General features: G+C 72.9%; 105 protein-coding genes, 5 tRNA genes and 1 riboswitch (2 of these 111 running past the window's edge). Of the genes, 31 read left to right on the top strand and 79 right to left on the bottom strand.

What is annotated here, in order from left to right:
• On the top strand, positions 1-185 hold the 3' portion of the coding sequence (locus ACFY32_RS21420; protein WP_359193374.1) for a glycoside hydrolase family 3 C-terminal domain-containing protein. 2638 nt of this gene lie to the left of the window's left edge; 185 of the gene's 2823 nt are visible here — the last part of the coding sequence; its start codon lies off the left edge, out of view; its stop codon occupies positions 183-185.
• 67 nt (positions 186-252) lie between these two features.
• Here ACFY32_RS21420 and ACFY32_RS21415 read toward each other — a convergent pair whose 3' ends face one another.
• The 3 genes from ACFY32_RS21415 to ACFY32_RS21405 form a co-directional block, all read right to left on the bottom strand.
• Positions 253-1698, bottom strand: a complete 1446-nt coding sequence (locus ACFY32_RS21415; RefSeq protein WP_390674965.1) for an aldehyde dehydrogenase family protein — start codon at positions 1696-1698, stop codon at positions 253-255.
• A 123-nt stretch (positions 1699-1821) separates the two neighbouring features.
• Entirely contained in the window at positions 1822-3399 is a 1578-nt protein-coding gene (locus ACFY32_RS21410) for a PucR family transcriptional regulator (RefSeq protein WP_390674964.1), read from the bottom strand.
• A 282-nt stretch (positions 3400-3681) separates the two neighbouring features.
• Positions 3682-5931: an ATP-binding protein gene (locus tag ACFY32_RS21405; RefSeq protein WP_390674963.1), complete on the bottom strand. Its 2250-nt coding sequence runs from the start codon at positions 5929-5931 to the stop codon at positions 3682-3684.
• Between the two features lie 250 nt (positions 5932-6181).
• Here ACFY32_RS21405 and gabT point away from each other — a divergent pair, with 250 nt between their 5' ends.
• Positions 6182-7516 (top strand): 4-aminobutyrate--2-oxoglutarate transaminase, encoded by a 1335-nt coding sequence (gene gabT / locus ACFY32_RS21400; RefSeq protein WP_359193385.1) that lies wholly within the window; start codon positions 6182-6184, stop codon positions 7514-7516.
• A gap of 423 nt (positions 7517-7939) precedes the next feature.
• Positions 7940-8455, top strand: a complete 516-nt coding sequence (locus tag ACFY32_RS21395; protein ID WP_359193388.1) for a phosphatase PAP2 family protein — start codon at positions 7940-7942, stop codon at positions 8453-8455.
• Positions 8456-8509: 54 nt separating this feature from the next.
• Here the strand turns inward: ACFY32_RS21395 and ACFY32_RS21390 are convergent, their stop codons facing one another.
• The 7 genes from ACFY32_RS21390 to ACFY32_RS21360 form a co-directional block, all read right to left on the bottom strand.
• A complete protein-coding gene (locus ACFY32_RS21390; RefSeq protein ID WP_390674962.1) occupies positions 8510-8974 on the bottom strand; it encodes a hypothetical protein in 465 nt (154 codons plus the stop codon).
• A gap of 157 nt (positions 8975-9131) precedes the next feature.
• The gene (locus tag ACFY32_RS21385) at positions 9132-10544 is read right to left on the bottom strand and encodes an NAD(P)/FAD-dependent oxidoreductase (protein WP_390674961.1); all 1413 of its coding nucleotides are present in this window, start codon (positions 10542-10544) and stop codon (positions 9132-9134) included.
• Positions 10545-10547: 3 nt separating this feature from the next.
• Complete coding sequence (locus ACFY32_RS21380; protein WP_359193397.1) at positions 10548-11348, bottom strand: ABC transporter permease; 801 nt, start codon at positions 11346-11348, stop codon at positions 10548-10550.
• Positions 11349-12278: an ABC transporter permease gene (locus ACFY32_RS21375; protein WP_359193399.1), complete on the bottom strand. Its 930-nt coding sequence runs from the start codon at positions 12276-12278 to the stop codon at positions 11349-11351.
• Positions 12278-13417 (bottom strand): ABC transporter ATP-binding protein, encoded by a 1140-nt coding sequence (locus tag ACFY32_RS21370; RefSeq protein WP_390674971.1) that lies wholly within the window; start codon positions 13415-13417, stop codon positions 12278-12280. Before ACFY32_RS21370 ends, ACFY32_RS21375 begins: the two co-directional genes overlap by 1 nt.
• Before the next feature lie 5 nt (positions 13418-13422).
• Positions 13423-14670 carry a spermidine/putrescine ABC transporter substrate-binding protein gene (locus tag ACFY32_RS21365; RefSeq protein ID WP_390674960.1) on the bottom strand — a complete coding sequence of 416 codons (1248 nt, stop codon included), beginning with the start codon at positions 14668-14670 and terminating at the stop codon, positions 13423-13425.
• Between the two features lie 54 nt (positions 14671-14724).
• Complete coding sequence (locus ACFY32_RS21360; RefSeq protein ID WP_390674959.1) at positions 14725-16242, bottom strand: gamma-aminobutyraldehyde dehydrogenase; 1518 nt, start codon at positions 16240-16242, stop codon at positions 14725-14727.
• 204 nt (positions 16243-16446) lie between these two features.
• Here ACFY32_RS21360 and ACFY32_RS21355 point away from each other — a divergent pair, with 204 nt between their 5' ends.
• Entirely contained in the window at positions 16447-17058 is a 612-nt protein-coding gene (locus ACFY32_RS21355) for an NADAR family protein (RefSeq protein ID WP_359193410.1), read from the top strand.
• A 24-nt stretch (positions 17059-17082) separates the two neighbouring features.
• Here the strand turns inward: ACFY32_RS21355 and ACFY32_RS21350 are convergent, their stop codons facing one another.
• Positions 17083-17748 (bottom strand): hypothetical protein, encoded by a 666-nt coding sequence (locus ACFY32_RS21350; RefSeq protein ID WP_390674958.1) that lies wholly within the window; start codon positions 17746-17748, stop codon positions 17083-17085.
• 155 nt (positions 17749-17903) lie between these two features.
• On the opposite strand from ACFY32_RS21350, the gene ACFY32_RS21345 reads away from it, so the two are divergent.
• Positions 17904-18965: an adenosine deaminase gene (locus tag ACFY32_RS21345; protein WP_390674957.1), complete on the top strand. Its 1062-nt coding sequence runs from the start codon at positions 17904-17906 to the stop codon at positions 18963-18965.
• A gap of 25 nt (positions 18966-18990) precedes the next feature.
• A complete protein-coding gene (locus ACFY32_RS21340) occupies positions 18991-19731 on the top strand; it encodes a glycerophosphodiester phosphodiesterase (protein ID WP_390674956.1) in 741 nt (246 codons plus the stop codon).
• Positions 19732-19771: 40 nt separating this feature from the next.
• On the opposite strand, the gene ACFY32_RS21335 is transcribed toward ACFY32_RS21340, so the two are convergent.
• Entirely contained in the window at positions 19772-20311 is a 540-nt protein-coding gene (locus tag ACFY32_RS21335; RefSeq protein WP_390674955.1) for a hypothetical protein, read from the bottom strand.
• An 89-nt stretch (positions 20312-20400) separates the two neighbouring features.
• On the bottom strand, positions 20401-21840 hold the full coding sequence (locus ACFY32_RS21330; protein WP_359193425.1) for a gamma-aminobutyraldehyde dehydrogenase: 1440 nt from the start codon (positions 21838-21840) through the stop codon (positions 20401-20403).
• A 165-nt stretch (positions 21841-22005) separates the two neighbouring features.
• Between ACFY32_RS21330 and ACFY32_RS21325 the strand changes: the two genes are divergently transcribed.
• The 7 genes from ACFY32_RS21325 to ACFY32_RS21295 all read left to right on the top strand — a co-directional run bounded on the left by ACFY32_RS21325 (position 22006) and on the right by ACFY32_RS21295 (position 29105).
• Positions 22006-22521: an Lrp/AsnC family transcriptional regulator gene (locus tag ACFY32_RS21325; RefSeq protein ID WP_359193427.1), complete on the top strand. Its 516-nt coding sequence runs from the start codon at positions 22006-22008 to the stop codon at positions 22519-22521.
• Complete coding sequence (locus ACFY32_RS21320; protein ID WP_359193430.1) at positions 22506-23897, top strand: aspartate aminotransferase family protein; 1392 nt, start codon at positions 22506-22508, stop codon at positions 23895-23897. The genes ACFY32_RS21325 and ACFY32_RS21320 overlap by 16 nt, the downstream gene beginning before the upstream one ends.
• 240 nt (positions 23898-24137) lie before the next feature.
• Complete coding sequence (locus tag ACFY32_RS21315) at positions 24138-25040, top strand: ABC transporter ATP-binding protein (protein WP_390674954.1); 903 nt, start codon at positions 24138-24140, stop codon at positions 25038-25040.
• A complete protein-coding gene (locus tag ACFY32_RS21310; RefSeq protein WP_390674953.1) occupies positions 25022-26545 on the top strand; it encodes a hypothetical protein in 1524 nt (507 codons plus the stop codon). Before ACFY32_RS21315 ends, ACFY32_RS21310 begins: the two co-directional genes overlap by 19 nt.
• A gap of 109 nt (positions 26546-26654) precedes the next feature.
• Complete coding sequence (locus ACFY32_RS21305) at positions 26655-27062, top strand: VOC family protein (RefSeq protein ID WP_359193439.1); 408 nt, start codon at positions 26655-26657, stop codon at positions 27060-27062.
• A gap of 34 nt (positions 27063-27096) precedes the next feature.
• A complete protein-coding gene (locus tag ACFY32_RS21300) occupies positions 27097-28227 on the top strand; it encodes an LOG family protein (protein ID WP_390674952.1) in 1131 nt (376 codons plus the stop codon).
• A gap of 164 nt (positions 28228-28391) precedes the next feature.
• A complete protein-coding gene (locus ACFY32_RS21295) occupies positions 28392-29105 on the top strand; it encodes an LAETG motif-containing sortase-dependent surface protein (protein WP_359193888.1) in 714 nt (237 codons plus the stop codon).
• 89 nt (positions 29106-29194) lie between these two features.
• Here the strand turns inward: ACFY32_RS21295 and ACFY32_RS21290 are convergent, their stop codons facing one another.
• From ACFY32_RS21290 to rpsB, 10 genes are all read right to left on the bottom strand, one after another.
• Positions 29195-29995 carry a maleylpyruvate isomerase N-terminal domain-containing protein gene (locus ACFY32_RS21290; RefSeq protein ID WP_359193442.1) on the bottom strand — a complete coding sequence of 267 codons (801 nt, stop codon included), beginning with the start codon at positions 29993-29995 and terminating at the stop codon, positions 29195-29197.
• Positions 29996-30019: 24 nt separating this feature from the next.
• Positions 30020-31039 carry an ABC transporter ATP-binding protein gene (locus ACFY32_RS21285; RefSeq protein WP_390674951.1) on the bottom strand — a complete coding sequence of 340 codons (1020 nt, stop codon included), beginning with the start codon at positions 31037-31039 and terminating at the stop codon, positions 30020-30022.
• A 2-nt stretch (positions 31040-31041) separates the two neighbouring features.
• Positions 31042-32640 carry an ABC transporter permease gene (locus ACFY32_RS21280; protein WP_390674970.1) on the bottom strand — a complete coding sequence of 533 codons (1599 nt, stop codon included), beginning with the start codon at positions 32638-32640 and terminating at the stop codon, positions 31042-31044.
• Between the two features lie 47 nt (positions 32641-32687).
• The gene (locus ACFY32_RS21275) at positions 32688-33806 is read right to left on the bottom strand and encodes a thiamine ABC transporter substrate-binding protein (protein ID WP_359193448.1); all 1119 of its coding nucleotides are present in this window, start codon (positions 33804-33806) and stop codon (positions 32688-32690) included.
• 80 nt (positions 33807-33886) lie between these two features.
• A riboswitch (TPP riboswitch) is annotated at positions 33887-33992 on the bottom strand.
• Positions 33993-34052: 60 nt separating this feature from the next.
• Positions 34053-35165, bottom strand: a complete 1113-nt coding sequence (rlmN, locus tag ACFY32_RS21270; protein ID WP_359193451.1) for a 23S rRNA (adenine(2503)-C(2))-methyltransferase RlmN — start codon at positions 35163-35165, stop codon at positions 34053-34055.
• Positions 35166-35335: 170 nt separating this feature from the next.
• Positions 35336-36460 carry a phosphatidate cytidylyltransferase gene (locus ACFY32_RS21265; protein WP_390674950.1) on the bottom strand — a complete coding sequence of 375 codons (1125 nt, stop codon included), beginning with the start codon at positions 36458-36460 and terminating at the stop codon, positions 35336-35338.
• Positions 36460-37017 carry a ribosome recycling factor gene (gene frr, locus ACFY32_RS21260; protein WP_359193457.1) on the bottom strand — a complete coding sequence of 186 codons (558 nt, stop codon included), beginning with the start codon at positions 37015-37017 and terminating at the stop codon, positions 36460-36462. Before frr ends, ACFY32_RS21265 begins: the two co-directional genes overlap by 1 nt.
• A 141-nt stretch (positions 37018-37158) precedes the next feature.
• Positions 37159-37917, bottom strand: a complete 759-nt coding sequence (pyrH, locus tag ACFY32_RS21255) for a UMP kinase (RefSeq protein ID WP_359193460.1) — start codon at positions 37915-37917, stop codon at positions 37159-37161.
• A 170-nt stretch (positions 37918-38087) separates the two neighbouring features.
• A complete protein-coding gene (tsf, locus tag ACFY32_RS21250; protein ID WP_190206900.1) occupies positions 38088-38924 on the bottom strand; it encodes a translation elongation factor Ts in 837 nt (278 codons plus the stop codon).
• Positions 38925-39018: 94 nt separating this feature from the next.
• Positions 39019-39963, bottom strand: a complete 945-nt coding sequence (gene rpsB, locus ACFY32_RS21245; RefSeq protein ID WP_390674949.1) for a 30S ribosomal protein S2 — start codon at positions 39961-39963, stop codon at positions 39019-39021.
• Between the two features lie 333 nt (positions 39964-40296).
• On the opposite strand from rpsB, the gene ACFY32_RS21240 reads away from it, so the two are divergent.
• Complete coding sequence (locus tag ACFY32_RS21240) at positions 40297-40839, top strand: murein hydrolase activator EnvC family protein (protein WP_390674948.1); 543 nt, start codon at positions 40297-40299, stop codon at positions 40837-40839.
• Between the two features lie 29 nt (positions 40840-40868).
• Here ACFY32_RS21240 and ACFY32_RS21235 read toward each other — a convergent pair whose 3' ends face one another.
• The 17 genes from ACFY32_RS21235 to ACFY32_RS21155 all read right to left on the bottom strand — a co-directional run bounded on the left by ACFY32_RS21235 (position 40869) and on the right by ACFY32_RS21155 (position 54132).
• Positions 40869-41429 carry a helix-turn-helix domain-containing protein gene (locus ACFY32_RS21235; protein WP_359193895.1) on the bottom strand — a complete coding sequence of 187 codons (561 nt, stop codon included), beginning with the start codon at positions 41427-41429 and terminating at the stop codon, positions 40869-40871.
• A 95-nt stretch (positions 41430-41524) separates the two neighbouring features.
• Positions 41525-42367, bottom strand: coding sequence for an RNA polymerase sigma factor WhiG (gene whiG, locus ACFY32_RS21230; protein ID WP_359193468.1), 843 nt, complete (start codon positions 42365-42367; stop codon positions 41525-41527).
• A gap of 271 nt (positions 42368-42638) precedes the next feature.
• Complete coding sequence (dprA, locus tag ACFY32_RS21225) at positions 42639-43799, bottom strand: DNA-processing protein DprA (protein WP_390674947.1); 1161 nt, start codon at positions 43797-43799, stop codon at positions 42639-42641.
• Positions 43796-45421 carry a YifB family Mg chelatase-like AAA ATPase gene (locus ACFY32_RS21220; protein ID WP_390674946.1) on the bottom strand — a complete coding sequence of 542 codons (1626 nt, stop codon included), beginning with the start codon at positions 45419-45421 and terminating at the stop codon, positions 43796-43798. Before ACFY32_RS21220 ends, dprA begins: the two co-directional genes overlap by 4 nt.
• Positions 45421-45783 carry a YraN family protein gene (locus ACFY32_RS21215; protein WP_359193476.1) on the bottom strand — a complete coding sequence of 121 codons (363 nt, stop codon included), beginning with the start codon at positions 45781-45783 and terminating at the stop codon, positions 45421-45423. Before ACFY32_RS21215 ends, ACFY32_RS21220 begins: the two co-directional genes overlap by 1 nt.
• Positions 45784-45904: 121 nt before the next feature.
• On the bottom strand, positions 45905-46213 hold the full coding sequence (locus ACFY32_RS21210) for a DUF2469 domain-containing protein (protein WP_014675276.1): 309 nt from the start codon (positions 46211-46213) through the stop codon (positions 45905-45907).
• Positions 46214-46269: 56 nt separating this feature from the next.
• Entirely contained in the window at positions 46270-46794 is a 525-nt protein-coding gene (locus ACFY32_RS21205) for an NUDIX hydrolase (protein WP_359193478.1), read from the bottom strand.
• Positions 46784-47551 carry a signal peptidase I gene (lepB, locus tag ACFY32_RS21200; protein WP_359193481.1) on the bottom strand — a complete coding sequence of 256 codons (768 nt, stop codon included), beginning with the start codon at positions 47549-47551 and terminating at the stop codon, positions 46784-46786. The genes ACFY32_RS21205 and lepB (ACFY32_RS21200) overlap by 11 nt, the downstream gene beginning before the upstream one ends.
• 341 nt (positions 47552-47892) lie before the next feature.
• Positions 47893-48993: a signal peptidase I gene (lepB, locus tag ACFY32_RS21195; protein ID WP_390674945.1), complete on the bottom strand. Its 1101-nt coding sequence runs from the start codon at positions 48991-48993 to the stop codon at positions 47893-47895.
• Entirely contained in the window at positions 48881-49966 is a 1086-nt protein-coding gene (gene lepB / locus ACFY32_RS21190; protein ID WP_390674944.1) for a signal peptidase I, read from the bottom strand. The genes lepB (ACFY32_RS21195) and lepB (ACFY32_RS21190) overlap by 113 nt, the downstream gene beginning before the upstream one ends.
• Complete coding sequence (lepB, locus tag ACFY32_RS21185; protein ID WP_359193489.1) at positions 49959-50708, bottom strand: signal peptidase I; 750 nt, start codon at positions 50706-50708, stop codon at positions 49959-49961. The genes lepB (ACFY32_RS21190) and lepB (ACFY32_RS21185) overlap by 8 nt, the downstream gene beginning before the upstream one ends.
• A gap of 46 nt (positions 50709-50754) precedes the next feature.
• Positions 50755-51105 carry a 50S ribosomal protein L19 gene (gene rplS, locus ACFY32_RS21180; RefSeq protein ID WP_359193492.1) on the bottom strand — a complete coding sequence of 117 codons (351 nt, stop codon included), beginning with the start codon at positions 51103-51105 and terminating at the stop codon, positions 50755-50757.
• A gap of 133 nt (positions 51106-51238) precedes the next feature.
• Positions 51239-52072: a tRNA (guanosine(37)-N1)-methyltransferase TrmD gene (gene trmD / locus ACFY32_RS21175; protein ID WP_359193495.1), complete on the bottom strand. Its 834-nt coding sequence runs from the start codon at positions 52070-52072 to the stop codon at positions 51239-51241.
• On the bottom strand, positions 52072-52617 hold the full coding sequence (gene rimM, locus ACFY32_RS21170) for a ribosome maturation factor RimM (RefSeq protein ID WP_359193497.1): 546 nt from the start codon (positions 52615-52617) through the stop codon (positions 52072-52074). Before rimM ends, trmD begins: the two co-directional genes overlap by 1 nt.
• 84 nt (positions 52618-52701) lie before the next feature.
• Complete coding sequence (locus tag ACFY32_RS21165) at positions 52702-52941, bottom strand: RNA-binding protein (protein ID WP_030612780.1); 240 nt, start codon at positions 52939-52941, stop codon at positions 52702-52704.
• Between the two features lie 2 nt (positions 52942-52943).
• Positions 52944-53363: a 30S ribosomal protein S16 gene (rpsP, locus tag ACFY32_RS21160; RefSeq protein ID WP_359193500.1), complete on the bottom strand. Its 420-nt coding sequence runs from the start codon at positions 53361-53363 to the stop codon at positions 52944-52946.
• Between the two features lie 172 nt (positions 53364-53535).
• Entirely contained in the window at positions 53536-54132 is a 597-nt protein-coding gene (locus ACFY32_RS21155; protein ID WP_359193503.1) for a hypothetical protein, read from the bottom strand.
• Between the two features lie 867 nt (positions 54133-54999).
• Here ACFY32_RS21155 and ACFY32_RS21150 point away from each other — a divergent pair.
• Positions 55000-55860, top strand: coding sequence for an SAM-dependent methyltransferase (locus tag ACFY32_RS21150; RefSeq protein ID WP_359193505.1), 861 nt, complete (start codon positions 55000-55002; stop codon positions 55858-55860).
• A 34-nt stretch (positions 55861-55894) separates the two neighbouring features.
• On the opposite strand, the gene ftsH is transcribed toward ACFY32_RS21150, so the two are convergent.
• From ftsH to ACFY32_RS21120, 6 genes are all read right to left on the bottom strand, one after another.
• Positions 55895-57841 (bottom strand): ATP-dependent zinc metalloprotease FtsH, encoded by a 1947-nt coding sequence (gene ftsH / locus ACFY32_RS21145; RefSeq protein WP_390674943.1) that lies wholly within the window; start codon positions 57839-57841, stop codon positions 55895-55897.
• A gap of 146 nt (positions 57842-57987) precedes the next feature.
• Positions 57988-59538: a signal recognition particle protein gene (ffh, locus tag ACFY32_RS21140; RefSeq protein ID WP_359193510.1), complete on the bottom strand. Its 1551-nt coding sequence runs from the start codon at positions 59536-59538 to the stop codon at positions 57988-57990.
• 112 nt (positions 59539-59650) lie between these two features.
• On the bottom strand, positions 59651-62104 hold the full coding sequence (locus ACFY32_RS21135; protein ID WP_359193513.1) for a [protein-PII] uridylyltransferase: 2454 nt from the start codon (positions 62102-62104) through the stop codon (positions 59651-59653).
• Between the two features lie 25 nt (positions 62105-62129).
• Positions 62130-62468 carry a P-II family nitrogen regulator gene (locus ACFY32_RS21130; protein WP_359193516.1) on the bottom strand — a complete coding sequence of 113 codons (339 nt, stop codon included), beginning with the start codon at positions 62466-62468 and terminating at the stop codon, positions 62130-62132.
• On the bottom strand, positions 62465-63805 hold the full coding sequence (locus tag ACFY32_RS21125; RefSeq protein WP_359193519.1) for an ammonium transporter: 1341 nt from the start codon (positions 63803-63805) through the stop codon (positions 62465-62467). The genes ACFY32_RS21130 and ACFY32_RS21125 overlap by 4 nt, the downstream gene beginning before the upstream one ends.
• A gap of 312 nt (positions 63806-64117) precedes the next feature.
• Positions 64118-65602: a hypothetical protein gene (locus ACFY32_RS21120; protein ID WP_359193521.1), complete on the bottom strand. Its 1485-nt coding sequence runs from the start codon at positions 65600-65602 to the stop codon at positions 64118-64120.
• Between the two features lie 454 nt (positions 65603-66056).
• Here ACFY32_RS21120 and ACFY32_RS21115 point away from each other — a divergent pair, with 454 nt between their 5' ends.
• Positions 66057-66722 (top strand): bifunctional DNA primase/polymerase, encoded by a 666-nt coding sequence (locus ACFY32_RS21115; protein ID WP_359193524.1) that lies wholly within the window; start codon positions 66057-66059, stop codon positions 66720-66722.
• A gap of 155 nt (positions 66723-66877) precedes the next feature.
• Here the strand turns inward: ACFY32_RS21115 and ftsY are convergent, their stop codons facing one another.
• From ftsY to ACFY32_RS21090, 5 genes are all read right to left on the bottom strand, one after another.
• Positions 66878-68086 (bottom strand): signal recognition particle-docking protein FtsY, encoded by a 1209-nt coding sequence (gene ftsY, locus ACFY32_RS21110; RefSeq protein ID WP_359193527.1) that lies wholly within the window; start codon positions 68084-68086, stop codon positions 66878-66880.
• A 310-nt stretch (positions 68087-68396) separates the two neighbouring features.
• Positions 68397-69815 (bottom strand): sugar porter family MFS transporter, encoded by a 1419-nt coding sequence (locus tag ACFY32_RS21105; RefSeq protein ID WP_359193530.1) that lies wholly within the window; start codon positions 69813-69815, stop codon positions 68397-68399.
• Positions 69816-70014: 199 nt separating this feature from the next.
• The gene (gene smc / locus ACFY32_RS21100) at positions 70015-73569 is read right to left on the bottom strand and encodes a chromosome segregation protein SMC (protein ID WP_359193533.1); all 3555 of its coding nucleotides are present in this window, start codon (positions 73567-73569) and stop codon (positions 70015-70017) included.
• 257 nt (positions 73570-73826) lie between these two features.
• Positions 73827-74030, bottom strand: coding sequence for a hypothetical protein (locus ACFY32_RS21095; protein WP_004924871.1), 204 nt, complete (start codon positions 74028-74030; stop codon positions 73827-73829).
• A gap of 378 nt (positions 74031-74408) precedes the next feature.
• A complete protein-coding gene (locus ACFY32_RS21090) occupies positions 74409-74690 on the bottom strand; it encodes an acylphosphatase (protein WP_359193537.1) in 282 nt (93 codons plus the stop codon).
• A gap of 163 nt (positions 74691-74853) precedes the next feature.
• Here ACFY32_RS21090 and ACFY32_RS21085 point away from each other — a divergent pair, with 163 nt between their 5' ends.
• A complete protein-coding gene (locus tag ACFY32_RS21085; protein ID WP_390674942.1) occupies positions 74854-76074 on the top strand; it encodes a CAP domain-containing protein in 1221 nt (406 codons plus the stop codon).
• A gap of 62 nt (positions 76075-76136) precedes the next feature.
• A complete protein-coding gene (locus tag ACFY32_RS21080; RefSeq protein ID WP_359193543.1) occupies positions 76137-76562 on the top strand; it encodes a helix-turn-helix domain-containing protein in 426 nt (141 codons plus the stop codon).
• Here the strand turns inward: ACFY32_RS21080 and mutM are convergent.
• The 8 genes from mutM to recG all read right to left on the bottom strand — a co-directional run bounded on the left by mutM (position 76502) and on the right by recG (position 83963).
• Complete coding sequence (gene mutM, locus ACFY32_RS21075; RefSeq protein ID WP_359193546.1) at positions 76502-77380, bottom strand: bifunctional DNA-formamidopyrimidine glycosylase/DNA-(apurinic or apyrimidinic site) lyase; 879 nt, start codon at positions 77378-77380, stop codon at positions 76502-76504. The genes ACFY32_RS21080 and mutM overlap by 61 nt on opposite strands.
• Before the next feature lie 103 nt (positions 77381-77483).
• Positions 77484-78341, bottom strand: coding sequence for a ribonuclease III (rnc, locus tag ACFY32_RS21070; RefSeq protein ID WP_390674941.1), 858 nt, complete (start codon positions 78339-78341; stop codon positions 77484-77486).
• 7 nt (positions 78342-78348) lie between these two features.
• Positions 78349-78522 carry a 50S ribosomal protein L32 gene (rpmF, locus tag ACFY32_RS21065; protein WP_003951102.1) on the bottom strand — a complete coding sequence of 58 codons (174 nt, stop codon included), beginning with the start codon at positions 78520-78522 and terminating at the stop codon, positions 78349-78351.
• Between the two features lie 2 nt (positions 78523-78524).
• Complete coding sequence (locus ACFY32_RS21060; RefSeq protein WP_359193549.1) at positions 78525-79172, bottom strand: YceD family protein; 648 nt, start codon at positions 79170-79172, stop codon at positions 78525-78527.
• Between the two features lie 128 nt (positions 79173-79300).
• Entirely contained in the window at positions 79301-80431 is a 1131-nt protein-coding gene (locus tag ACFY32_RS21055) for a cell division initiation protein (protein ID WP_359193552.1), read from the bottom strand.
• Positions 80432-80551: 120 nt separating this feature from the next.
• Complete coding sequence (gene coaD, locus ACFY32_RS21050; protein WP_359193901.1) at positions 80552-81031, bottom strand: pantetheine-phosphate adenylyltransferase; 480 nt, start codon at positions 81029-81031, stop codon at positions 80552-80554.
• A 26-nt stretch (positions 81032-81057) separates the two neighbouring features.
• Positions 81058-81642: a 16S rRNA (guanine(966)-N(2))-methyltransferase RsmD gene (rsmD, locus tag ACFY32_RS21045; RefSeq protein ID WP_359193554.1), complete on the bottom strand. Its 585-nt coding sequence runs from the start codon at positions 81640-81642 to the stop codon at positions 81058-81060.
• Between the two features lie 107 nt (positions 81643-81749).
• Positions 81750-83963, bottom strand: coding sequence for an ATP-dependent DNA helicase RecG (gene recG, locus ACFY32_RS21040; RefSeq protein WP_359193557.1), 2214 nt, complete (start codon positions 83961-83963; stop codon positions 81750-81752).
• 174 nt (positions 83964-84137) lie between these two features.
• On the opposite strand from recG, the gene ACFY32_RS21035 reads away from it, so the two are divergent.
• A complete protein-coding gene (locus ACFY32_RS21035) occupies positions 84138-85973 on the top strand; it encodes an HSP90 family protein (RefSeq protein WP_359193560.1) in 1836 nt (611 codons plus the stop codon).
• Positions 85973-89134, top strand: coding sequence for a tetratricopeptide repeat protein (locus tag ACFY32_RS21030; protein ID WP_390674940.1), 3162 nt, complete (start codon positions 85973-85975; stop codon positions 89132-89134). The genes ACFY32_RS21035 and ACFY32_RS21030 overlap by 1 nt, the downstream gene beginning before the upstream one ends.
• Before the next feature lie 11 nt (positions 89135-89145).
• On the opposite strand, the gene ACFY32_RS21025 is transcribed toward ACFY32_RS21030, so the two are convergent.
• On the bottom strand, positions 89146-90828 hold the full coding sequence (locus ACFY32_RS21025; protein WP_359193565.1) for a DAK2 domain-containing protein: 1683 nt from the start codon (positions 90826-90828) through the stop codon (positions 89146-89148).
• Between the two features lie 271 nt (positions 90829-91099).
• Between ACFY32_RS21025 and rpmB the strand changes: the two genes are divergently transcribed.
• The gene (gene rpmB / locus ACFY32_RS21020; RefSeq protein ID WP_003993230.1) at positions 91100-91285 is read left to right on the top strand and encodes a 50S ribosomal protein L28; all 186 of its coding nucleotides are present in this window, start codon (positions 91100-91102) and stop codon (positions 91283-91285) included.
• A gap of 88 nt (positions 91286-91373) precedes the next feature.
• Here rpmB and thiD read toward each other — a convergent pair whose 3' ends face one another.
• Together thiD and ACFY32_RS21010 are read right to left on the bottom strand one after the other, a co-directional pair.
• Positions 91374-92165, bottom strand: a complete 792-nt coding sequence (gene thiD / locus ACFY32_RS21015; protein WP_359193567.1) for a bifunctional hydroxymethylpyrimidine kinase/phosphomethylpyrimidine kinase — start codon at positions 92163-92165, stop codon at positions 91374-91376.
• Entirely contained in the window at positions 92162-93130 is a 969-nt protein-coding gene (locus tag ACFY32_RS21010; RefSeq protein ID WP_359193569.1) for a thiamine-phosphate kinase, read from the bottom strand. Before ACFY32_RS21010 ends, thiD begins: the two co-directional genes overlap by 4 nt.
• Positions 93131-93335: 205 nt before the next feature.
• On the opposite strand from ACFY32_RS21010, the gene ACFY32_RS21005 reads away from it, so the two are divergent.
• Together ACFY32_RS21005 and ACFY32_RS21000 are read left to right on the top strand one after the other, a co-directional pair.
• Positions 93336-93569: an Lrp/AsnC ligand binding domain-containing protein gene (locus tag ACFY32_RS21005; protein WP_359193572.1), complete on the top strand. Its 234-nt coding sequence runs from the start codon at positions 93336-93338 to the stop codon at positions 93567-93569.
• 20 nt (positions 93570-93589) lie between these two features.
• A complete protein-coding gene (locus ACFY32_RS21000; protein WP_359193575.1) occupies positions 93590-94090 on the top strand; it encodes a DUF3515 domain-containing protein in 501 nt (166 codons plus the stop codon).
• A 21-nt stretch (positions 94091-94111) separates the two neighbouring features.
• Here ACFY32_RS21000 and ACFY32_RS20995 read toward each other — a convergent pair whose 3' ends face one another.
• From ACFY32_RS20995 to ACFY32_RS20985, 3 genes are read right to left on the bottom strand one after another with little or no spacing between them, the layout of a single operon-like run.
• Positions 94112-95269 (bottom strand): D-alanine--D-alanine ligase family protein, encoded by a 1158-nt coding sequence (locus ACFY32_RS20995; RefSeq protein WP_359193577.1) that lies wholly within the window; start codon positions 95267-95269, stop codon positions 94112-94114.
• A 59-nt stretch (positions 95270-95328) separates the two neighbouring features.
• Positions 95329-96339 carry an NAD(P)H-dependent glycerol-3-phosphate dehydrogenase gene (locus ACFY32_RS20990; RefSeq protein WP_359193580.1) on the bottom strand — a complete coding sequence of 337 codons (1011 nt, stop codon included), beginning with the start codon at positions 96337-96339 and terminating at the stop codon, positions 95329-95331.
• Positions 96336-97100 carry a lysophospholipid acyltransferase family protein gene (locus ACFY32_RS20985; RefSeq protein ID WP_359193583.1) on the bottom strand — a complete coding sequence of 255 codons (765 nt, stop codon included), beginning with the start codon at positions 97098-97100 and terminating at the stop codon, positions 96336-96338. Before ACFY32_RS20985 ends, ACFY32_RS20990 begins: the two co-directional genes overlap by 4 nt.
• Positions 97101-97255: 155 nt before the next feature.
• On the opposite strand from ACFY32_RS20985, the gene cofC reads away from it, so the two are divergent.
• Together cofC and ACFY32_RS20975 are read left to right on the top strand one after the other, a co-directional pair.
• Complete coding sequence (gene cofC / locus ACFY32_RS20980; protein ID WP_359193585.1) at positions 97256-97894, top strand: 2-phospho-L-lactate guanylyltransferase; 639 nt, start codon at positions 97256-97258, stop codon at positions 97892-97894.
• A 9-nt stretch (positions 97895-97903) separates the two neighbouring features.
• Positions 97904-98107, top strand: coding sequence for a hypothetical protein (locus tag ACFY32_RS20975; RefSeq protein WP_359193588.1), 204 nt, complete (start codon positions 97904-97906; stop codon positions 98105-98107).
• A 96-nt stretch (positions 98108-98203) separates the two neighbouring features.
• Here the strand turns inward: ACFY32_RS20975 and ACFY32_RS20970 are convergent, their stop codons facing one another.
• From ACFY32_RS20970 to leuC, 4 genes are all read right to left on the bottom strand, one after another.
• On the bottom strand, positions 98204-98881 hold the full coding sequence (locus ACFY32_RS20970; protein WP_390674939.1) for an HU family DNA-binding protein: 678 nt from the start codon (positions 98879-98881) through the stop codon (positions 98204-98206).
• A gap of 136 nt (positions 98882-99017) precedes the next feature.
• On the bottom strand, positions 99018-99248 hold the full coding sequence (locus tag ACFY32_RS20965; RefSeq protein ID WP_359193593.1) for a hypothetical protein: 231 nt from the start codon (positions 99246-99248) through the stop codon (positions 99018-99020).
• A 254-nt stretch (positions 99249-99502) separates the two neighbouring features.
• A complete protein-coding gene (gene leuD, locus ACFY32_RS20960; protein WP_359193596.1) occupies positions 99503-100096 on the bottom strand; it encodes a 3-isopropylmalate dehydratase small subunit in 594 nt (197 codons plus the stop codon).
• A gap of 6 nt (positions 100097-100102) precedes the next feature.
• Positions 100103-101530, bottom strand: coding sequence for a 3-isopropylmalate dehydratase large subunit (gene leuC / locus ACFY32_RS20955; RefSeq protein ID WP_359193598.1), 1428 nt, complete (start codon positions 101528-101530; stop codon positions 100103-100105).
• Positions 101531-101723: 193 nt separating this feature from the next.
• On the opposite strand from leuC, the gene ndgR reads away from it, so the two are divergent.
• On the top strand, positions 101724-102440 hold the full coding sequence (gene ndgR, locus ACFY32_RS20950) for an IclR family transcriptional regulator NdgR (RefSeq protein WP_030577649.1): 717 nt from the start codon (positions 101724-101726) through the stop codon (positions 102438-102440).
• Positions 102441-102513: 73 nt separating this feature from the next.
• Here the strand turns inward: ndgR and ACFY32_RS20945 are convergent, their stop codons facing one another.
• Complete coding sequence (locus ACFY32_RS20945; RefSeq protein WP_359193601.1) at positions 102514-102999, bottom strand: DUF4188 domain-containing protein; 486 nt, start codon at positions 102997-102999, stop codon at positions 102514-102516.
• 107 nt (positions 103000-103106) lie between these two features.
• On the opposite strand from ACFY32_RS20945, the gene ACFY32_RS20940 reads away from it, so the two are divergent.
• On the top strand, positions 103107-103754 hold the full coding sequence (locus ACFY32_RS20940) for a MerR family transcriptional regulator (protein ID WP_359193604.1): 648 nt from the start codon (positions 103107-103109) through the stop codon (positions 103752-103754).
• A gap of 50 nt (positions 103755-103804) precedes the next feature.
• On the opposite strand, the gene ACFY32_RS20935 is transcribed toward ACFY32_RS20940, so the two are convergent.
• The 9 genes from ACFY32_RS20935 to ACFY32_RS20895 form a co-directional block, all read right to left on the bottom strand.
• Positions 103805-103877: transfer RNA gene (locus tag ACFY32_RS20935), tRNA-Glu, on the bottom strand.
• A gap of 44 nt (positions 103878-103921) precedes the next feature.
• Positions 103922-103993 (bottom strand) — tRNA-Gln (locus ACFY32_RS20930).
• A 20-nt stretch (positions 103994-104013) separates the two neighbouring features.
• Positions 104014-104086: transfer RNA gene (locus tag ACFY32_RS20925), tRNA-Glu, on the bottom strand.
• 32 nt (positions 104087-104118) lie between these two features.
• A tRNA-Glu gene (locus ACFY32_RS20920) sits at positions 104119-104191 on the bottom strand.
• A 36-nt stretch (positions 104192-104227) separates the two neighbouring features.
• Positions 104228-104299, bottom strand: a tRNA-Gln gene (locus ACFY32_RS20915).
• A 95-nt stretch (positions 104300-104394) separates the two neighbouring features.
• Entirely contained in the window at positions 104395-105129 is a 735-nt protein-coding gene (locus ACFY32_RS20910; protein WP_359193606.1) for an HAD family hydrolase, read from the bottom strand.
• Positions 105130-105231: 102 nt separating this feature from the next.
• On the bottom strand, positions 105232-106722 hold the full coding sequence (gene gltX / locus ACFY32_RS20905) for a glutamate--tRNA ligase (RefSeq protein WP_390674938.1): 1491 nt from the start codon (positions 106720-106722) through the stop codon (positions 105232-105234).
• Positions 106715-107500: a fumarylacetoacetate hydrolase family protein gene (locus ACFY32_RS20900; RefSeq protein ID WP_359193613.1), complete on the bottom strand. Its 786-nt coding sequence runs from the start codon at positions 107498-107500 to the stop codon at positions 106715-106717. The genes gltX and ACFY32_RS20900 overlap by 8 nt, the downstream gene beginning before the upstream one ends.
• Positions 107501-107592: 92 nt before the next feature.
• On the bottom strand, positions 107593-107784 hold the full coding sequence (locus ACFY32_RS20895; protein ID WP_359193616.1) for a hypothetical protein: 192 nt from the start codon (positions 107782-107784) through the stop codon (positions 107593-107595).
• Between the two features lie 604 nt (positions 107785-108388).
• On the opposite strand from ACFY32_RS20895, the gene ACFY32_RS20890 reads away from it, so the two are divergent.
• From ACFY32_RS20890 to ACFY32_RS20875, 4 genes are all read left to right on the top strand, one after another.
• On the top strand, positions 108389-112252 hold the full coding sequence (locus ACFY32_RS20890) for a nitrate- and nitrite sensing domain-containing protein (RefSeq protein WP_390674937.1): 3864 nt from the start codon (positions 108389-108391) through the stop codon (positions 112250-112252).
• Between the two features lie 9 nt (positions 112253-112261).
• The gene (locus ACFY32_RS20885; protein WP_023546525.1) at positions 112262-112675 is read left to right on the top strand and encodes a roadblock/LC7 domain-containing protein; all 414 of its coding nucleotides are present in this window, start codon (positions 112262-112264) and stop codon (positions 112673-112675) included.
• A gap of 111 nt (positions 112676-112786) precedes the next feature.
• On the top strand, positions 112787-113185 hold the full coding sequence (locus ACFY32_RS20880; protein WP_003997626.1) for a DUF742 domain-containing protein: 399 nt from the start codon (positions 112787-112789) through the stop codon (positions 113183-113185).
• Positions 113166-113507 carry the 5' portion of an ATP/GTP-binding protein gene (locus ACFY32_RS20875; RefSeq protein WP_359193621.1) on the top strand. It continues 234 nt past the right edge of the window, so 342 of the gene's 576 nt are visible here — the first part of the coding sequence; it begins with the start codon at positions 113166-113168; its stop codon lies beyond the right edge, outside the window. Before ACFY32_RS20880 ends, ACFY32_RS20875 begins: the two co-directional genes overlap by 20 nt.

Below are 113507 nucleotides of genomic sequence, written 5' to 3'. Positions count from 1 at the left end.
AGGGCGTGGTGGAACTCGCCCTCGACGGCGCCCCGGCCCGCGCGGTCCTGGCGACCGACGCGCCCACCGCGGGCCCGTACGACTACGTCACCCTCACCACCGGCCTGGTCGCGGACGGCGTCCACGACCTGCGGATCGCCCTGCACGGCCCGGTCCGCCTGGCCCGGCTCGGCTTCGCGGGCTGAGCCCCGGACACACCGGCGGCCCGGACCCCCGCACAGCGGGTCCGGGCCGTCGGCCGTACCGGTCGCCTCAGAGCGCGAGGCCCGTGAGGACCAGAACCCGCTCGTAGGTGTAGTCCTCCATCGCGAACCGGACGCCCTCGCGGCCGACACCGGACTGCTTGGCGCCGCCGTACGGCATCTGGTCGGCGCGGTAGGAGGGGACGTCGCCGACGACCACGCCGCCGACCTCCAGGGCGCGGTGGGCGCGGAAGGCGGCCTGCAGGTCGTGGGTGAACACGCCCGCCTGGAGGCCGTACTTGGAGTCGTTGACGGCGGCGAACGCCGCCGCCTCGCCGTCCACCTTCTGCACGCTGAGGACGGGGCCGAAGACCTCCTCGCAGGCCAGGGTGGTGCCGGCCGGCAGGTCGGTCAGGACGGTCGGCGCGTAGGAGGCGCCGTCGCGCTTGCCGCCGGTGGCGAGCGTGGCGCCGGCCGCGACGGCCTCGTCCACCCACGCCTCGACCCGCTTGGCGGCGTCCTCGCTGATCAGCGGGCCGACATCGGTCCTGTCGTCGTTCGGGTCGCCGGTGACCTGGGCCTCGACGGCGGCGACGATCCGCGGCAGCAGCCGGTCGTACACGGCGGCGTCGGCGATCACGCGCTGCACCGAGATGCAGGACTGGCCGCCCTGGTAGTTGGAGAAGGTCGCGATCCGGGCCGCGGCCCGGTCCAGGTCCTCGTCGCCCGCCCAGTCGGCCAGCACGACCGCCGCGCCGTTGCCGCCCAGCTCCAGGGTGCAGTGCTTGCGCGGCACCGAGTCCATGATCGCGTAGCCGACCTTCTCGGAACCGGTGAACGAGATCACCGGCAGCCGCTCGTCCTGGACGAGGGCGGGCATCCGGTCGTTCGGCACCGGCAGGATGCTCCAGGAACCGGCGGGCAGCTCGGTCTCGGCCAGCAGCTCGCCCAGGACCAGGCCGGAGAGCGGGGTGGCGGGGGCCGGCTTGAGGATGATCGGCGCGCCGGCCGCGATCGCGGGGGCGACCTTGTGGGCGCAGAGGTTCAGCGGGAAGTTGAACGGCGCGATGCCGAGCACCACGCCCTTGGGGAAGCGCCGGGTGAGGGCGAGGCGGCCCTGGCCGCCGGCGTCGGTGTCCAGGCGCTGGGCCTCGCCGCCGTTGAAGCGCCGGGCCTCCTCCGCCGCGAACCGGAACACGGACACCGCGCGGCCGACCTCGCCGCGGGCCCACTTCATCGGCTTGCCGTTCTCGGCGGAGATCAGCCGGGCGATCTCCTCGGTCCGCTCGGCGAGCCGCCTGCTGACGTGGTCCAGGGCGGCGGCGCGCACATGGGCCGGGGTGGCGGCGAACTCGTCCCGCACGGCGTACGCGGCGGCCACGGCCTCCTCGACCTGCGCGTCGCTCGGGACGCTCACGGCGGCGACGGTCCGGCCGTCCCACGGGGAGGTGACGTCGAAGCTGTCCGGGCCGGTGGCCTGGCGGCCGGCGAGCCAGAAGGCGTGGGAGGAAGTCATGTCGAGTTCCGGCCCTTCCGCGTTGGGGGTGTACGGGGTTGCTGGCTCCACGGTAGGGGCGGGGTGGCGGGGGGTCGCTTGTCCGGCGTGGCGAAGTACGGCACGCGGGTACGACGGAATGGCCTAGGCGGGGGCGGTCGCCTTCAGGGCCAGCCACAGCTCCATCCGGACGTCCGGGTCGTCCAGCGACCGGCCTAGGATCTCCTCGACGCGGCGCATCCGGTAGCGCAGGGTGTGCCGGTGGACGCCGAGGTCGGCGGCGGCCGCGTCCCACTGGCCGTGCCGGGACAGCCAGGCCCGCAGGGAGGCGACCAGGTCGCCGCGGCCGGTGGCGTCGTGCTCGCGCAGCGCCCGCAGCAGCCCGTCGGCGAAGGCGCGCACCGCGTCGTCCGCGAGCAGCGGCAGCACCGAACCGGCGGCGACCTGCTCGTGCTCCACCCAGACCCGGCCGCGCCGCCGCGCCACCGACAGCGCCTGCCCGGCCTGCTGGTACGCGGCCGACGCGGCGCTCGGCCCGGCGGGCGCCGACAGCCCGACGACCAGGGCGCCGTCCTCGCCGCCGGCCGGCTTGTCGGCGGCGGAGCGGCCGGACTCCAGGGCCGCCGCGTACTCGGCGCAGGCGGTGACCGCGGCGCCGCCGTCCGCGGCCAGCACCATCAGCCGCTCCCCCTGCGGCACCACCAGCACCGCCTCGCCGGCCTGGGCCGCCGCCGACTCCACGACCTCGGCGAGCGCGCCGAGCGGATCGCCGCCGGCCGAGGACGCCTCGGCGACCAGCATCCGGAACGGCGCGTCGAGCAGGTCGCCGTAGAGGTCCCCGGCGACCGCGCGGGCGTGGTCGGGCTCGCCGGCCAGCAGCATCCGCAGGACGGCCGTGCCGATCCGCAGTTCGGCGGCGTGCAGCGACCGGGACCGCTCGGTGGTCAGCGTCAGCAGGGCGACCGCCGAGTGGACGGCGTACCGCTCGGCGGTGCCGAGGGTGGCCGCCGTGCCGACGGCGAGCGCGGCGCGGGGCCGGCGGGAGGTGCCCAGGGAGTGCAGCTCGACCCGGTCGTCGGTCTCCGGTCCGCCCACCACGGCGGAGGCCGGCGTCGGGCGCTCGCGCAGCTTGCGTACGTCCGCGGTGAGCCGGGCGGCACGGCGGCCGGCCCACTCGGGTGCCGCCGCGACCACCGCGCCCGAGGCGTCGTACAGCGCCGCCCAGCCGTCGACCTGCGCGGCGAGCGCGGCCAGCAGCCCCTCGGGGCCGTCGGTCAGCGCCTTCTTGGTCAGCTCCCGCTGGGCGGCGAACCCGGCGGTCACCGCCCGGTACTGTTCGGCGGCGAGCGCCGCGGAGACGGCCTTGCTGATCGCGAGGAACGGGGTGCGGCGCGGCACCTCCAGCAGCGGCAGCCCTTCCTGCTCGGCGGCCTCGACGAGGGCGGCGGGGATGTCCTCGTAGTGGACGCCCACGGCGAAGCCGAGGCCCACCACACCGGCGCCGGCCAGCCGCCGCACATAGCGGCGCATCGCCTGCGGGTCCTCGGCGTCCAGCTTCAGCGCGGTGATCAGGAGGAGTTCCCCGCCCTCCATGTACGGCACGGGGTCGGCCAGCTCGCTGGCGTGCACCCAGCGGACGGGCGCGTCGAGGCGGTCGCCGCCCGCCCGCACGGCCAGCTTCAGCGCGGAGTGGTGGACGAGCGAGGCGAGGGTCGGCGGCATGGGGCCTTCAGGTCGGCGTCAGGGGTGCGATGACCCGGTGATCTTTTGGCCGCCGCGTATGAACGGCCACAGCCGATTCTGCCTCACCGTACGATCCCGACACGCCGGACCGGACGCCCGGCCCGGCATCCCCGGTGCGCTCGGGCCGGACACCCGGCTCGGCGTGCCCTGCGGGATCGGCCGGACGGGTGCCGCGATCCCGCCCCGCCGTGCGGCCCCGGGCGCCGGCCCGGACGCCCGGCGGCGTGCCTTGTCGGGCCGGCCGGACGGGCGCCCGGCGGGTCACCCGCGCAGGTCCACCAGCAGGGGTGGCGCGTGTTCGCCCCTGACGGTGGTCAGGGAGAGGACCGCGTGGCCCGGCGGGACCGCGTGGGCCAGTTCGGACGCCGACCAGCGCTCCCGCTCGACCTGCCGCACGGTGACCGCCCGCGCGGTCGGCGCCTTGCCGGTGATCACCCGGCGGAGCATGTGCGCGGCCTTGCCCGCCGGGGTCTCGGCGATGATCTGCCGGTCGGTGACGTCCCGCGCCTCGGTCCACTCCTTGCCCCACACCTCGGCGAAGTCCTGCCCGTCCCACGGGGTGAGCCCGGACAGCGCCATCCGGCAGCCTGCCGCCCCGAGCAGCGGCCCGCGCAGCGGACGCGGTACGTCGTCCAGGGTGCGCAGCGTCAGGACGACCCCCGCCCCGGCCGACCGCAGCTTCTGGATGCCGCGCACCGCGTCCGGCGTCACCACGCCGGCCGCGTCGTCCAGTACCAGGCAGGCGAACAGCGACCGGTCCTCCCGTACCGACACGCTCGCCGTGAACTGGGCCAGGACCAGCCGGGCCAGCATCCGGGAGGCGTCGGCGTGCCCCCGCTCGGGCAGGTCGATACGGACCCGCACGGGATGGTCCAGGGCCTTGAGGGAGAAGGGCCGGGACTTCCCGGAGGTGTCGAAGAACGGGGCGAAGGCGGGCCGGTCCAGCAGCGCCACCCGGTCGGCGAGGACGCCGCCCACGTCCCCCGGGTGCCCCATCTGCCGCTCCCGGGCGTCCAGTTCCCGCAGCAGCGACTCCTGTCCGCTCTCCGTCAGGCCCTGCCGCAGCGTGGCCAGCGGCCCCGGCGCCCCGTCGAGCAGTTGCCGCAGCTCCGGTACGGAGGGGAAGCGGCCGTGGACCGCCCGGAACGGGCCGAGGAGCTGCGCCAGCACGGTCGTGGACCGGCGGCTGTCGCTGCCCGGATGCGGGTCGGCGAGGTCCCCGGCCAGCGCCTCGGCCAGCACGGCGGCCGCCTCGTCCGGGTCGGTGGTCCCGCCGTACAGGTCCAGGTCGTACACGGAGTCCGGGTTCCCGATCCGTACGACGACGTCGTAGGACTCGGCCGGGCCGAGGCCGGCGCCCGCCGCGCCGACGACGACCACCGCGGCCCGCCCGGCGAGCGCGTGCAGGCACAGCGACTCGGTCAGCGGCCGGACCAGGCTGCCGGTCTTGCCCGACCCGGCCGGTCCGACCGCGAGCAGCGAGGTGCCGAGCAGTTCGGGGCCGAGGGCGAGGCCGGCGCCGCGGTAGGCGTAGGGGTTGCGGGCGTCGTCGGCGGCGGTGCCGATCCGCACCTGTCCGGTGAGCAGGTCGTGCCGGGCCTGCCGGAAGGGCAGGTCACGGGCGCCGGAGGGGTGCGGGCAGGCGGCGGCGCCGTCCTTCAGCACGGCCCCGGCGAAGGTGGCGAGGCTGTGCCGGCCGTTGCTGACGCCCTGCCAGGCGCGGCTGATCCGGGCGTGGTCGACGTCCCGCATCAGCCCGGCCCGCGCGTCGGCGGCGAGCCGCACGGCGACGTCCCCCACCCCGGCGGCCCGCAGCGCGGGCCACTCGGCGGGGTCCTCGGCGGCGACGGGCGGCGGCGCCTGTTGGGGGGTGGCGCGACGCCAGGAGGGGGGGCCGTAGCGGCGCCAGAGTTCCGGCCACCGGCCGATCTTCCCGAACGCGGCGAAGACGGCCGCGAAGACGAGACCCTCGTAGATGTACGAGGCCGTACCCCCCACGGACCCCGCCCTGCCCATCGTCCACGAGTCCGGTGCCAGGACGTACCACGGCCACATCCAGAAACTGCCGAGATAGCCGTTGTAGAGCAGGGAGCAGAACAACCAACCGCACAGAAAAGCGATCAGCGCTCCACCCAGCAGTTGCCCCGCCGGAATCCGCTCCGGTTCCTCCGCCCCCCGCGCCCGATGCCCGAACCGCCACACCCCCGGCGGCGCCTCCGGCCGGGCCGTGCGCAGCCAGGCCAGGAACGCCGAGCCGTCGGGCGGCGGCGGCACCGGCGGAGGCGCCACCGGCCTCGGCGGCACCGCGGGCACACCGGGCACCGCGGGCACACCGGAGACGCCAGGCACCCCAGGCGCCCCAGGCGCCCCAGGCGCCCCAGGCGCCCCAGGCATGCCGCCGGAAGCACCAGGCCCGCCGCCGGGAGCACCCGGCACCCCAGGCGGCCCCGCCGGACGCGGCACAGGATTCGCATGCGTACCCCGCGCGTCCCGGTTCCTGTCGCTGTCCATCGCCCTTGCCCCCTGACCAGCCGTTCCGTCCACCGTCAGCGAGTCAATCTAACGCCCCCGCAAGGGCAGTTCACCGCTTACGCGGCCGGGCATCCGATACCGGCCGTCCACCGGCCGCGCACCCTGCTATGTCCACGGCGGACAACGCGCCCCGCGGAAAACGCCCACATGGAGCATGCCCACCCCCGTCGCCCCGCCCTAGCCTGCGGAAAAAGAACGTAAGCGTCCGTTACACCCCCAGGAGCCCCGCATGACCGCACTTCCGCAGGAGCGCCGCGTCGCCACCGCCATCCCCGGCCCGAAGTCGCAGGAGCTGCAGGCCCGCCGGACCGCCGCGGTCGCGCAGGGCGTGGGCTCCACGCTGCCCGTCTTCGTCACCCGCGCGGGCGGCGGCATCATCGAGGACGTCGACGGCAACCGTCTGATCGACTTCGGTTCCGGCATCGCCGTGACCAGCGTCGGCGCCTCCGCCGAGGCCGTCGTCCGCAGGGCCTCCGCACAGCTCGCCGACTTCACCCACACCTGTTTCATGGTCACGCCGTACGAGGGCTACGTCGCCGTCGCCGAGGCGCTGGCCGAGCTGACCCCGGGCGACCACGCCAAGAAGTCGGCCCTGTTCAACAGCGGTGCCGAGGCCGTCGAGAACGCCGTCAAGATCGCCCGCGCGTACACCAAGCGGCAGGCGGTCGTCGTCTTCGACCACGGCTACCACGGCCGGACCAACCTCACCATGGCGCTGACCGCGAAGAACATGCCGTACAAGCACGGCTTCGGCCCGTTCGCCCCCGAGGTCTACCGGGTCCCGGTCGCCTACGGCTACCGCTGGCCGACCGGCGCCGAGAACGCCGGTCCGGAGGCCGCCGCGCAGGCCGTCGACCAGATCACCAAGCAGGTCGGTGCCGAGAACGTGGCCGCGATCATCATCGAGCCGGTGCTCGGCGAGGGCGGCTTCATCGAGCCGGCCAAGGGCTTCCTGCCGGCCATCCGGAAGTTCGCCGCCGACCACGGCATCGTCTTCGTCGCCGACGAGATCCAGTCCGGCTTCTGCCGCACCGGCCAGTGGTTCGCCTGCGAGGACGAGGGCATCGTCCCCGACCTGATCACCACCGCCAAGGGCATCGCGGGCGGCCTGCCGCTCGCCGCCGTCACCGGCCGCGCCGAGATCATGGACGCCGCGCACGCGGGCGGCCTGGGCGGCACCTACGGCGGCAACCCGGTGGCCTGCGCCGGTGCGCTCGGCGCCATCGAGACGATGAAGGAGCTGGACCTCAACGCGCGGGCGAAGCGCATCGAGGAGGTCATGAAGGCTCGGCTGACCGCCATGGCCGAGAAGTACGAGGTCATCGGCGAGGTGCGCGGCCGCGGCGCCATGATCGCCATCGAGCTGGTCAAGGACCGCGCCACCAAGGAGCCGGACGCGGAGGCGACCGCCGCCCTCGCCCGGTTCTGCCACCAGGCGGGCCTGCTGGTCCTGACCTGCGGCACCTACGGCAACGTGCTGCGTTTCCTGCCGCCGCTGGTCATCGGCGAGGACCTGCTGGACGAGGGCCTGGACATCATCGAGCAGGGCCTCGCGGGGATCTGAGGCCGGCCGTACTCCGGCAGAGCGTGTGAAGAAGGTGTGCGGGGTGCATGGCAGGATGTCGCTGCCCCTGTCCTCGCCCCAGCCCCTGTCGTAGGTTCTAGGCAGATGAGAGATACACCCCGCCCACAGGGGACTGTGGGCGACCCCAGGCCGGGGCCTCCCCAGCTTCGACCTGGTCGTGCCCTCGCGCACACAACCGGAGCCTCTGGCTCCGGATCTCCTCACCGATCGGACGGTCGCTCGCCCCAGACCCCCCGGGGCGCGCGACGTTCCGGTCCGGACGGCCGCCCCGGAACGACCCCCCCTGTTCCCGGGCGGCCGACCTCGTTCACCCTCCTCTTCGTTCTCCTCCCCCTCCTCCTCTTCGCGCTGATCACCTGGCAGGTCCTCGCCGACGGCCCGCTGACCGGCCTGGACGAGCGGGTGAGCGGGGCGCTGGCCCGCCCCGACCGGTTCTCCGAGCTGCTCTCCGACCTCGGCAACACGGGGACCGCCGTGCCCGTCCTCGCCGCCGCGCTGGCGTACGCGGCCTGGCGGTGGCGCCGGGCCGGCGCGGTGCGCTGGTGGCTGCCGCCGCTGGCCGGGGCGGTGCTGATGGCGCTCGTGCCGGCCGTCGTCGTCCCCCTCAAGGAGTGGACCGACCGCCCCGCCACCCCGGTGATGCCGCCGGCCACCGGCTACTACCCCTCCGGCCACACCGCCACCGCCCTGGTCGCCTACGGCACGGCGACGCTGCTGCTCCTGCCCCACCTGCGGGCGCCGGCCGTCCGGAAGCTGCTCGTCGCGGCCGGCGCCGCCCTGGTGCTGGCCACCTCCTGCGGTCTGGTCAGGCGGGGCTACCACTGGCCGCTGGACGTCGTGGCGAGCTGGTGCCTGTTCCTGCCGCCGCTGGCGGGCCTGCGCTCGCTCGTCCGCCGGTACGGCCGCCCGCCGTCGTGAGGCACCCGCCCGGGACAGCCCCCGCAACTGTCCCGGGCGGGCGACCCGCCGTGGTCACCGTCCGCTCTCGTCCGGCCGGACCCGGTCCGCCGCCGCCGCCTCGTGCATGGCCAGTTCCAGCAGGGCCGGGTCGGTGAGGGTGCCGCTGCCGTCCGGCGGCACCAGCCAGCGGACCCCGCCGCGCGTCGGCCGCCCGGGGTACGGCACCACGATCCACGTTCCGGCACCGGCCGTGCGGATGCCGGTGCCCAGCCAGCGGGCCGCGGTGCCCGGCGGCACGAAGAACCCGGTGCGCGCGTCGCCGACGTCGACGAGCACCGGGCCGGGCTGGTCCAGGACCCGGCACAGGACGTCGAGGGTCGGACGGCCGAGCCGGCCGGGCAGGATCAGGACGTCCCAGGCCCGCCCGGCGGGCAGCAGAGCGACCCCCAGGGGGTCGCGCTCCCACTCGCGCCGGCAGGCTTCGGGGTCCGGTGCGACGGATGCGAGCCACTGGACCGCCGTCTTCTCGCCAGGCATGGAAAGACCTCTCTCTCACTCGTGGACGCGGGTCGCGTCACGGGTGAGAGCGGGGCCCGGGGCCCGCATTACGCGCGTTGCGGCAGCCCGTCCAAGTGAGCCGGGTCACAGGCCGGGGGCTTCGGAGCGGGCCGGGGCACCGGCCCGGCGGTGCCGGTCAGCTATCGAAGCCCAGCCCGAGCCGGTCCATCGTCCGCAGCCACAGGTTGCGCCGCCCGTCGTGGGCGTCCGCGCGGGCCAGCGACCACTTGGTGAGCGCGATCCCGGTCCACGCGAACGGCTCGGGCGGGAACGGCAGGGGCTTGCTGCGGACCATCTCCAGCTCGGTGCGCTCGGTCCGCTCCCCCGCCAGCAGGTCCAGCATCACCTCGGCGCCGAAGCGGGTGGCTCCCACGCCGAGGCCGGTGTACCCGGCCGCGTAGGCGACCCGCCCCCGGTGGGCCGTGCCGAAGAACGCCGAGAACCGCGAGCAGGTGTCGATCGCGCCGCCCCAGGCGTGGGTGAAGCGGACGCCCTCCAGTTGCGGGAAGCAGGTGAAGAAGTGCCCGGCGAGTTTGGCGTAGGTCTCGGGCCGGTGGTCGTACTCGGCGCGGACCCGCCCGCCGTACGGGTAGACCGCGTCGTAGCCGCCCCACAGAATCCGGTTGTCGGCGGAGAGCCGGAAGTAGTGGAACTGGTTGGCGCTGTCGCCCAGGCCCTGCCGGCCGCGCCAGCCGACCGAGGCGAGCTGCCCGGCCGTCAGCGGCTCGGTCATCAGGGCGTAGTCGTAGACCGGGACGGTGTACGGGCGGACCCGGCGGACCAGGCTGGGGAAGACGTTGGTGCCGAGCGCGACCGCGCGGGCGCGGACCGAGCCGTAGGGGGTGCGTACGGCCATCCCGGCGCCGTACGGCCGCAGGGTGAGCGCGGGGGTGTGCTCGTACACGCGGACGCCGAGGGCGAGGCAGGCCCGCTTCAGGCCCCAGGCGAGCTTGGCCGGGTCGAGCAGGGCCACGCCCCGGCGGTCGTGCAGGCCGGCCCGGAAGGTGGGTGAGTCGACCCGGGCCCGTACGGCGTCGGCGTCGAGGTACTCGATGCCCTCGGCCAGGCCCGCGCGGCGGAGCTGCTCGTGCCACTCCTTCAGCTCCCGGGCCTGGTAGGGCTCGGTGGCCACGTCGATCTCGCCGGTGCGTTCGAAGTCGCAGTCGATGCGGTGGCGGGCGAGGGCCGCCTCGATGGCGTCGAGGTTGCGGGCGCCGAGCCGCTCCAGCGTGTGGATCTCGCCGGGCCAGCGGGTGAGGCCGTTGGCCAGGCCGTGGGTGAGGGAGGCGGCGCAGAAGCCGCCGTTGCGGCCGGAGGCGGCCCAGCCCGCCTCGCGGCCCTCCACCAGCACCACGTCCCGCCCGGGGTCGCGTTCCTTGGCGATCAGCGCGGTCCACAGCCCGCTGTACCCGCCGCCGACCACCAGCAGGTCGCAGGTCTCGGCGCCGGTGAGGGCGGGCTCGGGGCGGGGGCGGCCGGGGCGGTCCAGCCAGTACGGGACGTGCTGGGCCTCGGCGAGGGAGGTCGTCCACCGACTGCTGCGGTTCATGGATCACGCCCCGGACTTGGTGCGGCGGCTGCCGATGGCCATCGAGAGGAGCACGAACAGCACGGCGACGGCGAACATGGCCGTGCCGATGACATTGATCTGCACGGGTGTTCCACGCTGGGCCGAGCCCCACACGAACATGGGGAAGGTGACCGTGGAGCCCGCGGTGAAATTGGTGATGATGAAGTCGTCGAAGGAGAGCGCGAAGGCGAGCAGCGCCCCCGCCCCGATGCCCGGGGCCGCGATCGGCAGGGTCACCCGCAGGAAGGTCTGCAAGGGCCCGGCGTAGAGGTCCTGGGCCGCCTGCTCCAGCCTGGGGTCCATCGACATCACGCGCGCCTTCACGGCCGTCACGACGAAGCTGAGGCAGAACATGATGTGGGCGATCAGGATCGTCCAGAATCCCAACTGAGCACCCATGTTGAGGAACAGGGTGAGCAGCGAGGCGGCCATGACGACCTCGGGCATCGCCATCGGCAGGAAGATCAGCGAGTTGACGGCGCCGCGTGCGCGGAAGCGGTAGCGGACCAGGGCGAAGGCGATCGCGGTGCCGAGGGCGGTGGCGCCGAGCGTCGCCCAGAAGGCGATCCGCAGGCTCAGCGAGAGCGAGCCGCACAGGTCGGCGACCCCGCACGGGTCCTTCCAGGCGTCGGCCGAGAATTCCTGCCAGGCGTAATTGAAACGACCGACCGGTCTGTTGAAGGAGAACACCGTGACGACGACGTTCGGCAGGAGCAGATAAGCGAGCGTCAGCAGTCCGGCGATGACGACCAGATTGCGCTTGAACCAGGTGACGAAGGCCATTTACACCAGATCCTCCGTGCCGGACTTGCGGATGTAGACCGTGACCATGACGAGGATCGCGGCCATCAGGATGAACGACAGGGCCGCGGCCGTCGGATAGTCCAGGACGCGCAGGAACTGGGTCTGGATCACGTTGCCGACCATGCGGGTGTCGGTGGAGCCGAGCAGGTCGGCGTTGACGTAGTCGCCGGTGGCCGGGATGAAGGTCAGCAGCGTGCCGGAGACGACCCCCGGCATCGACAGCGGGAAGGTGACCCTGCGGAAGGTGGTGAGGGGCCTGGCGTACAGGTCGCCCGCCGCCTCGTGCAGCCGTCCGTCGATGCGCTCCAGGGAGGTGTAGAGCGGCAGGATCATGAACGGCAGGAAGTTGTACGTCAGTCCGCAGACCACCGCCAGCGGGGTGGCCAGCACCCGGTCGCCGGCCGTCCAGCCGAGCCAGCTCGTGACGTCCAGGACGTGCAGGGTGTTCAGCGCGCCGACGACCGGGCCGCCGTCGGCGAGGATCGTCTTCCAGGCGAGGGTGCGGATCAGGAAGCTGGTGAAGAACGGCGCGATCACCAGGATCATGATCAGGTTCCGCCAGCGGCCCGCCCGGAACGCGATCAGGTACGCCAGGGGATAGCCCAGCACCAGGCACAGCACGGTCGCGGCGGCGGCGTAGGCGACCGAGCGCAGGAACTGCGGCCAGTACGCGGTGAGGGCGTCCCAGTAGGTGGCGAAGTGCCAGGTGACCTTGTAGCCCTCCTCCAGGGAGCCGGTCTGCACGGAGGTGGACGCCTGGTAGATCATCGGCAGCGCGAAGAAGACGACCAGCCAGAGCAGGCCGGGCAGCAGCAGCCAGTACGGTGTGAGGCGCCCGCGGCGGCGCGGGGGCCTGCGCTCCGGCGCGGTCGGGGTCAGCGGCGGTGGCGCCTCGGTGAGCGTGGTCATCAGGCGGCCTCCTCCACCCCGGCGCCGGCGTCCTGGGCGGCGTCCAGGCCGAAGGTGTGGGCCGGGCTCCAGTGCAGGACGACCTCGGCACCGGGCACGAGCCGGGGGTCGCGGTCGACGTTCTGGACGTAGACGGCGAACTCCTGGCAGACGGGGCTGTCGACGACGTACTGGGTGGAGACGCCGATGAAGGCGGCGTCGGCGATGGTGCCGGTGATGCGGTTGCGGCCCTCGGGGACGGTGCCGGCGTCGTCGGCGTGGGTGAGGGAGACCTTCTCCGGGCGGACGCCGACCAGCACCCTGCCGCCGGCCGTGACGGGCGCCCCGCACCGCTGTCCGGGCAGGACCAGCTTGCCGCCGCCGGCCCGGAGCACGAGGTCGGTGCCGCCGGTGCTGTCGATCTCCGCCTCGATGAAGTTGGAGGTGCCGAGGAAGTTGGCGACGAAGGTGGTGCGCGGGTTCTCGTACAGGTCGGCGGGGGTGCCGAGCTGCTCGACGCGGCCCGCGTTCATCACCGCGACCTGGTCGGCCATGGTCATGGCCTCCTCCTGGTCGTGGGTGACGTGCACGAAGGTGATGCCGACCTCGGTCTGGATGCGCTTGAGCTCCAACTGCATCTGGCGGCGCAGCTTCAGGTCGAGGGCGCCCAGCGGTTCGTCGAGGAGCAGCACCCTGGGGTGGTTGATCAGCGCGCGGGCGAGGGCGACGCGCTGCTGCTGGCCGCCGGAGAGCTGGTGCGGCCGCTTGCGGGCCTGCTCGCCGAGCTGCACCAGGTCGAGCATCTCCTCGACCTGCTTCTTCACGCTCCTGATGCCGCGGCGGCGCAGGCCGAAGGCGACGTTCTCGAAGATGTCGAGGTGCGGGAAGAGGGCGTAGGACTGGAAGACGGTGTTCACCGGCCGCTTGTAGGGCGGCAGCCGGGTGACGTCCTGGTCGCCGAGGTGGACCGTCCCGGTGGAGGGCTCCTCCAGTCCGGCGATCATGCGCAGGGTGGTCGTCTTGCCGCAGCCGGAGGCGCCGAGCAGGGCGAAGAAGGAGCCCTGCGGCACGGTCAGGTCGAGCGGGTGCACGGCGGTGAAGGAGCCGTAGGTCTTGCCTGTCCCGGTGAGGCGGACGTCGCCGCCGGTGCCGTCGGTCATGGTGGTCACGCCCCTGTGAGCTTGGCGAACTTGCCTTCGCAGGCCGTTTCTTCCTTCGAGCTGAGCGAACGGAAGGCACGGGACCCGGCCTGCATGGCCTTGTCGGGAATGATCAGCGGATTCTCCGCCGCGTCCGGGTCGATCTTCGCGAGTTCGTCCTTCACTCCGTCGACGGGACAGACGTAGTTGATGTAGGCGGCGAGCCGGGCGGCGGCCCCCGGCTCGTAGTAGTAGTCGATGAGCCGTTCTGCGTTGGCCTTGTGCCGGGCCTTGTTGGGGACCAGCAGGTTGTCGCTGGAGGTGATGTAGCCGCTGTCGGGGACGAGGAAGTCGACGTCCGGGCTGTCCGCCTTGAGCTGGACCACGTCACCGGCCCAGGCGAGGCAGGCCGCGAGGTCGCCCTTGCTGAGGTCGGAGGTGTAGTCGTTGCCGGTGAACCGGCGGATCTGGCCCTTGTCGACGGCCCGTTGCACCCGGGCGATCGCCGCGTCGTAGTCGTCGTCGGTGAAGCGGCCCGGGTCCTTGTCCATGTCGAGCAGCGTCATGCCGACGGTGTCGCGCATCTCGGTGAGCAGCCCGACCCGGCCCTTGAGCTTCGGGTTGTCCAGCAGGTCGGAGAGGGAGGTCACCTCCACCCCGTCGAGCGCCTTCTTGTTGTAGGCGATGACGGTGGAGATCCCCTGCCAGGGATACGAGTAGGCGCGGCCGGGGTCCCAGTCGGGGGTGCGGAACTGGGGCGAGAGGTTGGCGTAGGCGTGCGGCAGACGGGCCGGGTCCAGTTTCTGGACCCACCCGAGGCGGATGAGGCGGCCGGCCAGCCAGTCGGTGAGGACGATCAGGTCCCGGCCGGTCTCCTGGCCGGCGGCCAACTGCGGCTTGATCTTGCCGAAGAACTCGTTGTTGTCGTTGATGTCCTCGGTGTACTTGACGCGGATGCCGGTGCGCTCGGTGAAGGCGTCCAGGGTCGGATGCCGTTTGCCGCTCTCGTCGACGTCCATGTACTCGGTCCAGTTGGAGAAGGCGACCTCCTTCTCCTTCGCCGAGTGGTCCTCGGCGGCCGTGCCGCCCCCCGGCCGGCCGGCGGCGGGGATGCCGCAGCCGCTCAGGGTGCCCAGGGCGCCGGCCGCGAGCGCGCCGCCGGCGGACGCGCGCAGCAGCGACCGGCGGGTCAGGGCGGCCCGGCCGCTGCGCAGGCTGCGCCGCATGGCGGCCACTTGGACCGGGGTGAGACGGTCGGGCTCGTACTGCTCCATGCGCGTGATGCCCTTTCGGGTGGGTCGGCCGTGGTCGGCGGCCTGTGGTGATGGCTATCGGTCCCCGAAGACGGTGCGGTGCCAGTCCTTCGCGGCGACCGCGGTGTTGTCGAACATGACGTGTTTGATCTGGGTGTACTCCTCGAAGGAGTACGTTGACATGTCCTTGCCGTAGCCGGACGCCTGGTAGCCGCCGTGCGGCATCTCGCTGATGATCGGGATGTGGTCGTTGACCCAGACACAGCCCGCCTTGATCTCGCGGGTGGCCCGGTTCGCCCGGTACACGTCCCGGGTCCAGGCGGAGGCGGCGAGCCCGTACGGGGTGTCGTCGGCGAGCCGGAGGCCCTCCTCGTCGCTGCCGAAGGGCAGCACGACCAGGACCGGGCCGAAGATCTCCGACTGGACGATCTCGCTGTCCTGGGCGGCGCCGGTGACCAGGGTGGGCCGGTAGTAGGCGCCCGCCGCCAGGTCGCCGCCGGGGGCCTCGCCGCCGGTCACCACGCGTGCGCAGGAGCGCGCCCGGCCGACGAAGGCGGCGACGCGGTCCCGCTGCGCGTGGCTGACCAGCGGCCCGAGGTCGGTGTCCGGCGCGAACGGGTCGCCGACCCGCACGGTCTCCATCAGCGCGGCCGTCCGCTCGACGAACGCCTCGTACAGGGGACGCTGTACGTAGGCGCGCGTGGCGGCCGTGCAGTCCTGGCCGCTGTTGATGAGGGCGCCGGCGACCGCGCCGTGGACGGCTGCCTCCAGGTCGGCGTCGTCGAAGACGACGAAGGGGGCCTTGCCGCCGAGTTCCAGGTGCAGCTTCTTGACCGTGGCGGTGGCGACCTCGGCGACCCGCCTGCCGACGGCGGTGGAGCCGGTGAAGGAGGTCATCGCCACGTCCGGGTGGCCGACGAGGTGCTCGCCGGCCTCCCGCCCGGTGCCGCTGACGATGTTGATCACACCGTCGGGGATACCGGCCTCGGTCGCGGCCTGCGCGAACATCAGCGAGGTCAGCGGGGTGATCTCGGCGGGCTTCAGCACGATGGTGTTGCCCGCGGCGATCGCCGGGAGGATCTTCCAGGCGGCCATCTGGAGCGGATAGTTCCAGGGCGCGATGGAGCCGACCACACCGATGGGTTCGCGGCGCACGTACGAGGTGTGGTCGCCGGAGTACTCGCCGGCCGACTGCCCTTGGAGGTGACGGGCGGCACCGGCGAAGAAGGCCGTGTTGTCGACGGTGCCCGGCACGTCGAACCCGCGGGTGAGCTTGAGCGGTTTGCCGCACTGGAGGGACTCGGCGCGGGCCAGTTCCTCGGCCTGCCCGGCGAGGACGGCGGCGAACCGGTGCAGGGCGTCGGAGCGTTCACCCGGAGTGGCCCCGGCCCACCCGGGGAACGCGGCCCGCGCGGCGGCGACGGCGGCGTCGACGTCCTCGGTGCCGGCCAGTGCGTAGGTGAGGACCTCCGCGCCGGTGGCCGGGTCGACGACGGTGTGCGTACGGCCGGAGGTGCCCCGCGTGAGACGGCCCGCGATGTAGAGGGCCCCGTCCGCGAAGCGGTCCTGGGGGGCGTTGCCGGGATGGTGCATGGCGGCTCTCCTCGGTGTCCCCGTAAATGGGGGTCCGGCGTGGCTCGGGCTCGATGTGAGTGCCGATCCTGACAGAGCACTAGACCCCCAACAAGTGATTCCGTTGTTGCCTTTTGGTTACGCGACGGAATCTGTCGACCAGGTGTCGAGTCGCGCGGGAAAAGGCCGGACGGAGTGTCAGTGGCGCGTGCGAGAGTGGCGTGCATGGGACAGATCACGGGGGCGATCGGCGGCAGGGAAGCGCTGATCGACGCGGTCCGGGCGGGCACACGCGTCAAGTACTTGTACTTCTGGGGCCACCGCCCGCGCCCGGACGGCCGGGTCGGGCCGAGCTGCCTCAGTCAGTGGTGGCCGTCGCCGTTCACGGTGGACGGGGTGGAGTACGCGACGGCCGAGCACTGGATGATGGCGGCCAAGGCCCGGCTGTTCCGGGACGCGGAGGCGGAGCGCCGGGTGCTGGCGGCGGGCCATCCCGCCGAGGCGAAGACGGCGGGCCGGCTGGTCTCCGGCTTCGACGAGGCGATATGGGCGCGGGAGCGCTTCGGGATCGTCGCCGAGGGCAGCGTGCACAAGTTCGTGGTGGACACCGCGCTGCGGGAGTTCCTGCTGGGGACGGGCGACCGGGTCCTGGTGGAGGCCAGTCCCGTGGACCCGGTGTGGGGCATCGGCCTGGCCGCGGACGACGAGGCGGCGGCCGACCCGCGGCGCTGGCGGGGCGCGAACCTGCTCGGGTTCGCCCTGATGGAGGCGCGGGCGCGACTGCGGGCCGGGGCGCTGCGCGGAACGGGCGCCTGGTCCGCCCGGGTCATGCCGTGAGGCGGTGGCCCGCCGGGGCCGGGACTACGTCGCGATGATCAGGACGCCGAGGCCGATGCCCAGGGCCGTGCCCACCGCTCCGCAGATGATGCCGGCCAGGGCCTGGCCCCCGTTGGTGGCCTCGCCCCGGCGGGCCTTGCCGCGGCCGATCACGCTGAGGACGACGCCCAGGACGCCGGCCAGGATGGCCAGCGGCCACAGACAGAAGCCGATGGCCGCGACGATGCCCAGGACCATGCCCGCGGTGCCGATCCCGTTGCTGGGCAGCGGCACCGCACCGGGCCAGCCGTAGGGACCCGGAAGCTGGACGGGACCCGGATGCCCGTAACCGCCCGGGTAGCCGTACGGCACCTGCCCGGGACCACCCGGCGCCATGGGCGGCGGCGGAACGGGGCCGCCGTGCGGGGCGGGGCCGGGGGCGGCGAAGGGGTTCGTGTGGTGGGGAGCGGAGGGGCCGGGGGCGGCGAAGGGGTTGCCGTGACCGGAGACGGAAGGGCCGGGCGGGGCGTACGGGTTGCCGTGCCCGAGCCCGGAGGGACTCGGCGGGGCGTACGGATCGCCGTCACCGTAGGCGGAGGCACCCGGCGGCGCGAAGGGGTTGCCGTCGCCGGACCCGGAGGGCGTCCCGCCCGCGTCTCCCTGTCCCCCGCCGTGCCCAGCGGCCTCCGGCGTCTGCGCGTCGTCGGACATGCGCGGGTTCCCCTCTGTCGAACGTGCCGTCATGCTACGGCGCGTCCCGGCCCCGGCGGCCCCCGGCCTACGATGATCCCGAGTCACCGATCAGCCGATCACCCGCGTCCCGCCGGCACCCGCCGGGCCGGGGACGCCGTTCCGGGGAGGAACCCTTGACCGAGCACCTCGTCGACGCCGACGTACCGCGCGACCTGCACGCTTTCATCGCCGGCCTGCCGAAGGCCGAACTGCACGTCCACCACGTCGGTTCCGCCTCCCCGCGGATCGTGTCCGAGCTGGCCGCCCGCCACCCGGACTCCAAGGTCCCCAGCGACCCCGAGGCGCTGGCCGACTACTTCACGTTCACGGACTTCGCCCACTTCATCCAGGTGTACCTGTCCGTCGTCGACCTGATCCGCACCCCGGACGACGTCCGGCTGCTGACGTACGAGGTGGCGCGGGAACTGGCCCGGCAGCAGGTGCGGTACGCGGAGCTGACCATCACGCCGTACTCCTCGGTGCGGCGCGGTATCGACGCGGGCGCGTTCATGGGCGCGATCGAGGACGCCAGGAAGGCGGCCGAGGCCGAGTTCGGGACCGTGCTGCGCTGGTGCTTCGACATTCCGGGCGAGGCGGGGCTGGAGTCCGCCGAGGAGACGACCCGGCTGGCCACCGACGACCGGCTGCGCCCGGAGGGCCTGGTCTCCTTCGGGCTCGGCGGGCCGGAGATCGGCGTGCCGCGCCCGCAGTTCAAGCCGTACTTCGACCGGGCCGTCGCCGCCGGGCTGCACTCCGTGCCGCACGCCGGTGAGACCACCGGGCCGGAGACGGTGTGGGACGCGCTCACCCACCTGCGGGCCGAGCGCATCGGGCACGGCACCAGTTCCGCGCGGGACCCCGAACTGCTCGCGCACCTCGCCGAGCACCGCATCCCGCTGGAGGTGTGCCCGACCTCCAACATCGCCACCCGCGCGGTCGCCACCCTGGACGAGCACCCGATAAAGGAGTTCACGCGGGCCGGTGTGCTGGTGACGATCAACTCCGACGACCCGCCGATGTTCGGCACCGACCTCAACAACGAGTACGCCGTCGCCGCCCGCCTGCTCGGCCTCGACGAGCGCGGGCTGGCCGACCTGGCGAAGAACGCGGTGGACGCGTCCTTCCTCGACGAGCCGGGCAAGACCCGGATCAGGGACGAGATCGACGCGTACACCACGACCTGGCTCGCCCCCTGACCCGCCCGCCGGAGGCCCGATCCCCATGACCACCGTGCCCGCCGTACCCACCGAGCCCGCCGTGCCCACCGTGCCCGCCGCAACCGCCGTGACCGCCGTGGCCCACCGCGGCGATCCCTACCGGTTCCGTGAGAACACGCTCGACTCGCTGCGCTCCGCGCTCGGCCGCGGCGCGGACGCCGTCGAGACGGACGTACGGCTGACGCGGGACGGCGTGCCCGTGCTGCTGCACGACGCGACACTCAAGCGCCTGTGGGATCGGGACCGTCCGCTGGCCGCCCTGTCGGCGGACGAGGTGCGCGGGCTGACGGACGGCCGGGTGCCGACCCTGGCCGAGGCGCTCGCGGCGACCGAGGGCCACCGGGTGATGCTGGACCTCCCCGGCACCCCCGGCGCCGGGGCGGTGCGGCGGATCGTGGACGTGGTGCGGGAGTGCGGGGCGGCCGGCCGCGTGTACTACTGCGCGGGCGCCGCCGCCATGCTCGCCGTGCGCGCCGCCGACCCGGCGGCCGAGATCGCGCTGACCTGGACGTCCCTGGCGCCGCCCCGGCCCGCGCTGCTCGACGCGATCGGCCCGCGCTGGCTCAACTACCGCTTCTCCCTGGTCGACCGGGCCCTGGTGGACCGCGTCCACCGGGACGGCCGGCTGGTCTCCGTCTGGACCCCCGACACCCGCCGCAGCATGCGCCGCCTCCTCGCGATGGGCGTCGACTCGATCACCACCAACCGGGTCGACGTCCTGCACACCCTGCGCCGCACCGCCTGACCCGCCGGCCGGCCCCGCACCGCCCGGCCGTCGAGGCCGGTCATCCCTGGGCGGGCGCGGCGGCGGCCGGAAGCCGGGCCCCGGGCGCGGTGAGCGCCTCCAGGCGCTTGATCCTGCGCCGGAGGACGAGGAGCGGGATCACCCCGAAGACGCCGAACGACATGTCGATCACCGACCACCAGAAGGGGATGCCGCGGATCGGACCGCAGATCAGGGCGAGCGGAATGATGCCGGCGCAGGCGATCATCCCGAACTCCACGACCCAGATGTTGCGGACCGGATCGCGGTAGGGGCCGTAGAAGGCGACCGCGATCACGAGGTGGGCGAAGGCCAGCCAGTCGGTGCCGTAGAGCAGGAAGGGGTGCTCGGCGTCGGTCTCGTCGAGGCCGAGCCGGACGCGCTCGATCCAGTCCATGAGCGCGGGCAGGTGCTCCGGCCCGGACAGGGACCGCAGCAGGTCCTCGGTCCAGCGCAGTTCGTGCACCAGGGGGAAGGCCGTGGCGCCGCTGAGCACCAGGCAGACGACGAAGAAGACCAGCCAGGCGCGGATGCCCTTGAGCAGGGCGGCTCTGTCGCTCATGGCGACACCCTACGCGCAGTTCTTGAACACGTTCAAAACATTGCGCTCCAGGGCACCATGAGCGGCGGAGCCGCCCCGCTGCCGGGACCTCAGCCGTCCAGCGAGGTCATCACGTGCTTGATCCGCGTGTAGTCGTCGAAGCCGTACGCGGAGAGGTCCTTGCCGTAGCCGGACTTCTTGAAGCCGCCGTGCGGCATCTCCGCGACCAGCGGGATGTGCGTGTTGATCCAGACGCAGCCGAAGTCCAGCTTCTTGGACATCCGCATGGCCCGGCCGTGGTCCTTGGTCCACACCGAGGACGCCAGCGCGTACTCCACGCCGTTGGCCCACTCGACGGCCTGGTCCTCGTCGCGGAAGGACTGGACGGTGATGACCGGGCCGAAGACCTCGTTCTGGATGATCTCGTCGTCCTGCTTCAGACCGGAGACGACGGTCGGCGCGTAGAAGTAGCCGCGCTCGCCGACCTGGTGACCGCCGGCCTCGACCTTGGCGTGGGCGGGCAGCCGCTCGATGAACCCGGCGACCTGCTTGAGCTGGTTGGGGTTGTTCAGCGGCCCGTACGCCACGTCCTCGTCGTCCGGCTGCCCGGTCTTCGTCTCGGCCGCCGCCTTCGCCAGCGCGCTCACGAACTCGTCGTGGACCGACTCGTGGACCAGCACGCGGGTGGCCGCCGTACAGTCCTGGCCCGCGTTGAAGTAGCCCGCCTCGGCGATGCCCGTGACGGCCTTGGCGATGTCGGTGTCCTCGAAGACGACGACCGGGGCCTTGCCGCCCAGCTCCAGGTGGACCCGCTTGAGGTCCTTCGACGCCGACTCGGCGACCGACATGCCGGCCCGCACCGAACCGGTGATGGAGGCCATCGCCGGGGTGGGGTGCTCGACCATCAGCCGGCCGGTGTCGCGGTCGCCGCAGATGACGTTGAAGACGCCCTTGGGCAGGATGGAGCCGATGATCCCGGCGATCAGGACGGTGGAGGCCGGGGTGGTGTCCGAGGGCTTGAGGACGACCGTGTTGCCCGCCGCCAGCGCTGGCGCGAACTTCCACACGGCCATCATCATCGGGTAGTTCCACGGCGCGACCTGCGCGCAGACCCCGATCGGCTCCCGGCGGACCATGGAGGTCAGGCCCTCCATGTACTCACCGGCCGCGCGCCCCTCCAGCATCCGCGCCGCGCCCGCGAAGAAGCGGATCTGGTCCACCATCGGCGGGATCTCCTCGGTGCGGGTCAGCCCGATCGGCTTGCCCGTGTTCTCCACCTCGGCCGCGATCAGCTCCTCGGCGCGCTCCTCGAACGCGTCCGCGATCTTCAGGAGGGCCTTCTGCCGCTCGGCCGGGGTGGTGTCCCGCCATGCCGGGAAGGCCGCGGCGGCCGCCGCCATCGCGGCGTCCACGTCCGCCGGCCCGGACAGCGGGGCGGTCGCGTACGCCTCGCCCGTGGCGGGGTTGACCACCTCGGTGGTCCGTCCGTCGGCGGCGTCCCGGAACTCACCGTCGATGTAGTTGCGCAGACGACGCAGTTCGGTGCTCACTGCCGGCCCTCCAAGTTCGGGTGTCCAATCACTGAGACATCCACCCTAGACGGATACCCGACGTTTTCAACACCCCTGGACACGCCCAGGTTGCGAAATCCGCAGACTTCGGTCTCGTACACAACGGATTTCATCGATCTCGTCTTGCGAAACTGTCGAGACGTCGTGCACAGTGAAGAGGTGGCCAGTCGAAGCGCAGAACCGAGGGACGCCAACCGGTCCAGGCAGCACACGCCCCAGTTGGACGCCGTCTCCCTCGCCATCATCGAACAGCTCCAGGAGGACGGCCGCCGGCCGTACGCCGCCATCGGCAAGGCCGTCGGCCTGTCCGAGGCGGCCGTGCGCCAGCGCGTCCAGAAGCTGCTCGACCAGGGTGTGATGCAGATCGTCGCCGTGACGGACCCGCTCACCGTGGGCTTCCGCCGCCAGGCGATGGTCGGTGTCAACGTGGAGGGCGACGTCGAGTCCGTCGCCGACGCGCTGACCGCCATGTCCGAATGCGAGTACGTCGTGATGACCGCGGGCTCCTTCGACCTGATGGTGGAGATCGTCTGCGAGGACGACGACCACCTGCTGGAGGTCATCAACCGACGCATCCGGGCCGTCCCCGGAGTGCGCTCCACCGAGAGCTTCGTCTACCTCAAGCTCAAGAAGCAGACCTACATGTGGGGAACCCGATAACCGTGAGCACCGACACCCCCAAGGACCTCAGCCGGACCGCGTACGACCACCTGTGGATGCACTTCACCCGCATGTCGTCGTACGAGAACGCCCCCGTCCCGACCATCGTGCGGGGTGAGGGCACCTACATCTACGACGACCAGGGCAAGCGCTACCTCGACGGGCTCGCCGGACTGTTCGTGGTCCAGGCCGGCCACGGGCGCGTCGAGCTGGCCGAGACCGCCTCCAAGCAGGCCCAGGAGCTGGCGTTCTTCCCGGTGTGGTCCTACGCCCACCCGAAGGCCGTCGAGCTGGCCGAGCGCCTCGCCCACCACGCCCCGGGCGACCTGAACAAGGTCTTCTTCACCACCGGCGGCGGCGAGGCGGTGGAGACCGCCTGGAAGCTCGCCAAGCAGTACTTCAAGCTGACCGGCAAGCCCACCAAGCACAAGGTGATCTCCCGCGCGGTCGCCTACCACGGCACTCCGCAGGGCGCCCTGTCGATCACCGGCCTGCCCGCCCTGAAGGCCCCCTTCGAGCCGCTGGTCCCCGGCGCCCACAAGGTCCCGAACACCAACATCTACCGGGCGCCGATCTTCGGCGACGACCCGGAGGCGTTCGGCCGCTGGGCCGCCGACCAGATCGAGCAGCAGATCCTCTTCGAGGGCCCGGAGACGGTCGCGGCCGTCTTCCTGGAGCCGGTGCAGAACGCCGGCGGCTGCTTCCCGCCCCCGCCCGGCTACTTCCAGCGGGTCCGCGAGATCTGCGACCAGTACGACGTGCTGCTCGTCTCCGACGAGGTCATCTGCGCCTTCGGCCGGCTCGGCACGATGTTCGCCTGCGACAAGTTCGGCTACGTCCCGGACATGATCACCTGCGCCAAGGGCATGACCTCGGGCTACTCCCCCATCGGCGCCTGCATCATCTCCGACCGCCTGGCCGAGCCGTTCTACAAGGGCGACAACACCTTCCTGCACGGCTACACCTTCGGCGGCCACCCGGTCTCCGCCGCGGTGGGCCTCGCCAACCTCGACCTGTTCGAGCGCGAGGGCCTCAACCAGCACGTCCTGGACAACGAGGCCAACTTCCGCTCCACCCTGGAGAAGCTCCACGACCTGCCGATCGTCGGCGACGTCCGCGGCAACGGCTTCTTCTACGGCATCGAGCTGGTGAAGGACAAGGACACCAAGGAGACCTTCACCGACGACGAGACCGAGCGCGTCCTGTACGGCTTCCTCTCCAAGAAGCTGTACGACAACGGCCTGTACTGCCGGGCCGACGACCGCGGCGACCCGGTCGTCCAGTTGGCCCCGCCGCTCATCTCCGACCAGGGGACCTTCGACGAGATAGAGCAGATCCTGCGCGCCACGCTGTCGGAGGCGTGGACCAAGCTCTGATCTTCGGCGCGTCTTCCGCGCGTCTTTCGCGCATCCCCTCGTGCCGTCCGCGCGGGAGGACCGTCCGCCGGCCCCGGCGCCGCCCGTTCGAGTGAAGAACGGCGGCCCGGGGCCGCGTGCTGTCCGCTCCGCCCCGCCCGCCCTGCCTAGCGTGCCTCAGTGACCGATGGGCCCGGCCGTCGTTGGCCCGGAAGGGGGACAGCGGCCGGGGAAAACGGATCAGAACCGAGGTGTACGCCCATGGTGGCCCCGCCGGACGACGACGTGCTCCGGGCACGCGCCCTGCACTTCCAGTACCACGACGGCTCCCCCGCGCTCCAAGGCGTCTCGCTCGGCGTCCGCGAGGGCGAGATCCTCGCCGTCGGCGGACCCCGCGGCAGCGGCAAGACCACCCTGCTGCGGTGCCTGGCCGGGCTGGTCCGGCCGCAGCGCGGCGAGGTCTGGTTCACCGGCCTGCCGGTGCACACGATGGGCCCGCTCGCCCGCGAACGGCTGCGCCGCGACCGGTACGGCTGGGTCGACCCGGCGCCGGTGCTGGTCCCCGAGCTGAACGCGTGGGAGAACGCCGCGCTGCCCCTGATGCTGCGCGGCACCGGCCGGCGCCGGGCCAAGAAGGCGGCGCTGGAGTGGCTGGACCGCCTCGACGTCGGGGACGGCGCCCGGCGCCGCCCGCACGAACTGCGCCAGTCCGAACGCCAGCGGGTGTGCATCGCCCGCGCGCTCGCCGTCACCCCGGCGGTCCTCTTCGCCGACGAGCCGACGGCGCCGCTGCACCGCGCCGACCGCGCGCATGTGCTGCGCACGCTCACCACGGCGGCCCGCTCCCACGGCATCACCGTCGTCGTCGCCACCGACGACGAGGAGACGGCCGCCCTCGCGGACCGCGCGATCACCCTGCTCGACGGACGCTGCGTCCAGACGGTCCACCTGCCCGCGGAGGAGGAGTCGGGGAGGTCCGGGGGCCCGGGGGCGCAGGCGCCCCCCGCGGAGGCCGCCGGGGCGGTGGGGGCCGCCGAGGCATCCGGGACCGTCGGCGCCGCCGGAACCGGCGGGGCCGCCGAAGCCGTCGCGTCCGGGCCCGCCGGGCCGGTCGTCCGGGCCGGCGGGACGGAGGGACGCGCCGCGTGCTCGCTCTCCGTCTGAGCCGCCGGCTGCACCTCGCCGTCCAGCTTCGCCGGCTGCTGGTCTCGGCCGCGTCGGCGGGCACCGCGTTCCTGCTGCTGTGCTCCCTCGGCCACGCGCTGAACCACCAGGACGCGCCCGCCGCCTCCGCCCTGCGCCTGGCCTGGTGCGCGGCGCCGCTCGCCGCCACCGTGTACCTCGCCGTCGCCGTCGCCCGCGCCGACCCGGTCACCCGGCCCCGGCCCGGTCTGTCGGCGATCGGCATCGGCCCCGGCCGCCTGATGGCCATGTCGGCGATCACCACGGCCCTGGCCTGCGCGCTCGGCTCCCTGCTGGCCCTCGCCGTCTTCCTGCACCTGCGCGGCGACCTCACGGGCCTGCCTTTCGACGGCGCCGCCGCCGACTCCCTCGCGGCCGGGCTGCCGCTGCCGTACCCGGCGGTGCTGACCCTGCTGGCGCTGGTACCGGCGGTCGCGGCGGCGGCGGTGGCCTTCAGCCGGCGCCCGCGCGAGTCCCGCCCCGCACCGGCGGAGGGCACGGGACGCCGGTACGGGCGCTTCGGGGCGTACGGCCTGGCGAGGCGGGAGACCTTCGGCGCGTACGGCCGGTTCGGCGCCCGCCGCGCGCCGGGACGGGCCGCCGACGGTACGAAGGCGCCCGGGACCCCGGCCCCGGCCCCGGCGCCGGACGACGGTACGCCGGGCGGTCCGGCGACCGGGACCGGCGACGGCGCGGCCGACGTCACGGCCGGCGGTGTCCTGCCGGCCCGGGTCCACCCGGCCGACTCCGCCACCACCGACCCCACCACCACCACCGACCCAGCCGCCACCGCGCCCGCCGCCACCACCGACCCAGCCGCCACCGCGCCCGCCACCACCACCGGCGGCACCCTGACCGCTCCCGCCCGCCCCGCCGACCCCTCGCCCGCCCCCGAGTCCGCGCCCGCTCCCCGGCACGGCACCACCGTCCTGCCCTGGGGTGTCGCCCTGCTGGCCGTCGGGCTCGCCGTCGAGGCCATGGCCGGCGGCACCCGGGGCACCGGCGCCGGTGTGCTCGGCGGGTGGGCGCTGACCGCGCTCGGACTGGCCCTCGCCGGGCCCGGCCTGACCCACCTGTGCGGCCGGCTCCTCCAGGCGGTCCGGCCCGGCGCCCTGCGGCTGCTGGCCGGGCGGGTCCTGATGGAGGAGGCGCACCGCATCGGCCGCCCCCTGGGCGTGGTCTGCGCGGTGGCCTCCGCGGCGTACGCGGCGGCGGTGCTGTACACCCCGGGCGGTTCGTCGTTCGGTCCGCTGCGCGCCCTCGGCGCGCTGGTCGTCGGGGGCTGCTCGGTCGCCACGCTGCTGACCGCCGCCGTCGAGGTCAAGCACGCCCGCGCCGACACCACCGGCGCGCTGCTGCGCCTCGGGGCGCCGGCCGGCCTGCTGCGCGCCGCCGCCGCCCTGCGCGCCGCGGCCCTGCTGGCCCTGTTCGCCCCGCTGACCCTGGCCGTCGCCGAACTGGCCGCGCTGCCGCTGAACCACGCGTGACGGGTCCTCGGAAAAAAGATCGAAGAAAGTCCCGCGATCGGCGATGAGTTCACACGGGACCCCCGGTCTACCCCTGCGAACGGCACGACACCGATGGGAGAGACCCCGCATGTACCAGCAGATGATCTTCGTGAACCTGGCGACCGACGACCTCGACGCCTCGAAGAAGTTCTTCACGGAGCTCGGTTACTCGCTCAACACCCAGTTCAGCGACGACAGCACCGCCTCGTTCCCGATCAGCGACACCATCGTCGCGATGCTGCACACCCCGCAGAAGTACTCCGTGTTCACGAAGAAGGAGATCATCGACTCCCGGACGCACAGCGAGGTGCTGATCGCGCTGAGCGCCGAGAGCCGCGCCAAGGTGGACGAGCTGGTGGAGAAGGCCGTCGCGGCCGGCGGCCGGGTCACCGGCGAGACCCAGGACCACGGTTTCATGTACGGCCGTGCCTTCGAGGACCTCGACGGCCACACCTGGGAGGTCGTCTGGATGGACCCGGCGGCCGTCGAGAGCTGACGGACAGACGTCCTCACGGTCCTAGCATGGGCGGGTGGACGACCATCTGATACCCGCCCAGCCGCATCACGCCTCGCACGACCGGGAGATCGAGTCCCTCGCCGAGTTCGACGAGGTCGTCGCCCGGGACGGCACGCTCGCGCACTACCGCGTGCAGGCCGTCGACCTGACGGACCGTACGGAGGTGCTCACCTCCGTCGGCACCGAGGGCGCCGTCTTCCTCGGCTGCCCGATGGACCCCGCCGCGGCCACCGCCGTACGCGCCGCCGGGGCACTGGTGTTCCCCCCGGTGCCCGGCCTGCCCTTCGACCCGTACCGGGCGTTCGTCTACTCCCCCGGCGAACTGTTCGCGTCCCTGGACGAGGGGTACGAGGCGACACCGGACGCCCTCGCCTACGCCTGGTTCCAGCGGACCAGGTCGGACGGGGACGTCTTCGGCTCCATGCTGCGCGCCGTCCACGACGACTCCGTCTCGGACGCGGTCGACGAACTCCTCGTCGGCGCCCGGGTGGTGGGCGTGATGGGCGGCCACGCCATGGCGCGCGGCACCGAGGAGTACGCCGGAGCCGCCCGGCTCGGGCGCGAACTGGCGCGCGCCGGGCTCACGGTGGCGACCGGCGGCGGACCGGGCGCCATGGAGGCGGCCAACCTCGGCGCCTACGCCGCCCCGTTCGGCGACGCGATGCTGGAGGAGGCGCTGCTGCTGCTCGCCAAGGCGCCCTCCTTCACCCCGTCGGTCACCGAGTGGGCGCGCGCCGCCTTCGAGGTGCGCGGACGCTGGCCGGGCGGGGGCGCCTCGGTCGGCATCCCGACTTGGTTCTACGGCCACGAGCCGCCGAACGCCTTCGCGTCGCACATCGCCAAGTACTTCGCCAACGCCACCCGCGAGGACGGCCTGCTGGCCCGGTCCAACGCGGGGGTGGTGTTCCTGCCGGGCGCCGCCGGGACCGTACAGGAGATCTTCGACAACGCGACGCCGAACTACTACGAGTCGCGCGGCGAGCCCACGCCCATGGTGCTGGTGGACCGGGCGCACTGGACGGAGAAGCTGCCGGCGTGGCCGCTGCTGCGGGCGCTGGCGCGGGGACGGTCGATGGAGTCCCGGATCGTCCTGGTCGACCGGATCGAGGAGGCTCCGGCGGCGCTGAAACGTCATCGAGGTTAATAAGAGGGCAAAGTCAAAGCCCTTACCCGACATGTGCGTTGACACCGGTCGGGCACTGCCAATAGACCTGTGAGTCTCCTGGGGCCACAGTGTTGCGGAAGTGTGAGCAGCGGTCCCGGGCGAACCCCCCGCATCCACGTATCCGGTAAAGGACCACCGTGCCCCTGTCCATACTCAGAAGCGCGGCTTCCCGCCGCAGCGTCCGCGCCCTCGGCGTGGCCACCGCCACGGCCGCCCTCGCCATCGGCGCCGCAGGCAACGCGTTCGCCTGCAACATCGGCGAGTTCTCCGCCGCCGCGACGTGCGAAGGCGACAAGGGCGTCATCACCGTCACCGACGTGGACCCCTCCGGTGTCCCCGCCACGGTGACGGTCTACCGCCAGGACGGCGGCGCCGAGGTCGAGGTCGGTTCGCAGCAGGTGAAGGGCTCCCGCGAGGGCGTCACCATCACCTTCGCCGAGGACTGGAAGCCCAAGACGGAGTACCGCGTACACGTCAAGGCAGCCAGCTACGTCGACGAGGACATCAAGCCGAACCTCGTCACCCCGGACACCGCCTGCGGCGGCGGCGAGGAGGAGGAGTCCCCGACTCCGACGTCCACCCCGTCCGAGTCGTCCTCCACCCCGGCGGAGGAGGAGCCCGGGTCCCCGACTCCGGTCCCGTCCACGCCGGCCGCCTCGCCGAGCGACAGCACCGTCCCGGCCGGCGGCGAGGCCGGCAACGCGCCCTCGCCCGCGGCCGGCCAGGACAACCTCGCCGAGACCGGTGCCAGCTCCAACACCGGCCTGATCGTCGGCATCGCGGCCGTGCTGGTCGTCGTCGGCGGCGGCGCGGTCTTCTTCGGCCTGCGGCGCCGCGGCGCGAACAACAACGGCTGACGTCCCGCCCGTCGTACGGTGGCCCGTCCCCGCCCGGGGGCGGGCCACCGCCGTGTCCGGGTCCGGCCGCCCGGCGCCCGCGCGGGGGTCTATCCGAAGGCCGCCTTCTCCCGCCAGAAGTCCAGCAGTCCGCGGTCGCCCAGCACCTGGAGTTCCGGGGCGTCCAGCGGAAGGCGCCCGTAGAAGGCGAGCAGCACGGAGAGGACCGGGCCGCGCAGCGCGACGGCCGCCTTCTCGTGGCCGCGGCGCCAGACGACGCCGTCCTCGGCCGCCTCGATCAGCCACTCGGCGTTCAGCTCGGCGGGGGTGTCGGTGGCGTGCAGATGGATGGTGCGGCCGGGTGCGCGCAGGTCCTTGCCCGGTCCGTCCGGGATCGCCCGCTGGACGAACCGCACGATCTCCAGCAGTTCGTCGACCGCGTCGGCGGCCACCTCGGCCGGTACGGCGGGCAGCGGCAGGCCGGCCGCGAGGGCGGCGTCGGCGCCGTGCACGACGAGTTCGTGCGTCATCCGGCGGGCCCAGAACCCCGCGGTGGGCTCCCCGGTCCACGCCCACACCCGCGCGTCGGGGCCGGCCTCGCGCAGGGTGCCCTCGATCGCGGCGCCGGTCTGCGCCAGCCACTCCCGGAGCGCGGCGGCGTCACCCGTGCCCGCGGGGCCCTCCCGTCCGGGCACCTGGTCCCACGGGACCTCCTCCTGGGCACGGGTGCGCACCACCGTCTCCGTCCAGCGCAGGCCGCGGACGATGTGCCGGACCAGCTCCTCCAGGGTCCAGTCCGGGCAGGTCGGCACGGTGGCGGACAGGTCGGCGCCCGAGGCGAGCACCGCCTCCAACTGCCGTACCTGGTCGGCGATCTCGGCGCAGTAGCGGTCGTGTGCGAGACGTGTCATACGCCTCACCCTACGAGCGGACGATCAGCCGAGCACCACGATTTCGGCCGCGTCGAACTCCACGCCGACCCGAGCGCCGACCGCGGGCGCGTCCCGCAGCGCGCACTCCGCCTCCAGTCGGGGCGCGCCCCCGGGCTGGACGTGCACGGCGACATGGGTACCGCGGAAGGTGCGGGCGGTGACCGTGCAGGGCAGGCCCGTGCCGGCGGCGGCGAGCCGGACACCGGCGGGGCGCACCAGGACCGTACGGCTGCCCTGCGGGGCGTCCTCGGGGACCGGCAGCTTGCCCCACGGGGTGTCGGCGACCGTCCCGGCGACGGTCGCGGCGGCCACGTTGTCGAAGCCGAGGAACCGGGCGACGAACGCGTCGGCGGGCCGCTGCCAGACCTCCAGCGGGGTGCCCTGCTGGGCGATCCGCCCGTCGCGCATCACCACCACCCGGTCGGCCAGCGCGAACGCCTCGCCCTGGTCGTGGGTGACGGCGAGGACCGTGGTGCCGAGCCGGCCGAACAGCTCCCTCAGCTCCACCACCAGCCGCTCCCGCAGCGAGCGGTCGAGCTGGCCGAGCGGCTCGTCCAGCATCAGCAGTCGGGGCCGGGGCGCGAGCGCGCGGGCGAGCGCCACCCGCTGCTGCTCACCGCCGGACAGCGCCGCCACCGACCGGCGGGCGGCGCCCGGCAGCCCGACCAGCTCCAGCAACTCCCGTACCCGCTCCTGCTGTTCGGCCTTGGCCGCCCCGTGCATCCGGGGGCCGAAGGCGACGTTCCCGGCCACGTCGCGCTGCGGGAACAACTGGTGGTCCTGGAACATCAGCCCGACCTCGCGCCGGTGCGCGGGCACCCCCGCCTGGTCCCGCCCGTCGAGCAGCACCCGTCCGGCGTCCAGTCGCTGGAGCCCGGCGACCGCCCGCAGCAGCGTGGACTTGCCGCTGCCGCTGGGTCCGAGCACGCACACGATCTCGTGCTCGGCGACATCGAGGCCGACACCGTCGAGCACGGCCCGCCCGCCGAAGCGGACGGTGGCGCCTTCGAGGCTGAGCAGCATGGTCAGAACTCCCCGGTACGGTCGGTCCGCAGCTTCTCCAGCACCAGCAGCGCCACCGCGCACACGATCATCAGAATGGTCGACAGGGCCATCGCCTGGCCGTAGTTCATCTCCCCGGGCCGCCCCAGCAGCCTGGCCACGGCCACCGGCAGCGTCGGGTTGTCGGGCCGCGCGATGAACACCGTCGCCCCGAACTCCCCCAGCGACACCGCGAAGGCGAACCCGGCCGCGACCGCCAGCGCCCGCCGCACCAGCGGCAGGTCGACCTCCCGCCAGACCCGCCACGGCGACGCCCCCAGCACCGCCGCCGCCTCCCGCAGCCCGGCGTCCACCGCCCGCAGCACCGGCAGCATGGTCCGTACGACGAAGGGGACGCCCACCAGCGCCTGGGCGAGCGGCACCAGGAACCAGGAGGAGCGCAGGTCCAGCGGCGGTTCGTCGAGCGCGATCAGGAACCCGAAGCCGACGGTCACCGCCGACACCCCGAGCGGCAGCATCAGCAGCGCGTCGAAGCCCCGCACCAGACGGCCCGCGTCCCGGCGGGTCAGCGCGGTGGCGGCGAGGGAGCCGATCAGTACGGCGATGACGGTGGCGGCGAGGGCGTACCGCAGGGAGTTGCCGACGGCGTCGATCGGCGGGACGAGGAAGGCGCCGCCGTCCTCGTGGGTGAGCGCCCGGTAGTAGCCGAGGCCGCCGTCCAGCGACCGCTGGACCAGTACCGCGAGCGGCAGCAGGATCAGTACCGCGACGGTGACCAGCACCCCCGCCAGCAGCGCCCGCTGCCCGGCCCCGCGCGGGCGGCGGGCCGTGACCGAGGCGTCCACCAGTTTCAGGGCCGTCTCCCGCCGCCGTACCGTCCAGGCGTGCACGGCGAGGATCACGGCGACCGCGGCGAACTGGACCAGGGTCAGCACGGCGGCGGTGGCGAGGTCGAAGACCTGCGAGGTCTGCCGGTAGATCTCCACCTCCAGGGTGGAGAAGGTGGGCCCGCCGAGGATCTGCACCACACCGAAGGAGGTGAAGGTGAACAGGAACACCATCAGCGCGGCGGCGGCCACCGCGGGCGCCAGCGCGGGCAGTGTGACCCGGCGCCAGGCCGCCGCCGGGGAGGCCCCGAGCATCCGCGCGGCCTCCTCCTGGCGCGGGTCGAGCTGGGACCACAGGCCGCCGACGGTGCGCACGACGACGGCGTAGTTGAAGAACACGTGCGCGAGCAGGATCGCCCACACCGTGGTGTCCAGTCGCAGCCCCCACAGCTCGTCCAGCAGCCCGCCCCGGCCGACCAGCGCCAGGAACGCCGTGCCGACGACGACCGTGGGCAGCACGAACGGCACGGTGACCACGGCCCGCAGCACCTGCTTGCCGGGGAAGTCCAGCCGGGCGAAGACGTACGCGCCGGGCAGCGCGATCAGCAGGGTGAGCGCGGTGGAGGCCAGTGCCTGCCAGGTGGTGAACCACAGCACGTGCCGGACGTCGGCGGCGGTCACCACCTCCCCGATCCGGCCGAGGTGCCACCCGGCGCCGTCCTTCAGCCCCCGGGCGACGATCGCCGCCACCGGGTAGGCGAAGAAGACGGCGAAGAACGCGACGGGCACCGCCATCAGGGCGAGCCGCGCCGCGCCCGCGCGCCGCCGGACGGCTGCCTCGGTCACTTCAGTACGAGCGAGGTCCACGACTTGACCCAGTCGTCACGGTGCTCGGCGATCTCCGCCGGGGCCATGGTCTCGGGGTGGGTCACGGCCGGCATGTTGTCGGTGTAGACGGCGGGCAGCTTCGTACCGGAGACCACCGGGTTGACGTACATGTTCAGTGGCATGTCCTCCTGGAACCTCTCGCTGATCAGGAAGTCGATGAGCGCCTTGCCGCCCTCGGTGTTCTTCGCGTTGCTCAGCAGGCCCGCGAACTCGGTCTGCCGGAAGCAGGTGCCGGTGGCGACTCCGGTGGGCGCGGTCTTCGGCCGCGGGTCGGCGTAGACCACCTCGACGGGCGGCGAGGAGGCGTACGAGACGACCAGCGGCCGGTCGCCGCCCGCCTTGCGGCCGCCGGCCGAACCGGAGAACTCCTCGTTGTACGCCTGCTCCCAGCCGTCGACGACCTTCACGCCGTTGGCCCTCAGCTTCTTCCAGTACTGCGTCCAGCCTCCCCCGCTTCCGGCTCCGCCCGAGCGGGAGGCGCCCCCGTCGCCGTACTTAGCGGCGGTGCCGAGCAGGAAGCCGAGGCCGGGCGAGGAGGTGCCGGCGTTCTCGGTGACCAGGAGGTCCTTGTACGCGGGCTCGGCCAGGTCGTCGAAGGAGGCGGGCGGCGTCAGCTCGTGCTCGCGGAAGTACGCCTTGTCGTAGTTGACGCAGATGTCGCCGTAGTCGACGGGCGTGACCCGGTGCTTCCCGGCGTCGAGCCGGTACCGCTCGTCGACCCGGTCCAGGCCCTTGGCCTCGTACGGCTGGAACAGGCCGTTGTCCAGGGCGCGGGAGAGCAGGGTGTTGTCGACGCCGAAGAGGACGTCGCCCTGGGGGTTGTCCTTGGTCAGGATCGCCTTGTTGACGGCCTGCCCGGCGTCGCCGTCCTCCAGGACCTTGACCCGGTAGCCGGACTCCTTCTCGAAGGCGGCGATGACGCTCTTGGACGCGGCCCACGAGTCATGGCTGACCAGGGTGACGGTCCGGGAATCGCCGGACCCCTCGTCGCCGCCGGACGACGATCCGCACGCGGACACGGTGACCAGGCCGAGCCCTGCGGCCAGGACGGCGGCCTTCTTGGTGATGCTCACTGGATTCCTCCTGGGACGGTCCAGGAAGAGACGCGGCCCCGCCCGGGGCCCCTCGTCGGGACCCGGGCAGGGCGCAACAGCTCGAGTGGTGACCGATCTCCCTACCCAGAATGACCTGGGCGAGGTTCGGAGGGTCTGCGGCCGGTGCCGCACTCTCAGCGCTGTGGCGCTCCCCTGTCGGAATATGAAGATGTCGGACGCGAAGACGCCCGGTACGGAACCGACCGGACTCTTACGTCGGTCAGGTTACCGCTCGCCGGCGGCGAGCTGCCCACACGCCCCGTCGATCTCCTGACCGCGGGTGTCCCGGACGGTCACCGGCACACCGTGGGCGGCGATCGACTCGACGAACGCCTTCTCGTCCTCGGGCCGCGAGGCGGTCCACTTCGACCCGGGCGTCGGGTTCAGCGGGATCAGGTTGACGTGCACGGGCTTGCCCTTGAGCAGCCTTCCGAGCCGGTCACCGCGCCACGCCTGGTCGTTGATGTCCCGGATCAGCGCGTACTCGATGGACAGCCGGCGCCCGGACTTCGCGGCGTACTCCAGCCCGGCGTCCAGCACCTCGCGGACCTTCCAGCGGGTGTTCACCGGCACGAGGGTGTCGCGCAGCTCGTCGTCGGGGGCGTGCAGCGAGATGGCCAGGCGGCACTTGAAGCCCTCGTCGGCGAAGCGGTGGATCGCGGGGACGAGGCCGACGGTGGAGACGGTGATGCCGCGCTGGGACAGGCCGAGGCCGTCGGGCTCGGGGTCGGTGAGGCGGCGGATGGCGCCGACGACCCGGTTGTAGTTGGCCAGGGGCTCGCCCATGCCCATGAACACGATGTTGCTCAGCCGCGCCGGGCCGCCGGGGACCTCGCCGTCCCTGAGCGCCCGCATCCCGTCGACGATCTGGTGCACGATCTCGGCGGTCGACAGGTTCCGGTCGAGACCGGCCTGTCCGGTGGCGCAGAACGGGCAGTTCATCCCGCAGCCCGCCTGGGAGCTGATGCACATGGTCACCCGGTCCGGGTAGCGCATCAGCACCGACTCCACGAGGGTGCCGTCGAACAGCTTCCACAGCGTCTTGCGGGTGGTCCCCTCGTCGGTCGACAGATGCCGCACGACGCTCATCAGCTCGGGCAGCAGCGCCTCCCGGAGCCGGCCGCGCGAACCGGCGGGGATGTCGGTCCACTGCTCCGGGTCGTGCGCGTAGCGCGCGAAGTAGTGCTGGGAGAGCTGCTTGGCACGGAACGGCTTCTCGCCGGCCGCGGCCACCGCTTCCTTGCGCTCGGCGGGCGAGAGGTCGGCGAGATGCCGCGGCGGCCGCTTCGCTCCGCGGGGCGCGGCGAAGGTCAGCTCACCGGGGGCAGGACGGGCCACGGTCGGACAACTCCTCAAGACGACGGGCCTGTGGCAACCCCGCGGCGCGGGGACGACGGCAGGGCCATGCCGGAGCCAGGAGACCTCACAGGATCGCCCCCGCGTCGGCGGGGACGAGGAAAGGGCCCGCGGCCAGACGCCACGAGCCCTTCCAGCGTACCCGACCGCCGTCAACCCGAGCCGACGAAGATCACCAGCAGCAGCCACACCACCGGTGCGGTCGGCAGCAGGGAGTCCAGGCGGTCCATGATGCCGCCGTGGCCCGGGAGCAGCGTGCCCATGTCCTTGATACCGAGGTCGCGCTTGATCATCGACTCGCCGAGGTCGCCCAGGGTGGCGCTGACGGCGACCGCGAGGCCCAGCAGCAGCCCCTGCCACCAGGCGCCGTCGTCGATCAGGAACTGCGTGCACAGCGCGCCCGCCACCATCGCGAACGACACCGCGCCGAGCAGGCCCTCGCGGGTCTTGCCGGGGCTGATCCGCGGCGCGAGCTTGGTCCGGCCGAACCGCCAGCCCACCGCGTACGCGCCGGTGTCGCTGACGACCGTCAGCACCAGGAAGGTCAGCACCCGCCGGGGCCCGTCGTCGGCCGTCAGCATCAGGGCGACGAAGGTGGCCAGGAACGGCACGTAGAACGCGGCGAACACGCCCGCGGTGACGTCCCTGAGGTAGCCCTCGGGCGGTTCCGTCATCCGCCACACCAGCACCGCCAGCGCCGTGAGCGCCATGGCGACCCACGCGCCCTCGGCGCCCCGGACGTAACCGGCGACGACCATCGCCGCGCCGCCGACCGCCAGCGGGACGAGCGGCGCCTTGATGCCCTTGCGCTCCTCCAGCCGCTTGGTCAGCTCCCACAGGCCGACCACGACGGCGACGACGACGACCGCGACGAACACGGCCTTGACGACGAACAGCGACGCGATGATCACCACGCCGAGTCCGAGGCCGACCCCTATCGCGGCACCCAGGTCGCGCCCCGCGGTCTTCTTCTGCGGCCGGGGCACCGGCTGCGGGGCGTCGGGCATGGGCTCCGGATTCCGCGGCGCCGCCTGGTACGGCCGCGCCGCCGGGACGTCGTCGTGGAACGCGGGGCCGCCCGGCCGAGCGGCCCCCCGGTCCTCATCCTGGTCTCCGCCGTGTTCGGGTACGTCGGGCACGATGGGCATGGGGCGAGTCTGCTGCGCGTAGGGCGCATCGTACGCGGGACCCGCCGGGGCAACCCCCTGGACAGGCCCCTGGTCGGACGGCCCCCAGTACCCGGTCTGCGGCGGCGCCCCCCAGGAAGAGTCGTTCATCAGACCTCGAGCAGCTCCGCTTCCTTGTGCTTGAGGAGTTCGTCCACCTGGGCGACGTACTTCGAGGTGGTGTCGTCGAGCTCCTTCTCCGCACGGCGGCCCTCGTCCTCGCCGACCTCGCCGTCCTTGATCAGCTTGTCGATGGCGTCCTTGGCCTTGCGGCGCACCGCGCGGATGGAGACCTTGGCGTCCTCGCCCTTGCTCCGGGCCACCTTGATGTACTCGCGGCGGCGCTCCTCGGTCAGCTCGGGGAACACCACGCGGATGATGTTGCCGTCGTTGCTCGGGTTGACGCCCAGGTCGGAGTCGCGGATGGCCTGCTCGATGTTGCGCAGGGCGCTCTTGTCGAACGGCGTCACCACGGCCATGCGCGGCTCCGGCACGGAGAACGAGGCCAGTTGGTTGATCGGCGTCGGCGCGCCGTAGTAGTCGGCCACGATCTTGTTGAACATCGCCGGGTGCGCACGGCCGGTGCGGATCGCGGCGAAGTCCTCCTTGGCGACCACGACGGCCTTCTCCATCTTCTCCTCGGCCTCGAGGAGGGTCTCTTCGATCACCACTTGCTCCTGCGTGTCTTGAGTAGGCCCGGCTGCGGTTCCTCGTCGGGGCGGCGGCCGGCTGCGTCGCGTCTTCTTCTGCACGGTTCCCGACCGGCAGGACATTGTCCATCCCCCGGCGGGGCCCCGTGGTTCATCCGGTCAGGCCCGGCTGTCCTGCTCACCCACGAGCGTGCCGATCTTCTCACCCTTGACGGCACGGGCGATGTTGCCCTCCTTCAGGAGTTCGAACACCACGATCGGGAGCTTGTTGTCGCGGCAGAGCGTGACCGCCGTGGCGTCGGCGACCTTCAGCTCGCGGGTGATGACCTCGCCGTAGCCCAGGGCGTCGAACTTGACCGCGTCCGGGTTGGTCTTCGGGTCGGAGTCGTAGACCCCGTCCACGCCGTTCTTGCCCATGAGGAGCGCCTCGGCGTCGATCTCCAGGGCGCGCTGGGCGGCGGTGGTGTCGGTGGAGAAGTACGGCATGCCCATGCCGGCGCCGAAGATGACCACGCGGCCCTTCTCCAGGTGGCGCACGGCGCGCAGCGGGATGTAGGGCTCGGCGACCTGGCCCATGGTGATGGCGGTCTGCACGCGGCAGTCGACGCCCTCCTTCTCCAGGAAGTCCTGGAGGGCCAGGCAGTTCATGACGGTGCCGAGCATGCCCATGTAGTCGGAGCGGGCCCGGTCCATGCCGCGCACCTGGAGTTCCGCGCCGCGGAAGAAGTTGCCGCCGCCGATGACGATGGCGATCTGCGCGCCGTCCCGGACGACGGCCGCGATCTCGCGCGCGATGGCGTGCACCACGTCGGGGTCGACGCCGAGGCCCCCGCCGCCGGAGAACGCCTCTCCGGACAGCTTCAGCAGGAACCGGCCGCGTACTTTGCCGTCGTCGCTCTTCTCGGCCTTGGTGGTCATCGCAATCTCACTTCTTTTCCTTGGCGCACATACGAAGAAGGCCACTGCCGGTGGGGTGCTGGCATCCCATGCGCGGCAATGGCCTCCTCGTCAGTTCTGCAGCCGCCCGCGTGTGACGCGGGCGGGTGCTGTCGACCCTACCGGGGTCGTGCGTCCGTCGCGGTACGGACTCAGATGCCGACCTTGATGCGCGAGAAGCGCTTCAGGGTGACACCGGCCTCGTCCAGGACCTTCTGGACGGACTTCTTGTTGTCCAGCGCGTACGGCTGGCCGAGCAGCGTGGCGTCCTTGAAGAAGCCGTTGAGGCGACCCTCGACGATCTTCGGCAGGGCGGCCTCGGGCTTGCCCTCGGCGCGGGTGGTCTCCTCGGCGATGCGGCGCTCGGCCTCGACGATGTCGGCCGGGACGTCGTCCTTGGAGAGGTACTTCGGGGCGAACGCGGCGATGTGCTGCGCGATGCCCTTGGCGACCTCGGCGTTCGGCTTGTCCAGCTCGACGAGGACACCGATCTGCGGGGGCAGGTCGGGCATCGTGCGGTGCATGTACGCGGTGACGAAGCCGTCGGCGAACCGCGCGAAGCGGTCCAGGACGATCTTCTCGCCGAGGTTGGCGTTGGCCTCGTCGACGTACGCCTGGACGGTCTTGCCGGGCTCGATCTCGGAGGCGAGCAGGGCCTCCAGGTCGGCCGGGGCGGCCTTGGCGACGTGCTCGGCGATGGTCTTGGCGACGTTCTGGAAGCGGTCGCCCTTGGCCACGAAGTCCGTCTCGCACTTCAGCTCGACGAGGACGCCGGAGGAGTTGTCGTCGGCGATGATCGACACGACCGCGCCGTTCTCCGCGGAGCGGCCCTCGCGCTTGGCGACGCCCTTCTGGCCCTTGATGCGGAGCGCCTCGACGGCCTTCTCGACGTTGCCGTCGGCCTCGTCCAGCGCCTTCTTGCAGTCCATCATGCCGGCGCCGGTGAGCTCCCGGAGCTTCTTGACGTCGGCGGCGGTGTAGTTCGCCATGATTCTGGAATCTCTCTCGAAGTCCGAAGATCTACGGGTCGGACGGCGGAGGCCGCTGGGCCCCCGCCGTCCGGCACCCGAAGGGGGTGAGGGGTCAGGCCTGCTCGGCGTCCGCGGCGGGGGCCTCGGCAGCCGGGGCCTCGGCAGCCGGGGCCTCGGCGGCCGGCGCCTCGGCGGCCTCGGCCGGCTTCTCGTCCTCGGCAGCCTCCGCGGCGGGGGCCTCGGCGGCGGGAGCCTCGGCGTCGGCCGGGGCCTCCTCGCCCTTCTTCTCGCCCTCGAGCAGGTCGCGCTCCCACTCGGCCAGCGGCTCGCCCGCGGCCTTCTCGCCCTTGCCCTCGGTGGCCACACCGCTGCGGGCGATGAGGCCCTCGGCGACGGCGTCGGCGATCACGCGGGTGAGCAGGGTGACGGAGCGGATCGCGTCGTCGTTGCCCGGGATCTTGTAGTCGACCTCGTCGGGGTCGCAGTTGGTGTCGAGGATGGCGACGACCGGGATGTTGAGCTTCCGGGCCTCGCCGACCGCGATGTGCTCCTTCTTGGTGTCCACGATCCAGACGGCGCTGGGCACCTTGGACATCTCGCGGATACCACCGAGGGTCTTCTCCAGCTTGGCCTTCTCGCGCGAGAGCACGAGAAGCTCCTTCTTGGTCAGACCGGACGCGGCGACGTCCTCGAAGTCGATCTGCTCCAGCTCCTTGAGGCGCTGCAGACGCTTGTAGACGGTCGAGAAGTTGGTGAGCATGCCGCCCAGCCAGCGCTGGTTGACGTAGGGCATGCCGACGCGGGTGGCCTGCTCGGCGATGGCCTCCTGCGCCTGCTTCTTCGTGCCGACGAACATGACCGTGCCGCCGTGGGCGACGGTCTCCTTGACGAACTCGTAGGCGCGGTCGATGTACGACAGCGACTGGAGCAGGTCGATGATGTAGATGCCGTTGCGCTCGGTGAAGATGAAGCGCTTCATCTTCGGGTTCCAGCGACGGGTCTGGTGACCGAAGTGGACGCCGCTCTCCAGCAGCTCCCGCATCGTGACGACGGCCATGGCCGTTTCTCCTTGTGTTTCTCGGTTGTGCCGCGGAAGCCGGACGGCTCCCGCGCCTGACGCCCGCGATGCGCCGTGCCACGAGGGACCGAGGGGCGCTGATACGTGCCGTCGACCGGCCGCGTATCGGGGCGTGCGAAGTCGACCCGGTGACCCGGATCGCCACCAGAAGTGTACGGGACCCGGGGAGCGCCGGGTGACGCCGCTGTCCACAACCGGCGCGTGGTCCACAGCCCCGGGCGGCACCCGGCGCCCGTGCGGGACGGTTGCGCCATGCGAGCGCGACGAAGGCGATGGACGCGGACGGGGTGCTGGGCCGCCCTGCTGTTGATCATGACGGCCCTCCCGGGGGCACCGCCGGCGATGGTGACGGCCGCCGACGGCGGCGGGCCGGGCGTACCGGTCCCCGCCGTGGCGCGGCTCTGGCCGACCGGCGCGCGTCCGGTGGTGGTGCGTGGCTGGGAACCGCCGGCGACCCCGTACGGGCCGGGGCACCGCGGCGTGGACCTCGCGGCCGTCCCGGGGAGCCCGGTCCGGGCGGTGGCGCCGGGGCGGGTCGCCTTCGCCGGGCGCGTGGCCGGCCGGGGCGTGGTGTCGGTGGAGCCGGCGGGGACGGGCGACCCGCCCCTGCGGACGACGTACGAGCCGGTGCGGGCCTCGGTGCGCGAGGGCGCGGAGGTCACGGCGGGCGAGATCGTCGGCACGCTGGAACCCGCCACCGCCTCCCACTGCCCGGACGGCTGCCTGCACTGGGGCCTGCGGCGGGCCGGTGCCTACCTCGACCCCCTGGCCCTGCTCCCGCCGTGGCTCCTGACCGGCGGCCCGTCGAGACTGCTGCCGGTCCTGGGAGTACCCCTCCCGCCCCGGCAGCCGTGACGACGGCCGGGGGGCGGGCGCGGGGCCGGTCAGTCGCCCCGGACCCCCCGGAGCACCATCGACACCGCCGCTTCGGTGATCGTCTCCGGCGGCTCGGCGGCGCCCAGCTCGGTCCGGCGTACGGCCGCGTCGACGACGCCCTGGAGCAGCATCGCCGCGAGCCGGGGTTCCGCGTGGCCCATGTCCGCGAGCGCCTCGACGATCATCGCGACCAGGCCGCCGTGCGCCGCGCGGATCTTCTCCCGGGCGCCGGCGTCCAGCTCGCTCGCGGAGATGGCGACGACCGCGCGGTGGCGCCGGTCACCGACCAGTTCGAGCTGCTTGCGGACATACGCCTCGACCTTGGCCGCCGGCCGGTCCGCCGCGGCCATCGCCGCCTCGACCTCCGCCGCCCAGACGGGGAAGTCGACCGCGCACAGCTCCTCCACGACCGCGGCCCGCGACCGGAAGTACTCGTACACGGAGGACCGCGCGAGTCCCGTCCGCTCGGCCAGCGCGGGGAAGGTCAGCGCCTCCGTCCCGCCCTCGGACAGCAGGGAGCGTGCCGCGTCCAGCAGGGCGGCACGCTGCATCGACCGGTGCTCGGCCACGGAGGCCGCTCGAATCCTTGGCACGTCAACCACTGTACGGACGCCTCACCCCGGGCGGGAGTCACCCGGCCCGGCCGGGGGACGGCCCGGCCGGCTCAGCGGCCGAATCCGGCCAGCTTGGCGCGGAGTTGCAGGACCGACTTGGTATGGATCTGGCTGACCCGACTCTCCGTGACGCCCAGCACATTGCCGATCTCGGCGAGGGTGAGCCCCTCGTAGTAGTAGAGCGTGACGACGGTCTTCTCCCGGTCGGGCAGCGTGTTGATGGCCCGTGCCAGGAATCGGCGCAGCTCGCGGTCCTCGGCCACCTCCACCGGGTCGTCGGCGGTGGTGTCCTCCAGCGTGTCCATCAGGCTGAGCCGGTCCCCGCCCTCGCCGCCGACGTGCAGCAGCTCCTCCAGGGCCACCACGTTGGCCAGCGACAACTGGCTGAACACCGCGTGCAGTTCGTCGACCGCGATGCCCATCTCGGCGGCCACCTCGCTCTCCGAGGGGGTCCGTCTCAGCCGGGCCTCCAGCGTCGCGTAGGCCCGCTCGACGTTGCGCGCCTTCTGCCGCACGGAGCGCGGAATCCAGTCCAGTGCCCGCAGCTCGTCGATCATCGCGCCCCGGATGCGGGTGATCGCGTACGTCTCGAACTTGATCTCCCGGTCGATGTCGAACTTCTCGATCGCGTCGATCAGCCCGAACACCCCGGACGAGACGAAGTCCGCCTGCTCGACGTTGGGCGGCAGCCCCACGCTCACCCGTCCCGCCACGTACTTCACGAGGGGCGAGTAATGCAGGATGAGCTGCTCACGCAGTTGCTCGTCCCCCGTCGTCTTGTACGACCGCCACAACTCGTCGAGCGTCGAGGGAGCGGGCGGCCGGACGCTGGCACCGTCGCGGGCGGCTGGGGGGATGGCCGCCCGGTCGGGCCCGGAGGTGTGCTGGGGCATTCGTCGCCTTGTGCCGTTCTGCCGTTTGGTGGTGCTGCTGGGAGCCGTGGGTCAGGTGTCCGTCGGTGCCTGTTCTGTGCGGGGGTCCTCGTGAGCGTAGCGTGACTGGGCTGTGGCAGTGAGCGAAGAAGGGACGCCGAGGATGCGCAGATACGTTCCTCTCGACGCTCCGCGGAGTCACGGCCGATCGCTCAGCGTGATCACTCGAATACCTCAACTGCGGCTAATCCAAAGGGCGTCGGGGTTCCCCCGGACGGCCGAACACGCTCGGTCAGCAAGGGCTCCCACCGGTGCGACCGGAGATCATCGCCTGGCGTGTCAACCTCCAGCCGTCGTCGTGTCGTTCGACGTAACCGAGTGCTCGAAGTTCGTACAGCTTCGCGATCGCGTCGTCCTGTGTGGTCTGGGCGCGGCGCGCGACTTCGGCCGGCCGCGCGGCTCCGTCGCCGGGGAGGGCGGCGAGCACCTGCCGGGCGCGGGTCTCCAGCAGGTCGGTGGGGAGCACGGGACCGCGCCGGACCGGGGCCAGCTCGCCCATGGCCCCGACCAGCTCGACGACCTCGGCGGCGTCGGTGACCAGCACGGCGCCGCCCCGCAGCAGTTCGTGGACGCCGGCCGACCGTGCGCTGGTGGCCGGTCCGGGCACCCCCATGGTGTGGCGGCCCAGGCGCTGTGCCGCCCGAGCGGTGACGAGGGAGCCGCTGCGGTGGGCGGCCTCGACGACCACCGTGCCCCGGGTGAGCGCGGCGATCACCCGGTTGCGCAGGACGAATCTGCTCGGGGTGGGGTGCTCGCCGGGCGGCAGCTCGCCGAGCACCAGGCCCTGTTCGGTGATCCGGCGGATCAGCTCGGTGTGGCCGCGCGGATAGGGGCGGTCGACGCCGCAGGCCAGTACGGCGGCGGTGGCGCCGCGTGCGCCGAGGGCGCCCCGGTGGGCGGCGCCGTCGACCCCGTAGGCGCCGCCGGAGACCACGACCCAGCCGCGTTCGGCGAGACCGGCGGCGAGGGTGGCCGCCATGTGGGCGCCGTACTCGGTGCAGGCGCGGGCGCCGACCACGGCGACCGACCGCAGCGCCCACATCCGCAGGCTGGGCCGGCCGCGCACCCACAGGCCCAGCGGCCGGGCGTCCCCGAGGTCGTCCAACTGCCCCGGCCACTCGGCCTGCCCCGGCGCCACGAACCGCGCTCCGGCGGCCCGCGCGAGGGCCAGGTCCCGGTCCGGCTCGGCACCCTCGGCGCGGGCCCGCAGCCCCGCCCACCGGCGCTCGCTCGCGCCGGGCAGGGGCGGCCCGCCCTCCCGGAGCCGCCGGGCCACCTCGCGGACCCCGTGCTCTCGCACCCACTTCCCGGCCCGCTCGTCGCCGGGCTCGACGACCCGGGTGAGGAAGACCCGGTCCAGGAGCCCCTCGCGGTCCTCCCCGCCCGCGCTCATGGCGCCGCCCCGACGGTCATCGGGACGCCGCGCGGCACCCCGGTGCGCAACTGCAGGGCGAGGGCCACGTCACCGGCGCCGGGCCGGTCGTGCCCGGCGAGGTCGGCGACGGTCCAGGCGACGCGCAGTACCCGGTCCAGGCCCCGGGCGGTGAGGGCACCGCGCTCCAGCCCGCGCTCGGCCTCGTCGAGCGCGCCGGGCACGGGATGCCAGCGGCTGCGCAGCTCGCGCCCGGGAACTTCGCTGTTCGTCCGCCAGGGGGTGCCGGCCAGCCGGGCCGCGGCCCGCTCCCGCGCCGTCCGCACCCGGTCGGCGACCGTGGCGCTGGACTCGCCGGGTGTGCCGCACGCGGCCAGTTCGGCGCGGGTGACGCGGTCCACCTCGACCCGGAGGTCGACCCGGTCCAGCAGCGGACCGGAGAGCCTGGCCTGGTAGCGGCGGATCGCCGAGGGCGGGCACTCGCACAGGGTGTCCCGCTGGGTGAAGCGCCCGCAGGGGCAGGGGTTGGCGGCGAGCACCATCAGGAACCTGGCGGGGAACCGTACGACGCCCGCGCTGCGCGCGATGACGACGGTGCCGTTCTCCAGCGGCTGCCGCAGGGCGTCGAGGACCTGCCCGCCGAATTCCGGCGCTTCATCCAAAAAGAGGACACCTCGATGGGAGAGCGACACGGCTCCGGGCCGTGCGATGCCCTGGCCGCCGCCCACCAGGGCCTGCATGGTCGCCGAGTGGTGCGGGGCGCAGTAGGGGGCCGTGTCGATCAGGGGCTTGCCGGGTGGCAGCAGGCCGGCCACCGAGTGCACCGCCGTGACCTCCAGGGACTCCTGGCGGGTGAGCCGGGGCAGCACGGCGGGCAGCCGCTCGGCCAGCATCGTCTTGCCGGCCCCCGGCGGCCCCTCCAGGAACAGGTGGTGCCCGCCGGCGGCACAGACCTCGACGGCCGTGCGCGCGGAGGTCTGCCCCACCACGTCGGCGAGATCGTGGCCGTGGTCGGGCTGGGCGGTCCCGGCGCCGTGCACGCCGGTGGCCGCGCCGGTGCCGGGCAGGCGCAGGCCGGCCAGCAGCGGGTCGGGGCGGCCCGGCTGGTCGGGTTCCTCGTCGGGCACGGGTTCGTCGGCGAGGACGGCGATCAACTGGCGCAGACTGCGCACCCCCAGCACGGAGATCCCGGGCACCAGGGACGCCTCGGTGGCGGCGCACTCGGGCACCACGACCTGCTCGTAACCGGCGTCCGCCGCGGCGAGGACGGCCGGCAGGATGCCCCGCACCGGGCGCACCCGTCCGTCCAGGCCCAGTTCGCCGATCATCACGATGTCGGCGAGCACCCGGGGGTCGATCCGCTCGGCGGCGCCCAGGACGGCCGCGGCGACAGCGAGATCGAAGCCGCTGCCGCTCTTGGGCACGGAGGCGGGGCTGAGCCCCACCGTGAGCTTCTTCTGCGGCCACTGGTTGCCGGAGTTGACCACCGCCGCCCTGACCCGGTCCCGGCTCTCGGTCAGGCTCTTGTCGGGCAGGCCCACCAGCGTGAAGGCCGCGACGCCCGGTTCCAGGTCGGCCTGGACCTCGACGACCACGCCCTCGACGCCGACCAGCGTCACCGAGCAGGTACGCGCGAACGACATCAGGCCACCCCCCGCGCGTGCTCGACGACGGGCGCGCCGCGGCGCGGCAGCAGGATGCCCACCAGATCGATGCGGACACCGCCGGGCGGGGCGCCCCCGTGGGCCTGGACCCAGCGCTGGGCGAGGTCGCGCAGCCGCTCGGCCTTCTCCGGGCCGACCGCGGCCATCGGGTGCTCGAACCGGCCGGTGCGGCGGGTCTTGACCTCGCAGACGACCAGGACGTCCCCGTCGCGGGCGACGATGTCGATCTCGCCGGACCTCCCGCAGCGCCAGTTGCGCTCCAGGAGGGTCATTCCCGACTCGGTCAGCCTGCGGGCGGCGAGCGTCTCGCCGTACTTGCCCAGGGCACTTCGTGCGTTCATGTCGGCACCACCTCCGGCACCGACGATCACGCGATCCGGCCGATCGCGTGGATCTTGGTGAGTTACTCACCGGTTGTGGAAAACCCCGTCACCCCCGCACCGGCCGGCCGACCGCGCCGCCTCACCCGCCGGGAAGCTCCAGGTCGCTCTTGTTCAGCTCCTCGATATTCACGTCCTTGAACGTGAGCACCCGCACCTGCTTCACGAACCGGGCCGGCCGGTACATGTCCCACACCCAGGCATCCGCCATGGTGACCTCGAAGAACACCTCGCCCTGGACCGAATGCACCTGCATCTCGTAGTCATTGGTGAGATAGAAACGCCGCTCGGTCTCGATCACGTATTTGAACAGACCGACGACATCGCGGTACTCCCGGTAGAGCTTCAGCTCCATCTCGGTCTCGTACTTCTCGAGGTCCTCGGCGCTCATGGCATGTTCCCCTTCAGCCGTGCGATCCCACCATTGTGCGCCAGTCCCGTGAGCCGCTAGACGATTTCCGTGTCGAGGGTCACCGGGCCGGCCGGGGGGCCCTCGTCGAGCAGCCTGCGCAGCAGCTCGGCGAGCCTGGTCGGGTACACCGTCTCACGTGCCCGGGTCAGTTCACGGCACGTCCACCAGCGCGCTCCCGCGACGCTGCGCCGCTCCAGCTCGGTCAGCGCGGTCGCGGCGGTCTCCGTCCGGGTGGTCCGGGCCAGGTAGTACCACTCGTCCTGGTCCCAGCGGCGGCCGGCGAACGGGAAGGAGCAGCGGCGCCGCCACAGCACCGGTCCCAGTTCGACCTCGGTGATGCCGGTCTCCTCGGCGAGTTCCCTGCGGGCGGCCTCCTCGCGGGTCTCGTCGCCCTCCACGCCGCCGCCCGGCGTGAACCACCAGTCGTCCGCCGGGTCGTCCGGCTCGTGACCGTGCAGCAGCAGGATGCGGTCGTCGGGGTCGAGCAGCACCACCCGGGCGACCCTGCGCAGCCCGCCGCCGTAGCCGTCCCGCTCCGCCCGCGTGGTGTCAGCGGGCACCGGCGGGCTCCGTCCGGGCGCGGGCGGCGGCCCGCTTGGCGACGGGGCCGTAGGCGGCGCCGCCCAGGATCAGCACGACCCCGCCGATCACCATCCAGGTGACCGCGCGCAGCGGGCCCGGCGAGGACAGGGCGCCCAGTTCCGCGAAACCGGAGGGCCGCTCCAGCATCCCTTCCATCGGCCAGACCACGGCGTCCACCCGGGCGTCCACGGCGGAGCGCGCCACGGTGCCGCCGGCCGCGTCGGTGAGGTGGGCGGTGGAGTCCAGCGAGGTCCGGCGTTCGTCACCGAGCAGGAACAGGCGGCCCTTCGGGACGGTCACGGTCGGGAAGCCGGCGCTCTCGGCCGACGTGCCCGCCGGGAGGTAGGGCTCGTCGATCTCCTCGCCGTTGACCTCCAGCCTGCCGTTCTCGCAGCAGGAGACGGTGTCGCCGCCGACCGCGACCACGCGCTTGACGATCGGGGCGTCGGCCCAGGTGCTGTCCTTGAAGACGACCACGTCACCGCGGCGCACGTCGGCGCCGTCGACGCGCTGGGCCAGCACCCGGTCACCGGCGTCGATCGTCGGCGTCATGGAGCTGGTCGGCACGGTGTACGGCCGGTACACCACCGCCGCCCACGCGAAGCCGCCGAGGAACAGCACCAGCCCCAGCGCGACCGCCAGTCCGGACAGCCGCTGCCCGGCCCGGCCGGCCGCGCCGCCCGTGCCCGTACCGGCCGTGCGCGGGGCCGTACGCGTCGTACTCTCGCCACCCATGGGTCCGCACCCTACCGGGCGGTACCCGACCCGGTCAGCCCCTGCCGGGGCTCACCGGCGGCGGCCGGCCCACGCCCCCGCGCACCGACGGCCCGCCGCAGCGCGCCCGCGCGACAGCGGCCCGGCCCGGCGCATCCGCGCGCCGACGACCCCGCTCGACGCCTGCGCGCCGCGGCGAACCGACGCGACGCGCCCGCGCGACGACGACCCGGCCGAGCATGCCGCCCGCGCGACGACGACCCGGCCGAGCACGCCGCCCGCGCGACGACGACCCGGCCGAGCACGCCGCCCGCGCGACGACGACCCGGCCGAGCACGCCGCCCGCGCGACGACGACCCGCCTCAGCGCGTCCGCTCCGCCGCGGCCCGCCTGCGGCGCCACAGCACCAGGGGTACGGCGCCCGCGAGGGCGAGGCCCTCGGGTGCGGCCGACAGGGCCCCGGCCGCCGACGAGCGGGCGTCGAGGCCCGCCTGGTCGAAGGTGTCCGGCACCGGCAGGGTGTCCCAGTGGCTGACGGGCCAGGCGACCACGATGGCGCGGCCGATGACCTCGTCCACCGGGACCATGCCGTGGTTCTCGTCGCCCTGGTTGTAGCGGGAGTCCCGGGAGTTCTGCCGGTGGTCGCCCATGACCCAGATGTAGCCCTCGGGGACCTTGACCTTGAACCGGCCGCCCTGGTCGTCGTCGCTGCACGGCGTGTTGCCCGCGTAGACGTACGAGGACTCCTCCAGCGCCTTGCCGTTGACCTTGAGCGGGCCGGTGCCCTCGCACTCGACGGTGTCGCCGCCGACGCCGACGACCCGCTTGATGAGGTCCTTCTCCTCCGTGGACGGCATCAGGCCGATCCAGCCCAGGAAGGTCTGCAGGGCGTTGGGGTCGGTCGTCGGCTCGCCCGCCAGCCAGTCGTCGGGGTCGTGGAAGACGACGACCTCGCCGCGGTCGGGCTCGGAGCCGAACCACGGGGTGAGCTTGTCGACCAGCACCCGGTCGCCCTCGGTGAGGGTGTTCTGCATCGACGCGGAGGGGATGGAGAACGCCTGCACCAGGAACGTCTTGATGAGCAGGGCCAGCACCAGCGCGATGCCGATTAGCAGGGGCAACTCCTTCCAGAAGGAGCGCTGCTTCTTGGCCGGCCTCGGCGGCGGGGTGCCGTCGGGACTGGACGTCCCCCCGGGACCCGGCGCCCCGTCGGGACCGCCCGGCCCGGAGGAACCGCCGGAGCCCGGCGTACCGCCGCCGTCCGCCGTACCGCCCGGTCCCTGACCGCCGACCCTGTCGCGTCCGTCGCCGCGCCCGTCCGTCACCGCGCCGTCGCCGGCCGCCGGGGAGTCATTCCCGGTGACCGGAACGCCGTCCGTGGCCGGGGGGGCCGCTTCCACGGGGCGTCCGCGGTCCTCCTCGCCGCCGTGTCCGGACCGTGCGCCAACCGCCACATCCCCCACGCCAACTCCTTACTCCGTACCGCCGCCTGCCCCATGTCCGACGCAGGCCCACCACTCCCATAACGAGCGGGAGTTCCGCAGGGGTCGGGAGCTGGATCAATTCGTTCGATTCGTCGGGGGCAACCCTATGCGACGGGCCGGGGGCCGCGGTCGGCTCGGAGCCCGCGTCCGGGACGGACGCGTAGGTTTTCGGCTCCTTCAGGGTGCTCCAGTGGCCGAAGGGCCACACGATCATCATGGCGCGGCCGACCACCTCGTCCTCGGAGACCGTACCGAAGTCGGCCTCCTGGTGGGCGCGGGAGTCCGCCGAGTCGGCCCGGTGGTCGCCCATCACCCACAGCCGGCCCGTGGGGACGGTGACGTCGAAGCGCGTGGTGGAGGGGGCGTTGCCGGGGAAGAGGTAGTCCTCCTGGAGGGGGACGCCGTTGACGGTGACCCGGCCCTGGGCGTCACAGCACCTGACCCGGTCGCCGCCCACGCCGACCACGCGTTTGATGAGGTCCTGCTCGTCGTCGGAGGGCAGCAGGCCGATGAAGGTCAGCGCCTCCTTGACCTGCTTGACGACGACGGGGTCGTCCGCCGGGGCGGTCCGCTCGCCCTGGAGCCAGCCGCCGGGGTCGCGGAAGACGACGACGTCCCCGCGTGCGGGCCGGGACCCGAACCACGGGGTGAGCTTGTCGACCAGCACCCGGTCGCCGATCCGGATCGTCTGCTCCATGGAGCCCGACGGGATCACGAACGCCTGCACCAGGAAGGTCTTCAGCACGAGCGCTATCAGGACGGCGACCCCGACGAGAAGGGGTATCTCCTTGACGGCGCCGCGCCGGCGCCGCCGCTTGACCTTGCGCTGGAGCCTGCGCCGCTCCGCCCGGGAACGGCCGCCGGAGGGACCGCCCGCGCGGCGCGAGCCGGTCGGCAGCAGGTTCTCGGCGGGGCCGCCGGGCGCCCCCCGGGGCTTGCCGCGGCTACCCATCGCCGCCCCCGGCCCCGCCCGGCCCGTCCGCGTCGGCCGTAGCGGCGGGCACGCGCTCGTAGGCGTCGGGACGGTCCAGTCCCGACCTGGCGTGGCCGAACGGCCAGACGATCCAGTCGGCGCGGCCGACCACGTCGTCCACCGGGACCATGCCGCCGCCGGGAGAGCCGAGGTGGTCGCGGGAGTCGCTGGAGTCGCCGCGGTGGTCGCCGAGGACGAACAGCTTCCCGTCGGGCACGACGACGTCGAACCTCACCGCGGAGGGAGTGTCCCCCGGGTACAGGAACGCCGACTCGTCGACCGACCGGCCGTTCACCTGGACGCGTCCCTCCTGGTCGCAGCAGACCACATGGTCCCCTCCCACACCGACGACGCGCTTGATGTAGTCGCCCTGCCCGAAGGTCCCCGTGCCGTCGAACACGACGACGTCGCCCCGCTCGGGCCGGGCACCGAAACGGTACGCCAACTTGTTCACGAGCACGCGGTCGCCGATCCGCAGACCGCGTTCCATCGAGCCGCTGGGTATGCGGAAGGGCTGGAGCACGAAGGTGGAGAGCAGCAGCAGGAAGAGCAGCAGGATCAGCAGGGTGAGGGTGATCCGCCCGCCCGGGACCCACGGGGCGATCCGGTCCGCCAACGCGAAACGCGACCGTCCCTCCCGGCGCTCCGGTTCCGAGGGGTCCTCGGGTCCGGAAGGGCGGGGGGAGCGGTCGCGCTCCGTCGGCTGTGCTTCGGTGTCCATCGGGGCCAGATGCTATCCGGCCCCGGCAAGGACACCGTAAGAACACTCAGCTCTCGCGCTTCTCCTTGATCTTCGCGGCCTTGCCGCGCAGCTCACGGAGGTAGTACAGCTTCGCGCGGCGGACGTCACCGCGGGTGACCAGCTCGATCTTCTCCACGATCGGGGTGTGCACCGGGAAGGTGCGCTCGACGCCGACGGAGAAGGAGACCTTGCGGACCGTGAAGGTCTCGCGCACGCCGGAACCCTGGCGGCGGATGACCACGCCCTTGAACTGCTGCACACGGGAGCGGTTGCCCTCGATGACGCGGACGTGCACGTTGACGGTGTCGCCCGGACGGAAGGCCGGGATGTCGGTGCGCAGCGACGCGGAGTCGACGGTGTCGAGCAGGTGGGACATTTCGTCTGCTTTCCTCGCTGATGCCACAGGTCATCAACGGAAACTAGGTTCTCGTGGGTGAGCGTCGTGCGGTCGGGCGGCGTCGTCTCCCCCTGTGGCAGGGGCGCACACCGGACAGGCGCACAACAGCGGCCTATTCTTCCACGCCGTCCGTCCTGCGCCAAAATCGGCCGTACGGCTCCCCCGCCGGGTCCGGTTCCCAGCCCAGGATGGAGAGCATCTCCCGGTCCTTCTTGTCGAACGCCTTGGGGTCGCAGCCCTCGATCAGATCGGGCCGGTGGGCGGTCGTGCGCCGCAGGGCCTCGTCGCGGCGCCAGCGGGCGATCCTGCCGTGGTGGCCGCTGAGCAGCACGTCCGGGATGCCGTGCCCGCGCCAGTGCGGGGGCTTGGTGTAGACGGGCCCCTCCAGGAGGTTCGCCATGGCGCCGGGCGCGAAGGAGTCGTCGCGGTGCGACTCGGCGTTGCCGAGGACGCCGGGCAGCAGCCGGGCCACGGCCTCGGTGACGACCAGGACGGCCGCCTCGCCGCCCGCCAGCACGTAGTCGCCGATGGAGACCTCGTAGACGTCGATACGGGTCGCGTACTCGTCGACGACCCGGCGGTCGATGCCCTCGTAGCGGGCGGGCGTGAAGATCAGCCAGGGGCGTTCGGAGAGGTGGACGGCGAGTTCCTGGGTGAAGGGCCGGCCGCTGGGCGTGGGCACGACGAGGGCGGGCGCGCGGGAACCGGTCTCGTAGCCGTCGGCCAGGACGGTGTCCAGCGCCTCCCCCCAGGGCTCGGTCTTCATGACCATGCCGGGGCCGCCGCCGTAGGGGGTGTCGTCGACCGTGTTGTGCCGGTCGTACGTCCAGGCGCGCAGGTCGTGGACGTGCACGTCGAGCTGTCCGCGCACGCGTGCCTTGCCGACCAGGGAGACGTTCAGCGGTTCCAGGTACTCGGGGAAGATCGTGACGACGTCGAGCCGCATCAGGACGCGTCCTCGCGGGCGGAGGCGATCTCCGCGCGGTCGTCGATCAGTCCCGGCGGCGGGTCGATGACGGCCCGCTGCTCCTCCAGGTCGATCTCGGTGACGATCTCCGAGACGAACGGCACGTAGACCTCGCTGCCGTCGGGCCGCTCCACCACGAACAGGTCCTGGGTGGGCAGGTGGGAGATCTCGGTGATCCGGCCGACCTCGGTGCCGTCGGCGGTGACCACGTCGAGGTCGATCAACTGGTGGTCGTAGTACTCGTCCTCCTCCTCGGGCAGCACCTCCGGGTCCACCTCGGCGATCAGGAGGGTGTTGCGCAGGGCCTCGGCGCCGGTGCGGTCGTGGACGCCCTCGAAGCGCAGCAGCAGCCTGCCGCTGTGGACGCGGCCGGCGGCGATGGTGAGCGGCCCGGCGGAGGCGGGGTCCGTGGCCAGGACGGCGCCCGGGGCCAGCCGCAGCTCCGGTTCGTCGGTGCGGACCTCCACGGTGACCTCGCCCTTGATGCCGTGGGCGCGGCCGATGCGTGCGACTACCAGCTCCACTGTGTTCGTTCTCCTGTCATACGACTACGGGCCGGGGACGGCCCTGATGGCCTTCCCCGGCCCGAGCCGGTGTGCTGCGAAGCGTCAGCGGACGTCGTCCACGTCGACCAGGTCGACACGGACACCACGGCCGCCGATGGCGCCGACGACGGTGCGCAGCGCGCGGGCGGTACGGCCGTTGCGGCCGATCACCTTGCCGAGGTCGTCCGGGTGGACCCGGACCTCGAGCACGCGTCCGCGGCGCAGGTTGCGCGAGGCGACCTGCACATCGTCAGGGTTGTCGACGATGCCCTTCACGAGGTGCTCGAGAGCCTCCTCGAGCATGCTCAGGCCTCGGTCGACTCGGACTCGGCCGCGGCCTCGTCCTTCTTGTCGGCCTTCTTCTTCGGGGTGATGGCCTCACCCTTGCCCTCGTCGTCGCCGACGAGCGCCTCGAAGGACGGGCGGCCCGACTTCTCGGCCGGCTGGAGCAGCGGAGCCGGGGCGGGCTCGCCCTTGAACTTCTGCCAGTCGCCGGTCTTCTTGAGGATCGCGAGCACGGGCTCGGTCGGCTGCGCGCCGACGCTCAGCCAGTAGGCCACGCGCTCGGAGTCGACCTCCATGACCGACGGGTTGTACGTCGGGTGGTACTTGCCGATCTCCTCGATCGCACGACCGTCACGACGGGTACGGGAGTCGGCGACGACGATGCGGTAGTGAGGCGAACGGATCTTGCCCAGACGCTTCAGCTTGATCTTGACTGCCACGGGAGTGGGTTCTCCTGGATTTGACGTGGTTGGGCACGGCGAGACTGCCGCGTGGGGTTGCGGTACCCGAGTGCCCGATGGACGCGTCAGCCGGAGGAGAGAGGGGTCCTGTGCGACTGTCGAGTACAGCTAGCCATTGTGCCATACCCCGGGGGCCGCTTCCGGCCGCCGGTCAGCTCGCCGCCGCGCCCACCACCTCCGGGATACGGAACGGCTTCCCGCAGCCGCCGCACACGATCGGGGCCTGGGCCAGCACGGACGGGACGACCCGCACGTTGCGGCCGCAGTCGCAGACGGCCTTGACGCGGACGCCGCCGCCGGAGGAGCCGTGGCGGGCGGCGGGGCCGCGGAAGGTGCGGGCGGAGTCGGTCGCGGTCGCCGCGGTGTGCGCCTTCAGGGCGCGCTGGAGGCGCTCGATCGTCGGGCGGTAGCGGCGCTTGGCCTCGGGACTGAGCGTGACCAGGGAGAAGCCGCTGCTCGGATGCGGTTCCTCGGGATGGTCCAGGCCCAGTTCCTCGGCGATCGCGAGGAACCTGCGGTTGTGATACCGGCCGGCGCGGGAGGTGTCGCGTACTCCACGCGCGGCGGCGATGCCGTGGACTGCCTCATGGAGCAGTCGTTCGAAGGAGAGTTCGTGCCCGCAGGCGGACGACGATTCTCCGATCAGGGACTCGGGGGCGGCAAGGTCCGGCAGCTCGGTGTGGTGCCGCTGAATGTCGGCCCACGCCTGCGCCAGCTCTGCGGCGAGAACAGGTGGTGTCGTGCTCACGTAACGCCAACGAGCCGGGGTGCCGCTGTGTTCCTATTCCGGGGCATCCCAAATAATTTGCTCGTAGCCGTCAGTTTCCGCTGATGCGTCCCGACGAGGGCGGGTGCGCTGATCTGCGGAGAAGCCTCACAGCTCGTACCAAGGTGGTGCGTAGTCCGCGATACGCGCCGGCGCGTAGGCCCCGTCCACGCGCCGGCGCGGGTGGGATGGGCGCGGGCGCAAGGGGCGTTTCGGTCGCTCTCGCGCGCTGAGAAGCCATCGGGTGGGCGCGGGCGACGAGGGCGACGTTACCGGGTGCGTCCCCGCGTTCCGGCACCGGCCCGCCCTCGGCGACCGGCCGCCGTACGGTGACGCGGGCCCGGCCGGTCCGACCTGGCCGTTCGCCCCCGGGCGGCGCCCGCCCGCGACGGCAGCTCGCGGGTGCGGGCCGCCCACCGCCCGAAGGGGACGGCCGGGCGGTCGCCGGTCCGCGCGTGGACCCCGCCGCGGTGAGCCGGTCGCCCGGCTCGCGGACCTTGGCCGGAACCGCCTCGCCGCCCCGGCCCCGGGGACGGCCGCCCGTACCGGCGCGGGCCGCGGCGGCGCCCGCGACCCGCTGTCATCACCGTGCGGCCCGATCAGGCCACCCTCCACGCGCGTGGAGGGAAATCATTCGAACAGGGGTCTTTAGCGGGCTCAATTGTGCGGCTCAGGTTGCCGTCGTGTGAAATCTCGCCACATCCGCCGGGATCGGACGAACCGGGCCCCTCTACCACTGGACGACACGGCGAGCCCGGAGTTTCCTGGCATACGGGGGGAGTGCGAGCGCGACTCACGGGGGCGACGGAACCGGCAGGCGGAAACTCTCGGCGATTGGGGCGCTTTCCTATGACACCTACGCTCGTGCGCCGGCACCCGCCCCACGCGGGGGCGGCTCCCCACGTGGACCGGCGGGCACGCGCGCGTGACTGGTCGGAGATCCAGGAGCGGATGCTCGTACCGCTCTACGAGGCCGTCTACGAGCGACTCGACGTGGGCAGCGGTACCCGGCTGCTGGGTCTGGGATGCGGCTCGGGACTGGCCCTGCTGATGGCCGCCTCCCGGGGCGCGGCGGTGACCGGCGTGGACTCGGGCTCCCCGGAGAAGCTGGCGCTCGCCCGCGAACGCCTGCTGCCGGACGGACCGTACGGCACGCGCGTGCGTGCGGACGCCCGGATCGTCGAGGGCGCGCCCGGCGACGCCCGGGAGCCGGGGCGGCCGGCCTTCGGCCTGGTGACCGCCCTGGAGCCCATCGGCTGCCTGGCGGGCGACTCGGAGGGCCTGGGCCGGCTGATGGCGCAGGCGGCCCCGCTCGCCGAGCGCGGGGCGCCCGTGGTGCTGGCCGGCTGGGGCCCGCCGGAGCGCTGCGCCACCACCTCCGTGCTGCGGGTGGCCACCGAACTCGCCGACCCGCTGCGCGGCGCCCACGGTTGGCGCCCCGCCCACCGCGACGACCTGGAGGAGGTCGCGCACCGGGCCGGGCTGAGGCCGGACGGCTCGGGCCGGGTGGCCTGCCCCTTCGGGTACGCCGACACCGACAGCGCGCTGCGCGGGCTGCTGTCCACCGGGCTGTTCGACCCGGCGGTCGCCGCGACCGACCGGGCCCAGGTCGACAAGGAACTGACCGAGGCGCTCCACCCGTACCGGCGGCGCGACGGCACCGTGTGGATGCCGAACGTCTTCCGCTACCTGATCGCGCGCACGCCCTGACACTGCCGTTCCCGGCCCCGTGGGCGGGCCGCCGTCAGGTCTCCCGGGTGTCCTTGCGCAGCCGGGAGATGCCGGCGATGCGGTACGCCTCCGCCTCCTCCAGCGTCTCGTTCGCCAGCAGCGCCTCGGCGAGGGCGTCCAGGCGTTCCAGGTGGTCGCGCAGCTTGCGGCACGCCTCGTCGTAGCAGGCGTCGACGACCCGGCGCATCTCGCCGTCGATGGCGTCCAGTGTCCCGGGGGCGGCGGCCAGCCCGTACGCCTGCTGGGCGTCGTTGGGCAGCGCGGACAGGCGGCCCACCTGTTCGCTCATCCCCCAGCGGGCGACCATGCCCCGCGCGATCCGGGTGACCTGTTCGAGGTCGCTCTCCGACCCCGTCGTGATCACCCCGTAGACCACCTGTTCGGCCGCCATGCCGCCGAGCGCGCCGATGATCCGCCCGCGCAGGTACTCCTCGGTGTACGCGTACTTGTCCGCGTCCGGCGTCGACAGCGTCACCCCGAGCGCCCGCCCGCGCGGCACGATGGTGATCTTGCGGACCGGGTCGGCGCCCGGCTGGAGCATCCCCAGCAGGGCGTGCCCGCTCTCGTGGTAGGCGGTGCGGCGGCGCTCCTCCTCGGGCATCACCAGGGGGCGTTCGGCACCGAGCTGGACCTTCTCCAGCGCGTCCGACAGGTCGGCCGCCGTCACCCGGTCCTGCCGCCGCTTGACGGCGAGGAGGGCGGCCTCGTTGGCCAGGTTGGCCAGTTCCGCGCCGGTCATGCCGGGGGTGGTCCGGGCGACCCGCTCCAGGTCCACGTCGTCGGCGAGCGGGATCTCGCGGGTGTGGATGCGCAGGATGGCCGCCCGGCCGTCCCGGTCGGGCGGCGAGACGGTGACCACCCGGTCGAAGCGTCCGGGGCGGGTCAGGGCCGGATCGAGGATGTCGGCGCGGTTGGTGGCGGCGATGACGACGACGCCCTCCGAGCCGGAGAAGCCGTCCATCTCGGTCAGGATCTGGTTCAGCGTCTGCTCGCGCTCGTCGTGGCCGCCCATCCCGGCGCCGCCGCCGCGTGCCCGGCCGATGGTGTCGATCTCGTCGATGAAGATGATCGACGGCGCCACCTTGCGGGCCTCGGCGAACAGCTCCCGCACCCGGGAGGCGCCCACGCCGACGATCATCTCGATGAACTCCGACGCCGACGCCGAGAAGAACGGCACCCCCGCCTCCCCCGCCACCGCCCGCGCGAGCAGCGTCTTCCCGGTGCCGGGCGGGCCGGACAGCAGGACGCCGCGCGGCATCTTGGCGCCCATCCTGCGATAGGCGCCGGGGTTCTTCAGGAAGTCGACCACATCGCTCAGCTCGCCCTCCACCTCGTCGATACCGGCCACGTCCGCGAAGGTGGTGCGCCCGCGGCCCGGCTCCAGCTCGACCGGCTTGGGCGGCGCCTTGCGGCCCAGCATGCCGCCCGCGCCGCCGCCCAGGGCGCCCCTCATCCGCCGCGCGACGACCACCCACAGGACGACCAGGAGCAGCATCGGCGCCAGCGAGATCAGCAGGTTGGCGAGGAAGCCGCGGTGCTGGACGACGGGTTCGGCCGTGACGGTGACACGGTTCCGGGTGAGGTCCTCCCAGAGCCGGTCGTCGGCGAAGGTCGGCCGCTCGGTCTGGAACTTGGTGTACGTCCCGTCGCCCCCGGGCTTGTCCCGGGCCTTCCTGAGCTGGCCCTGGATGGCGTCGCCCTTGGCGTAGATCTTGCTGACGTTGCCCTCGTCGACCTGCTTGCTGAACTCCGTGTAGGAGATGGTCGGCTCGTCGCCCCCGTCGAAGAAGGACAGCACCAGGTTGGCGAGGAGGTACACGACCAGCGCGGTCAGCACCAGGCTCCACCAATTGCCGCGCCTGCGCCGCCCGCCCGGCGCCGGTTCCGGCGGCTCCTCGGGCGTGCCCTCGGTACGCCAGGGCGGCTCGGGCGCCTTGCGCGGCGGGGAGGGATTGGTCATACCGGGACGTTACGACAGGAAGGGCGCGCACGCCCGCGCGTATACGGCAGTGGGGGCGCCCCCCCAGCGGGAGGGCGCCCCCAGTGCCGTACCGAGGTACCGGCCTGCCGGCGTACGCGACTGTCGACAGGCCGACGAGGAAACCGTCAGCCCATGAACTTCTTGAACTCGTCCGGCAGCTCGAAGTCCTGGCCGCCCTGCTGCGGCAGCCCGAGCGCGCCGCCGGCCTGAGCGGCGGCGGCGCGGCGGGCGGCCTCCTCCTGCTCCTGCTGCTTGCGCTTCATCGGGTTGCCGGAGCGCTGCTTGCCCTTGGCCTTCTTCTGCTGCTTCTTCTGCCGGCCCGGACCGCCCCCCATGCCCGGCAGCCCCGGCATCCCGGGCATTCCGCCGCCCTGGGCCATCCGGGACATCATCTTGCGGGCCTCGAAGAACCGCTCGACCAGGTTCTTCACCGCGCTGACCTCGACGCCGGAACCCTTGGCGATACGGGCGCGGCGCGAGCCGTTGATGATCGTCGGGTCCTGGCGCTCGCCCGGGGTCATCGACTTGATGATCGCGGCGGTGCGGTCAACGTCCCGCTCGTCGAGGTTGTTGATCTGGTCCTTGATCTGGCCCATGCCGGGCAGCATGCCGAGCAGCTTGGAGATGCTGCCCATCTTCCTGACCTGCTCCATCTGGGCCAGGAAGTCGTCCAGGGTGAAGTCCTGGCCCTTCTTGGACGCCAGCTTGGAGGCCATCTTCTCGGCCTCTTCCTGACTGAACGTCTTCTCCGCCTGCTCGATCAGGGTGAGCAGGTCACCCATGTCGAGGATGCGGGAGGCCATCCGGTCCGGGTGGAAGGCGTCGAAGTCCTCCAGCTTCTCGCCGTTGGACGCGAACATGATCGGCTTGCCGGTCACGGACGCGATCGACAGGGCGGCACCGCCGCGGGCGTCGCCGTCGAGCTTGGACAGGACGACACCGTCGAAGCCGACGCCGTCGCGGAACGCCTCGGCGGTGTTGACCGCGTCCTGGCCGATCATCGCGTCCACGACGAAGAGGATCTCGTCGGGCGAGACGGCGTCGCGGATGTCCGCGGCCTGCTGCATCAGCTCGGCGTCGATGCCGAGGCGGCCGGCGGTGTCCACGATGACGATGTCGTGGACCTTGGACTTCGCGTACTCGATGGAGTCCTTGGCGACCTTGACCGGGTCGCCCACGCCGTTGCCCGGTTCGGGGGCGTAGACGGCGACGGAGGCCCGCTCGGCGACGACGCTGAGCTGGTTGACCGCGTTGGGGCGCTGGAGGTCGGCGGCGACCAGGATCGGCGAGTGGCCCTGCTCCTTGAGCCACCGGCCGAGCTTGCCCGCGAGGGTGGTCTTGCCGGCACCCTGGAGACCGGCCAGCATGATCACGGTCGGCGGGTTCTTGGCGAAGCGCAGCCGGCGGGTCTCGCCGCCCAGGATCTTGATCAGCTCATCGTTGACGATCTTGATGATCTGCTGGGCGGGGTTGAGTGCCTTGGAGACCTCGGCCCCGAGGGCGCGCTCCTTGACGCTCTTGATGAACGCGCGGACGACGGGGAGGGCCACGTCGGCTTCGAGGAGGGCGATGCGGATCTCGCGGGCCGTGGCGTCGATGTCCGCTTCGGACAGCCGCCCCTTGCCGCGCAGGTTCTTGAAAGTCGCTGAGAGGCGATCGGAGAGGGTATCGAACACGGCGGCGTAGGTCCTCGGAGTCGGGGGCGTTTGGGCTGCCCTCCAGGGTATCCGGCCTGGCAAGAGAAAAGTCCCCGCCCACGGGAAGAGGGAGCGGGCGGGGACGGGGCGCTCACCCCCGCAGCGTCTCCTCCAGTGCCCTCGCCACCGTCGCCGCCTCCTCGCCCGGGAGGGGGGAGCCGGCCTGCCCGGTGACGTAGAAGGCGTCGACCGCGTTGGCGCCCAGCGTGGAGACATGGGCGCTGCGGACGCGTACGCCTGCCTGCTCCAGGGCGCGGCCGATGCGGAACAGCAGGCCGGGGGCGTCCTGGGCGCGGACCTCGATCACCGTGGCGGAGCGGGACGCCGCCGGGGCGACCGTCACGCGCGGCGGGGGTGCGACCACGCCCCGGCGCCGGGGGTAGGCGGCGTCCCGTTCGGCGAGGCGGGCGGCGATGTCCAGGGAGCCGTCGAGGGCGCGGACCAGGTCGGCGCGGAGCCGGGCGGCCTGCGGCAGCGAGCCGAACTCGGCGGCGACCCGCCAGTCCAGGAGCAGGACGGAGCCTTCGACGGCGTCCGGCAGCGGCACCGACCGCAGTTCGGCGGTGCGTACGGTCAGCCGGTGCACGGCCAGCACTCCGGCGACCGCGGGGAGCACCCCCGGCTGGTCGGGTACGGCGATCAGCAGTTCGACGCCGAGGGGTTCCTGCCCGGCCGCCGGTTCGGCCGGCTGCTCCGCCGGGGTCTCGGTCTGGGCGCGCAGCGCGAGCACCGGGCCGCCGGTGCGGAAGGACTCGACGGCGAGCCGTTCCTGCTCGGCGGTGGGCGCGGCGGCCTCGGGGTCCGCCGGGCGGTCCCCGGAGAGCACCGCCGAGACCCGTTTCACCAGGTCGGCGACGAGCGAGCCGCGCCAGGAGGACCAGGCGGCGGGCCCGGTGGCCAGGGCGTCGGCCTCGGTGAGGGCGTGCAGCAGTTCCAGGGTGCCCTGGGTGCCGACGGCGTCGGCGACCGCGCGCACGGTGGCGGGGTCGTCGAGGTCGCGCCGGGTGGCGGTCTCGATCAGCAGCAGGTGGTGGCGGACGAGGGTGGCCAGGACGGAGACGTCGGCGCGGTCGAAGCCGACGCGGGCGGCGACGTCCTTGGCGATGATCTCACCGGCCACCGAGTGGTCGCCGGGCCACCCCTTGCCGATGTCGTGCAGCAGCGCGGCGACGAGCAGCAGGTCGGGGCGGTGCACCCGGCGGGTGAACGAGGAGGCGCGGACCGCCGTCTCGATGAGGTGCCGGTCGACGGTCCACACGTGCACGGCGTTGCGCTGGGGGCGGCAGCGCACCCGTTCCCAGTCCGGCAGCAGCCGGGTGACCAGCCCTTCGGCCTCCAGTGCCTCCCAGACCTCGACGGTGGGGCGGCCGGAGCCGAGCAGGGTCACCAGTTGCTCCCGGGCCTCGGCGGGCCAGGGCGCGGGCAGGGGGCGCGCGGTGGCGGCAAGGCGCCGTACGGCGTGCAGGGAGAGCGGGAGCCCGGCCTGTGCGGCGGCGGCCGCGGCACGCAGCGGGAGCACGGGGTCGCGGTCGGGGCGCGCGGCGCGGGCGAGCACCACCTCGCCGTCCTGTTCGACGACGCCCTCGGCGAGCGGGGAGCGTTCGGCGGTGGGTTTGGCGCCGCCGAGCATGGCGCGCAGCCGGGGCCGTACCGACCGGGCCCGCAGGACGCGTCCGACCTCGCGCCAGGTGACGTCGCTGGCGTAGGAGACGGTGCGGGCCGCCTCGTAGACCTGGCGCAGCAGGGTGTCGGCGTCGAGCAGGCCGAGTTCGGCGGCGACCTGGTCCTGTTCCTGGAGGGCGAGCCGGTCGGTGGCGCGGCCGGTGGCGAGGTGGAGGGCGTCGCGGACGTCGAGGAGGCGGCGGCGGGCGTCGGCGAGTCCCTCGCGGGGGGCGTCGGCGAGCCAGGAGGCGGCGACGGCGCGCAGGGCGGTGGCGTCGCGCAGGCCGCCGCGGGCCTCCTTGAGGTCGGGTTCGAGGAGGTACTGGAGTTCGCCCTGGCGTTCGGCGCGTTCGGCGCAGAGTTCCTGGAGTTCGGGGAGGCGCTTGGGGGCCTGGTTGCGCCAGTCGGCGAGGACGGTGGTGCGCAGGGCGGAGGTGAGGCCGAGGTCGCCGGCGAGGTGGCGGGCGTCGAGCAGGCCCAGGTGGACCTTGAGGTCCTCGCCCGCCGTCCGGCGGGCCTCCGCCGGCGTACGGACCGAGTGGTCGAGGGCGAGGCCGAGGTCCCAGACGGGGTACCAGAGCCGGTCGGCGAGGGCGGCGACCGCCTTGTCGTCACCGCCGTCGTGCAGCAGGAGCAGGTCCAGGTCGCTGCGGGGGGACAGTTCGGCGCGGCCGTAGCCGCCGACCGCGACCAGGGAGACGCCTCTGAGGCCCTCGGCGGCGGCGGCGAAGAGGCCGGCCAGCCAGTCGTCCGTCAGTTCGGCGAGGGCGGCGCGGCGCGGTGGCCCGGACCGCGCCCCCTCGGTGAGGAGGCGCAGCCGGGCCGCCGCGTAGCCGCTGGGTCCCGAGTCCTCTGCTTCGTTCGCCACGTCCGTACTCGTCACCCAGCGACTCCTGTTCGTTTCGGTGTCAGAGCGCGTCCGGGCCGCGCTCGCCGGTCCGGACCCGGACGGCCGTCTCGACCGGCACGGCCCAGACCTTGCCGTCACCGATCTTGCCGGTCCGGGCGGCCTTGACGACGACTTCGATGAGCTGTTCGGCGTCGTCGTCCTCGACCAGCACCTCGATGCGGATCTTGGGGACGAGGTCGACGGTGTACTCCGCGCCGCGGTAGACCTCGGTGTGGCCGCGCTGGCGGCCGTAGCCGCTGGCCTCGGTGACGGTCAGGCCGTGGACGCCGAACGCCTGGAGGGCTTCCTTGATCTCGTCCAGCCGGTGCGGCTTGACGACGGCGGTGATGAGCTTCATGCGTCCACCTTCTTGCTCTCGGCCTGGGCCAGGGGGGTCGGCACGGCGGTCCGGGCGGCGCCACCGCCGGCGCCGCTGAAGTCGTATGCGGTCTCGGCGTGCTCGGCCTGGTCGATGCCGGCCACCTCGTCGTCCTCGGAGACCCGCATGCCGATGGTCCGGTCGAGCAGGAAGGCGAGGAGCGCGGAGACCGCCAGGGAGTAGGCGAGGACGCCGAAGACGCCGGCGCACTGCTTCCAGAACTGGTCCAGGCCGCCGCCGTAGAAGAGGCCCGCGACGTCGGACTGGCCCTTGCCGGTGGCGAAGAAGCCGATGAGGAGGGAGCCGAGGATGCCGCCGACGAGGTGGACGCCGACCACGTCGAGGGAGTCGTCGTAACCGAAGCGGTACTTCAGGCCCACGGCCATGGCGCACAGCACACCGGCGATGACGCCGATGGCGATGGCGCCGAGCGGGGAGACCGCGCCGCCGGAGGGGGTGACGGCGACCAGGCCGGCGACGGCGCCGGAGGCGGCGCCCAGCGTGGTGAAGGCGCCGTGGCGGATCTTCTCGTAGGCGAGCCAGCCGAGGACGGCGGAGGCGGTGGCGACCTGGGTGTTGACGAACATCAGCGCGCCGACGCCGTCGTCGTTGCCGAGCCAGGAGCCGGCGTTGAAGCCGAACCAGCCGAACCACAGCAGGCCCGCGCCGAGCATGACCAGCGGCAGGCTGTGCGGGCGCATCGGGTCCTTCTTGAAGCCGATCCGCTTGCCGATGACGAGGATCACGCCGAGTGCCGCGGCACCGGCGTTGATGTGCACGGCCGTACCGCCCGCGAAGTCGATCACGCCCAGCTCGAAGGCCCAGCCGCCCGCGCCCCAGACCCAGTGGGCGACCGGGAAGTACACGATCGTGGCCCACAGGGCGATGAAGAGGGCCCACGCGGTGAACTTCACGCGGTCCGCGAGGGCGCCGCTGATCAGGGCGGGCGTGATGATCGCGAACATGAGCTGGAAGACGAGGAAGACGAAGACCGGGATGGTGTAGCCGTCCCACAGCTCGGTCAGGCCGATGTCGCTCAGGCCCACCCAGTCGGAGTTCCAGCCGACAACGGAGCCGGAGTCCGTGCCGAACGCCATGGAGAAGCCGTACAGCACCCACAGGACGGTGACGATGCCGAGGCTGATGAAGCTCATCATCAGCATGTTCAGGGTGCTCTTGACGCGGACCATGCCTCCGTAGAAGAAGGCCAGGCCGGGGGTCATGAGCATCACCAGGGCGGAACAGATGAGCATGAACCCTGTGTTGGCGGCAGAGAGCGTGGGCGTCTCTGCGGCAAGGGTGATGGCTGATGCCATCGGCGTCTCCTCGTCGTTGGTACGGCCCCGTGCGGGCGAAGCCTGAGCGGGCTGTGAGGGGTGGGCCGGTTATGCGCCACGAGATTGGCGCAGCGCGGTTTCGGTGGGCGCCCCTCGTTGTTTCGCCGCCGTGACGAAGGCTCCGTACGTGTTACGCGTGGGTGAACCGCCGGAATCGGGCTCGCCCGATCGTTATCGTGCCGCAACCAACGGGACCGGCCGCGGTGACCCTCCGACGACCTGGCACGGGGGAGCCGAGTCGGGCAGTTCGGGAGGGCCGGCCGCGGCCGGGGTCGGTGGGGGCCGGACCGCTCAGGCGGTCTCGGGCAGCTCGACGGCGAGGCGTTCGGTGAGGTCGACGACCTCGGCGAGGTCGCCGAAGTCGCGTACGGCCGTGTCGACCGTCTTGCGGATGCGGGTGTTGACGCGTTCGGAGCGGACCTTCCTGGCGATGCCCATGGCCTCGGTGACCAGTCCGGCGCTCTGCTCGGGCTCCCTGCGCAGCAGGTGCACGGTGGCCATGCCGACCAGGTTCAGTGCGTACGACCGCTGGTGCTCGTCGTCGTCGGCGAAAAGCTCCACGGCGCTGCGCATCAGCGGCTCGGCGAGCGAGGCGTAGGCGGGGCTGCGGCCTGCCACGTAGGCCAGGTCGCGGAAGGAGTGGGAGGTCTCCCCGTACAGCTCGGCCTCGGAGAAGAAGCGAATCCAGTCGGGGTCGGGCTCGTCCCAGTCGTCGGCCTCGGCGAAGGTGTCCTCGGCCATCCGCACGGCCCGCTTGCACCGGCCGGGCTGTCCCATATTGGCGTAGGCGCGGGCCTCCATCGCATACAGCATCGCCTGGGTGCGCGGGCTCGCGCAGTCCCGGCTGCCGTACTGCGCGAGGTGGATCAGCTCCAGGGCGTCGTCGGGCCGGCCGAGGTGGATCATCTGGCGGCTCATGCTGGAGAGCACATAGGAGCCGAGCGGCCGGTCGCCGGCCTCCTTGGCGGCGTGCAGGGCGAGGACGAAGTACTTCTGCGCGGTGGGCTGGAGCCCCACGTCGTACGACATCCAGCCGGCCAGCTCGGCCAGCTCGGCGGCGACCTTGAACAGCTTGGCCCGGGTGGGGCCCGGCTGGGGTTCCTGGAGGAGGTCGGTGACCTCGTGGAGCTGGCCGACGACCGCCTTGCGGCGCAGGCCGCCGCCGCACTGGGCGTCCCAGCGGCGGAACATCACGGTGGTGGTCTCCAGCAGGTCCAGCTCGGGCTTGGACAGGCGGCCCCGGGCGCGGGTGGCGGGCACCGGCTCGGGATCGGCGGCCAGGGCCGTCGAGGAGGGGACCAGCCAGCGCTGCATCGGTTCGATGAGGGAGGGGCCGGCGGAGAGGGCCAGCGAGGTGCCGAGGAAGCCGCGCCGGGCCAGCATCAGGTCGCTGCGCGAGAACTCGCTGAGCAGGGCCACGGTCTGCGGGGCCGTCCACGGCAGGTCGACGCCGGTGGCGGAGGGCACGGGGCGGCCGGTGCGCAGGCCGAGGTCCTCGACCGGGACGACGACGCCGAAGCGCTCGGAGAACAGCTCGGACAGGATGCGCGGGATCGGCTCGCGCGGGTTCTCGCCGTCCAGCCAGCGGCGCACCCGGGAGGTGTCGGTGGAGATGTGGTTGGCGCCCAACTGGCGGGCGCGGCGGTTGACCTGCCGGGCCAGCTCGCCCTTGGACCAGCCGCTGCGCACGAACCACGAGGTGAGCAGCTCGTTGGGACGCTTCTCGGGGTGCGGGGCGCTGCCCGCGCCCGCTCCGCCGCCTCCGGTGCCGCTCACTGGAACGCCCCCATTCTCACTGCCGCTGTCGCCGGGTGGGCCAAGCCCTATCAGAATTCCGGCGGCCGCGGCTGCCCGTCCGGCATTTATCACCCGTCGAACGGAAAGCCGAATTGCCTCCGGCATAGTCACGGGCGCATGTGCCCAATGACCTCATGCACGCAGAGTAATCCCACGATCACCCGTCCAGCCATGGCGGTTCCCCAAACGCCACCATTCGCCACCCCTTCGCATGAACGCACGGTGGCGACTCCGCGATTCACTTGGCACGACCCGTGTAGGAGTCGTTGCAGTGGTGCGCACTGGGGCGTGCGCCGTCCGCCGCACCACCCGGGATGCTTCCTGGCGCCGTCTGAAACGCGCGGCACTGGGGAGGGGGAGTACATGGGAGCACGGAGCGTCACGCCGCACGTCCGCAGCGTCACCGCCGGTGCGTCGACCCGTTGGAGGGGGCATGGGCTTCACGATCGGCAGCAGTCGGGGCATGCGCGAGCTCAGGTCCGGTGCGCGCCGCCGCGGTCGCTCCCCGGAGTGCACGGCCGTGGCCGAGTACACCGGGCTGTGGGGCTGGGACGTGGTGCCGGGCGCCCGGACCGCCGGCGGGGCGTGCTCCTGCGGGCACCGGGACTGCCCGGCGCCGGGCGCGCATCCGCTGGACTTCGCACCGGAGATCCCCGCCGGGTCCAAGCTGGACCGGGTGGCCGAGGCGTGGGGCGCGTTCCCGGGGGCCGCGGTGATGCTGCCGGTCGGCAGGGCCTTCGACGTGATCGAGGTGGCGGAGCCGGCCGGGCGCCGGGCGCTGGCCAGACTGGAGCGGATGGGCCTGCCGGTCGGGCCGGTGACGGTGACGCCCGAGGGCCGCGCCCACTTCTTCGCCGCCCCGGGCACCGCCGCCGAGCTGTCCCCGTCGCTGTACCGGATGGGCTGGGACCTCCCGTCCACCCTCGACCTGCGCGGTCTCGGCCCGGGTACGTACATCACCGCCCCGCCCTCCGACCGCGGCGGCCGGGGACCGGTCCGCTGGCTGCGCCCGCCGACCCTCGACGCGGCGGCGCGGCCTCCGGTGCCCCGGCTGCTGCTGGGCACGCTGGCGTACGTGGCGCATCGGTCACGGGCGTAGCGGTGGTCCCCCGGCGGACGCGGGCGTCGCCGCCTCCGCCGGCCCGGCCCGGCGGGACACCCGCCCGGGAGACGGCCTCGCACCCGCCGGTGAGAACGGAGCGGCGCCCGTCCCCCGAGGGGGCGGGCGCCGCTCCGTGCGCGCGGGAGCCGGCGTCAGTCGCCGATCAGCGCGTCCACGAACGCCCCCGGTTCGAACGGCGCCAGGTCGTCCGCGCCCTCGCCGAGGCCGATCAGCTTGACCGGCACCCCCAGCTCGCGCTGGACGGCGACCACGATGCCGCCCTTGGCGGTGCCGTCCAGCTTGGTCAGCACGATGCCGGTGATGTCGACGACCTCGGCGAAGACCCGGGCCTGGATCAGACCGTTCTGGCCGGTGGTGGCGTCGAGCACGAGCAGTACCTCGTCGAGCGGGGCGTGCTTCTCCACCACGCGCTTGACCTTGCCCAGCTCGTCCATGAGGCCGGTCTTGGTGTGCAGCCGGCCGGCGGTGTCGATGAGGACGACGTCCGCGCCGATCTCCTTGCCCTCCTTGACCGCGTCGAAGGCGACGGAGGCCGGGTCGCCGCCCTCGGGGCCGCGCACGGTGTGGGCGCCGACCCGCTCGCCCCAGGTCTGCAACTGGTCGGCGGCGGCGGCCCGGAAGGTGTCGGCGGCGCCCAGCACCACGCTGCGGCCGTCGGCGACCAGGACCCGGGCGAGCTTGCCGGTGGTGGTGGTCTTGCCGGTGCCGTTGACGCCGACGACCATGACGATGCCGGGCTTGCTGGTGGCGGGCTCGGTCTTGACCTCGCGGTCCAGCTCGGGGCCGAGCAGCGTGATCAGCTCCTCGCGCAGCAGCCCCCGCAGCTCCTCGGGGGTGCGGGTACCGAGCACCCGGACGCGCTCGCGCAGCCGTTCGACCAGTTCCTGGGTGGGCTGCACGCCGACGTCGGCGGTGAGCAGGGTGTCCTCGATCTCCTCCCAGGTGTCCTCGTCGAGGTGCTCCCGGGAGAGCAGCGTGAGCAGGCCCTTGCCGAGCGCGTTCTGCGAACGGGAGAGGCGGGCGCGGAGCCGGACCAGCCGGCCGGCGGTGGGCTCGGGGACCTCCAGAGGAGGCACCTGGAGCTCTTCGACGACGGGCGGTTCCTCGGCCGTGACGGTGCCACCGTCCGGGAGGTCGACCTCCTCTATCGTCCGGCGCGTTTCGTCGCGCGGCGTCTCGGCCTCGTCGCCGACGTGCGGCTCGGCCGGAGGGGCGGTGATGTCGGGCGCGGAGGGCGGCGGCGGGGGCAGGTGCTTCTTGCGGCGACTGCCGACGACGAGCCCGCCGAGCGCGCCGATCACGACCACGGCGATGACTACAGCAAGGATGAGGATGTCCATAACCCGTCCAGTATCAGTCATGAGCCGTCGGCACACCCCGTTCGCGGTGTCCGCCGGAGGACGGGAGCCGCGCGACGGGCGGCACGAGCCCGGGGGCGGAGGGCCGGGACGCCGGAGACGATCGCCGGGACGGCCTGGGACGCGGACGCCCGGGGCCCCCGCGACCTGGGCGGACCCGCCCGGGTGGCGGCGGAGAGACGTACTGCCCGGCTCGTCGGGCGAGCCGGGCAGTACGCCGGGGGTGTCGAGGAGCGGGCAGCGGGGACTTGGCCCGGCTCCTCGAGTTCGGGTGCCTCCGCGGGGCGGAGGCTCAGCCCATCTCCTCCAGGGCCTTGCCCTTCGTCTCCTTCACGAACTTCAGGACGAACGGGATGGAGAGCGCGGCGAAGATCGTGTAGATCACGTAGGTGCCGGAGAGGTTCCAGTCGGCCAGCGACGGGAAGCTCGCGGTGATGGCCCAGTTGGCGATCCACTGCGCGGACGCGGCCACGCCGAGCGCGGCGGCGCGCAGCCGGTTGGGGAACATCTCGCCGAGGAAGACCCAGACGATGACACCCCAGGACAGGGCGAAGAAGAGGACGAACATGTGGGCGGCGATCAGCGCGACCCAGCCCTGGGTGGTGGGCAGCTTGCCGTCGACGAGGTGGGCGGAGAACGCCCAGGCCTCCAGCGCCAGGCCGATGACCATGCCGACCGAGCCGATGATGGCGAGCGGCTTGCGGCCGACCCGGTCCACGAAGATCATCGCGATCACGGTGCCGATGATGTTGATGATCGACGTGGTGAACGAGTAGAGGAAGGAGTCCGTCGGGTCGACGCCGACCGACTGCCACAGCGTCGAGGAGTAGTAGAACGCGACGTTGATGCCGACGAACTGCTGGAACACCGACAGGCCGATGCCGATCCAGACGATCGGCTTGAAGAAGAAGCCGCCGCCGAGCAGGTCCTTGAAGCTGGACTTCTCCTCGCGGTGCATCGCCGTCTCGATCTCGGTGACGCGGGCGTCGAGGTCGATCTTGTTGCCCTCGACCTCTTCGAGGATCTGGCGGGCGCGGTCGTGCTTGCCGATGGAGATCAGGAAGCGCGGGGACTCGGGGATGGCGAAGGAGAGCAGCCCGTAGAGGATGGCCGGGACGACCATGACGCCGAGCATGACCTGCCAGGCTTCCAGGCCCATGATCTTGCCGCGCTGGTCGCCGTCGGCGGCGTTCAGCAGGCCCCAGTTGACCAACTGGGACACGGCGATGCCGACGACGATCGCGGCCTGCTGGAAGGAGCCGAGCCGGCCGCGGTAGGCGGGCGGGGAGACCTCGGCGATGTAGGCGGGGCCGATGACCGAGGCCATGCCGATGGCGAAACCGCCGATGACACGCCACATGGCGAGGTCCCACAGCGCGAAGGGCAGGGCCGAGCCGATGGCGCTGACGGTGAAGAGAACGGCGGCGATCTGCATGCAGCGGATGCGGCCGATGCGGTCGGCGATCCGGCCGGCGGTCGCCGCGCCGATGGCACAGCCGATCAGCGCGATCGCGATGACCTGGGCCAATACCGCGGAACCGACGTCGTAGCGGTCCCGGATGGCCTCGACGGCGCCGTTGATGACGGAGCTGTCGTAGCCGAAGAGGAAACCGCCCATCGCGGCCGCCGCCGCGATGAAGATGACGTGCCCGAGATGATCGGGATGAGCCGTTCTGGCTCCTGACTTGGGTGCCTCAGCAGTGCTGGTCACGTGTACTCCTCGGGCCACCGGCAACGCTGCCGGGTAGTTCGCCTTCGAGGTCCGCCTGAAAGGTACCTGAAGGTAAAAGCAACGTTGCAGAGACTATGCCTTCAAGTTTCGAAGTCAATAGGGCGAAAGCTGTGACGTACGAGACGTTTCACGGCGGAGAGGTGGGCGAAGTGTGTTCAAGTCTTGAACTTGTCGGGCCCTAGCGGAGCCGCTGGCTGATCACCTTGGACACGCCGTCACCCTGCATGGACACGCCGTACAGCGCGTCGGCGATCTCCATGGTCCGCTTCTGGTGCGTGATCACGATGAGCTGGGACGCCTCCTGCAGCTCCCGCATGATGCGGATCAGCCGTTGCAGGTTGGTGTCGTCCAGCGCCGCCTCGACCTCGTCCATCACGTAGAACGGACTGGGCCGCGCCTTGAAGATCGACACCAGCAGCGCCACCGCGGTCAGCGACCGCTCCCCGCCGGACAGCAGCGACAGCCGCTTGACCTTCTTGCCCGGCGGCCGGGCCTCGACGTCCACGCCCGTGGTGAGCATGTTGCCGGGGTCGGTCAGCACGAGACGGCCCTCGCCGCCCGGGAAGAGGCGGCCGAACACGCCCTCGAACTCGCGGGCGGTGTCGCGGTACGCCTCGGTGAACACCTGTTCCACACGCTCGTCGACCTCCTTCACCACCTGGAGCAGGTCGGCGCGGGTCTTGCGCAGATCCGCCAGTTGCTCGCTGAGGAACTGATGCCGCTCCTCCAGCGCCGCGAACTCCTCCAGCGCCAGCGGATTGACCTTGCCGAGCTGCTGGTAGGCCCGCTCGGCGGCCCTCAGCCGCTTCTCCTGCTCCGCCCGCACGAAGGGCCTGGGCCGGTTGCGCGGGTCGTCCGGATCGTCCGGCAGCTCCTCTCCCTCGGCGGGGGGCGAGGGCGGCACCGACCGGTGCGGTCCGTACTCCGCCACGAGTCCCGCCGGTTCCACACCGAGTTCCTCCAGCGCCTTGGCTTCGAGCTGCTCGATCCGCAGCCGTTTCTCGGCGCCGAGTACCTCGCCCCGGTGGACTGAATCCGTGAGTTTGTCGAGTTCCGCCTTGAGGTCGCGTCCGGCGGTGCGGGCCGCGGCCAGTTCCTGTTCGCGCCGGGCCTTGGCGGCCTCGGCGGCGGTGCGCTCGGCGTCGGCGCGGGCCAGGGAGACCTCGACGTGCGCGAGCAGTTGGCGGGCGCCCGAGGCGACGGCCCCGGCGACGGCCGCCTCGTGGCGCAGCCTGGCCCGCCGGCGTTCGGCACGCGTGCGTGCCTCACGTTCCGCGCGGGCGGCGCGGTCCAGGGAGTCGGCCCGTCCGGCGAGCCCCTTGACCCGCTCCTCGTGCGTACGGGCCTGGAGACGGGCCTCCATCTCGGTCTGCCGGGCGTTGGCGCCGTCGGCGGCGAGCCGGTCGCGCCGGGCGGTGTCGGGTTCCTCCTCGACCGGCAGCTCCTCGGCGACGGCGAGCCGCTCGGCCAGCTCCTCGGCCTCCGTCAGCGCCCGGTCCAGCGCCTCCTGCGCCCGCGCCGCGGCGGCGGCCGACCGCTCGGCCTCGCCGGCCGCGCCCCGCGCCTGCCCGGCGAGCCGCCCGAGCCGCTGGGCGACGGCCGACTTCTCCCGGTCGGCCGCCCGGCGCCGCTCCCCCAGGCGCTCCACCAGGTCCGCGCACTCCCGGCGCCGCTCGGCGGCCGCCTCCTGCCGTGCCGCCAGCTCCTCGCACCGCACGTCCAGCTCGGCCAGCTCGGCGGCGGCCTGGTCCACGGACGCCTGGACCTCCATCAGGCTGGGCGCCCCGGCGGAGCCGCCCTGCGCGTAGTGCGCGCCGAGCAGATCGCCCTCGGCGGTCACCGCGGTCACGGCGGGCCGGGCGTACACCAGTTCCTCGGCGTCCTCCAGGGTCTCCACGACGACCACCCCGCGCAGCAGCCGCCGCACCGCGGGCATCAGCTCCGCCGGCCCGCGCACCAGCTCTGCGGCGTACGGGGGCCCGTCCGTCCCGCCTTCGGGGGGTACGTCGTCGGGGGCGCCGGCGAGCAGCAGCGCGGCCCGTCCGGCGTCCTGCTTGCGCAGCAGGCGGATGGCGTCGGCGGCGGCGGAGGGGGAGGTCACGGCGAGCGCGTCGGCGGCGGCGCCGAACGCGGCGGCGAGCGGCACCTCGTAGCCGGGCGTCACGGTGAGCAGCCCGGCCGCCGGGCCGAGCAGCCCGGTGAGCCGGTCGCGGGCGGCGAGCAGCGCGCCGGTGCCGTCCTTGCGGCGCAGGCCCAGGGCGAGGGCGTCGTGCCGGGCCCGGGTGGCGGCGCGGGCGCGCTCGGCCGCGGTGAGGGCCTCGCGGGCGTCGGTGAGGCCGGTCTCGGCGTCGGCGAGCCGCCGTCTGGCGTCCTCGTGCCGCTCGGCGAGTTCGTGGTCGTCGGCGTCGAGGCCGTCGACCTCGGCCTGGAGGGTCTCGTACTCCTCCTGGGCGGCGGCGGCGCGTTCCTGGGCCTCGTCGCGGGCTTCGGCCAGGCGTTCGATCTCGGCCTGGGCGGCGGCGGCCCGGGAGCGGGCGGCGCCGACCTGGCCGGCCAGCCTCGCCAGGCCCTCGCGCCGGTCGGCGATGGCACGGGCGACGTCCTTGAGGCGGCGTTCCTCCTCGGCGAGTTCGCGCTCCAGTTCGGCGCGGTGGGCGACAGTGTCCTCCAGGGCGCGTTGGGCGGCCTCCAGGGCGGCCGTCAGTTCGGCCTCCTGTTCGCGGACCCGGGCGGCCTCGCGCTCCATGTCCTCGGGGTCGCGGCCCCGCCGCTCCTCCGGGGGCGCCGAGGTGGCGCTCTTGACGCGGGCCTCGGCCAGGGAGATGGTGCCGCGCACCCGTTCGGCCGACTGGGACAGCTCGTACCAGGTCTGCTGGGCGCGCTGGAGGCGCGGGGTGAGCCGGCGGACCTCGTCCTCCAGGTCCGCCTCCCGGCGCAGCGCCCTGCTCAGCTCCTGTTCGGCGGCCTCCTTGCGTTCCTTCAGGGCGGCCTCGTCGGCGATCTCGGCCTGGAGCGCCTCGCGCAGGCGGACCAGGTCGTCGGCGAGGAGGCGGAGCCGGGCGTCGCGCAGGTCGGCCTGGATGACGGCGGCCCGGCGCGCGACGGCGGCCTGGCGGCCGAGCGGTTTGAGCTGGCGGCGCAGTTCGTCGGTCAGGTCCTGCACGCGTGCGAGGTTGGCCTGCATCGCGTCGAGTTTCCGCAGCGCCTTCTCCTTGCGCTTGCGGTGCTTGAGGACGCCGGCCGCCTCCTCGATGAAGGCGCGGCGGCCCATGGGGTCGGCGTGCAGCACGGAGTCGAGCTGGCCCTGGCCGACGATGACGTGCATCTCGCGGCCGATGCCGGAGTCGGAGAGCAGTTCCTGGATGTCGAGCAGCCGGCAGGTGTCGCCGTTGATCTGGTATTCGCTGCCGCCGTTGCGGAACATGATCCGCGTGATGGTGACCTCGGCGTACTCGATGGGCAGCGCCCCGTCGGAGTTGTCGATGGTCAGCGACACCTCGGCCCGGCCGAGCGGCGGGCGGCCGGTGGTGCCGGCGAAGATGACGTCCTCCATCTTGCCGCCGCGCAGCGACTTGGCGCCCTGCTCGCCCATGACCCAGCTCAGCGCGTCCACCACGTTGGACTTCCCCGAGCCGTTCGGGCCGACGACGCAGGTGATGCCCGGTTCGAAGCGGAGGGTGGTCGCCGAGGCGAACGACTTGAACCCGCGCAGGGTCAGGGCCTTCAGGTGCACGCCGCCGGACTCTACCCGCCGGTGCCGTCTCACTCCATGAACCCCTGGACCCCCGCGGTTTCACGGGTGAACGCGCAGGGCACACCAGACGTTAAGACACTGAAAGGATGCGCGGGGCAAGGGACCGGGCGCGGGGCGCGGGCTGACGAGGGCGGGAAAGAAAGAAGGGACGCCGGAGGCGTCCCTTGCAACTCTGAGCAACCGAGCGGCTGTACAGGCAGCCCGACCATTGCTGCTCGCGGGGAGCGACGCAGTGATCAGGTCAGCGCAGGCTCCGCCTGGTGTGCGTCAACGCTCTCCATGATCCTGTCGTGAGAAGCGGCAGCCGCCAGCTCGTCGTTCTCCGCCTGAATCCGTACGAGCTCGGATTCCAGGTCCTGGACACGCTGCTGGAGCCGTCGCATCTCGGCGAGGAGTCGAGGGTCGGAGCCGCCGACGTAACCGAGAAGCGCCTTTGCCATGATGGATGGTCCTCCACAATGAGTGACCGACCGATGCGGTGTGGGTCGTGAGGGATTCGCACCCGTGGTGCTTGGCATTCTTGAGTTTTTGCTGCCGTTCAACCATGCCAAACAGCTAAGGTGCGCGGGGCTTTCAGCGTCTCACCAAAAAGTTTGACGGTCAACACGATCACGCCCCGTATTGGCGGCCGGCCCGGGGCGCGCGGCCTGCGAGCGGCGGCGCGGCGACTTCACGGGCCCGTCGGGGCGGGCTGATCAACCTGTTGCCGGGAGCCTGCCACGAGCCGCCGTTCTTGGCAACCACCTGCTCGTTTCTGTTTTCGCCGGGGTCCGGCGGGCCGTCGCGCGGGCCCCGGCGGGGACGTCGGCGGGGTGGGGTCAGCGGATGGCGAAGCCCTCGTAGCCGCCGCGGGGTGTGTCCCAGATCTCGGTGACGCCGTCCACGCGGCCGGGCGTGTCGTCGCCGCGGAGCCAGCCGAGCAGTTCCTCGCAGCGCTCCCGGGGGCCCTCCGCGACCACTTGGACGCGTCCGTCGCCGAGATTGAGAGCAAAACCACTCAGACGTCCCAGTTCCAGTGCCCGCGCCCGGGTGAACCAGCGGAAACCCACACCCTGGACGCGTCCGCGCACCCAGGCGACCAGCCGTACTTCCTCGCTCATGACGGCAACCTAACCGGCGGATGTCCCTGCGGGCACTTCCGCCCCTGGTGTCATGCGGTACCGTCCCCACCCAATGAATCTCATATGAAACTCACTCGATCGTGTGGGTTTCGGTCGATCGCGAGGACGAGTCGACGACCCGAGGGACGAGGAAGGCCAGCACATGGGACGCCATCGACGCTCCGCCGCCGGCCGCGCCGCCACGGGCCGCGCCGCGGGGGGCGCGCAACAGCCCGGCCCCGGCGCCCGGCGCCACGACGGCCGGCAGCACTCGTATCCGGAGAGCCACCCCACGGGAGACCGCACCACGGGAGACCGCCCCACGGGGGACCGCGCCACGGGAGACCGTCCTGCGGGAGACAGCCCCGCGCGGGGCGTCGCGCCGTACCTGGACCCCGGGGCGTACGCCGAGGCGCGGGCGCGCAGCGATGCCTACCTGTACGGCGCGGACGGCTCCGCCGAGGCCGGTGTGCCGACGGTGAGCCGGACCGTGGACTTCCCCGGTGCCGGTTTCACCGAGGCGCCGCGCCGGCCGGGCTCGCACCGCCGGCGGAAGAAGAGGGCCGCGGCCCCGGTCCGTACCGGTCTGCTCGGGATCTCCGCCGCCGTGGCCCTCGGCACCATCGCGGTGGCGACCGGCCTGGTGCCCGGCCTCGACGGCTACCGGATCGGCGGGGACGGCACGGGCAGCGGAAGCGTGCGGTCCGCCGACTCGCCGAGCAACACCCCGGGCGAGCAGGGCGGCGCCGCCGACAGCCCCGAGAGCGGCGCGACCGGCCCCGCCACCGGACGTACGTCCTCCCCGTCGTCCCCGGCCGGGTCCCCCTCCAAGGCGTCGTCGTCGCCGACCCGCACCCCGTCCAAGGAGAAGGACGGCGGGAAGGGGAAGCCCGAGCAGCCGAAGAAGCCGAAGACGACCCCGGGCGGCAAGCAGGAGCCGGGCACCTCCCCCTCGCGGGCCGCGACCGAGCAGCCCGCCGCTCCCCCGGCGGCCGCCTCCGGGCAGGCCACTTCCGCCGAGGCCGAGGTCCTGCGCCTGGTCAACGAGGAGCGCGCCAAGGCCGGCTGCACCCCGGTCACCGCCGACGGCGCGCTGGCCGAACTGGCGGAGTCCTTCAGCCGGGCCATGGCCGCGCAGGGCTTCTTCGACCACACCGACCCCAGCGGCGCCACCCCCTGGGACCGCGCCGAGGCCGCCGGGATAAGCAATCTGGGCGGCGAGAACATAGCGCGCGGCCAGGCGGACGCCCAGGCCGTGATGGACGCCTGGATGAACAGCGAGGGCCACCGCGCCAACATCCTGAACTGCGACTTCACCACCCTGGGGGTCGGCGTGCAGTTCGGCTCGGGCGGGCCTTGGTGGACGCAGGACTTCGGCTACTAGCCGCGCTTACCGCCGGTTAGCGCTCGCTGCCGGGTGGCGCTGTGCTCGCGTACGCTGGAGGCATGGTGACCACGCAGGAGGAGCGGGACCTCCCCTATGACGTCTTCTCCCGGGCGTGCCCCTCGCGCGGCACGCTGGAGCACGTCACGGGACGCTGGGGCGCGCTGACGCTGGGGGCCCTGTACGAGGGGTCGTTCCGGTTCAACGAGCTGCGGCGCCGGGTGGACGGCGTCAGCGAGAAGATGCTCTCCCAGACGCTGCACGCCCTGGAGCGCGACGGCCTGGTGCACCGCGAGGCCCAGCCGACCAATCCGCCCCGCGTCGACTACGAGCTGACGCCGCTCGGCCGCGAGGTCGCCGGTCGGCTGATCGCCCTCATCGAGTATCTGGAGGGCAGCATGGACGAGGTCCTGGCCGCCCGCGGACGCTACGACGGCCGCGCTTCCCAGGCCGCGGGGCGCGGCGGGCGCTGGCACTTGGGGCAGTAGTAGCTGGACCGGTTCATCCAGGGGCGGCGGCGCATCGGGGTGGCGCAGCGGCGGCAGGGGAGGTTCTCCCGGCCGTAGGCGTTCAGGGTGCGTTCGAAGTAGCCGGACTCCCCGTTGACGTTGACGTAGAGGCTGTCGAAGCTGGTGCCGCCGACGGCGAGGGCCTCGTTCATCACGTCCCGGACATGGCCGAGGAGTTCCAGGGTGCGGGGGCGGGTGAAGGCGGCCGTGGGGCGGTCGTAGTGCAGCCGGGAGCGCCAGAGCGCCTCGTCGGCGTAGATGTTGCCGACGCCGCTGATCAGGGACTGGTCGAGCAGGGCCCGTTTGATGGTGGTGCGCTTGCGGCGCAGCGCCAGGTGGAACGCCTCGTCGTCGAAGAGCGGGTCGAGCGGGTCGCGGGCGATGTGCGCGATGACGTCGGGCAGCCCGCCGGGGCCGGTGTCGTGCAGCGACAGGCCGCCGAAGGTGCGCTGGTCGACGAAGCGCAGCTCGGTGCCGAGGGCGTCGGCGAACCGGACCCGGACCCGCAGGTGCTTCTCGGCGGGGACCTCGTGGAGCTGGACCAGCAACTGGCCGCTCATGCCGAGGTGGGCGAGGATCGCCTGGTCGGTGTCCTCCAGCGGCAGCCACAGGTACTTGCCCCGGCGGCTGGGCACGCCGACGCGGTGGCCCTTGAGCCGCAGGGCGAAGTCGTCGGCGCCGGCGAGATGGCGGCGTACCGCGCGGGGGTGCAGGACCTCGGCGTCGGCGATCGTCCGGTGGGCGACCCACCGGTCGAGACCGCGCCGGACGACCTCGACCTCGGGCAACTCGGGCATGGACTCCCCCACTGCGGATCGTTGGGGCACTGCGGGTGGGTGGACGAGCCGAGCGCCCGCCCGGGTGTCGGGCGGGCGCTCGGCCGCGCTGTCCCGGTCGGGCTCAGGCGGAGGGCGACGGGGCGTCGGCGCTCTCGGCGGGGGCCTGCTCGGCCCCCGCGTCGGCGCTCTCGGCGGGGGCCTGCTCGGCCTCCGCCTCGGCGCTCCGGGCCGCCGCCGCGGCGCGCTCGTCCGCCGCGGCGCGGATGGACCGCCACGCGGATTCGGCGGCCTGCTGCTCCGCCTCCTTCTTGCTGCGGCCGGTGCCGGTGCCGTACGAGACGCCTCCGACGCGGGCGGCAGCAGTGAAGGTCTTCTCATGATCGGGGCCGGTCTCCGTGACCAGGTACTCGGGGACGCCGAGCCCTTCGGTCGCGGTCAGCTCCTGGAGGCTGGTCTTCCAGTCCAGGCCGGCACCGAGGTTGGAGGATTTCTCGATCAGGGGGTCGAACAGGCGGTGCACCAGCTCCGCCGCCGAGTCCAGGCCCTGGTCGAGGTAGACCGCGCCGATCACCGCTTCGAGGGTGTCGGCGAGGATGGACGCCTTGTCCCGGCCGCCCGTGCCCTCTTCACCCCGGCCGAGCCGGATGAAGGAGCCCAGGTCGAGCCCGCGGCCGACCTCCGCCAACGCACGCGAGTTGACCACCGCGGCCCGCAGCTTGGCCAGTTGGCCTTCGGGCAGGTCGGGGTGGGTGCGGTACAGCGTGTCCGTGACGACGAGGCCGAGCACGGAGTCCCCGAGGAACTCCAGCCGCTCGTTCGTCGGCAGACCGCCGTTCTCGTACGCGTAGGAACGGTGGGTCAGCGCGCGCACCAGAAGGGCGGACTCGAGCTGGTAGCCGAGCCGCCCTTCCAGAAGCGTGTGGGACGAGGCCTGGTGGTCCGCTGAGTTCTTCTTCGGCGTGGACACAGTGCCTCTCACCAGCCGCTCAGACCTCGAGGACCTGGCGCTTGTTGTAGGTGCCGCACGACGGGCACGCGATGTGCTGCTGCTTGGGCTCGTGGCAGCGCTCGCACGCAACCAGGGTGGGGACCGCAGCCTTCCACTGCGACCGGCGGTGGCGCGTGTTGCTGCGCGACATCTTCCGCTTCGGAACAGCCACGGCTACTTCTCCTGCTTCTCGTCGACGCCCGATTCAGCGGCGCCGCTCATCTCGTCCTTCTCGCCGTCTCCGAGTGAACCGGCGAGTCCCTGCAAAGCCGCCCAACGGATGTCGACGGCGTCATGGTGGTGGTCCGGGTCGTCCGCGAGGCGCACGCCGCACTCGGCGCACAGCCCCGGACAGTCTTCCTGGCACACCGGCTGCATCGGCAGGGCTAGCACCACCGCGTCACGCAGCACTGGTTCGAGGTCGAACAGGCCGTCCTCGAGAAGGAGCCTGTCCTCGTCTTCCTCGGCGTCGTCGGCCGGTTCCGCCTTGGGGCGGCCCCGGTCGTCGGCGTCAGGGTACGAGAACATCTCCTGGAAGTCCGCTTCGAGCTGCTGCTCGACCGGCTCCAGACACCTTACGCACTCCCCCTCGGCCGTGGCACGGGCGGTGCCTGTGACGAGCACCCCTTCCATGACGGACTCGAGCCGCAGCTCCAGCTCGACCGGGGCGCCTTCCGGCACTCCGATGACTCCCGCGATACCGAGGTCCCGGGGAGCGTCGACCGTGCGGGTCAGGCGCTGGAGCGCACCGGGCCGCCGCCCCAGCTCGTGCGTGTCGAACACGAGAGGGTCACGGTGGTCGAGGCGGGCGTTCAGAGCCATTCCTGCTTTCGGTCTTTCCGAGCTGAGAGGGACGCCGCCCCGCGGTGTGACGGGCAGCGTGGATCGCGGACGTACGCGCGACCGAACAGCCAGGATACTGGACCTTTCGCTGTCGGCCCAATCCGGACTCAGTGCCCCTGTTCGTAGCGCTGCTGTTCGTACTGCCGCAGTTGCTCGGCGCTGATCATGCTGGTGTCGAAGAGGCTGGTCTCGTCCAGGGCCGGCGGCTGCGGGGAGTGCCGCGGCGGCTCGGGGTAGCCCTGCTGGGCGTCGTACGCAGGCTGCTCGGCGTCGTAGCCCTGGTAGGTGGCGTAGGGGTCGGCCTGCTGGTAGCCGTAGGCGTCCTGCTGGGCGTACTGCTGCTGGTAGCCGTAGGGGTCGGCGGCGGGCGCGGCGGCCGGCGGCGGCGGATACCCGTAGGCGTCCTGGGTCTCGTACGGCTCGGGGGCCTCGTACGGCTCCGGCGTCTCGTACGGCTCCCGGGCCTCGTACGACTGCTGCGCCGGGACCGCCGGGCGGGGCTGCCCACCGGCGGGGGCGGCGGCGAGTTCCGCGAGGCCGGCGAGGTAGTCGGCGTCGCTGGAGTGCTGGACGGTGCTGGTGTCGTCGGCGAGGGCGCCGAGGTCGTCGCTGGCGATCCGGCCGTGCAGCTTCTCGCGGCCCCGGCCGACGGCGTCCAGGGTCTTGGCGAGGACCGCCTCGAAGGCGCCGAGCTTGGCGTCGACGTAGGCGTCGGCGGTGCGGCGCAGGGTCTCGGGGTCGTGGCTGCGCTCGGGGGCGTCCTCGTCCTCGTAGCCCTCCGCGTCGACGCCGGGTCCGGTGCCGAGCAGCTTCTCGCGGCCGCGGCCGACCGAGCCGAGGGTCTTGGTGAGGACGACCTCGAAGTTGGCGAGCTTGGAGTCGACGTACTCGTCGGCCTCGGCGCGGATCTCCTCGGCCTCCTGGCGGGCCTCGCCGAGGATGCGGTCGGCCTCGGCCCGGGAGCGGCGGGCGACCTCGGTGTCGGAGATCAGTGAGCCGCGCTCGGCGTGCGCGGACTCGATGATCCGCTCGGCCTCCTGGCGGGCCTCGGCCACCATCTGCTCCCGGTCGCCGATGACCTCCCGGGCCTGGGCGAGGGAGTCGGGCAGCGCGGCGCGCACCTCTTCCAGCAGGGCGAGCAGATCGGCGCGGTTGATCACGCACGAGGCCGACATGGGCATGGCGCGGGCGCCGGAGACCATCGCGGTGATCTCGTCGAGCTTCTTCTGCACGTCCACCGTGTGCTCGCCACTTCCTGCTGCTGTGTTGAAGACGGTCGGGACGACTGTACGGCCCCCGGGTGCCGGTGGGACACCGGGTGACGGTCAGTCAGTTCCCGTGCGGCGGGCGGGGCCGGGTCAGTCCTTCTTCAGGCGCTCGGCGAGGGCGTCGAGGACCACCGGGGGCACCAGGTGGGCGATGTCGCCGCCCCAGGTGGCGACCTCCTTGACCAGGGAGGAGGAGAGGAAGCTGTAGGTGGGGTTGGTGGGGATGAAGAGGGTCTCCACGCCCGAGAGGCCGTTGTTCATCTGGGCCATCTGGAGTTCGTAGTCGAAGTCGCTGACGGCGCGGAGGCCCTTGACGATGGCCGGGATCTCGCGCTGCTTGCAGAAGTCGACGAGCAGGCCGTGGAAGGACTCCACGCGGACGTTCCCGTAGTCGGCGGTGACCTGGCGGATGAGGTCGATCCGCTCCTCGATCCCGAACAGGCCCTTCTTGGCCTGGTTGATCATCACCGCGACGTAGACCTCGTCGTAGAGCCTGGAGGCACGGGCGATGATGTCGAGGTGTCCGTTGGTGATCGGGTCGAACGACCCGGGACAGACGGCGCGGCGCACTTGTGATCCCTCGCTCTCCGGTCCGGTCATCGTGCGTCTTCGCACGTAGAGGCGGCGCGACCGTACCAAAACGTACCCTCGCCGTAGCGACGGGCCCGGATCGCGTCGAAACCGTCCGGCCATCTGAATTCGCCGCCTCTGGTGCTGCGCTCCACGGTGACGAGGGCTTCGGCCGCGAGCCAGCCCTGGGTGCGGAGTGTGAGCAGGATCTCCCGAAGATCGTGATCCGTGACCGCGTACGGCGGATCGAGGAAGACCAGGTCGTACGGGGCGTCCGGGGGGGTCTGGACGATCTGCTGGGCCTTGCCGGCCCGCACCTCGGCGCCGGGCAGGCCGAGGTTCCTGACGTTCTCCCGGACGGTGCGGGCCGCTCGGGCGTCGGCCTCGACCAGGAGGGTGTGGCCGGCGCCCCGGGAGAGCGCCTCCAGGCCGACGGCGCCGGAGCCGGCGTACAGGTCGAGGACGCGTTCGCCGTCCAGGGGGCCGCCGAGGAGGGACTGCCAGGTGGAGAAGAGTCCTTCCCGGGCGCGGTCGGAGGTGGGGCGGGTGCCGTGCCCCGGGGGGACGGCGAGGCGGCGTCCGCCGGCCGCGCCGGCGATCACGCGGGTCATCAGGGGTTCCTCTTCGTGGACGGCTTTGTGTTCAGTGTGGCTGGTCGCGCTCGCACGGCGGTAGCCGCGCGGCGCGTACGGCCCCGCGCCCCCGGGTGGGGGTGTCCTCAGCCCTTCTCCAGGTACTGCTCCCTCTCCTCGTCCAGGAGGGCGTCCAGGGCCGTGCGGAGGCCGGGGAGGGTGGCGAGGGCCGGGTCGGCGGCCACCAGGGCCGCCGCCTCCGCTCTCGCCTCGGCGATGATCTCCTCGTCCTCGATGACCTCCAGGACGCGCAGGGAGGAGCGGGCGCCGGACTGGGCCTGGCCGAGGACGTCGCCCTCGCGGCGCTGTTCGAGGTCGATACGGGAGAGTTCGAAACCGTCGAGGGTGGCGGCGACGGCGGCGAGCCGCTGCCGGGCGGGGCTCGCCTCGGGCATCTCGGTGACCAGCAGGCACAGGCCGGGGGCGGAGCCGCGGCCGACCCGGCCGCGCAACTGGTGGAGCTGGGAGACGCCGAAGCGGTCGGCGTCCATGATGACCATCGCCGTGGCGTTCGGCACGTTGACCCCGACCTCGATGACCGTGGTGGCGACCAGGACGTCGGTGTCGCCGGCGGCGAAGCGGCGCATCACGGCGTCCTTGTCGTCGGGCTGCATCCTGCCGTGCAGGACCTCGACCGTGAGACCGCTCAAGGGGCCCTTGGCGAGCTGCTCGGCGATGTCCAGGACGGCCAGCGGCGGGCGCTTGTCGGCCCCTTCCGGCGGGGCGTCGCCCTTCTTCTTGGCGGACTCGTCCTCGTCGCCGATGCGGGGGCAGACCACGTACGCCTGGTGGCCGGCCTCGACCTCCTCGCGGACCCGCTCCCAGGCGCGGGCCAGGAAGTGCGGCTTGTCGGCGGCCGGGACGACATGGCTGGCGATCGGGGACCGGCCCGCCGGCAACTGGTCCAGGACGGAGGTCTCCAGGTCGCCGAAGACGGTCATGGCGACCGTGCGCGGGATGGGCGTCGCCGTCATGACGAGCAGGTGCGGGGGCTGCTTGCCCTTGCCCCGCAGGGCGTCGCGCTGCTCCACGCCGAAGCGGTGCTGCTCGTCCACCACGACCAGGCCCAGATCGTGGAACCGCACCTTGTCCTCGATCAGCGCGTGGGTGCCGATGACGATGCCGGCCTCGCCGGTGGCCAGGTCGAGCAGGGCCTGGCGGCGGGCGGCGGCGCCCATGGAGCCGGTGAGCAGCACGACCTTGGTGCCGTGCTCGGAGCCGCCGAGCAGCCCGCCCTCGGCCAGCTCGCCCATCATCTCGGTGACCGAGCGGTGGTGCTGCTGGGCGAGGACCTCGGTGGGCGCCAGCATCGCGGCCTGGCCGCCGGCGTCGACGACGGCGAGCATGGCGCGCAGGGCGACCAGGGTCTTGCCGCTGCCGACCTCGCCCTGGAGCAGCCGGTGCATGGGGTGGTCGGTGGCGAGGTCGTCGAAGATCTCCCGGGAGACCTTGCGCTGGCCCTCGGTGAGGGTGAAGGGCAGGCGGTCGTCGAAGGCGGTCAGCAGGCCGTCGGCCGCGGGCCTGCGGGGCACGGCGGGGAGCTGGGTCTCGGCGTGGCGGCGGCGGGCCAGGGCGACCTGGAGGACGAACGCCTCGTCCCACTTCAGCCGGGCGCGGGCGTCCTCGATGTCGGCCCGGGTGTGCGGGCGGTGGATCTTGAGCAGGGCCTCGGGGAGGGAGACCAGTGCGCGGCCCTCGCGCAGCGGGTCCGGCAGCGGGTCGACGGCCTCCTGGGCGGTGGGCAGCACCGTCTGGATCGCCTTGCCGATCTTCCAGGACTCCAGCTTGGCGGTGGCCGGGTAGAGCGGGATCAGCGCGCCGGCCCAGCTCTCGACGGTCTCCTCGGTGTCGCCGCGCAGCAACTCGTACGCCGGGTGGGCCAGTTGCAGCTTGCGGTTGAAGACGGAGACCTTGCCGGCGAACATCGCGCGGGTGCCCGGCAGGAGGTCCTTGTGGGGCTTGTGGACGCCGTTGCCGAAGAAGACGAGCTGGAGGCGGCCGCTGCCGTCGGTGATGGTCACCTCCAGGCGCTGGCCCTTGCCGCGCGGGGCCTTGGCCGAGGCGAAGGTGTGCAGCCGGGCGTCGGCGACCTGGGCGACCACCGTGACGTGCTCGTCCATGGGGAGGTCGGCGAGGTGGGTGAGCTGCCCGCGCTCCTCGTATCTGCGCGGGTAGTGGTGGAGGAGGTCGCCGACCGTGTGCAGGCCGAGGTGCTCGGCCATCACCTTCGCGGTGGCGGGGCCGAGCACCGACTTCAGCGGCTGTCGCAGGGGTTCTCGCAGTGCGGGCACGGCATCCATTGCACACCACGCCACTGACATCCTCGTATACGAGGTGCGAAACCCCTGGTGAGACGGGTGGTTCCGGACGTAGGATGACGCGCCTCGCGGCTCCCTCAGCCAACCCGCGGTCGCCGCCTCGCCGGGACCGCCCGACCCCGCGCCGTCGCCCGTCCCCCCACCGGCGCTGCGACGATGGACTCCCAGACCTCACCGAACCCCGCGGCCTCGCCGTCCCCCGAGCCCTCGCACACCTTCCAGGTCGACCTGCGCGGCCTGGTCGACCTGCTCTCCCATCACCTCTACTCCAGTCCCCGGGTCTATCTGCGCGAGCTGCTGCAGAACGCCGTGGACGCGATCACCGCCCGCCGGGCGGCGGACCCCGGCGCCCCGGCCCGGGTGGCGCTGTACGCCGACGGCGGCGAACTGCGGGTCGAGGACAGCGGCGTCGGCCTCACCGAGGCGGACGTGCACGACCTGCTGGCGACCATCGGCCGCAGCTCCAAGCGCGCCGAGGGGCTCCAGGAGGCCCGCTCGGACTTCCTCGGGCAGTTCGGCATCGGCCTGCTGGCCTGTTTCGTGGTCGCCGAGCAGATCCGGGTGGTCAGCCGCAGCGCCCGTACGCCCGGCGCGCCGCCCGTGGAGTGGACGGCCCGGGACGACGGGTCGTACACCGTGCGGACCCTGCCGGACGCGGCGCGGCCCGAGCCGGGCACCACCGTCCACCTCCGGGCGCGGGCCGGGGCGGCCGAGTGGGTCGAGGCCGGGCGGGTGCGGCTGCTGGCGCGGGAGTTCGGCTCGCTGCTGCCCTACGACGTCCGGGTGGGCGACGAGCCGGTCACCGAGCTGCCGGCGCCCTGGGACCGCCCGTACCCCTCCCCCGCGACCCGGCGGGCGGCGCTCGCCCGGCACTGCCACGAGCTGTTCGGCTTCACCCCGCTGGACTCCATCGACCTGGACGTGCCGCTCGCCGGGGTGCGGGGCGTGGCGTACGTCCTGCCGTCGGCGGTCAGTCCGGCCCAGCGGGCCGGTCACCGGGTGCACCTGAAGGGCATGCTGCTCACCGAGCGGGCCGAACAGGTGCTGCCCGAGTGGGCGTTCTTCGTGCGCTGCGTCCTGGACACCGACAGCCTGCGGCCCACGGCCTCGCGCGAGTCGCTGTACGAGGACGAGACCCTGGCGGCCGTCCGGGACGCGCTCGGGGAGCGGGTCCGGGCCTGGCTGACCGGTCTCGCGGCGAACGACCCCGAGCGGCTGGCCGCGTTCCTGGCCGTGCACCACCTGGGCGTGAAGTCGCTCGCGCGGCACGACACCGAGATGCTGCGGACCATGCTGCCCTGGCTGCCGTTCGAGACCACCGACGGGCGGCTGTCCCTGGAGGAGTTCGCGCAGCGGCACCCGGTGGTGCACTTCACCCGGACCGTGGAGGAGTACCGGCAGGTCGCCCCGATCGCCTCCGCCCAGGGCATCGGCGTGGTCAACGGCGGCTACACCTACGACACCGAGCTGGTCGAGGCGCTGCCGTCGGCGCGGCCGGGTACGGCGGTCGCGGAGCTGGACGCCGACACGGTCACCGCCCACCTGGACGCCGTCGACCCGGCGGAGGAGCTGGCCCTGGCGGGGTTCCTGGCCGCCGCGCGGGCGAAGCTGGACCCGCTGGGGTGCGACGTGGTGCTGCGCGCCTTCCATCCGCTGACGGTGCCCGCGCTGCACCTGGACGACCGCGCGGCCCGGCACGAACAGGCTCGTGCGGAGGCCGAGGAGCGGGCCGACGACCTGTGGGCGGGCATCCTCGGCTCGCTGCGCGGCAGCGCCCCGCGAGCGCGGCTGGTGCTCAACCACCTCAGCCCGCTGGTCCGGCGGATCGCCGCACTGGGCGACCGCGAGCTGATCGGCACCGCCACCGAGTCCCTGTACGGGCAGGCCCTGCTGATGGCGCAGCGCCCGCTGCGGCCGGCCGACTCGGCGCTGCTGAACCGGGCGTTCATCGGCCTCCTGGAGTGGGCCACGCACACCGAGGAGGGCCACTGATGGAGCCGATCACCGATCTCGACGGCCTGCGCCGCGCGATGGCGGAGAACTCCGCCGAGCCGGAGGGACCGGGCCGCAACGCCCGCGCGGAGCGCCTGCTCGCCGAGGCGGAGCGGCTGGACGTCCCCCTGGCGGTGATCGAGGCGCTCGGGCACCAGCTCAAGGTCTACAACTACAGCTCCGAGAAGGCGAAGATGTTCGTCCCCTTCGCGCGGCTGCTGCGCATGTGGGACGAGCACCCCGAGGACTTCGACGAGTACGAGGCGCACTCGCTGCACTGGGTCTTCAAGTGGGTGTCGGCCGGGATGCTCGACCAGCCGCACGTCCCGCTGGCCGCCGTCGAGAAGTGGCTCGGCGAGATGGAGCACCGCTACCGGGTCGCCGGGTACTCCGAGCGGGCGGTGCGCGCGGCGGAGTTCGGCGTCGCCTCGCACGTCGGGGACGTCACGCGGGCCGAGCGGGCGTACACGGCGTGGCTGGCCGCCGACCGGGACGCGATGGCCGACTGCCACGCGTGCGAACTGCACGCCCAGGGGTGCTGGCAGGCGGAGCGCGGCCGGGACGAGGAGGCGCTCGGCCTGTGGCGGCCGGTGCTGGACGGCGAGTTCACCTGCGCCCACCAGCCGCACGCGGCCCTGGCGTCGTCCCTGGCGCCGCTGCTGCGCCTGGGCCGAGCCGACGAGGCCCGCGCGCACCATCTGCGGGGCATCAGGCTGGTGCGGCCCATGGAGAGCATGCGGAGCGCGTACGCCGACCACGTGGAGTTCTGCGCGCTGTCCGGCAACGAAGCGCGCGGCCTGGAGCTGCTGGCCGAGCGCCCGGCGTACTTCACGGACGACGGGCATCCGCGCAGCGGAATGGACTTCCTGTGCGCGGTCGCCCTGCTCATGGACCGGCTGACCGCGCTGGGCCTGGGCGACCGGCCGGTACCGGGCCCGCCCGGCCGGAGCTGGACCGCCGGGGAACTCGGCCCGCACGCACGCGTGGAGGCCCTCGCGCTGGCCGCCCGCTTCGACGAGCGCAACGGGACGGCGTACGTCGGTGACCGGGCCCGCGCGCAGATGGCGCAGCGGCCCCTGATGGACCGGCTGCCCCTCGGCATCCGCACGGCCCGCCCGGCCCGCCCGGCCGCCACGCCGGGCGCGGGGACCGCCGCGCCGGGGCCGGGGGCCTCCCCGTCGGGGTCGGGGACCACCCCGTCCGGTCCGGGGGCCGTAACGCCGGACCCCGGGGCCACCCCGCCGGGGCCGGGGACCGCCGCACCGGGCGCGGGGACCGCCGCACCGGGCGCGGGGACCACCCCGCCGGGCTCGGGGGTCACCACGCCCGCCCCGGCGGCGGGGGCCGACCCGGCGGTCCCGGGGACCGACCCGGCCGCCCCGGGGACCCCGGCGTCCGAGTCCGCTCCCGCCGCCCCGGGCCTGTCCGCGCTGATCGCCGAGGCCCGGCGCGCGTCGGACACCCTCCAGCCGCACGCCGGTGAGGCGTGGGCCGCGGTCGACCGGGCCGCCGGGGACGCCGGTCTGGACCCTCGCGACCGCGCGGAGATCGCCGAGCACCGGGCGATGGAGCTGGGCCCCGACGGCGTCGGGCTGTTCGCGCGGGCCGCGGAGCTGTACGCCGAGGCGGGCGATCCGGGCGAGTCCCTGGCGGCACACGCGCGTGCCGCCTACGTCCGCGCCCTCGCCGGTGACCTGGAGGGGGCGCTCGCCGCGGTCGCCGCGCCCTGCGAGGCGGTCCGCGCGCTGTACGCCGAGGGCGGCACGGGCGCCCGGCAGACGGCGGCCGTCCTGATGAGCCGGGCCCGCGTCCTGATGCGCCGCGTCCACGAGACCGAGGCGGCGGACGCCGAGGCCGCCGAGGCCGCCGCACGCGAGGTGCTCGCGCTCGTCGCCGGCCGTACCGGCGAGGACGTACGGCTCGCCGCGCGGCAGGCCGAGGCGGAGGGCATGCTCGCGGAGCTGGCCGGCCGCGCGGGCGACCTCACCGGCGCCGTCGAGCTGTTCGGGCGGGCGGCGCGGGGGTTCACCGGGGCCGGGCTGCCGTGGTTCGCGGTGGAGTACGAGGCCCGGCTCGCCCAGTTGGCCCACCACCTCGGCGACGTCGAGGAGACCGAGCGGGCGCTGCGCGCGGCCCTGGAGCACGGCGGGCCGTACCTGGAGCCGACCGGACGGGCCCGGCTGTGCCTGCAGCTCGCCGAGGTCACCGGCGGCCGGGGAGCCGTCGAGGAGGCCGCCGGGCACGCCCTGGAGGCCGCGCACTGGGCCGACGAGGCCGGTGAGGGGCCGACGGTGGGCGCCTGGGCCCGGCAGCAGCTCGGCGGGTTCCTGCTGGCCCAGGGGCGGTGGGCGGAGGCCGCGGAGGTGCTGGAGTCGGCGCTGCCCGACATGACGGCCGAGACGCACGGCGACGGGGCGGTCGTCCAGACGCTGTGGTGGCTCGGGGACTGCCTCACCGAGCTGGGCGAGCACCGCGCGGCGGCCGAGCGGCGACTGGCGGCGGCCGACCTCGCCCGGCACTGGCCCGAGCAGCACGACCACGCCACGCTCGCCCACCTCGCCGCGACCAGCCTCGACCAGGCGGGCCTGGCCCAGGAGGCGGAACGGGCCTTCGTACGCGCGGGCGACCTGTGGCGCTCCCTCGGCGACGTCCACGGCCTGGTGCGGGCGGTGCGCTCCCGCGCGTGGCTGGCGCTGCGCTCGGGGGCGGGACCGGAGCGGGCGCGGGAGCTGATGGCGGCGGCGGTCGAGGAGTGCGAGGCCGCGCTGGGCACGGCCTCCGATCCCGCCTCCCGGGCCCGGATCAGCGCCGAACTGGGGCATTCGCACCAGCAGTTCGCCGAGCTGCTGGCCGGTTCTCCCGAGGGGGACGCTTCGGCCGAGGAGGCGCTGTCCCGGGCCGAGCGGGCGAGCGCCGCCTTCGCCGCCGCCGGGCCGGACGCCGTGCCCTTCCGGGCCGGTGCCGAACTCCTCGCGGGCCGCCTCGCCGCCGCGCTGGGCCGGCCCGACCGGGCGGCGGCACACGCGCGTGCCGTACTCGCCCTCCACGCGGACACGGACGCCGAGGACCACGCGGACGGGACGGCGGCCCGCCACCGGGAGGAGGCCGCGCACCTGCTGCGGTCCGCCGAGGAGGGCACCCCGGAACCGTCGGAGACCTAGGGGCCTGAGTCTCACTCCACGCCGATGAGCAGCGGCGAGCCCTGCCGGCCGCCCCGGTAGACCACGGTGTCGACGGCGAGGTACGCCTCCCGTACCCGGGTCTCCAGGCGGTCGGCGACGTCCTCGGGGGCGTCGTCGCCGAGGACCAGGGTGACCAGCTCGCCGCCGGCCGCGAGCATCCGGTCGAGGACGGTCTCGGCGGTGGCGGTGACGTCGGAGCCGATCACCGCCACGTCGCCGTCGACCAGGCCGAGGACGTCACCGGCCTGGCAGACGCCCGCCGACGTCCACGCCTCCCGTTCGGCGACCGCGACCTCGGCGTACCGGGTGGCGCCGGCCGCCGAGGTCATCGCCACGACGTCCTCGTCGAAGCGCCGGCCGGGTTCGTGGACGGCGAGCGCCGCGATGCCCTGGACCGCGGAGCGGGTGGGGATGAGGGCGACCCGGACGCCGGACGCGCGGGCCTGTTCGGCGGCCGCGGCGGCGGTGTGGCGCAGCTCGGCGTCGTTGGGCAGCAGCACCACCTCGCGGGCGTGCGCGCGGCGCACCGCCTCGGCCAGCTCACCGCTGGCGGGCGGCTCCCCGGGGCGCGCGAGCACGGCGGTCGCGCCGGCCTCGGCGTAGAGCCCGGCCAGGCCCTCGCCGGGCACGACGGCCACGACCGCCCGCTCGGCCCGCTCCGGGGGCGGGTGGTCGCCGCCGCCGGTGTGCACGTCACCGAGGCCGAAGTGGGTGATCCGGATGCGGTACGGCCGGCCGGCCTCGACGCCCGCCTCCACGGCGGCGCCGGCGTCGTCGACGTGCACATGGACGTTCCACAGCCCGTCGCCGCCGACCACGACCAGGGAGTCCCCGAGGGCGTCCAGCCGCTCCCTCAGTCGCGCCACGGCGGCGTCCTCGGCCTCCAGCAGGTAGATCACCTCGAACGCGGGCCCGCCGTCACCGGGCGGGCAGTCCCCGGGCACCGCGGGCTCCACGCGGGCGTGCGGCACGCGTCCGGCGCCCGCCGGGGCCTGGGCGCCGCCGCCGGTGAACGTCTCCACCAGCGCGCCCAGCACCGTCACCAGGCCGTGCCCCCCGGCGTCGACCACCCCGGCGCGGCGCAGGGCCGGAAGCTGTCCGGGCGTCGCGGCCAGGGCCGTGCGGGCGCCCTCGTAGGCGGCCCGCGCCACCGCCGCGCAGTCGCCCCCGGCGGCCTCGGCGGCGTCGGCGGCGGCCGAGGCGACGGACAGGACGGTCCCCTCGACCGGGTGGGCCACGGCCTGCCGGGCGGAGTCGGCCGCCCGGCGCAGGGCCAGCCCGAGCAGCGGCCCCCCGGCGTCCGCCCGCCCGCCCTCGGCGGTGAGGACCTGGGCCATGCCGCGCAGCAGTTGCGCCAGGATCGTCCCGGAGTTGCCGCGGGCCCCGATCAGCGCGCCGTGCGCCAGCGCCCGCGCGGCCTCGGCGAGCGACGGCCCCCCGGCGGCCCCGGCGGCCCCGGCGGCCCCCACCTCGTGCGCCGAGAACACCGCCTCCACCGCGGCGGCGGCGGACTCGACGGTCAGGTAGAGGTTGGTCCCGGTGTCCCCGTCGGGGACCGGATACACGTTGATCGCGTCGATCTCCTCGCGGGCGCGGCCCAGCGCCCGCAGGGCCAGACCGCACCAGGTGCGCACCGCCGACGCGTCGACACACCTCTGCGGCACCTGCGCCACCTGCGCCTCCTTGAGCTGTGGAACGTGGCAGGCAGCGTAGACCCCGCCGGCGAAGGTCCGCCGGGAGAGGGCCGGGGCGAGCCCCGGAGCCGCCATGGTAGTTTCGTTGTACGGGAGCAGCCGTTGTATGCTGCTCCGGTTGCCCGATCCGATCGGGCCAATTCCCCTGGCACCGCCACTCAGATCGCGGTCGCTCCGCAAGAGCGTCGAGATCTCGACCCCGGCATGCCGGGGTCCACCGTAAGTGCATCTGAAGTCTTTGGAGTGACCCGTGGCTGCCAACTGCGACGTCTGCGGCAAGGGGCCGGGCTTCGGCAACAACATCTCGCACTCGCACCGCCGTACGTCCCGCCGCTGGAACCCGAACATCCAGCGTGTGCGTACCGTGGTCGGCGGGACGCCGAAGCGCGTGAACGCTTGCACCTCGTGCATCAAGGCCGGCAAGGTCTCGCGCTGACGCTCAGCAACAGCGCGCGGCCACTGCTGGTTCGCTGCATCGAGCCGGTCCACCTCGGGGTGGACCGGCTTTTTGCCGTGCCCCGGGGTCAGCGGCCCAGCGCCCAGGCGTGATCCACCGGGCCGATGCCGCCGCCCAGCGGGAAACCCGCGGCGATCGCCCCGGTGACGTACTCCTTGGCCGCCGTCACCGCCTCCACCACCGGCCGGCCGAGCGCCAGGTACGAGGCGATCGCGGAGGCCAGGGTGCAGCCGGTGCCGTGGGTGTGCCGGTTGTCGTGGCGGGGGGCCCGCAGCCAGTGCTCCTCGGAGCCGTCCGTGAGCAGGTCGACGGGCTCCCCGGGCAGATGACCGCCCTTGATCAGCGCCCAGCGCGGCCCGTACTCCAGCAGGGCCGCGGCGGCTCGGCGCATTCCGTCCTCGGACCCGACCCGGAGACCGGTGAGCTGCGTCACCTCGTCCAGGTTCGGCGTGGCGACCGTCGCGACCGGCAGCAGCTTGGTGCGTACGGAGTCCAGGGCGGAGGCGGCGAGCAGCGCGTCCCCGTGCTTGGAGACGCCCACCGGGTCGACCACCGCGGGCGCGTCGGTCTCCGCGAGCAGCCCGGCGACCTCTTCGACCAGTTCCGCCGAGGCCAGCATCCCGGTCTTGACCGCCTGGACGCCGATGTCGTCGACGACGCTGCGGTACTGCGCCCGGACCGCCGCCACCGGCAGTTCCCAGGCGCCCTGCACGCCCAGTGAGTTCTGCGCGGTCACCGCGGTGATCACGCTCATGCCGTGCGTGCCGAGCGCGAGCATCGTCTTCAGGTCGGCCTGGACGCCCGCGCCGCCGCCGGAGTCGGACCCGGCGACCGTCAGGACCCTGGGTGGCGTGCTCATGATTCGATCTCTCCTCCGAAGTGGTCCCAGCCGCCCTTGCTGGTCCAGGGCGCCCCGTCGACGGTGACCTGGGGCAGCGCCGAGGGGTGCAGGACCTCGCCGATCACCTTCCAGCGGGCGGGCAGCTTCACGTCCGCCGGGAAGGTCGCCACGATCGCGTGGTCCTCGCCGCCGGTCAGCACCCACTGCATCGGGTCGACGCCGACGGCCTGGCCGATGTCGTTCATCTGGGACGGGATGTCGATCAGACCCGAGCGGATGTCGATGCGGACCTTGCTGGCCTCGGCGATGTGCCCGAGGTCGGCGATCAGCCCGTCGCTGACGTCGCACATCGCGGTCGCCCCGAGCCCGGCCGCGGCCGGCCCCGCGTGGTACGGCGGCTCCGGGCGCCGGTGGGCCTCCACGAAGGCGCGCGGCGAGCGGAACCCCCGGGACAGCACGGCGAACCCGGCGGCGGACCAGCCGAGCCAGCCGGTCACCGCGACCAGGTCGCCGGGCTGGGCGCCGCCCCGGGTCACCGGCTCCTGGTTGCGCAGATCGCCGAGCGCGGTGATCGACACGGTGATGGTGTCCCCGCGTACCACGTCGCCGCCGACCACGGCGGCGCCCGCGACCTGGCACTCGTCGCGCAGTCCGTCCATCAGCTCGGTCGCCCAGGTCACCGGCAGTTCGGCGGGCACCACCAGGCCGAGCAGCAGCGCGGTCGGCACCGCGCCCATGGCGGCGATGTCGGCGAGGTTCTGGGCGGCGGCCTTGCGGCCGACGTCGTAGGCGGTGGACCAGTCGCGGCGGAAGTGCCGGCCCTCGACCAGGATGTCGGTGCTGGCGACGACCCGGCGGTCGGGCGCGGCGACCACCGCGGCGTCGTCGCCGGGGCCGACCCGGACCGCGGGGGTCACGGTGAGACGGGAGGTGAGCTCCCTGATGAGCCCGAACTCCCCCAGCTCACCGACAGTGCCCTTCATGGCCCTACTCCCCTTCCGTCCCGGCCGGGACCCGGTCGCGCGTCGTCGCTGTCCTCGCCGCGGCCGACGTGACCGTCGACCCGTGCGGCTCGCGTACCCCGGCACGCGAGCCCCGGCCGCCGCGGGTCTCCCCGCGGCGAGCGGCGACGCGATACCGTGGCGTTCCTTTTCCCCACATGATCCTCGTGGCCGCCCTGGAGGTTCCGTGGTACAGGCGTACATCCTGATCCAGACGGAGGTCGGCAAGGCGTCGACCGTCGCCGAGACGATCAGCAAGCTCCCTGGGGTGATCCAGGCCGAGGACGTGACAGGACCCTATGACGTGATTGTGCGGGCGCAGGCCGAGACCGTCGACGGCCTCGGCCGCATGGTGGTCGCCAGGGTCCAGCAGGTGGACGGCATCACCCGCACCCTGACCTGCCCGGTCGTCCATCTGTAGCCCCCGTCTACCCTGTGCCGGTGAACTCCTTCCGTCACCGGCTCCTCGGCCTGCCCGTGCTCGTCCTGCTGATCGCGGCCGCGGGCTGCTCATCGAGCGACGACAGCCCGTCGGCGGCGGTTCCCAGCCCGGACGCGAAGGCCGCCGAACTGTGCCGGAACCTGGACAAGGTACTGCCGGCGACGGTGGACGGCCTCGGCCGGGAGGACCCCGAGCCCGGCTCCGCGCTGACGGCGGGCTGGGGAAACCCGCTGATCATACTGCGCTGCGGGGTCGCCCGGCCGCCGAAGATGATCGACCCGAAGGTCGCCGAGGGCGGTGACAAGGACGCGGTGGCCGGCGGGGTGAACGGCGTGGACTGGCTGATGGAGAAGCGGGACGACGGGTCGTACCGGTTCACCTGCGCCAACCGGCAGGCGTACGTCGAGGTCACCGTGCCGGAGGGGCGGGACAGCTCCAGCGTGCTGATCGACCTCGCCCCGGCCGTGAAGAGGGCGGTCCCCGAAGGAACCGCCCTCTGAGCCCGCCCCGGGCACCGTCCGTCAGCGCAGTCCGGTCGGCCTGCGCAGCGCCGCCTGCACCAGGCGGTCCACCAGTTCGGGGTAGCTCACCCCGGACGCCTGCCACATCTGCGGGTACATCGAGATGGGCGTGAAGCCGGGCATCGTGTTGATCTCGTTGATGACGAACTCGCCGTGCTCGGTGAGGAAGAAGTCCGCGCGGACCAGTCCCTCGCAGGAGGCCGCGTCGAACGCCTCGACCGCGAGCCGCCGCACCTCGGCGGTCTCCTCCTCGGTCAGCGGCGCGGGCACCAGACCGGGCGTGGAGTCGATGTACTTGGCCTCGAAGTCGTAGTACGCGTGCTCGCTGGGCGGCGGGATCTCGGCGGGTACGGAGGCCCGCGGGCCGTCCTCGAACTCCAGCACCCCGCACTCGATCTCGCGGCCGGTGAGCGCCGCCTCGACGAGGATCTTCGGGTCGTGCCGCCGCGCCTCGGCGATCGCCTCGTCGAGCCCGGCGAGGCCGTCCACCTTGGTGATGCCGATCGAGGAACCCGCCCGCGCGGGCTTCACGAACAGCGGCCAGCCGTGCTCGCCGGCGAAGTCGACGATCTTCTTGCGGGCGGCCGGGGCGTCCCGCTCCCACTCGCGCGGCCGGATCACCACGTACGGGCCCACCTTGAGCCCGAAGGAGGTGAACACCCGCTTCATGTACTCCTTGTCCTGGCCGACCGCCGAGGCCAGCACGCCCGAGCCGACGTACGGCACCCCGGACAGTTCGAGCAGTCCCTGGAGCGTGCCGTCCTCGCCGTACGGGCCGTGCAGCACCGGGAAGACGACGTCGACCTCGCCGAGCGCCTTGGGCACCGAACCCGGTTCGCTGTAGACGACTTCGCGGTCGGCGGGGTCGACCGGGAGCACCACGCCGCCCTCGGTGGACTCGGCGAGCTGCTCCACGCTGGGCGTGCGCCGGTCGGTGATCGCCATCCGGGCGGGCTCGTCGGCGGTCAGGAACCACCGGCCTTCCGTCGAGATGCCGATCGGCAGGACGTCGTACTTGGTCCGGTCGATGGCGGCGAGGACGGCGCCGGCGGTGACCACGGAGATCCCGTGTTCGGAGCTGCGCCCGCCGAACACGACGGCCACGCGCGGTTTGCGTGGCGGCTGCTCGGGGCTCTGGGGGAGGTTCTCGGTGCTCATATCGCGTTGAGAGTACCCGGTGGTAGGACGCGGAGTAAGCGCCGTCGGCCCCGCGTGGCTCAGCGTCGCTCGGGCTTCGCGCTGCGCGACATCAGCTCCTCGACGGCCACCACCGGGGGCTTGCCCTCGTGCACGATCGCCACCACCGTCTCGGTGATCGGCATGTCGACACCGTACCGGCGGGCCAGATCCAGCACCGACTCGCAGGACTTGACGCCCTCGGCGGTCTGCTTGGTGACCGCGATGGTCTCCTGGAGGGTCATGCCCTTGCCGAGGTTGGTGCCGAAGGTGTGGTTGCGGGAGAGCGGCGAGGAGCAGGTGGCCACCAGGTCGCCCAGGCCCGCGAGTCCGGAGAAGGTCAGCGGGTCGGCGCCGAGCGCCACCCCGAGGCGGGTGGTCTCGGCCAGGCCCCGGGTGATGAGCGAGCCCTTGGCGTTGTCGCCCAGGCCCATGCCGTCCGCGATGCCGACGGCCAGCCCGATGACGTTCTTCACGGCGCCGCCCAGCTCGCAGCCGATGACGTCGGTGTTGGTGTACGGGCGGAAGTAGGGGGTGTGGCAGGCGGTCTGCAGACGCCGGGCGACGGCCTCGTCGGTGCAGGCCACGACGGCGGCGGCCGGCATCCGGGCGGCGATCTCGCGGGCCAGGTTGGGGCCGGTGACCACGGCGATGCGGTCGGCGCCGACCTTGGCGACGTCCTCGACGACCTCGCTCATCCGCATCGCGGAGCCGAGTTCGACGCCCTTCATCAGGGAGACCAGGACGGTGTCCGGCGCGAGCAGCGCCCGCCAGTCGGCGAGGTTGGCGCGCAGGGTCTGCGAGGGGATCGCGAGGACGGTGAAGTCGGCGTCCCGGGCGGCCTCGGCGGCGTCGGAGGTGGCCCGGAGGTTCTCCGGGAGGTCGACGCCCGGCAGATAGTCCGGGTTGGTGCGGGTGGAGTTGACGGCGTCGGCGAGTGCGGGGCGCCGGGCCCACAGGGTGACCTCGCAGCCCGCGTCGGCGAGGATCATGCCGAAGGCGGTGCCCCACGATCCGGTGCCGAAGACGGCCGCCTTGACCGGCTTGCTCACGTGCCCTGCCCTTCTGCCTGTTTCCGCTGTGCCCGGGTGCGCCGCCGCTGCTCGCGGCGTTCGCGGCGCGGGTCGTAGGGCGTCGCGGGCGCCTTCTCGCCGCGGATCTCCTCCAACTGGCGGGTGATGGCGGCCATGATGACCTCGGTGGCCTCCCGCAGCACGTCCGCGGTCATCTCCTTGCCGTAGAACCGGGAGAGGTCGACCGGCGGGCCCGCGATCACCCGGTGGGTCTTGCGGGGAAAGAGGTGCGGCTTCTTGGCGTACGGCGGCAGCACCTCGTTGCAGCCCCACTGGGCGACCGGGACGACCGGGCACCGGGTCTGCAGGGCGACCCGGGCCGCGCCGGTCTTGCCGGTCATGGGCCAGCCGTCGGGGTCGCGGGTGAGGGTGCCCTCGGGGTAGAAGGCGACGCACTCGCCGCGCTGCACGGCGTCGATCGCGGCCCGGAAGGCGCTGAGCGCGTCGGTGCTCTCGCGGTAGACGGGAATCTGCCCGGTGCCGCGCATCGCGGCACCGACGAAGCCCTTCTTGAAAAGCCCGCTCTTGGCGAGGAATCGCGGCACTCGTCCGGTGTTGTACTGGTAATGCGCGTAGCCGAGAGGGTCGATGTACGAATTGTGATTCACGACGGTGATGAATCCGCCGTCGGCCGGAATGTTCTCCATTCCCCGCCAGTCCCGCTTGAGGAGTAGCACCAGCGGTGGTTTGCAGATCACCGCGGCCAAGCGGTACCAGAAGCCGATTCTGCGGCGGGGCACGCGGACACCTTCCTCTAGGTCCTGGACGCGGCCAGGGGGGCCGCACAAGTGTCGCCCCAGGCCGCCGGTCTGTCGAGGACACCGTACGCCCCGCCACCGGCGGCTCCGGCGGCGCCGGGTGACAATGAGCGCGACAAGAGAGGGACGGATCGCCTGTGCAGTGGAGCTTGGTCGTGCCCGTGAAGTCCTTGGCCCGTGCCAAGAGCAGGCTGGCGGACACCGCGGACGACGCGGTGCGGCCGGACCTCGCGCTGGCCTTCGCGCTGGACACCGTCGCCGCCGCGCTGGCCTGCCCCGCGGTGGCCGATGTGGCAGTCGTCACGGACGATGTCCGGGCGGGTCGGGAGCTGGCGGCGCTCGGCGCGGCCGTCGTGCCCGAGGAGCCGGGCGGCGGGCTGAACGCGGCCCTGGCGCACGCGGCGGCGGCCGTGCGCGCACCGCGTCCCGAAAGCGCGGTGGCCGCTTTGAACGCCGATCTCCCGGCACTGCGCCCCGCGGAATTGGCGCGGGTACTGGAGGTGGCGGCGCAATTCCCGCGCGCTTTCCTCCCGGATGCCGCCGAAATCGGTACGACATTGCTGACCGCGGCGCCGGGCCGGGAACTGCGTCCCGCATTCGGCCCGGATTCCCGGAATCGGCACCGCGCGTCCGGCGCGGTGGAACTCGGGCCGGCCGCGGTGGATTCCGTACGGCAGGACGTCGACACCGGGGACGATCTGCGGGCGGCGCTGGCGCTGGGGGTCGGTCCCCGTACGGCCGCGGCCGCCGCGAAGCTGCTCATCGCCGGACAGTAGGCTGCCGCCATGCAGGCGACCGCGTACACGTACGACCCCGACAGCCGCAGCGGGCAGGTGCTGCTGGACGACGGGACTCCGGTGCCCTTCGACGCGGCGGCGTTCGACGCGGGGGGCCTGAGGCTGCTGCGGCCCGGACAGCGGGTGCGGATCGAGACCGAGGGCACGGGCGAGGGCCGGCGGATCACGCTGGTGACGCTGCAGACGATGTGAGGCCCGGGGCCCGGCGACGGGCCCGGACAGGCCGCGGGCCGGACTCCGAGAGGGAGTCCGGCCCGGCGCGTGAGTGCCCTGGTGCCCTGCCGCCGCTTACTTCTTGCGGGCGGTGGTCTTCTTGGCGGTGGTCTTGCGCGCGGTCGACTTCTTGGCGGGCGCCGTGGTGGCCGTGGCCTTCTTCGCCGGGGCCTTCTTCGCGGTGGTCTTCTTCGCCGCGGCGGTGCCCGTCGACTTCTTCGCCGGGGCCTTCTTGGCGGTGGTCGTCTTGGCCGCCCCGGTGGTCTTCTTGGCCGCCCCGGTGCTCTTCTTCGCGGCGCCGGTGGTCTTCTTCGCCGCGCTCGTCGTCTTCTTGGCCGCGCCGGTGGTCTTCTTCGCCGCTCCCGCGGTCTTCTTGGCGGCGGCCTTCTTGCCCGCGGACTTGGCGATGGTGGGCGGCGGGCCGGACAGGCTGCCCTTGGGCGCCTTCTTCACCGCGATGTCGTTCTTCGGGAGCTTCTTCGAGCCGCTGACCAGGTCCTTGAAGCCCTGGCCCGCGCGGAAACGGGGCACGGACGTCTTCTTGACCCGAACCCGCTCGCCCGTCTGGGGGTTGCGGGCGTAGCGGGCCGGGCGGTCGACCTTCTCGAAGGAACCGAAGCCGGTGACCGAGACCCGGTCACCCGCGACCACCGCGCGGACGATGGCGTCCAGGACCGCGTCGACGGCGTCGGCGGCCTGCTGCCGTCCGCCCATCTTGTCGGCAATCGCTTCTACGAGCTGCGCCTTGTTCACGTCTTCCCCTTCGGAGACATTGCCAGAACGAGAATGTTCAAGCTTTTTCGCACGTTAGGCAGATATATACCGCAAATCAAACACGAAACGGGCTAATCACCCTTGTGCCGCAACGGACTCGGCGGTCGCGGCCTGTTCAGCCTTCCTCGTCGGGGATTCGCCCCTCGTCGAGGTCCGCGGTGAACCGCTCCAGACGCCTTGCCGCACCGGCGAGATCGTGCTTGGCCGCGGCCGTAATGACCAGCAGCTTCCGGGTCAGCGCCATCCGTACGCCCTCCGGGACTTGCAGTGCGCGCACCCTTGCGTGCGCTTCCTTGAGCCGGATCGCGACCGCCGTATAGAGCTGGAGTTGGCCGTCGTGTTCCATGCACAGATTGTGCCATCTGGGGCGAGTTGTCGCCTGCGCAGGGGGCAACTGCGGTGCCCAGCGGCCTCTCGGGCCCCTTCCGAAGCCCCGGCCACAGGACCCGGGTACCCGGCCAACCACCGCTCTAACGTGGGACGTTGTGCTCCCGCCGGACCCGTTCGGGGCCCGGACACAGCCGTACCCCCGATCGGCGCGATCGGGGGTACGGCGGGGGTGTTGGGTGGCCGAAACTCGACCGTGGTCCGGCGCTGGGGTCAGACCGGGAGGGTGCGCGGCTTGTACGACGGCCGCTTCGCCTCGTACGCCGAGACGTCCTGCTCGTTCTGGAGCGTGATGGAGATGTCGTCCAGGCCGTTCAGCAGCCGCCAGCGGGAGTTCTCGTCCAGCTCGAAGGAGGCGGTGATGCCCTCGGCGCGCACCTCGCGGGCTTCGAGGTCGACGGTCACCTCGGCCGTCGGGTCCTGCTCCGTCAGCTCCCACAGGGCGTCCACGACCGTCTGGTCGAGGACCACGGTGAGCAGGCCGTTCTTCAGTGAGTTGCCGCGGAAGATGTCGGCGAAGCGGGAGGAGACGACGGCCTTGAAACCGTAGTTCTGCAGCGCCCAGACGGCGTGCTCGCGGGAGGAGCCGGTGCCGAAGTCGGGACCGGCGACCAGGACGGTGGCGCCCGCGCGCTCGGGCCGGTTGAGGATGAAGTCCCCGTCCTTGCGCCAGGCCTCGAACAGCCCGTCCTCGAAACCGTCCCGCGTCACCTTCTTGAGCCAGTGGGCGGGGATGATCTGGTCGGTGTCGACGTTGCTGCGGCGCAGCGGGACGGCCCGGCCGGTGTGGGTGGTGAATGCTTCCATGACTGATCAGACTCCAGCGGGCGTGGGGACGTCGGCGGACAGGTCGGCCGGGGAGGCCAGGTGCCCCGTGACGGCCGTCGCGGCGGCGACCTGCGGCGACACCAGGTGGGTGCGTCCGCCCTTGCCCTGCCGGCCCTCGAAGTTGCGGTTGGAGGTGGAGGCGGAGCGCTCACCGGGGGCGAGCTGGTCGGGGTTCATGCCCAGGCACATCGAGCAGCCCGCGTGCCGCCACTCGGCCCCGGCCTCCTTGAAGACCACGTCCAGGCCCTCGGAGACGGCCTGCAGGCCCACCCGCGCGGAGCCGGGGACCACCAGCATCCGTACGCCGTCGGCGACTTTGCGGCCCTTGAGGATGCCCGCGGCGGCGCGCAGGTCCTCGATGCGGCCGTTGGTGCACGAACCTACGAAGACGGTGTCCACCTCGATGGAGCGCAGCGGCTGGCCGGCCTCCAACCCCATGTACTCCAGGGCCTTTTCGGCGGCGAAGCGCTCCGAGGCGTCCTCGTACGAGGCCGGGTCGGGGACGGCCGCCGAAAGCGGCGCGCCCTGGCCCGGGTTGGTGCCCCAGGTGACGAACGGGGACAGCTCGGCGGCCTCGATGACCACCTCGGCGTCGAACTCGGCGTCGTCGTCGGTGCGCAGCGTCTTCCAGTACTCCACCGCCGCGTCCCAGTCCGCGCCCTCGGGGGCGTGCGGGCGGCCCTTGAGGTAGGCGAAGGTGGTCTCGTCGGGGGCGATCATGCCCGCGCGGGCGCCGGCCTCGATCGACATGTTGCAGATGGTCATCCGGGCCTCCATCGAGAGCTTCTCGATGGCCTCGCCGCGGTACTCCAGGATGTAGCCCTGGCCGCCGCCGGTGCCGATCCTGGCGATGATCGCCAGGATCAGGTCCTTGGCGGTGACGCCGTCGGGCAGCTCGCCCCGCACCGTGATCGCCATGGTCCTGGGGCGGGCCATCGGCAGCGTCTGGGTGGCCAGCACGTGCTCGACCTGCGAGGTGCCGATGCCGAAGGCCAGCGCGCCGAAGGCGCCGTGCGTGGAGGTGTGCGAGTCGCCGCAGACCACGGTGGTGCCGGGCTGGGTCAGTCCGAGCTGGGGGCCGACGACGTGCACGACGCCCTGCTCGACGTCGCCCAGCGGGTGCAGCCGGACGCCGAACTCGGCGCAGTTCTTGCGCAGCGTCTCGAGCTGGGCCCGGGAGACCGGGTCGGCGATGGGCTTGTCGATGTCCAGGGTCGGGGTGTTGTGGTCCTCGGTGGCGATGGTCAGGTCGAGCCGCCGCACCCGCCGGCCGCTCTTGCGCAGGCCGTCGAAGGCCTGGGGGCTGGTCACCTCGTGCAGCAGGTGCAGATCGATGTAGAGGAGGTCGGGCTCGCCCTCGGCGCGCCGGACGACGTGGTCGTCCCAGACCTTCTCCGCGAGTGTCCTACCCATCGCTTTCCCTCCGGCCGGCGCCGGGCGCCGACCCAACTAGAGATCTTGATCAGGCGTGCCCGCACCCCTGTTTCCGGGCATCCGCCGCCAGGCCCTTACGTCACGGGCCGCTGTGACTTCGTGCCATCCAGAGTGGCGTGTTCCACGGAAAATTGAACTTGCGTTTCACAGAGTGAGACGCAAGTATCGTTTCATGGACAACAGTAGCGGCGTCGGCGTTCTGGACAAGGCGGCACTCGTGCTGAGCGCCCTGGAGTCCGGTCCGGCCACCCTCGCGGGTCTGGTCGGCGCGACCGGACTGGCACGACCCACGGCCCACCGCCTGGCAGTGGCCCTGGAACACCACCGCATGGTGGCACGCGACATGCAGGGCCGTTTCATTCTCGGCCCGCGCCTGGCCGAGCTGGCCGCGGCGGCCGGCGAGGACCGGCTGCTCGCCACCGCGGGCCCGGTGCTCACGCATCTGCGGGACGTCACGGGCGAGAGCGCGCAGCTCTACCGCCGCCAGGGCGACATGCGCATCTGCGTCGCCGCGGCGGAACGCCTGTCCGGCCTTCGGGACACGGTCCCGGTCGGCTCGACGCTCACGATGAAGGCCGGTTCCTCGGCGCAGATCCTGATGGCCTGGGAGGAGCCCGAGCGCCTCCACCGGGGTCTGCAGGGCGCCCGGTTCACGGCCACCGCCCTGTCCGGCGTACGGCGCCGGGGCTGGGCCCAGTCCATCGGCGAGCGGGAGCCCGGGGTGGCGTCGGTCTCCGCGCCGGTGCGCGGCCCGTCCAACCGCGTGGTGGCCGCCGTCTCGGTCTCCGGCCCCATCGAGCGGCTGACCCGGCACCCGGGGCGGATGCACGCCCAGGCGGTCATCGACGCCGCCGCCCGCCTCTCCGAGGCCCTGCGCCGCACCGGCTGAGATCCGTTCCGTACGGGGGCGGGCCGGCCCCGGCGCCGCGGCCGGCCCGCCCCCGGTCTCACCGGCGCGCCGCTCAGGACGTCCGCAGGCGGTCGGCCATCCGCTCGCCCCGCCGGCCGACCGGCACGACTCCGGTGGCCCGCCCCAGGCCGAACTCGGGCATGTTCACGTAGACCGTCTCGTAGGAGCCCGCGGGCACCACGTAGGTCTCGTGCCAGAAGCCGACCTTCCCCTTGCCCTCGCGCAGTCGCCGGTTGAAGGCGGTCCAGGCCGGCCGGTGCCGCTTGTCCGGCGCCGACGCGTAGGCGCGCAGCTTCTCCGCCGAGTCCCAGTACTGCACCAGGTAGGCCACCCGCGGGAAGCCCAGCAGGAACCGGTGGCCGAGCAGCCCGCTGTCCTCGTCGCGGGACAGCTCCGCCAGCATCGGGCCCATGGCCCTGGCCACCGGCAGCCAACTGCGCACCGCGGTCACCTTGTTGATCCGCATCCCGATCAGGAAGACGACCACCTCGCCCTCGCGTGCCGCCGTCGTCCGGCCCTCGATCGGCTCCTCACCCATCGCTCTCCCCCACTTCCTCGTGACCGTTATTGGATAGCTCCACTATCCATGTTTGGATAGTGGCACTCCCCAACGGGAGGCGCAAGAGGGAAGAAGGTGCGGACCGGATGCGACTGGCGGAGCTGAGCGCGCGCAGCGGTGTCTCCACGGCGACGATCAAGTACTACCTGCGCGAGGGGCTGCTGCATCCCGGCCGCCGCGTCACGGCCACGCAGTCCGAGTACGACGAGGACCATCTGCGGCGCCTGCGCCTGGTGCGCGCGCTGATCCAGGTGGGGGGCGTCCCGGTGGCCTCGGCCCGGGAGGTGCTCGCCGCCCTGGAGAACGAGGACCTGGACCGCAACGAGCGGCTGGGCAGGGCGGTGTGGTCCCTGCCGCACGGGCCGGCCCCGGACGAGGGCGACCCGGCGACCGAGGTGGGCCGGCGCACCGCCGACGCCCTGCTGCGGCGGCTCGGCTGGGACCACGGTCCGGCGTCCGGGGCGCCGGTCTCACCGGCGTACGGAATGCTGGTGACGGCGATCGCCACGCTCGCCCGGCTCGGATATCCCTGCTCGGTGGAGGACCTGGAGCCGTACGGGCAGGCGGTGGAGGGGATGGCGCGGACCGATCTCGACCTGGTGGAGCGGTACGGCACACCGGAGGAGCAGGTGGAGGCGGCGGTGGCGCTGACCGTGCTGTACGAGCCGGTGCTGCTGAGCCTGCGGCGGCTGGCCGAGGCGGAGGAGTCCGGCCGGCGGTTCGGCGGCAGGTGACCCGCGGGAAAAGCGGAAGGACCCTCCCGAGGGAGGGTCCTTCTCTTCTGTACCCCCGACCGGATTCGAACCGGCGCTACCGCCTTGAGAGGGCGGCGTGCTAGGCCGCTACACAACGGGGGCGTGGACCCTGCGAGCGTTCGATACTGCATCGCCGCAGGTCCGAGCTGGTCTACCTGGACTCGAACCAAGACTAACTGAACCAGAATCAGTCGTGCTGCCAATTACACCATAGACCAATGTGGTTTAGACCAGTCAGTACCCCCGACCGGATTCGAACCGGCGCTACCGCCTTGAGAGGGCGGCGTGCTAGGCCGCTACACAACGGGGGCCCTAGCGAGATCTCTCCGTGAAGCGATCTCCGTACCCCCGACCGGATTCGAACCGGCGCTACTGCCTTGAGAGGGCAGCGTGCTAGGCCGCTACACAACGGGGGCTTTGCAGATGGTGAGCTCGATCAGAACATCTGCGAGCTGGCCTACCTGGACTCGAACCAAGACTAACTGAACCAGAATCAGTCGTGCTGCCAATTACACCATAGGCCACTGGAACGCAAGCCCCATGCCGGGGATCTTGTTCTCATTTCGCACTGTCGGTTCGCGGCCCTTTCGGCCCGCTCCCCGGCGGCGCAGAAAGAACATTACCCGAAGGTGGACGGGGCTCCAAAACGGGTATCGGAGCCGAGCAGCGCGGGCAGTTCGGCCAGGGACGCGATACGGCGCGGGCCGGCGGGCGGGTCGACCGTCGCGTAGACGCCGCCGCGGTCGATCCACACCGACAGCAGCCCGGCCTCGGCGGCGCCGCGCCCGTCGATCTCCGGGTGGTCGCCGACGTACGCCACCTCGTGCGGGGCGAGGGAGAGCGCCTCGCAGGCGGCCAGGAAGGCGCCGGGGTCGGGCTTGGAGACGCCCAGCTCGGCGGCGCACAGGATGGCCTCGAAGCGGTCGTGGACGCCGAGGACGCGGAGCTTGCGGTCCTGGACGGTGAGGCTGGAGTTGGAGAGCACGGCGTGCCGGTGGCTGGCGGCGAGGGCGTCGAGGACGGGCAGGACGTCCGGGAAGAGGGACCAGGCGGCCTCGTAGTGGGCGAGGTAGCGCGTGAACCAGTCGTCGGCCTCGCCGTCGGTGAGGCCGGGGCGGTCCAGGAAGAGGCGGATGCGGTCGCGGCGCTGTGTGACGAAGTCGACCTCGCCGGCCGCGAACCGGGCCCACTGCAGGTCGGTCACCTCGCGCCAGCGCCGCAGCGCCTCCTGGGCGGGGCCGAGGGCGGTCAGCAGGCCCTCGGCGGCCAGGTGGGCGCGCATGCCCTCGCGGTCCGCGGTCGTGTAGTCGAAGAGGGTGTCGTCCACGTCCCAGACCACGGCGCGAATGCTCATGATCCGACGGTAACTCCCCGGCGCGGGATGTGTCCGGGGGAACGGCGAAGGGGCGGCACCCCGACTTCCGGGTCGCCGCCCCGCACGTCACGCGCGTGTGCCCTACGCCGCCAGCCTCGCCAGCGCCGCGTCGATCCGGGCGAGGGCCTTCTCCTTGCCGAGGATCTCCAGGGACTCGAAGAGGGGCAGGCCGACCGTGCGGCCGGTGACGGCGACGCGGACGGGGGCCTGGGCCTTGCCGAGCTTGAGGCCGTGCGCCTCGCCGGCGGCCAGGACGGCCTCCTTCAGGGCCTCCGGGGAGGTCCAGTCGGCGGCCTCCAGCTTCTCCCGGGCGGTGCGCAGCAGGGCGTCGGAGCCCTCCTTCATCGCCTTGGTCCAGGACGCCTCGTCGAAGACCGGCTCCGGCAGGAACAGGAAGTCCACGTTGTCGGTGATCTCGGAGAGCACCTTCAGGCGGGTCTGGGCGTGCGGGGCGACCGCCTGCCACTTGGCCTCGTCGAAGTCCTCCGGCGCCCAGGGCGCGACGGGGGCCGTCAGCCAGGGGCGGCAGCGCTCGGCGAAGTCCTTCACGTCCAGCATCCGGATGTGGTCGCCGTTGATCGCCTCGCACTTCTTGAGGTCGAAGCGGGCGGGGTTGGGGTTGACGTCCTCGACGTCGAAGGCGGCGACCATCTCCTCGACGGTGAAGATGTCCTGGTCGGCGGAGAGCGACCAGCCGAGCAGGGAGAGGTAGTTGAGCAGGCCCTCGGGGAGGAAGCCGCGCTCCCGGTAGAGGTTGAGGCTCGACTGGGGGTCGCGCTTGGAGAGCTTCTTGTTGCCCTCGCCCATCACGTACGGCAGGTGGCCGAAGGCGGGGATCTCCTTGGCGACGCCCAGCTCGATCAGCGCCTTGTAGAGGGCGATCTGGCGGGGGGTGGAGGAGAGCAGGTCCTCGCCGCGCAGGACGTGGGTGATCTCCATCAGGGCGTCGTCGACCGGGTTGACCAGTGTGTAGAGCGGGGCGCCGTTGGCGCGGACGATGCCGTAGTCCGGGACGTTCTCCGGGGTGAAGGTCAGCTCGCCGCGGACCAGGTCGGTGAAGGTGATCGCCTCGTCGGGCATCCGGAAGCGGACGATGGGCGTGCGGCCCTGCGCCTTGAACTCCTCGACCCGCGCCTCGGACAGGTCGCGGCAGTGGCCGTCGTACCCGGAGGGGCGGCCGGCGGCGCGGGCGGCCTCGCGGCGGCTGTCCAGCTCCTCCTGGGAGCAGTAGCAGTGGTAGGCGTGGCCGGCGTCGAGCAGCCTGGCGGCGACGTCCCGGTAGATGTCCATGCGCTGCGACTGGCGGTACGGGGCGTGCGGGCCGCCCACCTCGGGGCCCTCGTCCCAGTCGAAGCCGAGCCAGCGCATCGACTCCAGGAGCTGGCGGTAGGACTCCTCGGAGTCGCGGGCCGCGTCGGTGTCCTCGATGCGGAATACGAATCGAGCACCGCTGCCCTGGTGGTGGCGCGCGAAGGCCCAGTTGAACAGGGCGGTGCGGACCAGGCCCACGTGGGGGTTACCGGTGGGCGAGGGACAGAAACGGACGCGTACGGGAGACGCTGCGCTAGCCACGCTTGACAACCTTGTTGGTGAGAGTGCCGATGCCTTCGATGGTGACGGCGACCTCGTCGCCGACGTTCAGGGGGCCGACCCCCGCGGGGGTGCCGGTGAGGATCACGTCGCCGGGGAGCAGCGTCATGGCCTCGGAGATGTTGACGATCAGGTCCTCGATGGGGTGGATCATCTCGCTGGTGCGGCCGAGCTGGCGCTGCCGGCCGTTGACGGTGAGCTGGATCGTCAGGTCGCCGGCGGCGGCGAGGCCGATGTCCGTCTCCACCCAGGGGCCGAGCGGGCAGGAGGTGTCGAAGCCCTTGGCGCGGGCCCACTGCTTCTCGCGCTTCTGGACGTCGCGGGCGGTGACGTCGTTGGCGCAGGTGTAGCCGAGGATGACGTCCTTGACGCGCTCGCGCGGGACGTCGCGGCACATCCGGCCGATGACCACGGCCAGCTCGGCCTCGTGGTGCAGGTCCGAGGAGAAGGCCGGGTACTGGATGTCGTCGCCGGGGCCGATGACCGAGGTGGACGGCTTGAAGAAGGCGAACGGGGCGTCGGGCACCTCGTTGCCGAGTTCACGGGCGTGCTCGGCGTAGTTGCGGCCGAAGGCGACGACCTTGTTGGGGAGCACCGGCGGCAGCAGCCGTACCTTGCTCACCGGCACCTTGGTGCCGGAGAGCTCGAAGTCCGCGAACGGGATGCCCTTGATGATGTCCAGGACGAGCTGGTCCGGCTGGTCGCCCTCGACCGCGCCGAAGGCGACGTTCCCGTCGATGGAGAACCTGGCGATGCGCACGGGTTGCTTGGCCCCTTGACTGAAGCGGCGGAATGCTGACGCTCCAGGCTAACGCGGCAGGGGCCGCCCGGCGGATCGGGCGCCGCGGGGGCTCAGTGCTCCGCGGGGGCGGTGGCGGCGGGGATCTCCATGAGGATCGTGCGCCGCGGGTTGGCGGTCTGCGCGGGCAGCTCGACGGGGTGCTCCGGACGCTCCGGCGTCTGCAGCTCGTCGGCGTCCTTCAGGTGCGCCAGCGTCGTGCGCCGCGGGTTGGCGATCTTGTGGAACATCATCGTCGTCTTCACAGTTGTACGAGACCTTGTCGTGTCCGGGCGCCGGGCGGGCCTCAAAGGGCCCCGAGGGGGCGCGGGTTGTCGGATTTGCCTACTCTGTAAAGCATCAGGCTAGACATGCGATTCCCCAGCGGGGACGGCCGGGACGCGTGATCTCGGTGTGAGTTTGCTCACTCGACAAGGGGCAAACCGGTCAATTCCGACCGGCCACGCAGGGCCGTGAAACGGACATTGCCCGCCCGAAGCCATCATTCCGCTCCTGATCATGGCGACTGGGACACCGCCCACCGACCGATGAAACGCGGCCTTACGACCGTTTTGCGGGTGATCACTTTCTACGTCCGGTGACTCGATCCTCACATCCTGTCACGTCCGTCACGGCCTGGCCCACGGCCCTTGTTGGAGATCCTGCACTGTGCTGGAATTCCACGGACCGCCGCAGGGATCGAGCCGGCGCACAGGGGGCGCAGCAAGCGCCGAGTGGCGGCGAGAAGGGGGAACCAGCGCCGGTCACTCACGACCACCACAGGGGCGTAATTCAGGGCGCCCCTATGACGCCGACACCGTGCCCGGCCGTTCACGCGGAGGGGCGCCTGGTCCAGAGGTTGCGACGCTAGTGCAGGGACGTTTCAAGAGGGATGGCAGCGCTTCGGCGGAGCCGGAGCCGCACGGCGGGACTGGCCCGATGGCCGCCGGCTCCTCGCCCCAGCACGCCCAGAACCCGGGCCAGGCCCAGAGCGCCGACGGCGGCGAGCGCCCCGGGCGCCCCGGCCAGGCGACGCCTCCCGGCCCGGCGCCGGCGGCGAAGGCGAAGGCACCGAAGACCGAGACCGGTCCCGGCCCGCGCATCGCGCTGCGCAACTGGCGGATCTCCACCCGCCTGGTGTCGCTGCTCGCCCTCCCCGTGGTCGCGGCCACCTCGCTGGGCGCGCTGCGCATCAACGAGTCGATGGACAACATCCAGCAGCTCGACAACATGAAGCTGCTGACGGAGATGACCAAGGAGGCCACCGAGCTGGCCGCCGCGCTCCAGGAGGAGCGCGACCAGTCCGCCGGTCCCCTGGCGCACGGCTCCACCTCCGCCGCCACCGCGATCAAGGGCGACCGGGAGAAGACCGACCGGGCCCTGAAGAACTTCCTCGACAGCTCCGAGGACGTCGACGCGGCGAGCAAGGACGGCAACCTCCAGGGCGTCCGCGACACCGTCGTCGGCCTCGCCAGCCAGCTCAACCGGCTCAGCGCGATCCGCACCTCCGCCTACAAGTCCGAGGGCAACTCCACGCAGACGGTCGAGGCGTACCACCGCCTGATCACCAGCCTGCTGGGCCTCTCCCAGGACATGGCCGAGGCGACCAGCAACCCGGAGATGATCCAGCGCACCCGCGCGCTGTCGGCCTTCTCCTCCGCCAAGGAGTACGCCTCCGTCCAGCGCGCGGTGATCGCGGCGGCGCTGCCCGCCGGCACCACCACGGCCGGGGACCTCTCCGAGAACGACCGCCTCTACGCCGGAGCCGCGGCCGAGAGCCAGGACGCCGACCTCGCCAGCTTCAAGAGCATCTACGGCGACGGCAGCGAGGACCTGCTCGCCCCGGTCGAGTCCGGCAACCCGACGATCGAGGCCGCCGACAAGTACGCCGGCCGCGTCCTCGCCAGCGACAACGCGATCAAGGGCATGGAGCGGCGGTCGTACCAGGACTGGCTGGACGACTCCTCCAGCAAGATCCAGCAGATGGCCAACATCGAGCACACGCTGCTGGAGGAGATGGAGCAGAAGGCGCGCGAGCTGCGCAGCGAGTCGGAGCGGGAGGCGATCCTCTCCGGTGCGCTGATCCTGATCGTGCTCGGCGTCTCCCTGGTCGGCGCCTTCGTCGTGGCCCGGTCCATGATCCGGTCGCTGCGCCGGCTGGAGGAGACCGCCACCCGGGTCGCCTCCGACCGGCTGCCCGAGCTGGTCAAGCAGCTCTCCGAGACCGACCCGCAGGACGTCGACACCTCGGTGGAGTCGGTCGGCGTGCACTCCCGGGACGAGATCGGCAAGGTGGCCGCGGCCTTCGACGACGTGCACCGCGAGGCGGTCCGGCTCGCCGCCGAGCAGGCCCTGCTGCGGGGCAACGTCAACGCGATGTTCACCAACCTCTCGCGCCGCTCCCAGGGCCTCATCCAGCGTCAGCTCTCGCTCATCTCCGAACTGGAGTCCCGCGAGGCCGACCCGGACCAGTTGTCCTCGCTGTTCAAGCTGGACCACCTCGCGACCCGTATGCGCCGCAACGGCGAGAACCTCCTCGTCCTCGCCGGTGAGGAGCCGGGCCGCCGCTGGACCCGTCCGGTGCCGCTGGTCGACGTGCTGCGCGCCGCCGCCTCCGAGGTGGAGCAGTACGAGCGCATCGAGCTGTCCTCCGTGCCGACCACCGAGGTGGCCGGCCGGGTCGTCAACGACCTCGTGCACCTGCTCGCCGAGCTGCTGGAGAACGCGACCTCGTTCTCCTCGCCGCAGACCAAGGTCAAGGTCACCGGTCACGCGCTGCCCGACGGGCGGGTGCTGATCGAGATCCACGACACCGGTATCGGCCTGTCGCCGGAGGACCTGGCGGCGATCAACGAGCGGCTCGCCTCGCCGCCCACCGTGGACGTCTCCGTCTCCCGCCGCATGGGCCTGTTCGTGGTCGGCCGGCTCTCGCAGCGGCACGGCATCCGCATCCAGTTGCGGCCGTCCGACTCCGGTGGCACCACCGCGCTGGTCATGCTCCCCGTCGACGTCGCCCAGGGCGGCCGCAAGCCGCAGGGCAAGCCCGGTCAGCCGGGCGGCGGCGGTCCGGCCGCCGCGCAGGCCGCGGCCGGTGCCGCGGCGGCCCGCCGGGCGACCGGCGGGCAGAACGGCGGTGCCCTCGGCGCGGGTGCTCCCGGCGGTGGCCGGCTCGGCGCCGGCCAGGGTCCCCGGGCCGCGCTGCCCGGCCGGGACGCCGGCGGCCGTCCGGGCGCGCCCGGCGGGGCGCGCGGGCCCCAGGCCCCGGCGGCACCGTCCCCGCAGCAGCCCCAGCACTCCCGGCAGGGCCGTCCGGACCCGGCGAACGCCGGTGCCGGCCAGGCGCCGGGTGCCCCGCAGGGCCTCCAGGCCGCGGGCATGAACGCGCCGGGCCAGGGCCAGGACGCGTTCGGCGGCGGCCGGCCCCCGGCGCCCCCGCAGCGCGGGCGCCGCAAGGGCAAGGGCGGCAACAACGACGCCGGGCGCGACCGCCGGCCGCAGCTTCCGCCGCGCGGCGGTCCCCGGGCCGAGCTGCCCGGCGGCGCCCCGCAGCCCCACGTGCCGAGCTGGGGCGACGACAGCGCCCAGCTTCCGGCGCCGCGGGCCTCGCTGGACGCCCCGCGCGGCCACGAGGAGCCGGACGCCCCGCACACCGCGCGGATGCCCCGCGTCGACGACCGGCAGGGTCCGGGGTCGACGGCGGAGATCCCGGTGGTCGGCCGGTTCGACGAGCGGCAGGGCCCCGGCGCCACCGCCGCGTTCCCCCGCCCCGACTTCGACGCCCCGCCGCCCGGTGCCGGCCAGGACCGCTACCCGGCGCCGGAGGGCAACGGAGCCGCCCCCGCCGACCAGTTCGGCCGGCCGCAGCACGACGACCCGTACGCCCGGGGCGAGCAGCGGCACGACGACCGGTTCGCGCCGGGCGGCCAGGAGGGCGCCCGGTTCGACGCCTCCTACCGCCAGGCCGAGGACCCGTTCGCGCACGGCGACCGGTACGGGCAGCCCGGCCACGACGGCGCGCAGGACAGCGGGCAGTTCGTCCGCCCGGACGTCTTCGGCACCGGTGCCGCGCCGGGCGACCCCGCCGCCACCGGCCAGTTCCCCGCTCCCCAGGGGTACGCCGACGGCTCCACCGGACGGCACACCGCGCCGGACCGGCAGGACCCCGCCGCCACCGGCCAGTTCGAACGCCCCCGGGCGGGCGGCGGCTACGGCGGCAACGACTTCGGCGCTCCGCGGCAGCGCCCGGTCCGTCCCGAACCCGAGGCACTCCCCCCGGCCCCGGGTCCCGGCGACGGACGGACGCCGCTGTACGACACGCTGGAGACCAACTGGTTCCGCGGCGAACACCGGGGGGCGCAGGGCACCGACCCCGCCGCCGCCCCGGAGCAGCCGGGAACCCCCGCGGCACCACAGCCCGCCGCACCTCAGCGTCCCGCCGCCGCATCCTGGCGCAGCTCGCCCAACGACGACCTCGTACGGCAGGCCGAACGCGTCCGGCAGCCGGCCGCGGGCGGCGTCACCACCTCCGGCCTGCCGCGCCGGGTGCCCCGCGCCAACCTGGTGCCGGGCACGGCTCAGCAGCAGTCGCACCAGAGCGGTCCGCAGGTCTCGCGTGCGCCCGATGACGTGCGCGGCCGGCTGACCAACCTTCGTCGGGGAATCGCACAGGGCCGACAGGCCGGTACCAACCAGACCGGCAGTTTCCCCCGGCCCACTCACCAGCAGGAGCGTTAGTTGAGCCCGATGAGCCAGGCGGCACAGAACCTCAACTGGTTGATCACGAATTTCGTGGACAACACCCCGGGGGTGTCCCACACCGTCGTCGTGTCCGCCGACGGACTCCTTCTGGCGATGTCCGAAGGCTTCCCGCGGGACCGCGCCGACCAGCTCGCGGCCGTCGCCTCCGGTCTGACCTCCCTCACCGCCGGGGCGTCCCGGATCTTCGAGGGCGGCACCGTGGCGCAGACGGTCGTGGAGATGGAACGCGGGTTCCTCTTCCTGATGTCCGTCTCGGACGGCTCGTCCCTGGCCGTCCTCGCTCACCCGGAGTGCGACATCGGCCTCGTCGGCTACGAGATGGCGCTTCTGGTCGACCGCGCGGGCGCGGTGCTCACGCCCGACCTGCGCGCCGAACTACAAGGCAGTCTGCTCCACTGATCGGCACCGGCACCACCCGTCTCACCAAATCACCGTCCGGCCGCCACAATCCCCCCACCGGCCCCGTCCGACGGCTCGACCGACCGACTTGCTGTCCCGCCCGGAGGATCCATGACCCCGCCCACCGCCTCTCATGATCCGTACGCGGAGCCGTACGAGGACGAGGGCGACCAGCCGCTGGTACGTCCCTACGCGATGACCGGTGGCCGGACGCGGCCGCGCTATCAGCTCGCCATCGAGGCGCTGATCAGCACCACGGCCGACCCGGCAGCACTCATGGGGCTGCTCCCGGAGCACCAGCGCATCTGCCACCTGTGCCGTGAGGTGAAGTCGGTGGCGGAGGTGTCGGCGCTGCTGTCGATGCCGCTCGGCGTGGCCCGAATCCTGGTCGCCGACCTCGCGGAGGCCGGGCTCGTGGCCATCCACCAGCCGGGCGGCGACGAGAACAACGGCGGTGCGCCGGACGTGACACTGCTCGAAAGGGTGCTCAGTGGACTTCGCAAGCTCTGACGGGGGTCGGGCGACCACCTCCGCCAAGATCGTGGTGGCCGGCGGCTTCGGCGTCGGCAAGACCACGTTCGTCGGTGCCGTATCGGAGATCAATCCGCTGCGCACCGAGGCCGTCATGACGTCCGCCAGCGCGGGCATCGACGACCTGACCCACACCGGGGACAAGACGACCACCACGGTCGCCATGGACTTCGGCCGCATCACGCTCGACCAGGACCTGATCCTGTACCTCTTCGGCACGCCGGGGCAGGACCGCTTCTGGTTCATGTGGGACGACCTGGTGCGCGGCGCCATCGGCGCGGTCGTGCTGGTCGACACCCGC

It is taken from the genome of Streptomyces sp. NPDC000134, from assembly GCF_042899225.1.
Classification (GTDB): domain Bacteria; phylum Actinomycetota; class Actinomycetes; order Streptomycetales; family Streptomycetaceae; genus Streptomyces.
Note: the sequence above shows the minus strand (reverse complement) of the source record. Positions and strands in the feature narration are given on the sequence as shown.

What these genes read in the sequence shown, in the direction of transcription:
- ACFY32_RS21415 (WP_390674965.1), bottom strand. Translation starts at nt 1,698, where the DNA reads ATGACTTCCTCCCACGCCTTCTGGCTCGCCGGCCGCCAGGCCACCGGC.
- ACFY32_RS21410 (WP_390674964.1), bottom strand. Translation starts at nt 3,399, where the DNA reads ATGCCGCCGACCCTCGCCTCGCTCGTCCACCACTCCGCGCTGAAGCTG.
- ACFY32_RS21405 (WP_390674963.1), bottom strand. Translation starts at nt 5,931, where the DNA reads ATGGACAGCGACAGGAACCGGGACGCGCGGGGTACGCATGCGAATCCT.
- gabT (WP_359193385.1), top strand. Translation starts at nt 6,182, where the DNA reads ATGACCGCACTTCCGCAGGAGCGCCGCGTCGCCACCGCCATCCCCGGC.
- ACFY32_RS21390 (WP_390674962.1), bottom strand. Translation starts at nt 8,974, where the DNA reads ATGCCTGGCGAGAAGACGGCGGTCCAGTGGCTCGCATCCGTCGCACCG.
- ACFY32_RS21385 (WP_390674961.1), bottom strand. Translation starts at nt 10,544, where the DNA reads ATGAACCGCAGCAGTCGGTGGACGACCTCCCTCGCCGAGGCCCAGCAC.
- ACFY32_RS21380 (WP_359193397.1), bottom strand. Translation starts at nt 11,348, where the DNA reads ATGGCCTTCGTCACCTGGTTCAAGCGCAATCTGGTCGTCATCGCCGGA.
- ACFY32_RS21375 (WP_359193399.1), bottom strand. Translation starts at nt 12,278, where the DNA reads ATGACCACGCTCACCGAGGCGCCACCGCCGCTGACCCCGACCGCGCCG.
- ACFY32_RS21370 (WP_390674971.1), bottom strand. Translation starts at nt 13,417, where the DNA reads ATGACCGACGGCACCGGCGGCGACGTCCGCCTCACCGGGACAGGCAAG.
- ACFY32_RS21365 (WP_390674960.1), bottom strand. Translation starts at nt 14,670, where the DNA reads ATGGAGCAGTACGAGCCCGACCGTCTCACCCCGGTCCAAGTGGCCGCC.
- ACFY32_RS21360 (WP_390674959.1), bottom strand. Translation starts at nt 16,242, where the DNA reads ATGCACCATCCCGGCAACGCCCCCCAGGACCGCTTCGCGGACGGGGCC.
- ACFY32_RS21355 (WP_359193410.1), top strand. Translation starts at nt 16,447, where the DNA reads ATGGGACAGATCACGGGGGCGATCGGCGGCAGGGAAGCGCTGATCGAC.
- ACFY32_RS21350 (WP_390674958.1), bottom strand. Translation starts at nt 17,748, where the DNA reads ATGTCCGACGACGCGCAGACGCCGGAGGCCGCTGGGCACGGCGGGGGA.
- ACFY32_RS21340 (WP_390674956.1), top strand. Translation starts at nt 18,991, where the DNA reads ATGACCACCGTGCCCGCCGTACCCACCGAGCCCGCCGTGCCCACCGTG.
- ACFY32_RS21335 (WP_390674955.1), bottom strand. Translation starts at nt 20,311, where the DNA reads ATGAGCGACAGAGCCGCCCTGCTCAAGGGCATCCGCGCCTGGCTGGTC.
- ACFY32_RS21315 (WP_390674954.1), top strand. Translation starts at nt 24,138, where the DNA reads ATGGTGGCCCCGCCGGACGACGACGTGCTCCGGGCACGCGCCCTGCAC.
- ACFY32_RS21305 (WP_359193439.1), top strand. Translation starts at nt 26,655, where the DNA reads ATGTACCAGCAGATGATCTTCGTGAACCTGGCGACCGACGACCTCGAC.
- ACFY32_RS21290 (WP_359193442.1), bottom strand. Translation starts at nt 29,995, where the DNA reads ATGACACGTCTCGCACACGACCGCTACTGCGCCGAGATCGCCGACCAG.
- ACFY32_RS21285 (WP_390674951.1), bottom strand. Translation starts at nt 31,039, where the DNA reads ATGCTGCTCAGCCTCGAAGGCGCCACCGTCCGCTTCGGCGGGCGGGCC.
- ACFY32_RS21280 (WP_390674970.1), bottom strand. Translation starts at nt 32,640, where the DNA reads ATGGCGGTGCCCGTCGCGTTCTTCGCCGTCTTCTTCGCCTACCCGGTG.
- ACFY32_RS21265 (WP_390674950.1), bottom strand. Translation starts at nt 36,460, where the DNA reads ATGAACGACTCTTCCTGGGGGGCGCCGCCGCAGACCGGGTACTGGGGG.
- pyrH (WP_359193460.1), bottom strand. Translation starts at nt 37,917, where the DNA reads ATGACCACCAAGGCCGAGAAGAGCGACGACGGCAAAGTACGCGGCCGG.
- tsf (WP_190206900.1), bottom strand. Translation starts at nt 38,924, where the DNA reads ATGGCGAACTACACCGCCGCCGACGTCAAGAAGCTCCGGGAGCTCACC.
- rpsB (WP_390674949.1), bottom strand. Translation starts at nt 39,963, where the DNA reads ATGGCCGTCGTCACGATGCGGGAGCTGCTGGAGAGCGGCGTCCACTTC.
- ACFY32_RS21240 (WP_390674948.1), top strand. Translation starts at nt 40,297, where the DNA reads ATGACGGCCCTCCCGGGGGCACCGCCGGCGATGGTGACGGCCGCCGAC.
- whiG (WP_359193468.1), bottom strand. Translation starts at nt 42,367, where the DNA reads ATGCCCCAGCACACCTCCGGGCCCGACCGGGCGGCCATCCCCCCAGCC.
- dprA (WP_390674947.1), bottom strand. Translation starts at nt 43,799, where the DNA reads ATGAGCGCGGGCGGGGAGGACCGCGAGGGGCTCCTGGACCGGGTCTTC.
- ACFY32_RS21220 (WP_390674946.1), bottom strand. Translation starts at nt 45,421, where the DNA reads ATGTCGTTCGCGCGTACCTGCTCGGTGACGCTGGTCGGCGTCGAGGGC.
- ACFY32_RS21215 (WP_359193476.1), bottom strand. Translation starts at nt 45,783, where the DNA reads ATGAACGCACGAAGTGCCCTGGGCAAGTACGGCGAGACGCTCGCCGCC.
- ACFY32_RS21210 (WP_014675276.1), bottom strand. Translation starts at nt 46,213, where the DNA reads ATGAGCGCCGAGGACCTCGAGAAGTACGAGACCGAGATGGAGCTGAAG.
- lepB (WP_359193481.1), bottom strand. Translation starts at nt 47,551, where the DNA reads ATGGGTGGCGAGAGTACGACGCGTACGGCCCCGCGCACGGCCGGTACG.
- lepB (WP_390674944.1), bottom strand. Translation starts at nt 49,966, where the DNA reads ATGGGTAGCCGCGGCAAGCCCCGGGGGGCGCCCGGCGGCCCCGCCGAG.
- lepB (WP_359193489.1), bottom strand. Translation starts at nt 50,708, where the DNA reads ATGGACACCGAAGCACAGCCGACGGAGCGCGACCGCTCCCCCCGCCCT.
- rplS (WP_359193492.1), bottom strand. Translation starts at nt 51,105, where the DNA reads ATGTCCCACCTGCTCGACACCGTCGACTCCGCGTCGCTGCGCACCGAC.
- trmD (WP_359193495.1), bottom strand. Translation starts at nt 52,072, where the DNA reads ATGCGGCTCGACGTCGTCACGATCTTCCCCGAGTACCTGGAACCGCTG.
- ACFY32_RS21165 (WP_030612780.1), bottom strand. Translation starts at nt 52,941, where the DNA reads ATGCTCGAGGAGGCTCTCGAGCACCTCGTGAAGGGCATCGTCGACAAC.
- ACFY32_RS21150 (WP_359193505.1), top strand. Translation starts at nt 55,000, where the DNA reads ATGACACCTACGCTCGTGCGCCGGCACCCGCCCCACGCGGGGGCGGCT.
- ftsH (WP_390674943.1), bottom strand. Translation starts at nt 57,841, where the DNA reads ATGACCAATCCCTCCCCGCCGCGCAAGGCGCCCGAGCCGCCCTGGCGT.
- ACFY32_RS21130 (WP_359193516.1), bottom strand. Translation starts at nt 62,468, where the DNA reads ATGAAGCTCATCACCGCCGTCGTCAAGCCGCACCGGCTGGACGAGATC.
- ACFY32_RS21125 (WP_359193519.1), bottom strand. Translation starts at nt 63,805, where the DNA reads ATGGCATCAGCCATCACCCTTGCCGCAGAGACGCCCACGCTCTCTGCC.
- ACFY32_RS21115 (WP_359193524.1), top strand. Translation starts at nt 66,057, where the DNA reads ATGGGCTTCACGATCGGCAGCAGTCGGGGCATGCGCGAGCTCAGGTCC.
- ftsY (WP_359193527.1), bottom strand. Translation starts at nt 68,086, where the DNA reads ATGGACATCCTCATCCTTGCTGTAGTCATCGCCGTGGTCGTGATCGGC.
- ACFY32_RS21095 (WP_004924871.1), bottom strand. Translation starts at nt 74,030, where the DNA reads ATGGCAAAGGCGCTTCTCGGTTACGTCGGCGGCTCCGACCCTCGACTC.
- ACFY32_RS21090 (WP_359193537.1), bottom strand. Translation starts at nt 74,690, where the DNA reads ATGAGCGAGGAAGTACGGCTGGTCGCCTGGGTGCGCGGACGCGTCCAG.
- ACFY32_RS21085 (WP_390674942.1), top strand. Translation starts at nt 74,854, where the DNA reads ATGGGACGCCATCGACGCTCCGCCGCCGGCCGCGCCGCCACGGGCCGC.
- ACFY32_RS21080 (WP_359193543.1), top strand. Translation starts at nt 76,137, where the DNA reads ATGGTGACCACGCAGGAGGAGCGGGACCTCCCCTATGACGTCTTCTCC.
- mutM (WP_359193546.1), bottom strand. Translation starts at nt 77,380, where the DNA reads ATGCCCGAGTTGCCCGAGGTCGAGGTCGTCCGGCGCGGTCTCGACCGG.
- ACFY32_RS21060 (WP_359193549.1), bottom strand. Translation starts at nt 79,172, where the DNA reads ATGGCTCTGAACGCCCGCCTCGACCACCGTGACCCTCTCGTGTTCGAC.
- rsmD (WP_359193554.1), bottom strand. Translation starts at nt 81,642, where the DNA reads ATGACCCGCGTGATCGCCGGCGCGGCCGGCGGACGCCGCCTCGCCGTC.
- recG (WP_359193557.1), bottom strand. Translation starts at nt 83,963, where the DNA reads ATGGATGCCGTGCCCGCACTGCGAGAACCCCTGCGACAGCCGCTGAAG.
- ACFY32_RS21035 (WP_359193560.1), top strand. Translation starts at nt 84,138, where the DNA reads ATGGACTCCCAGACCTCACCGAACCCCGCGGCCTCGCCGTCCCCCGAG.
- ACFY32_RS21030 (WP_390674940.1), top strand. Translation starts at nt 85,973, where the DNA reads ATGGAGCCGATCACCGATCTCGACGGCCTGCGCCGCGCGATGGCGGAG.
- thiD (WP_359193567.1), bottom strand. Translation starts at nt 92,165, where the DNA reads ATGAGCACGCCACCCAGGGTCCTGACGGTCGCCGGGTCCGACTCCGGC.
- ACFY32_RS21010 (WP_359193569.1), bottom strand. Translation starts at nt 93,130, where the DNA reads ATGAAGGGCACTGTCGGTGAGCTGGGGGAGTTCGGGCTCATCAGGGAG.
- ACFY32_RS20995 (WP_359193577.1), bottom strand. Translation starts at nt 95,269, where the DNA reads ATGAGCACCGAGAACCTCCCCCAGAGCCCCGAGCAGCCGCCACGCAAA.
- ACFY32_RS20975 (WP_359193588.1), top strand. Translation starts at nt 97,904, where the DNA reads ATGCAGGCGACCGCGTACACGTACGACCCCGACAGCCGCAGCGGGCAG.
- ACFY32_RS20965 (WP_359193593.1), bottom strand. Translation starts at nt 99,248, where the DNA reads ATGGAACACGACGGCCAACTCCAGCTCTATACGGCGGTCGCGATCCGG.
- leuD (WP_359193596.1), bottom strand. Translation starts at nt 100,096, where the DNA reads ATGGAAGCATTCACCACCCACACCGGCCGGGCCGTCCCGCTGCGCCGC.
- leuC (WP_359193598.1), bottom strand. Translation starts at nt 101,530, where the DNA reads ATGGGTAGGACACTCGCGGAGAAGGTCTGGGACGACCACGTCGTCCGG.
- ndgR (WP_030577649.1), top strand. Translation starts at nt 101,724, where the DNA reads ATGGACAACAGTAGCGGCGTCGGCGTTCTGGACAAGGCGGCACTCGTG.
- ACFY32_RS20945 (WP_359193601.1), bottom strand. Translation starts at nt 102,999, where the DNA reads ATGGGTGAGGAGCCGATCGAGGGCCGGACGACGGCGGCACGCGAGGGC.
- ACFY32_RS20940 (WP_359193604.1), top strand. Translation starts at nt 103,107, where the DNA reads ATGCGACTGGCGGAGCTGAGCGCGCGCAGCGGTGTCTCCACGGCGACG.
- ACFY32_RS20910 (WP_359193606.1), bottom strand. Translation starts at nt 105,129, where the DNA reads ATGAGCATTCGCGCCGTGGTCTGGGACGTGGACGACACCCTCTTCGAC.
- ACFY32_RS20885 (WP_023546525.1), top strand. Translation starts at nt 112,262, where the DNA reads ATGAGCCAGGCGGCACAGAACCTCAACTGGTTGATCACGAATTTCGTG.
- ACFY32_RS20880 (WP_003997626.1), top strand. Translation starts at nt 112,787, where the DNA reads ATGACCCCGCCCACCGCCTCTCATGATCCGTACGCGGAGCCGTACGAG.